The 109181-nt window shown below is 63.1% G+C and carries 110 protein-coding genes, 5 tRNA genes and 1 pseudogene (2 of these 116 running past the window's edge); 54 read left to right on the forward strand and 62 right to left on the reverse strand.

Translation table 11 applies throughout. The features are described 5' to 3' along the window. From nuoC to AC2T4A_RS19115, 14 genes are all read right to left on the reverse strand, one after another. Window positions 1-624: the 5' end (the start) of an NADH-quinone oxidoreductase subunit C/D gene (gene nuoC / locus AC2T4A_RS19050; RefSeq protein WP_045214752.1), read on the reverse strand. The gene continues 1158 nt to the left of window position 1, outside the view; 624 of the gene's 1782 nt are visible here — the first part of the coding sequence; it begins with the start codon at window positions 622-624; its stop codon lies beyond the left edge, outside the window. Window positions 625-683: 59 nt separating this feature from the next. Next, a complete protein-coding gene (locus tag AC2T4A_RS19055) occupies window positions 684-1361 on the reverse strand; it encodes a NuoB/complex I 20 kDa subunit family protein (RefSeq protein ID WP_045214755.1) in 678 nt (225 codons plus the stop codon). A gap of 10 nt (window positions 1362-1371) precedes the next feature. After that, on the reverse strand, window positions 1372-1785 hold the full coding sequence (locus AC2T4A_RS19060) for an NADH-quinone oxidoreductase subunit A (RefSeq protein WP_017517108.1): 414 nt from the start codon (window positions 1783-1785) through the stop codon (window positions 1372-1374). A 441-nt stretch (window positions 1786-2226) separates the two neighbouring features. Beyond that, complete coding sequence (locus AC2T4A_RS19065) at window positions 2227-2718, reverse strand: DUF4442 domain-containing protein (RefSeq protein ID WP_478379623.1); 492 nt, start codon at window positions 2716-2718, stop codon at window positions 2227-2229. 186 nt (window positions 2719-2904) lie between these two features. Then, the gene (locus AC2T4A_RS19070; RefSeq protein ID WP_054909443.1) at window positions 2905-4500 is read right to left on the reverse strand and encodes an isocitrate lyase; all 1596 of its coding nucleotides are present in this window, start codon (window positions 4498-4500) and stop codon (window positions 2905-2907) included. 510 nt (window positions 4501-5010) lie between these two features. After that, the gene (locus tag AC2T4A_RS19075) at window positions 5011-5802 is read right to left on the reverse strand and encodes a secretin N-terminal domain-containing protein (protein WP_486743698.1); all 792 of its coding nucleotides are present in this window, start codon (window positions 5800-5802) and stop codon (window positions 5011-5013) included. 20 nt (window positions 5803-5822) lie between these two features. Continuing rightward, entirely contained in the window at window positions 5823-6449 is a 627-nt protein-coding gene (locus tag AC2T4A_RS19080; RefSeq protein ID WP_486741531.1) for a DUF7931 domain-containing protein, read from the reverse strand. Window positions 6450-6471: 22 nt separating this feature from the next. After that, window positions 6472-6900 carry a GNAT family N-acetyltransferase gene (locus AC2T4A_RS19085; RefSeq protein ID WP_017517103.1) on the reverse strand — a complete coding sequence of 143 codons (429 nt, stop codon included), beginning with the start codon at window positions 6898-6900 and terminating at the stop codon, window positions 6472-6474. After that, window positions 6893-8068, reverse strand: a complete 1176-nt coding sequence (locus AC2T4A_RS19090; protein WP_138215500.1) for a ribosomal protein uL16 3-hydroxylase — start codon at window positions 8066-8068, stop codon at window positions 6893-6895. The genes AC2T4A_RS19085 and AC2T4A_RS19090 overlap by 8 nt, the downstream gene beginning before the upstream one ends. A gap of 60 nt (window positions 8069-8128) precedes the next feature. After that, complete coding sequence (gene purB, locus AC2T4A_RS19095) at window positions 8129-9499, reverse strand: adenylosuccinate lyase (protein WP_416751494.1); 1371 nt, start codon at window positions 9497-9499, stop codon at window positions 8129-8131. A 96-nt stretch (window positions 9500-9595) separates the two neighbouring features. Then, window positions 9596-10216, reverse strand: coding sequence for a high frequency lysogenization protein HflD (gene hflD / locus AC2T4A_RS19100; protein ID WP_045214777.1), 621 nt, complete (start codon window positions 10214-10216; stop codon window positions 9596-9598). Next, the gene (gene mnmA / locus AC2T4A_RS19105) at window positions 10213-11340 is read right to left on the reverse strand and encodes a tRNA 2-thiouridine(34) synthase MnmA (RefSeq protein WP_486741532.1); all 1128 of its coding nucleotides are present in this window, start codon (window positions 11338-11340) and stop codon (window positions 10213-10215) included. Before mnmA ends, hflD begins: the two co-directional genes overlap by 4 nt. A gap of 71 nt (window positions 11341-11411) precedes the next feature. Next, a complete protein-coding gene (locus AC2T4A_RS19110; RefSeq protein ID WP_416751490.1) occupies window positions 11412-11855 on the reverse strand; it encodes an NUDIX hydrolase in 444 nt (147 codons plus the stop codon). 103 nt (window positions 11856-11958) lie between these two features. Next, window positions 11959-14181: an NADP-dependent isocitrate dehydrogenase gene (locus AC2T4A_RS19115; RefSeq protein ID WP_416751488.1), complete on the reverse strand. Its 2223-nt coding sequence runs from the start codon at window positions 14179-14181 to the stop codon at window positions 11959-11961. 357 nt (window positions 14182-14538) lie between these two features. On the opposite strand from AC2T4A_RS19115, the gene icd reads away from it, so the two are divergent. Further along, entirely contained in the window at window positions 14539-15792 is a 1254-nt protein-coding gene (gene icd / locus AC2T4A_RS19120) for an NADP-dependent isocitrate dehydrogenase (RefSeq protein ID WP_416751486.1), read from the forward strand. 73 nt (window positions 15793-15865) lie between these two features. Here icd and cspD read toward each other — a convergent pair whose 3' ends face one another. Then, complete coding sequence (gene cspD, locus AC2T4A_RS19125) at window positions 15866-16141, reverse strand: cold shock domain-containing protein CspD (RefSeq protein ID WP_045214920.1); 276 nt, start codon at window positions 16139-16141, stop codon at window positions 15866-15868. Window positions 16142-16369: 228 nt separating this feature from the next. Here cspD and clpS point away from each other — a divergent pair, with 228 nt between their 5' ends. Together clpS and clpA are read left to right on the forward strand one after the other, a co-directional pair. Further along, window positions 16370-16732, forward strand: a complete 363-nt coding sequence (gene clpS, locus AC2T4A_RS19130) for an ATP-dependent Clp protease adapter ClpS (RefSeq protein WP_138526520.1) — start codon at window positions 16370-16372, stop codon at window positions 16730-16732. A 28-nt stretch (window positions 16733-16760) separates the two neighbouring features. Beyond that, entirely contained in the window at window positions 16761-19034 is a 2274-nt protein-coding gene (clpA, locus tag AC2T4A_RS19135; protein WP_054909435.1) for an ATP-dependent Clp protease ATP-binding subunit ClpA, read from the forward strand. A gap of 86 nt (window positions 19035-19120) precedes the next feature. On the opposite strand, the gene infA is transcribed toward clpA, so the two are convergent. The 4 genes from infA to trxB all read right to left on the reverse strand — a co-directional run bounded on the left by infA (window position 19121) and on the right by trxB (window position 21875). Next, window positions 19121-19339 carry a translation initiation factor IF-1 gene (infA, locus tag AC2T4A_RS19140; protein WP_002553999.1) on the reverse strand — a complete coding sequence of 73 codons (219 nt, stop codon included), beginning with the start codon at window positions 19337-19339 and terminating at the stop codon, window positions 19121-19123. A gap of 106 nt (window positions 19340-19445) precedes the next feature. Next, window positions 19446-20153 (reverse strand): arginyltransferase, encoded by a 708-nt coding sequence (locus tag AC2T4A_RS19145; RefSeq protein WP_416751479.1) that lies wholly within the window; start codon window positions 20151-20153, stop codon window positions 19446-19448. A gap of 31 nt (window positions 20154-20184) precedes the next feature. Next, window positions 20185-20889 (reverse strand): leucyl/phenylalanyl-tRNA--protein transferase, encoded by a 705-nt coding sequence (gene aat / locus AC2T4A_RS19150; RefSeq protein ID WP_486741533.1) that lies wholly within the window; start codon window positions 20887-20889, stop codon window positions 20185-20187. Between the two features lie 35 nt (window positions 20890-20924). Then, window positions 20925-21875, reverse strand: coding sequence for a thioredoxin-disulfide reductase (gene trxB / locus AC2T4A_RS19155; RefSeq protein ID WP_416751475.1), 951 nt, complete (start codon window positions 21873-21875; stop codon window positions 20925-20927). A 221-nt stretch (window positions 21876-22096) separates the two neighbouring features. On the opposite strand from trxB, the gene ftsK reads away from it, so the two are divergent. The 6 genes from ftsK to AC2T4A_RS19185 are packed head-to-tail and all read left to right on the forward strand — an operon-like array spanning window position 22097 to window position 29571. Then, window positions 22097-24508: a DNA translocase FtsK gene (gene ftsK / locus AC2T4A_RS19160; protein ID WP_486741534.1), complete on the forward strand. Its 2412-nt coding sequence runs from the start codon at window positions 22097-22099 to the stop codon at window positions 24506-24508. A 19-nt stretch (window positions 24509-24527) separates the two neighbouring features. Continuing rightward, window positions 24528-25151 carry an outer membrane lipoprotein periplasmic chaperone LolA gene (gene lolA, locus AC2T4A_RS19165; RefSeq protein ID WP_478379613.1) on the forward strand — a complete coding sequence of 208 codons (624 nt, stop codon included), beginning with the start codon at window positions 24528-24530 and terminating at the stop codon, window positions 25149-25151. Between the two features lie 36 nt (window positions 25152-25187). Further along, on the forward strand, window positions 25188-26513 hold the full coding sequence (locus tag AC2T4A_RS19170) for a replication-associated recombination protein A (protein ID WP_416751468.1): 1326 nt from the start codon (window positions 25188-25190) through the stop codon (window positions 26511-26513). A gap of 46 nt (window positions 26514-26559) precedes the next feature. After that, entirely contained in the window at window positions 26560-27840 is a 1281-nt protein-coding gene (serS, locus tag AC2T4A_RS19175; RefSeq protein ID WP_416751466.1) for a serine--tRNA ligase, read from the forward strand. Window position 27841: 1 nt separating this feature from the next. After that, window positions 27842-29227: a siroheme synthase CysG gene (gene cysG, locus AC2T4A_RS19180; RefSeq protein ID WP_478379611.1), complete on the forward strand. Its 1386-nt coding sequence runs from the start codon at window positions 27842-27844 to the stop codon at window positions 29225-29227. A 5-nt stretch (window positions 29228-29232) separates the two neighbouring features. After that, complete coding sequence (locus AC2T4A_RS19185) at window positions 29233-29571, forward strand: lysozyme inhibitor LprI family protein (protein WP_416751462.1); 339 nt, start codon at window positions 29233-29235, stop codon at window positions 29569-29571. Between the two features lie 125 nt (window positions 29572-29696). Here AC2T4A_RS19185 and AC2T4A_RS19190 read toward each other — a convergent pair whose 3' ends face one another. The 7 genes from AC2T4A_RS19190 to AC2T4A_RS19220 all read right to left on the reverse strand — a co-directional run bounded on the left by AC2T4A_RS19190 (window position 29697) and on the right by AC2T4A_RS19220 (window position 33946). Then, entirely contained in the window at window positions 29697-30698 is a 1002-nt protein-coding gene (locus AC2T4A_RS19190) for a glutathione S-transferase family protein (protein ID WP_478379610.1), read from the reverse strand. An 88-nt stretch (window positions 30699-30786) separates the two neighbouring features. Next, complete coding sequence (locus AC2T4A_RS19195) at window positions 30787-31785, reverse strand: glycosyl transferase family protein (protein WP_478379609.1); 999 nt, start codon at window positions 31783-31785, stop codon at window positions 30787-30789. Continuing rightward, window positions 31782-32117 (reverse strand): TusE/DsrC/DsvC family sulfur relay protein, encoded by a 336-nt coding sequence (locus tag AC2T4A_RS19200; protein WP_416751456.1) that lies wholly within the window; start codon window positions 32115-32117, stop codon window positions 31782-31784. Before AC2T4A_RS19200 ends, AC2T4A_RS19195 begins: the two co-directional genes overlap by 4 nt. Next, the gene (tusB, locus tag AC2T4A_RS19205; protein ID WP_416751519.1) at window positions 32114-32419 is read right to left on the reverse strand and encodes a sulfurtransferase complex subunit TusB; all 306 of its coding nucleotides are present in this window, start codon (window positions 32417-32419) and stop codon (window positions 32114-32116) included. The genes AC2T4A_RS19200 and tusB overlap by 4 nt, the downstream gene beginning before the upstream one ends. Continuing rightward, window positions 32416-32775, reverse strand: coding sequence for a sulfurtransferase complex subunit TusC (tusC, locus tag AC2T4A_RS19210; RefSeq protein WP_478379608.1), 360 nt, complete (start codon window positions 32773-32775; stop codon window positions 32416-32418). Before tusC ends, tusB begins: the two co-directional genes overlap by 4 nt. Further along, window positions 32775-33167: a sulfurtransferase complex subunit TusD gene (tusD, locus tag AC2T4A_RS19215; RefSeq protein ID WP_478379607.1), complete on the reverse strand. Its 393-nt coding sequence runs from the start codon at window positions 33165-33167 to the stop codon at window positions 32775-32777. Before tusD ends, tusC begins: the two co-directional genes overlap by 1 nt. A gap of 113 nt (window positions 33168-33280) precedes the next feature. Further along, the gene (locus tag AC2T4A_RS19220; protein ID WP_024765156.1) at window positions 33281-33946 is read right to left on the reverse strand and encodes a Bax inhibitor-1/YccA family protein; all 666 of its coding nucleotides are present in this window, start codon (window positions 33944-33946) and stop codon (window positions 33281-33283) included. A 135-nt stretch (window positions 33947-34081) separates the two neighbouring features. Between AC2T4A_RS19220 and AC2T4A_RS19225 the strand changes: the two genes are divergently transcribed. The 9 genes from AC2T4A_RS19225 (at window position 34082) to AC2T4A_RS19265 (ending at window position 39305) form a co-directional block, all read left to right on the forward strand. After that, a tRNA-Ser gene (locus AC2T4A_RS19225) sits at window positions 34082-34169 on the forward strand. Between the two features lie 214 nt (window positions 34170-34383). After that, entirely contained in the window at window positions 34384-34647 is a 264-nt protein-coding gene (locus AC2T4A_RS19230; protein WP_416751450.1) for a hypothetical protein, read from the forward strand. Window positions 34648-35181: 534 nt separating this feature from the next. Beyond that, window positions 35182-35826, forward strand: coding sequence for a response regulator transcription factor GacA (gacA, locus tag AC2T4A_RS19235; protein WP_017517075.1), 645 nt, complete (start codon window positions 35182-35184; stop codon window positions 35824-35826). Between the two features lie 2 nt (window positions 35827-35828). Beyond that, the gene (gene uvrC / locus AC2T4A_RS19240; RefSeq protein ID WP_486741535.1) at window positions 35829-37655 is read left to right on the forward strand and encodes an excinuclease ABC subunit UvrC; all 1827 of its coding nucleotides are present in this window, start codon (window positions 35829-35831) and stop codon (window positions 37653-37655) included. Window positions 37656-37688: 33 nt separating this feature from the next. Then, window positions 37689-38249 carry a CDP-diacylglycerol--glycerol-3-phosphate 3-phosphatidyltransferase gene (gene pgsA / locus AC2T4A_RS19245; RefSeq protein ID WP_416751446.1) on the forward strand — a complete coding sequence of 187 codons (561 nt, stop codon included), beginning with the start codon at window positions 37689-37691 and terminating at the stop codon, window positions 38247-38249. A gap of 68 nt (window positions 38250-38317) precedes the next feature. Next, window positions 38318-38393 (forward strand) — tRNA-Gly (locus tag AC2T4A_RS19250). A 35-nt stretch (window positions 38394-38428) separates the two neighbouring features. After that, window positions 38429-38502 (forward strand) — tRNA-Cys (locus AC2T4A_RS19255). Window positions 38503-38657: 155 nt separating this feature from the next. Beyond that, a tRNA-Leu gene (locus AC2T4A_RS19260) sits at window positions 38658-38743 on the forward strand. A gap of 235 nt (window positions 38744-38978) precedes the next feature. Next, window positions 38979-39305, forward strand: a complete 327-nt coding sequence (locus AC2T4A_RS19265; protein WP_486741536.1) for a hypothetical protein — start codon at window positions 38979-38981, stop codon at window positions 39303-39305. A gap of 230 nt (window positions 39306-39535) precedes the next feature. On the opposite strand, the gene AC2T4A_RS19270 is transcribed toward AC2T4A_RS19265, so the two are convergent. Together AC2T4A_RS19270 and AC2T4A_RS19275 are read right to left on the reverse strand one after the other, a co-directional pair. Beyond that, complete coding sequence (locus tag AC2T4A_RS19270; RefSeq protein ID WP_486741537.1) at window positions 39536-39835, reverse strand: hypothetical protein; 300 nt, start codon at window positions 39833-39835, stop codon at window positions 39536-39538. After that, on the reverse strand, window positions 39835-40047 hold the full coding sequence (locus tag AC2T4A_RS19275; RefSeq protein ID WP_478379603.1) for a DUF4224 domain-containing protein: 213 nt from the start codon (window positions 40045-40047) through the stop codon (window positions 39835-39837). Before AC2T4A_RS19275 ends, AC2T4A_RS19270 begins: the two co-directional genes overlap by 1 nt. Before the next feature lie 485 nt (window positions 40048-40532). On the opposite strand from AC2T4A_RS19275, the gene AC2T4A_RS19280 reads away from it, so the two are divergent. The 7 genes and pseudogenes from AC2T4A_RS19280 (at window position 40533) to AC2T4A_RS19310 (ending at window position 47225) form a co-directional block, all read left to right on the forward strand. After that, window positions 40533-42527 (forward strand): phage tail protein, encoded by a 1995-nt coding sequence (locus AC2T4A_RS19280; protein ID WP_486741538.1) that lies wholly within the window; start codon window positions 40533-40535, stop codon window positions 42525-42527. Continuing rightward, on the forward strand, window positions 42527-43222 hold the full coding sequence (locus AC2T4A_RS19285) for a DUF2793 domain-containing protein (RefSeq protein ID WP_486741539.1): 696 nt from the start codon (window positions 42527-42529) through the stop codon (window positions 43220-43222). Before AC2T4A_RS19280 ends, AC2T4A_RS19285 begins: the two co-directional genes overlap by 1 nt. Beyond that, complete coding sequence (locus tag AC2T4A_RS19290; RefSeq protein ID WP_486741540.1) at window positions 43219-43923, forward strand: LamG domain-containing protein; 705 nt, start codon at window positions 43219-43221, stop codon at window positions 43921-43923. The genes AC2T4A_RS19285 and AC2T4A_RS19290 overlap by 4 nt, the downstream gene beginning before the upstream one ends. 8 nt (window positions 43924-43931) lie before the next feature. Beyond that, window positions 43932-44323: pseudogene (locus AC2T4A_RS19295) on the forward strand (glycoside hydrolase family 19 protein); the annotation flags it as partial. Window positions 44324-44384: 61 nt separating this feature from the next. Continuing rightward, a protein-coding gene (locus AC2T4A_RS19300) for an IS3 family transposase (protein WP_156160533.1) occupies window positions 44385-45535 on the forward strand; the annotation gives its coding sequence in 2 pieces (ribosomal slippage) (window positions 44385-44628 and window positions 44628-45535; 1152 coding nt in all). A 366-nt stretch (window positions 45536-45901) separates the two neighbouring features. After that, complete coding sequence (locus tag AC2T4A_RS19305) at window positions 45902-46972, forward strand: acyltransferase family protein (RefSeq protein WP_486743699.1); 1071 nt, start codon at window positions 45902-45904, stop codon at window positions 46970-46972. A gap of 43 nt (window positions 46973-47015) precedes the next feature. Beyond that, entirely contained in the window at window positions 47016-47225 is a 210-nt protein-coding gene (locus tag AC2T4A_RS19310) for a hypothetical protein (protein WP_478377610.1), read from the forward strand. Window position 47226: 1 nt separating this feature from the next. Here AC2T4A_RS19310 and AC2T4A_RS19315 read toward each other — a convergent pair whose 3' ends face one another. Next, window positions 47227-48288 (reverse strand): acyltransferase family protein, encoded by a 1062-nt coding sequence (locus AC2T4A_RS19315; RefSeq protein ID WP_478377609.1) that lies wholly within the window; start codon window positions 48286-48288, stop codon window positions 47227-47229. Between the two features lie 90 nt (window positions 48289-48378). Further along, on the reverse strand, window positions 48379-49464 hold the full coding sequence (locus AC2T4A_RS19320) for an acyltransferase family protein (RefSeq protein WP_478377608.1): 1086 nt from the start codon (window positions 49462-49464) through the stop codon (window positions 48379-48381). A 101-nt stretch (window positions 49465-49565) separates the two neighbouring features. On the opposite strand from AC2T4A_RS19320, the gene AC2T4A_RS19325 reads away from it, so the two are divergent. Beyond that, a complete protein-coding gene (locus AC2T4A_RS19325) occupies window positions 49566-50009 on the forward strand; it encodes a structural protein P5 (protein WP_478377607.1) in 444 nt (147 codons plus the stop codon). After that, window positions 50006-50530, forward strand: coding sequence for a lysis system i-spanin subunit Rz (locus AC2T4A_RS19330; protein WP_478377606.1), 525 nt, complete (start codon window positions 50006-50008; stop codon window positions 50528-50530). The genes AC2T4A_RS19325 and AC2T4A_RS19330 overlap by 4 nt, the downstream gene beginning before the upstream one ends. On the opposite strand, the gene AC2T4A_RS19335 is transcribed toward AC2T4A_RS19330, so the two are convergent. Beyond that, window positions 50531-51007, reverse strand: coding sequence for an SOS response-associated peptidase (locus AC2T4A_RS19335; protein WP_486741542.1), 477 nt, complete (start codon window positions 51005-51007; stop codon window positions 50531-50533). 40 nt (window positions 51008-51047) lie between these two features. Further along, window positions 51048-51389 carry a hypothetical protein gene (locus tag AC2T4A_RS19340; protein ID WP_478377604.1) on the reverse strand — a complete coding sequence of 114 codons (342 nt, stop codon included), beginning with the start codon at window positions 51387-51389 and terminating at the stop codon, window positions 51048-51050. A gap of 288 nt (window positions 51390-51677) precedes the next feature. On the opposite strand from AC2T4A_RS19340, the gene AC2T4A_RS19345 reads away from it, so the two are divergent. After that, window positions 51678-51821, forward strand: a tRNA-Leu gene (locus tag AC2T4A_RS19345). Window positions 51822-51923: 102 nt separating this feature from the next. Here the strand turns inward: AC2T4A_RS19345 and AC2T4A_RS19350 are convergent. Next, window positions 51924-52289: a DUF3509 domain-containing protein gene (locus AC2T4A_RS19350; protein ID WP_416751444.1), complete on the reverse strand. Its 366-nt coding sequence runs from the start codon at window positions 52287-52289 to the stop codon at window positions 51924-51926. A gap of 178 nt (window positions 52290-52467) precedes the next feature. Beyond that, the gene (locus AC2T4A_RS19355) at window positions 52468-52632 is read right to left on the reverse strand and encodes a hypothetical protein (protein WP_416751442.1); all 165 of its coding nucleotides are present in this window, start codon (window positions 52630-52632) and stop codon (window positions 52468-52470) included. Between the two features lie 156 nt (window positions 52633-52788). On the opposite strand from AC2T4A_RS19355, the gene AC2T4A_RS19360 reads away from it, so the two are divergent. Both AC2T4A_RS19360 and galU read left to right on the forward strand, forming a co-directional pair. Beyond that, window positions 52789-53154, forward strand: coding sequence for a LexA family protein (locus AC2T4A_RS19360; RefSeq protein ID WP_486741543.1), 366 nt, complete (start codon window positions 52789-52791; stop codon window positions 53152-53154). Window positions 53155-53360: 206 nt separating this feature from the next. Further along, window positions 53361-54200 carry a UTP--glucose-1-phosphate uridylyltransferase GalU gene (gene galU / locus AC2T4A_RS19365; protein WP_088421520.1) on the forward strand — a complete coding sequence of 280 codons (840 nt, stop codon included), beginning with the start codon at window positions 53361-53363 and terminating at the stop codon, window positions 54198-54200. A 58-nt stretch (window positions 54201-54258) separates the two neighbouring features. On the opposite strand, the gene AC2T4A_RS19370 is transcribed toward galU, so the two are convergent. Further along, window positions 54259-54690 carry a VOC family protein gene (locus tag AC2T4A_RS19370; protein ID WP_416751437.1) on the reverse strand — a complete coding sequence of 144 codons (432 nt, stop codon included), beginning with the start codon at window positions 54688-54690 and terminating at the stop codon, window positions 54259-54261. 88 nt (window positions 54691-54778) lie between these two features. Here AC2T4A_RS19370 and gorA point away from each other — a divergent pair, with 88 nt between their 5' ends. Continuing rightward, entirely contained in the window at window positions 54779-56137 is a 1359-nt protein-coding gene (gene gorA, locus AC2T4A_RS19375; RefSeq protein WP_486741544.1) for a glutathione-disulfide reductase, read from the forward strand. A 74-nt stretch (window positions 56138-56211) separates the two neighbouring features. Here gorA and AC2T4A_RS19380 read toward each other — a convergent pair whose 3' ends face one another. Continuing rightward, a complete protein-coding gene (locus tag AC2T4A_RS19380; RefSeq protein ID WP_486741545.1) occupies window positions 56212-57210 on the reverse strand; it encodes a bile acid:sodium symporter family protein in 999 nt (332 codons plus the stop codon). Between the two features lie 98 nt (window positions 57211-57308). After that, the gene (locus tag AC2T4A_RS19385) at window positions 57309-57644 is read right to left on the reverse strand and encodes a hypothetical protein (RefSeq protein WP_486741546.1); all 336 of its coding nucleotides are present in this window, start codon (window positions 57642-57644) and stop codon (window positions 57309-57311) included. 133 nt (window positions 57645-57777) lie between these two features. Here AC2T4A_RS19385 and AC2T4A_RS19390 point away from each other — a divergent pair, with 133 nt between their 5' ends. Beyond that, window positions 57778-58251: an Lrp/AsnC family transcriptional regulator gene (locus AC2T4A_RS19390; RefSeq protein WP_416751431.1), complete on the forward strand. Its 474-nt coding sequence runs from the start codon at window positions 57778-57780 to the stop codon at window positions 58249-58251. A gap of 31 nt (window positions 58252-58282) precedes the next feature. Here the strand turns inward: AC2T4A_RS19390 and AC2T4A_RS19395 are convergent, their stop codons facing one another. Together AC2T4A_RS19395 and AC2T4A_RS19400 are read right to left on the reverse strand one after the other, a co-directional pair. Beyond that, window positions 58283-58789 carry a DUF1993 domain-containing protein gene (locus AC2T4A_RS19395; RefSeq protein WP_416751429.1) on the reverse strand — a complete coding sequence of 169 codons (507 nt, stop codon included), beginning with the start codon at window positions 58787-58789 and terminating at the stop codon, window positions 58283-58285. An 88-nt stretch (window positions 58790-58877) separates the two neighbouring features. Then, window positions 58878-59591: an endonuclease gene (locus AC2T4A_RS19400; protein WP_486741547.1), complete on the reverse strand. Its 714-nt coding sequence runs from the start codon at window positions 59589-59591 to the stop codon at window positions 58878-58880. A gap of 433 nt (window positions 59592-60024) precedes the next feature. On the opposite strand from AC2T4A_RS19400, the gene AC2T4A_RS19405 reads away from it, so the two are divergent. Next, a complete protein-coding gene (locus tag AC2T4A_RS19405; protein WP_416751425.1) occupies window positions 60025-60396 on the forward strand; it encodes a hypothetical protein in 372 nt (123 codons plus the stop codon). A 6-nt stretch (window positions 60397-60402) separates the two neighbouring features. Here the strand turns inward: AC2T4A_RS19405 and AC2T4A_RS19410 are convergent, their stop codons facing one another. Both AC2T4A_RS19410 and AC2T4A_RS19415 read right to left on the reverse strand, forming a co-directional pair. Beyond that, window positions 60403-60588 (reverse strand): hypothetical protein, encoded by a 186-nt coding sequence (locus AC2T4A_RS19410; RefSeq protein WP_045217600.1) that lies wholly within the window; start codon window positions 60586-60588, stop codon window positions 60403-60405. A 112-nt stretch (window positions 60589-60700) separates the two neighbouring features. Next, window positions 60701-61015 carry a hypothetical protein gene (locus AC2T4A_RS19415; RefSeq protein ID WP_045217597.1) on the reverse strand — a complete coding sequence of 105 codons (315 nt, stop codon included), beginning with the start codon at window positions 61013-61015 and terminating at the stop codon, window positions 60701-60703. 222 nt (window positions 61016-61237) lie between these two features. On the opposite strand from AC2T4A_RS19415, the gene AC2T4A_RS19420 reads away from it, so the two are divergent. Both AC2T4A_RS19420 and AC2T4A_RS19425 read left to right on the forward strand, forming a co-directional pair. Next, window positions 61238-61618 carry a hypothetical protein gene (locus AC2T4A_RS19420; RefSeq protein ID WP_416751423.1) on the forward strand — a complete coding sequence of 127 codons (381 nt, stop codon included), beginning with the start codon at window positions 61238-61240 and terminating at the stop codon, window positions 61616-61618. A 256-nt stretch (window positions 61619-61874) separates the two neighbouring features. Beyond that, on the forward strand, window positions 61875-63224 hold the full coding sequence (locus AC2T4A_RS19425) for a CoA transferase (protein ID WP_486741548.1): 1350 nt from the start codon (window positions 61875-61877) through the stop codon (window positions 63222-63224). On the opposite strand, the gene AC2T4A_RS19430 is transcribed toward AC2T4A_RS19425, so the two are convergent. The 4 genes from AC2T4A_RS19430 to AC2T4A_RS19445 form a co-directional block, all read right to left on the reverse strand. Then, window positions 63211-63777: a flavin reductase family protein gene (locus AC2T4A_RS19430; RefSeq protein ID WP_486741549.1), complete on the reverse strand. Its 567-nt coding sequence runs from the start codon at window positions 63775-63777 to the stop codon at window positions 63211-63213. The two genes, AC2T4A_RS19425 and AC2T4A_RS19430, sit on opposite strands and share 14 nt — an antisense overlap. A gap of 21 nt (window positions 63778-63798) precedes the next feature. Next, a complete protein-coding gene (locus tag AC2T4A_RS19435) occupies window positions 63799-64716 on the reverse strand; it encodes a bestrophin family protein (protein ID WP_416751417.1) in 918 nt (305 codons plus the stop codon). A 172-nt stretch (window positions 64717-64888) separates the two neighbouring features. Continuing rightward, on the reverse strand, window positions 64889-65764 hold the full coding sequence (gene mmsB / locus AC2T4A_RS19440) for a 3-hydroxyisobutyrate dehydrogenase (RefSeq protein ID WP_486741550.1): 876 nt from the start codon (window positions 65762-65764) through the stop codon (window positions 64889-64891). A 136-nt stretch (window positions 65765-65900) separates the two neighbouring features. Then, window positions 65901-67409, reverse strand: a complete 1509-nt coding sequence (locus AC2T4A_RS19445; RefSeq protein WP_478377596.1) for a CoA-acylating methylmalonate-semialdehyde dehydrogenase — start codon at window positions 67407-67409, stop codon at window positions 65901-65903. A gap of 146 nt (window positions 67410-67555) precedes the next feature. Between AC2T4A_RS19445 and AC2T4A_RS19450 the strand changes: the two genes are divergently transcribed. Next, complete coding sequence (locus AC2T4A_RS19450) at window positions 67556-68455, forward strand: LysR family transcriptional regulator (RefSeq protein ID WP_416751411.1); 900 nt, start codon at window positions 67556-67558, stop codon at window positions 68453-68455. 129 nt (window positions 68456-68584) lie between these two features. On the opposite strand, the gene AC2T4A_RS19455 is transcribed toward AC2T4A_RS19450, so the two are convergent. The 4 genes from AC2T4A_RS19455 to AC2T4A_RS19470 all read right to left on the reverse strand — a co-directional run bounded on the left by AC2T4A_RS19455 (window position 68585) and on the right by AC2T4A_RS19470 (window position 72159). Beyond that, entirely contained in the window at window positions 68585-69286 is a 702-nt protein-coding gene (locus tag AC2T4A_RS19455) for a YebC/PmpR family DNA-binding transcriptional regulator (protein ID WP_416751409.1), read from the reverse strand. Window positions 69287-69362: 76 nt separating this feature from the next. After that, complete coding sequence (locus AC2T4A_RS19460) at window positions 69363-69782, reverse strand: PaaI family thioesterase (protein ID WP_416751407.1); 420 nt, start codon at window positions 69780-69782, stop codon at window positions 69363-69365. Continuing rightward, the gene (locus AC2T4A_RS19465) at window positions 69779-70579 is read right to left on the reverse strand and encodes an RNA polymerase sigma factor (protein ID WP_486741551.1); all 801 of its coding nucleotides are present in this window, start codon (window positions 70577-70579) and stop codon (window positions 69779-69781) included. The genes AC2T4A_RS19460 and AC2T4A_RS19465 overlap by 4 nt, the downstream gene beginning before the upstream one ends. 191 nt (window positions 70580-70770) lie before the next feature. Then, the gene (locus AC2T4A_RS19470) at window positions 70771-72159 is read right to left on the reverse strand and encodes an aminotransferase-like domain-containing protein (protein ID WP_486741552.1); all 1389 of its coding nucleotides are present in this window, start codon (window positions 72157-72159) and stop codon (window positions 70771-70773) included. A gap of 171 nt (window positions 72160-72330) precedes the next feature. On the opposite strand from AC2T4A_RS19470, the gene AC2T4A_RS19475 reads away from it, so the two are divergent. Then, on the forward strand, window positions 72331-73104 hold the full coding sequence (locus AC2T4A_RS19475) for a class II aldolase/adducin family protein (protein WP_416751401.1): 774 nt from the start codon (window positions 72331-72333) through the stop codon (window positions 73102-73104). 82 nt (window positions 73105-73186) lie between these two features. Beyond that, window positions 73187-74215 (forward strand): ABC transporter substrate-binding protein, encoded by a 1029-nt coding sequence (locus AC2T4A_RS19480; protein WP_478377592.1) that lies wholly within the window; start codon window positions 73187-73189, stop codon window positions 74213-74215. A 181-nt stretch (window positions 74216-74396) separates the two neighbouring features. Here the strand turns inward: AC2T4A_RS19480 and AC2T4A_RS19485 are convergent, their stop codons facing one another. From AC2T4A_RS19485 to AC2T4A_RS19495, 3 genes are all read right to left on the reverse strand, one after another. Next, window positions 74397-76868, reverse strand: a complete 2472-nt coding sequence (locus AC2T4A_RS19485) for a PAS domain-containing protein (protein ID WP_486743700.1) — start codon at window positions 76866-76868, stop codon at window positions 74397-74399. 259 nt (window positions 76869-77127) lie between these two features. Then, window positions 77128-77406 carry a YgaP family membrane protein gene (locus tag AC2T4A_RS19490; protein ID WP_478377591.1) on the reverse strand — a complete coding sequence of 93 codons (279 nt, stop codon included), beginning with the start codon at window positions 77404-77406 and terminating at the stop codon, window positions 77128-77130. A gap of 91 nt (window positions 77407-77497) precedes the next feature. Beyond that, window positions 77498-79237 (reverse strand): response regulator, encoded by a 1740-nt coding sequence (locus tag AC2T4A_RS19495; protein WP_486741553.1) that lies wholly within the window; start codon window positions 79235-79237, stop codon window positions 77498-77500. Window positions 79238-79392: 155 nt separating this feature from the next. Here AC2T4A_RS19495 and AC2T4A_RS19500 point away from each other — a divergent pair, with 155 nt between their 5' ends. Beyond that, a complete protein-coding gene (locus AC2T4A_RS19500; protein ID WP_486741554.1) occupies window positions 79393-80949 on the forward strand; it encodes an EAL domain-containing protein in 1557 nt (518 codons plus the stop codon). 30 nt (window positions 80950-80979) lie between these two features. Further along, complete coding sequence (locus AC2T4A_RS19505) at window positions 80980-81384, forward strand: hypothetical protein (RefSeq protein WP_486741556.1); 405 nt, start codon at window positions 80980-80982, stop codon at window positions 81382-81384. 22 nt (window positions 81385-81406) lie between these two features. Here the strand turns inward: AC2T4A_RS19505 and AC2T4A_RS19510 are convergent, their stop codons facing one another. Together AC2T4A_RS19510 and AC2T4A_RS19515 are read right to left on the reverse strand one after the other, a co-directional pair. Then, entirely contained in the window at window positions 81407-82153 is a 747-nt protein-coding gene (locus AC2T4A_RS19510) for an AraC family transcriptional regulator (protein ID WP_486741557.1), read from the reverse strand. Window positions 82154-82330: 177 nt separating this feature from the next. Beyond that, on the reverse strand, window positions 82331-83284 hold the full coding sequence (locus AC2T4A_RS19515; protein WP_486741558.1) for an AraC family transcriptional regulator: 954 nt from the start codon (window positions 83282-83284) through the stop codon (window positions 82331-82333). 91 nt (window positions 83285-83375) lie between these two features. Between AC2T4A_RS19515 and AC2T4A_RS19520 the strand changes: the two genes are divergently transcribed. Beyond that, window positions 83376-84209: an oxidoreductase gene (locus AC2T4A_RS19520; protein ID WP_416751384.1), complete on the forward strand. Its 834-nt coding sequence runs from the start codon at window positions 83376-83378 to the stop codon at window positions 84207-84209. Between the two features lie 8 nt (window positions 84210-84217). On the opposite strand, the gene map is transcribed toward AC2T4A_RS19520, so the two are convergent. The 3 genes from map to AC2T4A_RS19535 all read right to left on the reverse strand — a co-directional run bounded on the left by map (window position 84218) and on the right by AC2T4A_RS19535 (window position 86183). Further along, complete coding sequence (gene map, locus AC2T4A_RS19525) at window positions 84218-84988, reverse strand: type I methionyl aminopeptidase (RefSeq protein WP_478377584.1); 771 nt, start codon at window positions 84986-84988, stop codon at window positions 84218-84220. Continuing rightward, window positions 84985-85194: a ParD-like family protein gene (locus tag AC2T4A_RS19530; protein WP_486741559.1), complete on the reverse strand. Its 210-nt coding sequence runs from the start codon at window positions 85192-85194 to the stop codon at window positions 84985-84987. The genes map and AC2T4A_RS19530 overlap by 4 nt, the downstream gene beginning before the upstream one ends. An 83-nt stretch (window positions 85195-85277) precedes the next feature. Beyond that, the gene (locus tag AC2T4A_RS19535; RefSeq protein WP_486741560.1) at window positions 85278-86183 is read right to left on the reverse strand and encodes a LysR family transcriptional regulator; all 906 of its coding nucleotides are present in this window, start codon (window positions 86181-86183) and stop codon (window positions 85278-85280) included. A 135-nt stretch (window positions 86184-86318) separates the two neighbouring features. On the opposite strand from AC2T4A_RS19535, the gene AC2T4A_RS19540 reads away from it, so the two are divergent. The 5 genes from AC2T4A_RS19540 to AC2T4A_RS19560 all read left to right on the forward strand — a co-directional run bounded on the left by AC2T4A_RS19540 (window position 86319) and on the right by AC2T4A_RS19560 (window position 91872). Beyond that, complete coding sequence (locus AC2T4A_RS19540) at window positions 86319-87146, forward strand: HTD2 family dehydratase (RefSeq protein WP_486741561.1); 828 nt, start codon at window positions 86319-86321, stop codon at window positions 87144-87146. Between the two features lie 48 nt (window positions 87147-87194). Next, entirely contained in the window at window positions 87195-88355 is a 1161-nt protein-coding gene (locus AC2T4A_RS19545) for an acyl-CoA dehydrogenase family protein (protein ID WP_486741562.1), read from the forward strand. Between the two features lie 19 nt (window positions 88356-88374). After that, complete coding sequence (locus AC2T4A_RS19550) at window positions 88375-89724, forward strand: MmgE/PrpD family protein (RefSeq protein ID WP_486741563.1); 1350 nt, start codon at window positions 88375-88377, stop codon at window positions 89722-89724. A gap of 109 nt (window positions 89725-89833) precedes the next feature. Beyond that, window positions 89834-91024 carry a CaiB/BaiF CoA transferase family protein gene (locus AC2T4A_RS19555; RefSeq protein ID WP_416751369.1) on the forward strand — a complete coding sequence of 397 codons (1191 nt, stop codon included), beginning with the start codon at window positions 89834-89836 and terminating at the stop codon, window positions 91022-91024. Window positions 91025-91056: 32 nt separating this feature from the next. After that, a complete protein-coding gene (locus tag AC2T4A_RS19560; RefSeq protein ID WP_416751367.1) occupies window positions 91057-91872 on the forward strand; it encodes an HpcH/HpaI aldolase/citrate lyase family protein in 816 nt (271 codons plus the stop codon). Between the two features lie 860 nt (window positions 91873-92732). Here AC2T4A_RS19560 and AC2T4A_RS19565 read toward each other — a convergent pair. Continuing rightward, window positions 92733-93392, reverse strand: a complete 660-nt coding sequence (locus AC2T4A_RS19565; protein WP_416751365.1) for a MarC family NAAT transporter — start codon at window positions 93390-93392, stop codon at window positions 92733-92735. A gap of 170 nt (window positions 93393-93562) precedes the next feature. On the opposite strand from AC2T4A_RS19565, the gene AC2T4A_RS19570 reads away from it, so the two are divergent. The 8 genes from AC2T4A_RS19570 to AC2T4A_RS19605 all read left to right on the forward strand — a co-directional run bounded on the left by AC2T4A_RS19570 (window position 93563) and on the right by AC2T4A_RS19605 (window position 105230). Further along, window positions 93563-95290, forward strand: coding sequence for a SulP family inorganic anion transporter (locus tag AC2T4A_RS19570; RefSeq protein ID WP_486741564.1), 1728 nt, complete (start codon window positions 93563-93565; stop codon window positions 95288-95290). A gap of 126 nt (window positions 95291-95416) precedes the next feature. Beyond that, complete coding sequence (locus AC2T4A_RS19575) at window positions 95417-95953, forward strand: MgtC/SapB family protein (RefSeq protein WP_486741565.1); 537 nt, start codon at window positions 95417-95419, stop codon at window positions 95951-95953. Then, window positions 95943-96209, forward strand: coding sequence for a hypothetical protein (locus tag AC2T4A_RS19580; RefSeq protein WP_478377579.1), 267 nt, complete (start codon window positions 95943-95945; stop codon window positions 96207-96209). Before AC2T4A_RS19575 ends, AC2T4A_RS19580 begins: the two co-directional genes overlap by 11 nt. Next, window positions 96197-97057, forward strand: coding sequence for a non-homologous end joining protein Ku (ku, locus tag AC2T4A_RS19585; RefSeq protein WP_486741566.1), 861 nt, complete (start codon window positions 96197-96199; stop codon window positions 97055-97057). Before AC2T4A_RS19580 ends, ku begins: the two co-directional genes overlap by 13 nt. Before the next feature lie 120 nt (window positions 97058-97177). Then, window positions 97178-99160, forward strand: coding sequence for an alpha-1,4-glucan--maltose-1-phosphate maltosyltransferase (locus AC2T4A_RS19590; RefSeq protein WP_486741567.1), 1983 nt, complete (start codon window positions 97178-97180; stop codon window positions 99158-99160). Window positions 99161-99175: 15 nt separating this feature from the next. Next, window positions 99176-102526 carry a maltose alpha-D-glucosyltransferase gene (gene treS / locus AC2T4A_RS19595; RefSeq protein WP_486741568.1) on the forward strand — a complete coding sequence of 1117 codons (3351 nt, stop codon included), beginning with the start codon at window positions 99176-99178 and terminating at the stop codon, window positions 102524-102526. Continuing rightward, entirely contained in the window at window positions 102523-104697 is a 2175-nt protein-coding gene (gene glgB, locus AC2T4A_RS19600; protein ID WP_486741569.1) for a 1,4-alpha-glucan branching protein GlgB, read from the forward strand. The genes treS and glgB overlap by 4 nt, the downstream gene beginning before the upstream one ends. Window positions 104698-104870: 173 nt before the next feature. Continuing rightward, the gene (locus AC2T4A_RS19605; RefSeq protein ID WP_416751513.1) at window positions 104871-105230 is read left to right on the forward strand and encodes a winged helix-turn-helix transcriptional regulator; all 360 of its coding nucleotides are present in this window, start codon (window positions 104871-104873) and stop codon (window positions 105228-105230) included. 91 nt (window positions 105231-105321) lie between these two features. On the opposite strand, the gene AC2T4A_RS19610 is transcribed toward AC2T4A_RS19605, so the two are convergent. The 4 genes in view from AC2T4A_RS19610 to AC2T4A_RS19625 are tightly spaced (at most 16 nt apart) and all read right to left on the reverse strand, a layout consistent with a single transcriptional unit that may run on beyond the window. Then, complete coding sequence (locus tag AC2T4A_RS19610) at window positions 105322-106284, reverse strand: lysylphosphatidylglycerol synthase domain-containing protein (protein ID WP_416751348.1); 963 nt, start codon at window positions 106282-106284, stop codon at window positions 105322-105324. Then, a complete protein-coding gene (gene clsB, locus AC2T4A_RS19615) occupies window positions 106281-107480 on the reverse strand; it encodes a cardiolipin synthase ClsB (protein WP_416751345.1) in 1200 nt (399 codons plus the stop codon). The genes AC2T4A_RS19610 and clsB overlap by 4 nt, the downstream gene beginning before the upstream one ends. Before the next feature lie 16 nt (window positions 107481-107496). Beyond that, a complete protein-coding gene (locus AC2T4A_RS19620) occupies window positions 107497-108279 on the reverse strand; it encodes an endonuclease/exonuclease/phosphatase family protein (protein ID WP_416751343.1) in 783 nt (260 codons plus the stop codon). After that, a protein-coding gene (locus AC2T4A_RS19625; protein WP_486741570.1) for a DUF72 domain-containing protein crosses the window boundary here: on the reverse strand, window positions 108276-109181 show its 3' portion. Its footprint extends 12 nt past the window's final position; only the last 906 of its 918 coding nucleotides appear in the window; the start codon falls outside the window, past its right edge — the gene reads right to left on this strand; it ends in the stop codon at window positions 108276-108278. The genes AC2T4A_RS19620 and AC2T4A_RS19625 overlap by 4 nt, the downstream gene beginning before the upstream one ends.

A 109181-nucleotide genomic window follows, 5' to 3' on the forward strand; every position in this document is an offset into this window, starting at 1 on the left:
GTCCTCGTTCTCGCCGTGGCGCTTCATGCCCCAGTCTTCGGGCTTGAAGCGCAGCGCTTCCTGCTCGAGGTCCTGCTTGGCGGCGGACAGCGCGTAGGGATCGAACTCGGTGGCGCGCGCCGGGTAGTCCTTGCGCAGCGGGTGACCTTCCCAGGTCGGCGGCATCAGCATGCGGGTCAGGTGCGGGTGACCATTGAAGGTGATCCCGTACATGTCCCAGACCTCACGCTCGTACCAGTTGGCGTTCGGCCAGATACGGGTGGCGGTGGGCACGTTGAGGTCGCCTTCGGACAAGGCGACCTTGATCATCACGTCACTATTTCGCTCGAGCGACATCAGGTGGTAGAACACGCTGAAGTCGGCGCCCGGCAGGCCGCGACGGTGGGTGCGCAGGCGCTCGTCCACGCCGTGCAGGTCATAGAGCATGACGTACGGCTTGGGCACATTGCGCAGGAAGGTGAGGACGTCGATCAGGCGCTCACGGGCAACCCAGAGCACCGGCATGCCGGTGCGGGTGGCCTGGACGGTGAAGGTCTCGGCGCCAAAGCGGGAATTCAGTTCGACGACGATATCTTGGTCGTCTGCCTTGTAAGGCGGGATGTACAGAGCGGAGTCTGCATTCATAGTCTTTAAGTCACTCGGTCAACGGTGGAGTGAAAACGGGCCTCTCGTGGAGGGCCGGATCACACTTCGTCGGGGCTGCGCAGGTTGGTGACCGCAATGCGCTGTTCGCGCTTGAGATCCTTCTGGGCAGGCATGTCGGCGCGATAGACGCCTTGATCGCCTACAACCCAGGACAACGGACGACGCTCCTGGCCGATGGATTCCTGCAGCAGCATCAGGCCTTGCAGGAACGCCTCCGGACGGGGCGGGCAGCCGGGGATGTACACGTCCACGGGGAGGAACTTGTCGACCCCCTGAACGACCGAGTAGATGTCGTACATGCCGCCGGAGTTGGCGCACGACCCCATCGAGATCACCCACTTGGGTTCCAGCATCTGCTCGTACAGGCGCTGGATGACCGGAGCCATCTTGATGAAGCAGGTGCCGGCGATGACCATGAAGTCAGCCTGGCGCGGCGATGCACGGATCACTTCGGCGCCGAAACGGGCGATGTCGTGCGGCGCGGTAAACGCCGTGGTCATCTCCACGTAGCAGCAGGACAACCCGAAGTTGTACGGCCACAGGGAGTTCTTGCGACCCCAGTTCACCGCACCGTTGAGAACATCCTCGAGCTTGCCCATGAAGATGTTCTTGTGGACCTGCCCTTCGATGAGCGGGTCTTCTACCGTTTCGCGTTCGCCGATCGGGTATTGATCGTTGGGCGCATCCGGATCGATCCGGGTAAGTTTGTATTGCATCGCCAAAGCCTCATTGTTTTAGCTTCGCCTGCCGTGCGCGACGTGCCGCCGGCGCCCAATCGAGCGCGCCGATACGCCACAGGTAGACAAGACCTGCCAACAGAATTGCTATGAAAATGGTTGCCTCGATCAGACCGGCCCAGCCGCTTTCACGGACGGACACTGACCAGGCGAAAAGGAAGAGGGCTTCGACGTCGAAGATCACGAAGAGCATCGCGACCAGATAGAATTTTGCCGACAGACGCAGACGTGCGCTGCCGGTAGGAACGATCCCCGATTCGAACGGTTCGTTCTTGCTGCGACCAAATGCCTTACTGCCAAGCAGGCTGGAAACCCCTAGCATGAAGGCGAGCAGGCCCAGCACTCCTAAAAGGAAGGCGGCGAGTCCCCAGTGTTGAGCTGCAAGTTCAGCTGGATTGGGCATGCCGATACTCCTTCCTACAAATAACGATTGTCTTGGGTTCCAGGCGCAACGCCTGACTACTGCGAACCCGACAACTCAAGGATAGTGAGCTAAGGGTTCAGGTCATCTTTCCAATTTTATGCCCAAAGCCTTCAGCAAGTAAATTTTTCCAACACAAACAGATGCTTCTATTTCGGGCAAAAGGCTTTTGCATTTCCCGTAGCGCCCTGTTTGCGCGGCTCTGGATGCCTAGTGTGACGGCACTTCGGCTTTGGTCGAATAGTACTTTCGAGGTATTTGTCCGCAATAGATCGATATTCTATAAATGATAAATATTATCATTTGCAGTGTCGTATATCCGTAACTTTACTACATATAAGCGCCGCGGCTTTTATTTCCCCCGGTATCGGACTTCGAATTATTCCTCTGTGAATTCGTTGGTCGCTCAGGTTTCCAGGTGGTTCAATTTCCCTTCCGAACCCACGCCCAGTGCATCTCGCAGCGCACCGGCTCGGCTCCGGAATCGTCCAGAAGCGTGACCTGTACCAGAGCCTCACCTCGATCCTCTTCCAGCATTGCGCGGCGCTGCTCCTGTGTCAGCGTGGCGATGGCGCGCAGGCTACCGCTAGCCCTCCGCAGGTAGTCCACCTTGAGGGTCTTGATCAGTGGCAGCTTGTGGTCCGGCAGGTTCATGCCAACCATGCAGCCGCTGGCGGATTCGGCCAGCAGCGCCATGGCCGCGGCGTGAACGCCGCCGATGTGATTGCGGGCGCGGCGGTGGTTGGCCAGGCTCATGCGCACTTCGCTGTCGGAGAGCTTCTGGATGCGCACGCCAGCCGTGCCGGCGAAGCGCACCTGGGAGCAGAACAGTCGGCTGAGCAGTGGCTCGTGAAGGCGGCGCGGCAGGCGCTGGATGAGCTGGGCGGCGAGTGCGAGGCGGTTGCGCTTGGGCATACCTTTCATGGAGGGGCGTTTCCATTCATATAAAAGGAAGCACGAGGCTGGCATGCGGAGGTGAGCCTGCCCTTGGCGGGCGGGGAGAAGATGTCTGGCGGTTCGGCCAAGCGCAAAAAGCAAAACCCCGGCCGAGGCCGGGGTTTCGTTGAGCCTGCCAGCCCCGAGGGGCCGGTGAGCCAGTTCTTAGTGGAACTGGTTCATGGTGTTGTCTTTACCCGAGGCTTTCAGAGCGGCTTCGCCAGCGAAGTACTCTTTGTGGTTGTCGCCGATGTCCGAGCCAGCCATGTTCTGGTGCTTGACGCAGGCGATACCCTGACGCAGTTCCTGACGCTGAACGCCTTTCACGTAGGCCAGCATGCCCTGGTCGGCGAAGTAGCCTTTGGCCAGGTTGTCGGTCGACAGAGCGGCGGTGTGGTAGGTCGGCAGGGTGATCAGGTGGTGGAAGATGCCGGCGTGGGCAGAGCCATCGCGCTGGAAGGTACGGATCTTCTCGTCAGCAACCTGGGCCAGTTCGGTCTCGTCGTACTCGACACTCATCAGCTTGGCGCGGTCGTAGGCGGAAACGTCCTTGCCTTCGGCGACGAATGCATCGAACACCTGCTGGCGGAAGTTCAGGGTCCAGTTGAACGACGGGCTGTTGTTGTACACCAGCTTGGCGTTCGGGATGACCTGACGAATGCGGTCAACCATGCCCTTGATCTGGCCAACGTGCGGCTTCTCGGTTTCGATCCACAGCAGGTCGGCGCCGTTCTGCAGCGAGGTGATGCAGTCGAGGACGCAACGGTCTTCGCCGGTGCCCTTGCGGAACTGGAACAGGTTGGAGGCCAGGCGCTTCGGACGCAGCAGCTTGCCGCCGCGGTTGATCACCACGTCACCGTTCTGCAGCTCGGCAGCGGAAACTTCCTCGCAATCCAGGAAGGAGTTGTACTGGTCGCCCAGGTCGCCCGGCTCTTTGGTCACGGCGATCTGCTTGGTCAGGCCGGCGCCCAGGGAGTCGGTACGGGCGACGATCACGCCGTCGTCAACACCCAGCTCGAGGAACGCGTAGCGAACGGCGTTGATCTTGGCGAGGAAGTCTTCGTGCGGAACGGTCACTTTGCCGTCCTGGTGGCCGCACTGCTTCTCGTCGGAAACCTGGTTTTCGATCTGGATGCAGCAAGCACCCGCTTCGATCATTTTCTTGGCCAGCAGGTAGGTGGCTTCCGGGTTGCCGAAGCCGGCGTCGATGTCGGCGATGATCGGTACTACGTGGGTTTCGTAGCCGTCGATCTGGGCCTGGATTTCGTCCTGCTTGGCTTTGTCGCCGGCGGCGCGAGCGCTGTCCAGGGCGGTGAAGAGCAGGTCCAGCTCACGGGCGTCAGCCTGGCGCAGGAAGGTGTACAGCTCTTCGATCAGGCCGGAAACGGCGGTTTTCTCGTGCATGGACTGGTCGGGCAGCGGGCCGAAGTCGGAACGCAGCGCGGCAACCATCCAGCCGGACAGGTAGAGGTAGCGCTTGTTGGTGGTCTTCAGGTGCTTCTTGATCGAGATCAGCTTCTGCTGACCGATGAAGCCGTGCCAGCAACCCAGCGACTGGGTGTAGACTGAGGTGTCGGCGTCATACTCGGCCATGTCCTTGCGCATGATGGCCGCAGTGTACTTGGCGATGTCGAGACCAGTCTTGAAGCGGTTCTGAGCGCGCATGCGGGCAACCGACTCGGGGTTGATAGCGCTCCAGCTGTTACCGGTTTTCTCTTTCAGAGCGGCAACGGCCTTGATGTCGTTTTGATAAGCGGACATGGTCAATCCTTCAAAGTATGTGTTTGGTTGAGCACCGACTTACCCACTCAAAACCTGTATCGAAACGGATTTGACTGCGGGTTGCTCGCCGCGGGATGGCGAAGGTACGACCGAAAGGAGGAGTGACGCTGGAGGAGTGGGGTGGCGCGGCGTACAGACGGGTGACTGCAGCGGTGACATCCAGAATCGCTTGCCGGCTCGTGGCAGCCGTTGGGCGATGGTGGACGGCTGAATCCGTCACTTCGTACTGTTGCTTAGGCTTGCTTCCCCGTCCCTCAGGACAACCTCTTGCCAGTCGCAACCTCGTCGATCCGCCTTGTGGGCTTAACAACACGGACCTGCATGGCGGGTGGGCCACTGGCTCGGTCCGAAGGGCTTTGAGGCCCTCTGGTTAGCGGGAGCGAGGCCATCATGCACTTTCAAACGAGCGTTCGTCAAACGTTTTGTAGTGTTTTTTTTGGACTACTACACGAAGGTCTAACGAAGACTGGGAAGTCAGGTACGGAAGGATTAGTCGAGCACTTCGACCTTCACTCGCAGGCTGCTGTCGCTGCGGCCCTGGGTGCTGTACTGGCGGGCAAAGCCGCTCTGGGTGCTCTGGTTGCTCTCGCTGACGCCTCCTATCTCGATCCATTGGCCGATCGGACCGCTGACCCGGGTATCGGTGGAGCTGGTGTTCATCGATCCCTGGTAATTGCCGTTGAAGCGATCGTTGCGAGTGCTCAGGGTGATGTGCACGAGATTGCCGGAGAGGCTCGCGGTCACGTACATGCCCTGGTTGGCGTCGCGGTATTCGGTCTGGCTGTAGACCTGGCCGTAGGGGCCGATGCCGGCGTTGGTCACCGGCTGGCTCTGGCCAACCTGGATGAAGGCGGGCGAGCCTTCGGTGGCGCGGACCTGCTGGGTGCCGCCACCGCGGCTGTTGGTGGAGCGATTGATGATGCGCACCTGGTCGCGACCATTCACTTCGCCGCGGCCGGACTGGATCTCCACGTTGCCGGCGCTGACCGAACCATTCACCGAGTAGCCGCTCTGGCTGCCTTGGCTGCCGTCGACCGTATCGAGGCTGATCAGCAACTGGTGTGGGCGGGTATCAAGCTGTTCGAGCACCTGCTGCAGTTCGCGGATCTTCGCCAGTTCGGCATTCACTACCAGTTGGTTGCCGTAGGCGGTAACCCGGCCTTCGTTGCCCAGTACCTGCTGCGCCACTGGTAGCACGTCTTCGGCGGTGCGGTAGTTGAGCGGGATGATCTCGGTGCGCGGCGCGGCAACGACGCTAAGGCTGAGGGCGCAGGCAAGCATCAGGGTGAGAGGGCGTAGGTTCAAATCAGGAAACTCCGCAGGTTCGGGTCGAGGACGCTGGTGTTCCAGGTCTGTTCGAATTGCGCAATCAGCTGGCGGACGCGGCCGGCGTCGTTGTAGTGCGCGTAGCCGGCATACTCGCCCGGTTCCGGGCGCAGCAGCAGGCCGCAGTCGTCGGCGAGCAGGAAGGCAGGTTCCTCGCTCGGGTAGTCGGGGTTTATCCGGCGGATCTGGCAGTAGCTGGACAGTCGGCGGCTGAGGTTGAGCAGGCGATGGCCTTCCTTTACGGCGCGCGTGCTGTCGCGCACCAGGATCATCAGGCGGTTGCGCGGATTGCCCAGCAGCAGTTGGGTGCAGGCTTCCTGGATGCTGCTGTGGTGATACAGCCAGGGCTCCAGGTCGGGGGTGTAGAGATAAAGCGCGCGGCGTGCCTGCTGGATCAGCGCCAGGGCGTGGGCGCGAGCGTCGTCAGGCTTGTTGAAGCGGTGCAGCCCGTCGCCCTGGCCGAGCCGGAATGGCGCAGGTTCCAGGATGGCGGGCGGCAGGGCTTCGCTGGGCGGGTTGTGGACGGCAAAACGCCCCGGTGACTGAAACTCGATGTCCGGCAGTTCTACCGGGAGGTCGTCTTGGTCCGGGGCGTTATCCATGTCGCTCCTTGCTGGTCGCTGCTCAGGCGCTTTCGCGCACCATGTCCACGTGGGGGAGGCCGGCGTCGAGGAATTCGCCGCTGGCTACCTGGAAGCCTAGCCGTTCGTAGAAGGGAATGGCGTAGACCTGGGCTGTCAGCAACTGGCGCTGCAGCCCCTGGCTTTCTGCCTGCTCGATGGCGGCGCGCATCAGCAGGTCGCCGACCTTCAGGCCGCGCCAGTCCTTGAGGACCGACACCCGGCCGATGTGCCCGTCCGGCAGGAGGCGGGCGGTACCGATGGCGTAGTCGCCTTCGAAGGCCAGGAAGTGCACGGCTTCGACATCCTCGGCGTCCCATTCGAGTTCCGGCGGGACCGATTGCTCGGCGATGAACACCGCCTCGCGAATGCGCCGCAGATCGGCATTATCCTTTTGCCAGTCCGCGACGCGAACCCTGATCTTGCTACTCATCGGCAAACTCCAGACTGCCCTGTTTGATCAGTTCTCCGATGAGCTTACGCCCATCGTCGTCGGCCAGCCATTGGCCGAGATTCCCTTCGTGCAGCGATTCAGCCGAGCACACCAGCTTGAGCAGATCGCGCAGTTTTTCCGGCAGGACCACGGTCTGGCCGCTGGCGAACAGCAGCAGGCCGACGTCCACTTCGCTCCAGGCCATGCGGGCGCTGGGGTTGCGGATCAATACCTCGCCGTCTTCGATGGCGGCGGTCAGGTCGTCTTCCTCGATCTCCTCGCCGGCTACCAGTTCCGGATAGCGCGGCTCGGTCATGAACTGGCCGAACCAGGTGAGCAGCAGGCGTTCGTCGCTCATGTGCTCCTGCAGCAGGTTTTTCAGGCGATCAAGGGCGTCGCGCTGGATCTGGTGCTGGTCGAAGTCGCCTTTCATCGCTGCCATTCCGGCGTCGCTGTAGCGCTCTTCGTCGGAAAGGAACTGGGCGAGGAAGTCGGTGAAGTGGGTCAGTACTTCGGCAGCGCTGGGGGCGCGGAAGCCGACCGAGTAAGTCATGCAGTCGTCTTCGGCGATGCCGTAGTGGGCTACGCGCGGCGGCAGGTAGAGCATGTCGCCGGGCTCCAGTACCCAGTCGGCGCTTTCTTCGAATTCGGCGAGGATGCGCAGGTCGGCGTGCGGCAGCATCGGGCTGCTGGCGTCGCAGGTCTGGCCGACTTTCCAGCGGCGACGGCCGTGGCCCTGCAGCAGGAATACGTCGTAGTTGTCAAAGTGCGGGCCAACGCCGCCGCCGGGAGCGGCGTAGCTGATCATCACGTCATCGATGCGCCAGCTGGGCAGGAACTTGAAGTGTTCCAGCAGCTCGGCGACTTCCGGGATGAACTGGTCGACGGCCTGTACCAGCAGGGTCCAGTCGCGCTCGGGCATCTGGCTGAAGGTGTCTTCCTGGAACGGGCCGCGGCGCAGTTCCCAAGGGCTGTCGCCGTGTTCGAGGACGATGCGCGATTCGATCATCTCTTCCAGGGCGAGGCCAGCCAGCTCGTCAGGGTCAAGCGGGCTCTTGAAGTCGGGGATGGCCTGGCGCACCAGCAGGGGCTTTTTCTGCCAGTAATCGCGGAGGAATTCTTCGGCGCTGATGCCGCCCAAAAGCTGAAGAGGAATAGCAGGATTCATGTGTAAGTCCTTGAAACAAAAACGCCCGGCACAGCCGGGCGTGCAAAGTCAGGGCGAATCTCAGATGCGCTTGGCCTGGGCGGCAGCGTTACCGATGTAGTTCGCGGGAGTCAGTTGCTTCAGCTCGGCCTTGGCTTCTGCCGGCATGTCGAGGCCCTCGATGAACACCTGCAGGGCTTCGGCGCTGATGCCTTTGCCGCGGGTCAGCTCCTTGAGCTTCTCGTAGGGGTTCTCGATGCCGTAGCGGCGCATGACGGTCTGTACCGGCTCGGCCAGGACTTCCCAGCAGGCGTCCAGGTCGTCGGCGATGCGCGCGGCGTTCAGTTCCAGCTTGCTGATGCCCTTGAGGCTGGCTTCGTAGGCGATGACGCTGTGAGCGAAGCCGACGCCCAGGTTGCGCAGCACGGTGGAGTCAGTCAGGTCGCGCTGCCAGCGGGAGATCGGCAGTTTGCTGGCCAGGTGCTGGAGCAGTGCGTTGGCGATGCCGAGGTTGCCTTCGGAGTTCTCGAAGTCGATCGGGTTGACCTTGTGCGGCATGGTCGAGGAGCCGATCTCGCCAGCGATGGTCTTCTGCTTGAAGTAGCCCAGGGAGATGTAGCCCCAGATGTCGCGGTCGAAGTCGATGAGGATGGTGTTGAAGCGTGCGACGGCGTCGAACAGTTCAGCGATGTAGTCGTGCGGTTCGATCTGGGTGGTGTAGGGGTTCCAGTTCAGGCCCAGGTCACCTTCGATGAATTCGCGGGCGTTGGCTTCCCAGTCCACTTGCGGGTAGGCCGACAGGTGGGCGTTGTAGTTGCCCACGGCGCCGTTGATCTTGCCCAGCAGCTCGACCGAAGCAACTTGCTTGATCTGGCGCTCCAGACGGTAGACGACGTTGGCCAGTTCCTTGCCCAGGGTGGTCGGGGAGGCCGGCTGGCCGTGGGTGCGCGAGAGCATCGGCACGTCGGCGAACTTGATCGCGAGCTCGCGGATGGAGTCGGCGATCTGGCGCATCAACGGCAGCAGTACGGTGTCGCGGCCTTCGCGCAGCATCAGGGCGTGGGACAGGTTGTTGATGTCCTCGGAGGTGCAGGCGAAGTGGATGAACTCGCTGACCTTGGCCAGTTCCGGCAGCTTGGCGGCTTGTTCCTTGAGCAGGTATTCCACGGCTTTGACGTCGTGGTTGGTGGTGCGCTCGATGTCCTTGATGCGTTGCGCATGCTCCAGCTGGAAGTCGTCTGCCAGCTGGTTCAGCAGGGCGTTGGCTTCGGCGGAGAAGGGCGCCACTTCAGGGATGCCGGCATGGGCGGCGAGACGCTGCAACCAGCGAACCTCCACCAGGACGCGGAAACGGATCAGACCGTATTCGCTGAAGATCGGACGCAGGGCGCTGGTTTTGCTGCCGTAACGGCCGTCAACGGGGGAAACCGCGGTAAGGGAGGAAAGCTGCATGGGGGCGTTCTCGTAGCTGTCGGTCAACGAAAAGGGCGCACATCATACACGAATGGCGCGAACCGGTCGCCCTTGCGGCGACCGCAAGGGCGTGTTTCAGCCGCGCAGCAGAGGGCGCAGTTCGTTCAGCATTTTCTTCCGGCTGAACAGCATCTGCCAGCGGTTGCCGCCGAGCTGTCGCCACAGGCGCGCGGAGCGGATACCGGCCAACAGCAGGGCGCGGATGCGCGCAGCGTTGGCGTTGATCTGCAGGTGGCGCATGTCGCCATGCACCTGGATGCGCTGGCGGAAGGTGCTCAGGGTGTCCTGGTAAAGACCGGCGCAGGAGGCGATGACGTTCTCGTGGACCAGGCCGAAGTGCTGTACCTGTTGCTGGATCTGGTCCAGGCGGGTGCCCATGATGTCGAGCATGTCGTCGCGCTTGTTCAGCTGGCGTTCCAGGCCGATCAGCGAGAGCGCGTAGCGCAGCGGTTCGCGCTGCAGGCTGTTGGGGTCGCGCTCGAGGGCGCTGACCAGGGCGCGGAAGCCCTCGCGCAGGTTGGCAGTGTCGCCGCCGTAGACGTCGAGGGTGGTCTTCGGGTCGCGCACCAGCAGGCTTCCGAGCATGCAGCCCAGCGGTGCCTCGGGAACCTGGCCGGTGCGGGCCAGGCGGTCTACCAGGGCGGCGGCTTCGAAGACGCCGGAGAGTGCGATGATCTGGTCGTGCAGATCGCTCATGTACGGTCCTTAGCGAACGCGGGTTCTGCGGATTCGATGACACCACCGCCCAGGCAGACTTCGCCGTCATAGAAGACGACGGACTGGCCGGGAGTGACAGCGCGCTGCGGCTCGTCGAAGACGGCACGGTAGCCGTTCTCGGTGCGCTCCAGTACGCAGTCCTGGTCGGCCTGGCGGTAGCGCACCTTGGCGCGCAGGGCCTTGGGCTGGTCCAGGCCGATGGGGTTGACCCAATAGATGTGCGAGGCGTGCAGGGCGCGGGAGAACAGCCACGGATGGTCGTTGCCCTGGCCGACGACCAGGACGTTGCGCGCCAGGTCCTTCTCCAGCACGTACCACGGGCTGTCGTCGGCGTTCTTCAGGCCGCCGATACCCAGGCCCTGGCGCTGGCCGATGGTGTGGTACATCAGGCCGACATGCTTGCCGATGACCTGGCCGTCGGTGGTCTCGATGTCGCCCGGCTGGGCCGGCAGGTACTGCTTGAGGAAGTCGCTGAAGCGGCGCTCACCGATGAAGCAGATGCCGGTGGAGTCCTTCTTCTTCGCGGTGGCCAGGCTGTATTTTTCGGCGATGGCGCGCACTTCGGGCTTTTCCAGTTCGCCGACCGGGAACAGGGTCTTGCCGATCTGCTCGCCGCCCACGGCATGGAGGAAGTAGCTCTGGTCCTTGTTCGGGTCCAGGCCCTTGAGCAACTCGCTGCGGCCGTCGATGTCGCGACGGCGCACGTAGTGGCCGGTGGCGATCAGGTCGGCGCCGAGGGCGACGGCGTAGTCGAGGAAGGCTTTGAACTTGATCTCGCGGTTGCAGAGGATGTCCGGATTCGGCGTGCGGCCGGCCTTGTACTCTTCGAGGAAGTGCTCGAAGACGTTGTCCCAATATTCCGCGGCGAAGTTGGCGGTGTGAAGCTTGACGCCGAGGCGGTCGCAGACGGCCTGGGCATCGGCCAGGTCGGTCATGGCGGTGCAGTATTCGGTGCCGTCGTCCTCTTCCCAGTTTTTCATGAACAGGCCCTCCACCTGGTAGCCCTGTTCCTTGAGGAGGAGGGCGGAGACGGAGGAGTCCACGCCGCCGGACATGCCGACGATGACGCGGGTGTTCTGCGGGGCTTTCAGGGAATCAGACATGGTGGCGCATCACGGGTGCAGGTAAAGGCGGGGATTCTACCAGAGCCGAGCGGCTCAGGCTCGGTTGGGGCTCAGGTGCGGATCAGGCTCAGCGGGAAACGCTCGCCTTCCAGGTAATCGTCGATGCAGCGCAATACCAGGTGGCTGCGCCAGCGCTCGGGCTGGTCGGCCAGTTCATCGCGGGTCAGCCAGCGGGCGCCGAGGATGCCGTCGTCCAGTGCGCGCTCGGGGTTATGGCGCACAGGGCGGGCTGCAAAGCAGACGCGCTGGTAGGTCACGCCGTTGCTTGGCGCGGTGTACAGGTAGATGCCGGTGACGGCCGTCAGCTCGACGTCCCAGCCGGTTTCCTCGAGGGTTTCGCGCACGGCGGCTTCGAGCAGCGTTTCGTTGGCTTCCAGGTGGCCGGCCGGCTGGTTGAACACCTGTTTTTTGTCAGCGGACATTTCTTCCACCAGCAGGAAGCGGCCCTGGTCTTCGACGATGGTGGCGACGGTGACGTGTGCTAGCCAGCGCATGAATCTGGTCTCGTGGTTCGAAAAGGCGCGAGTTTAACGTGGCGGGGCGCAGAAAGCAGAACCCCCGGGAAGGCCCGGGGGTTCTGGTGTCACGCGAAGTGGCTTACGCCAGTGCGTCGATCGCGGCGTTGAAGGTCGCGCTCGGGCGCATGACCTGGCTGGTCAGCTCCGGGTTGGAACGGTAGTAGCCGCCGATTTCCGCCGGCTTGCCCTGGACGCCGTTCAGTTCGGCGACGATGGCCGCTTCCTTCTCGGTCAGGGTCTTGGCCAGGGTGGCGAAGTGAGCCTTCAGCTCGGCGTCGTCATTCTGTTCGGCCAGGGCCTGGGCCCAGTACATGGCCAGGTAGAAGTGGCTGCCGCGGTTGTCGATCTCACCGATCTTGCGCGACGGCGACTTGTTGTTGTCGAGCAGCTTGCCAGTGGCGATGTCCAGGGTCTTGCCCAGTACCTTGGCCTTGGCGTTGTCGGTCTTGATGCCTTCTTCCTCGAAGGAGACGGCCAGGGCCAGGAACTCGCCCAGGGAATCCCAGCGCAGGTAGTTCTCTTCCACCAGCTGCTGTACGTGTTTCGGAGCCGAGCCGCCGGCGCCGGTTTCGTACATGCCGCCGCCCGCCATCAGCGGAACGATGGACAGCATCTTGGCCGAGGTGCCCAGTTCCATGATCGGGAACAGGTCGGTTAGGTAGTCGCGCAGGACGTTGCCGGTCACCGAGATGGTGTCCAGGCCGCGCAGCTGGCGCTCCATGCTGGTGCGGATGGCTTCGTTGTAACCCTTGATGCTGATGTCCAGGCCGGTCAGGTCGTGGTCCTTCAGGTACAGCTCGACCTTCTTGCGCAGCTCGTTGTCGTGGGCGCGCTCCGGGTCCAGCCAGAAGATGGCCGGGGTGTTGGAGGCGCGGGCACGGGTAACGGCCAGCTTGACCCAGTCACGGATCGGGGCGTCCTTGGTCTGGCAGGCGCGCCAGATGTCGCCGGCTTGTACTTCGTGCTGCATCAGGACCTTGCCGTCGGCGTCGACGACGCGCATCACGCCGTCAGCTTCCAGTTCGAAGGTCTTGTCGTGGGAACCGTATTCCTCGGCCTTCTGCGCCATCAGGCCGACGTTCGGTACGCTGCCCATGGTGGTCGGGTCGAACGCGCCGTTGGTTTTGCAGAAGTTGATCATTTCCTGGTAGATGCGGGCGTAGGTGCTTTCCGGCATTACCGCTTTGGTGTCTTTCTGCTTGCCGTCCTTGCCCCACATCTGACCCGAGTTGCGGATCATGGCCGGCATGGAGGCGTCGACGATCACGTCGCTGGGGATGTGCAGGTTGGTGATGCCCTTGACCGAGTCGACCATCGCCATTTCCGGACGGTGGCTGTACACCTCGTGGATGTCGTGCAGGATCTCTTCCTGCTGCGAGGCCGGCAGCGACTTGATCTTGTCGTAGACGCTGGAGATGCCGTTGTTCGGGTTCACGCCCAGCTCTTCGAACAGCTGGCCGTACTTCTCGAACACGTCCTTGTAGTAGACGGTGACGGCGTGGCCGAAGACGATCGGGTGGGAGATCTTCATCATCGTGGCCTTGACGTGCAGGGACCACATGACGCCGGTTTCCTTGCAGTCCTGCAGGGTCTTCTCGAAGAAGGCGCGCAGTTTGCTGCAGCTCATGAACATGCTGTCGAGGACTTCGCCGTCCTGCATCTTCAGGGTCTTCTTGGTCTCGACCTTGCCGTCCTTGCCGACGAACTCGATGCGGACTTCACCGGCCTTCGGGATGGTGACCGACTGCTCGCTGGAGAAGAAGTCGCCGCCACGCATGTAGTCGGCGTGGGAGCGCGAAGCCATGCTCCACTTGCCCATGCTGTGCGGGTGCTTGCGGGCGTAAGCTTTCACGGCGGCCGGGGCGCGGCGGTCGGAGTTGCCTTCACGCAGGACCGGGTTCACGGCGCTGCCCAGTACCTTGGCGTAGCGGGCGCGAGTGTCTTTCTCTGCGTCGGTCTGCGGGTCTTCCGGGAAGTCCGGAACGGCGTAGCCCAGTTTCTGCAGCTCGGCGATGGCGCCCTTGAGCTGCGGCACCGAAGCGGAGATGTTCGGCAGCTTGATGATGTTGGCTTTGGAGTCGGTGGCCAGTTGGGCCAGGTAGGCCAGATCGTCTTCGATCGCCTTGTCGCCGAGCTTGTCAGCGAAGGAGGCCAGGATACGGCCCGAAAGAGAGATGTCGCGGGTCTCGACGTCGATGCCGGCGGAAGCGGCAAAGGCTTTTACGATAGGAAGAAGCGAATAGGTGGCAAGGGCGGGTGCTTCGTCGGTGAAGGTGTAGGTGATCTTCGAGCGGATGGACATCTCGTTCTAACTCTCTTCTTTGCTGGGCGCGCACAGAGTCTCGAATCGCGTTGGTACACGCTTGCGGTCAGCGAAGTGGTTGACCGACCTTCGAGATTTGCCGCGGGGATATTGGGGCGCCAGTAGAGCGTTGTACGGCGGGATCCTGGTGAGGACGTGCGCCGCTGCGAGGAGAGAGTCTGGTCCCAGACTGCTCGGACCTCGATGACCATTAAGTCATGCCGGCCAGTATACCACCCTAAAGGCGGGGTGAAGCGTGTCCCTTTTTTAGACTAAGGAATGATGTGGTTCGATTACCGGCTTGTGAGCTACCCTCAGTGGCTGCAAGAGGGTTTCAACCAAAAAGCGGAGTTCAGCATGGGATACCAAAAGATCCAGGTGCCGGCCGGTGACAAAATCACCGTCAACGCCGATATGTCCTTGAATGTACCGAAGAACCCGATCATCCCCTTCATCGAGGGCGATGGCATTGGCGTCGATATCAGTCCGGTCATGATCAAGGTCGTCGACGCCGCCGTCGAGAAAGCCTACAAAGGCGACCGCAAGATTGCGTGGATGGAAGTCTACGCCGGCGAAAAGGCCACCCAGGTCTACGACCAGGACACCTGGCTGCCCCAGGAAACCCTGGATGCCGTTCGCGATTACGTTGTGTCCATCAAGGGCCCGCTGACCACGCCGGTGGGTGGCGGAATCCGCTCCCTGAACGTGGCCTTGCGCCAGCAATTGGACCTTTATGTCTGCCTGCGCCCGGTTCGCTGGTTCGAAGGCGTACCGAGCCCGGTGAAGAAGCCCGGCGATGTGGACATGGTGATCTTCCGCGAGAACTCCGAAGACATCTATGCCGGCGTCGAATGGAAGGCCGGCACCCCTGAGGCGCAGAAGGTCATCAAATTCCTCACCGAGGAAATGGGCGTCAAGAAGATCCGCTTCACCGACAACTGCGGCATCGGCATCAAGCCGGTTTCCCAGGAGGGCACCAAGCGCCTGGTGCGCAAGGCCCTGCAGTACGCCGTGGACAATGATCGTGACTCCGTCACCATCGTCCACAAGGGCAACATCATGAAATTCACCGAGGGTGCGTTCAAGGACTGGGGCTATGAGATCGCTCGCGACGAGTTCGGTGCTCAGTTGCTCGACGGCGGCCCGTGGATGCAGTTCAAGAACCCCAATACGGGCAAGAACATCGTGGTGAAGGACGTGATCGCCGATGCCATGCTGCAGCAGATCCTGCTGCGCCCGGCCGAATACGATGTGATTGCCACCCTCAACCTGAACGGCGATTACCTGTCCGATGCCCTGGCGGCGGAGGTCGGCGGCATCGGCATCGCGCCGGGCGCCAATCTGTCCGACTCGGTGGCCATGTTCGAGGCGACCCACGGCACTGCGCCCAAGTACGCGGGCCTGGACAAGGTGAACCCGGGGTCGGTGATCCTCTCTGCCGAGATGATGCTGCGCCATATGGGCTGGCCTGAAGCGGCCGACCTGATCATCGACGGTGTGAACGGCGCCATCGCCGCCAAGACCGTGACCTATGACTTCGAGCGACTGATGGACGGCGCCAAGCTGCTGTCGTGCTCCGAGTTCGGCGACGCGATCATCGCCAAGATGTAACCGGGTGATTCCCCGCCCATGAAAAAGGCCGGCTTGCTGCCGGCCTTTTTCGTTTCGTCTGATCCTTGACGAATCAGGCTTCCGCCGTGAGGTTCTCTACCTCGCTGCTCGGAGCAGTCTGCGCGGATGGGGTGGATGCATTGGCGTTGACGGGCTGGATGTTCACCGCGTGCAACCCCTTCGGACCTTGCAGGATCTCGAAACTGACGGGTTGGCCGGCCTTGAGTGTCTTGTAGCCATCCATCTGGATTGCCGAGTAATGAGCAAACAGGTCCTCATCTCGGCCATCAGCCAGGATGAAACCATAGCCCTTGGCGTTGTTGAACCACTTGACCTTACCGCTAAGCATGCTGATATCCCTCTGCAAAGGACTCCATCGCTGGAGTATCATCCACTACTATTCCGCTATGCCTTTTTCTAAAGACTGGCGTCCGGAACTCCTGATACCCTCCGGGGGGTATCCTTTGGTTGTAACACCCTTTTGCCGTTAGTCAAGGCGGCGTCGTCTGGGCCTGAGAGGCGATTCAAACTCCGGCCGGCCCACTCATTCACCCACTCGCAAAGCTTTTATTCCAGCATGCATGCAAGTAGCCAGATTCGACTAACATTCAATCAGGACCGCCCGGATCCATTGGAAGACGACGGAACGGGGCTGGCGGTTGAGGAAGCCAAACCTGCCCTGAAGGCGCCGTCCATGTATCGGGTCATCATGTTCAACGATGATTACACCCCGATGGATTTCGTGGTTGAGGTGCTCGAGCTGTATTTCAACATGAACCGCGAGCAGGCAACCAAGGTCATGTTGACTGTGCATACCCAGGGCAAGGCGCACTGCGGGACCTTTACCCGCGATGTCGCGGAAACCAAAGCCATGCAGGTCAATCAATATGCGAGGGAGAGCCAACATCCACTGTTGTGCGAAATTGAGATAGAAGGTTGATGCGGATGTTTGGGAGCGAGGTGAAGTCATGTTGAATCGAGAGCTCGAAGTCACCCTCAATCTCGCCTTCAAGGAGGCGCGGGCGAAGCGGCATGAGTTCATGACCGTTGAGCACTTGCTGTTGGCGCTTCTGGATAATGAAGCTGCCGCGACGGTTCTGAAGGCGTGCGGTGCGAATCTGGACAAGCTGCGGCGAGACCTGCAGGAGTTCATCGATTCCACCACGCCGCTGATTCCCCAGCACGACGAGGATCGCGAAACCCAGCCGACCCTGGGCTTCCAGCGTGTCCTGCAGCGTGCCGTATTCCACGTGCAGAGTTCCGGCAAGCGCGAAGTCACCGGCGCCAACGTACTGGTTGCCATCTTCAGCGAGCAGGAAAGCCAGGCGGTGTTCCTGCTCAAGCAGCAGAGCGTCGCGCGGATCGACGTGGTCAACTACATCGCCCATGGCATCTCCAAGGTGCCCGGGCATGCCGAGCATCAGGACAGCGAGCAGGAGATGCAGGACGAGGAGGGCGGCGAGTCCTCCACTTCCAGCCATCCGCTGGATGCCTATGCCAGCAACCTGAACGACCTGGCGCGCCAGGGGCGCATCGACCCGCTGGTCGGTCGCGAATCGGAAGTCGAGCGCGTCGCGCAAATCCTGGCTCGTCGCCGCAAGAACAACCCGCTGCTGGTTGGCGAGGCGGGTGTCGGCAAGACCGCTATCGCCGAAGGCCTGGCCAAGCGCATTGTCGATGGCCAGGTGCCGGACCTGCTGTCCGACAGTGTCGTCTACTCCCTGGACCTGGGGGCGCTGCTGGCGGGCACCAAGTACCGTGGCGACTTCGAGAAGCGCTTCAAGGCACTGCTCAACGAGCTGCGCAAGCGCCCGCATGCGGTGCTGTTCATCGATGAAATCCACACCATCATCGGTGCTGGTGCGGCCTCGGGCGGGGTGATGGATGCGTCCAACCTGCTGAAGCCACTGCTGTCGTCCGGTGAGATCCGTTGCATCGGCTCAACCACCTTCCAGGAATTCCGCGGCATCTTCGAGAAGGATCGCGCGCTGGCGCGTCGCTTCCAGAAAGTCGACGTCACCGAGCCGTCCGTCGAGGACACCTTCGGCATCCTGAAAGGCCTGAAACCGCGCTTCGAGCAGCACCACCACATCGAGTACAGCGATGAAGCGTTGCGTGCCGCTGCCGAGCTGGCTGCGCGCTACATCAATGACCGGCACATGCCGGACAAGGCCATCGACGTAATCGACGAAGCCGGTGCCTACCAGCGCCTGCAGCCGGAAGAGAAGCGTGTGAAGCGCATCGAAGTGCCGCAGGTCGAGGACATCGTCGCGAAGATCGCACGGATTCCGCCCAAGCACGTGTCCAGCTCCGATAAAGAACTGCTGCGTAACCTTGAGCGTGATCTGAAACTGACCGTGTTCGGACAGGCCGCGGCGATCGAATCGCTGTCCACTGCCATCAAACTGTCACGCGCCGGCCTCAAGTCGCCGGACAAGCCTGTCGGTTCCTTCCTGTTCTCCGGCCCGACCGGGGTGGGCAAGACCGAGGTGGCTCGCCAGCTGGCCAAGGCGCTGGGTGTGGAGCTGGTGCGCTTCGACATGTCCGAGTACATGGAGCGGCATACCGTGTCCCGTCTGATCGGTGCGCCTCCGGGTTACGTCGGTTTCGACCAGGGTGGCCTGCTCACCGAGGCGATCACCAAGACGCCGCACTGCGTGCTGCTGCTGGACGAGATCGAGAAGGCGCACCCGGAAGTCTTCAACCTGCTGCTGCAGGTGATGGATCACGGCACGCTGACCGACAACAATGGGCGCAAGGCGGATTTCCGCAACGTCATCCTGATCATGACTACCAACGCCGGCGCGGAAACCGCGGCGCGGGCCTCCATCGGCTTCACGCAGCAGGATCACACCAGCGACGCCATGGAAGTGATCAAGAAGAGCTTCACGCCGGAGTTCCGCAACCGCCTGGACACCATTATTCAGTTCGGCCGCCTGAGTCACGAGACCATCAAGAGCATCGTCGACAAGTTCCTTACCGAGCTGCAGGCGCAGCTGGAGGACAAGCACGTGCAGATCGAGGTCAGCGATTCGGCTCGAGTCTGGCTGGCGGACAAGGGCTATGACCCGCAAATGGGTGCCCGTCCGATGGCGCGCCTCATCCAGGACAAGATCAAGCGGCCGCTGGCCGAGGAGATCCTGTTTGGCGAGCTGGCCGAGCATGGTGGTGTTGCTCACGTCGACCTGAAGGATGGCGAACTGGCCTTCGAGTTCGAGGTGATTGCCGCAGAGCCGGCCTGACGATTGAAATGCAAGGCCCAAACGAAAACGCCCGGCAATGCCGGGCGTTTTTCTGTGTGCCGGTTTTTGCCGGCACCTACCGTCTGTCAGCGAGCGCGGTAGGTGATGCGACCCTTGGAGAGGTCGTAGGGCGTCAGTTCAACGCGAACCTTGTCGCCGGTCAGGATGCGGATGTAATTCTTGCGCATCTTCCCGGAGATGTGCGCGGTAACGACGTGCCCGTTTTCCAACTCCACGCGGAACATGGTGTTGGGCAGGGTGTCGACGACAGTGCCTTCCATTTCGAAGCTGTCTTCTTTCGACATGCAGTAGAACCCTCGGTATCTAAGATTGCCTGAAGTGTTTCAGGCCATTAAAAAAGGCACATAGTGTGCCTGAAATCGCCCCACAACGCCAATGGGTGTTTTCGCGTCAGTTCAATGCCACCCAGCGCTGGTTCACGAAAAGCTCGATCGGGCGGTACTGGGTCTTGTAGTTCATCTTGCGGCAATTCTTGATCCAGTAGCCCAGGTAGACGGCGTGCAGGTTCAGCCGTTCGGTCTCGGCGACCTGCCAGAGGATGGCGAATCGGCCGAGGCTGCGGCGCTCTTCGTCCGGGTCGTAGAAGGTATAGACAGCGGAAAGGCCGTTCGGCAACACATCCGTCACGGCGACGGCGAGCAGGCGGCCTTGCAGGCGGAATTCGAAGAAGCAGCTGAACGGCAGGTCGCGCACCAGGAAGGTGGCGAACTGGTCGCGGCTAGGCGGGTACATGTCCCCGTCGGCATGGCGCTGCTCGATGTAACGCATGTACAGCGCGTAGTACTCCTCAGTGAAGGCGGGGCGCTTGCGGATTACCTCCAGGTCGACATTGCGCTTGATGATGCGCTTCTGCTGGCGACTGGGCTGGAAGCCCGTAGCCGGAATGCGCGCAGGTATGCAGGCTGTGCAGTGCTGGCAGTGCGGCCGGTAGAGGTGCTCGCCGCTACGCCGGAAGCCCACCTCGGACAGCGAGGCGTACAACTGCGCGTCCATGGGCTGGCTGGGATCGAGGAACAGGGTAGTCGCCTGTTCTTCGGGCAGATAGCTGCATGGATGCGGTTGTGTGGCGTAAAACTTCAGGCGGGCGAGCTCGGTCATCTTCAACCCCTGCGAGGTCCCTCAGGCAAGTTTAAGACAGGCTGAGCAGGTCCGCTCGCGAAGTCCAGTCCTGCGAAGGTGTTTCGTCGAGATGACGGCGCAGGTAACTGGCGAATTCGCGGCGGGAAATGGCGCGGGCGCCGAAGCTGTGCAGATGCTGGGTCGGCATCTGGCAGTCGATCAGCACGAAGCCGGCGGCCTTCAGGCGCTGCACCAGAGCAACGAAGGCGACCTTGGAGGCATTGTCGGCGCGGCTGAACATGGATTCGCCGAAAAACAGGCGGCCGATGGCCAGGCCATAAAGCCCGCCGACCAACTCGTCGCCTTGCCAGGCTTCCGCGGAGTGAGCAACGCCCAGGCGGTGCAATTGGCAATAGGCGTCCTGCATCGGGGTGGTGATCCAGGTGCCGTCGGCGTAATCGCGCGGGCCCGCGCAGCCATGGATGACCTGCTCGAATGCCTGATCGATGGTCACCTGGTACTGCTGCTGGCGGATGAACTTGGCGAGGCTGCGGGAGACGTGCAGCTCTTCCGGGAAGACTACGGTGCGCGGGTCAGGCGACCACCAGAGAATCGGCTGGCCGTCCTGGTACCAGGGGAAGCAGCCATGGCGGTAGGCCTGGATCAGGCGCTGCGGGTTGAGGTCTCCACCGGCCGCAAGCAGGCCGTTGGGCTCATGCAGGGCCTTGTCGAGGGGTGGAAAGTCGAAGTTGCTACGGGAAAGCCACTTGAGCATAGGGAGGAGGGGAGGGCGAGCCTCCCCTTGGCCGATCAGTTGTCGTCGAGGAACTTTTCGGCGTCCAGTGCGGCCATGCAGCCGGCGCCAGCCGAGGTGATGGCCTGGCGGTAGACGTGGTCAGCCACGTCGCCGGCAGCGAACACGCCATCGATGCTGGTCAGGGTGGCATTGCCTTCGGCGCCGCCCTTGATCTTCAGGTAGCCGTCATGCATCTCCAACTGGCCTTTGAACAGGTCGGTGTTGGGTTTGTGGCCGATGGCGATGAATACGCCGGCCAGGTCCAACTGGCGGGTTTCGCCGCTGTTGGCGTCCTTGAGGCGCACGCCGATAACGCCCATGTTGTCGCCCAGAACTTCATCCAGGGTGGTGTTCCAGTGCAGGCGCACGTTGCCGTTCTTGGCTTTTTCGAACAGTTTGTCCTGCAGGATCTTCTCCGAGCGCAGCTTGTCGCGGCGGTGGATCAGGTGGACTTCCTTGGCGATGTTGGAGAGGTAGAGTGCCTCTTCCACAGCGGTATTGCCGCCGCCGACCACGCAGACGACCTGGTTGCGATAGAAGAAGCCGTCGCAGGTGGCGCAGGCGGAAACGCCCTTGCCCATGAAAGCCTCTTCCGAGGACATCCCCAGGTACTGGGCAGAAGCGCCAGTGGCGATGATCAGTGCGTCGCAGGTGTAGGTGCCGCTGTCGCCCTTGAGGGTGAAGGGTTTCTGCTGCAACTCGGCAGTGTGGATGTGGTCGTAGACGATCTCGGTATCGAAACGCTTGGCATGCTGCTCCATGCGCTGCATCAGGGCCGGACCGGTCAGGCCTTCCACGTCGCCTGGCCAGTTATCGACCTCGGTGGTAGTGGTGAGCTGGCCGCCGGGCTGGATGCCAGTGATGACAACAGGCTTGAGGTTGGCCCGCGCGGCATACACGGCCGCGGTATAGCCCGCGGGGCCGGAGCCCAGGATGATCAGGCGCGAATGCTTGACTTCACTCATAAAAAGACTCCATAAGCCTTTGTCACGTAAGAGAATGCATGCTCCAATTGAGCAGCCGAAAAGCGGTGTTGGGCTATGCTACACCGAACCCCGGAAAGCCGGCAAAAGCGCAATCGGACACGCCCGGGTTCGCTGGCATCAGCCGGCCAAAGCCGTACAATAGGCCCATTTCGCGGCCCAACGACTCTCGGACGCGCGTATAGCGCAGGAATAGAAGCGTTTTGAAGGACACCACAGCAAGCCATGCCGCCGCCTGGCGCCAGCAACTGCACTACCGTCTGAAGGAAGGGGCACTGATCGCGCTTGGCGCGCTCTGCCTCTACCTGTGGATGGCGCTGCTCACCTACGATTCCTCCGATCCGGGCTGGAGCCATTCCAGTCACGTCGAGCAGGTGCAGAACGCTGCCGGCCGCCTGGGCGCCCTCAGTGCAGACATCCTGTTCATGGTGCTGGGCTATTTCGCCTACCTGTTCCCGCTGTTGCTGGCAGTGAAGACCTACCAGGTCTTCCGCAAGCGCCACTTGCCCTGGGAGTGGAGCGGCTGGCTGTTCTCCTGGCGGCTGATCGGCCTGGTATTCCTGGTGCTGTCCGGTTCCGCACTGGCCTATATCCATTTCCACACCAGTGGTGCCCACATGCCGGCCACGGCGGGCGGAGCCCTGGGTGAGAGCCTGGGCCAGCTGGGCGTCAATGCCCTGAACGTGCAGGGCAGTACGCTGCTTTTCCTGGCGCTGTTCCTGTTCGGCATGACGGTGTTCGCCGACTTGTCCTGGTTCAAGGTGATGGACGTCACCGGCAAGATCACCCTCGACCTTTTTGAACTGATCCACAACGCCACCAATCGCTGGTGGAGCGCCCGCAGCGAACATAAGCAGCTCGTCGCCCAGTTGCGTGAAGTTGACGAGCGCGTGGCCGAAGTCGCTGCGCCCATCGTTGCCGACCGACGCGAGCAGGCCAAGGTCAAGGAACGCCTGATCGAACGCGAGGAAGCGCTGGTCAAGAGCGTTCAGGAGCGCGAAAAGCGCGTGGCGCCAAAGATCGACGTCCCGCCGCCGCCCAGCAAACCGGCCGAGCCGAGCAAGCGCGTACTGAAAGAGAAGCAGGCGCCGCTGTTCGTCGATACCGCCGTGGAAGGCACGCTGCCGCCGCTGTCGATCCTCGACCCGGCCTCGGAAAAGAAGCAGAGCTACTCGCCTGAATCCCTGGAGGCCATGTCGCGCCTGCTGGAGATCAAGCTCAAGGAGTTCGGCGTTGAAGTCATCGTCGAGTCCGTGCATCCGGGCCCGGTGATCACCCGTTTCGAAATCCAGCCGGCCGCTGGCGTGAAGGTCAGCCGCATCTCCAACCTGGCCAAGGACTTGGCGCGCTCGCTGGCGGTAATCAGTGTGCGCGTGGTGGAAGTCATCCCCGGCAAGACCACTGTCGGCATCGAGATTCCCAACGAAGACCGGCAGATGGTGCGCTTCTCCGAAGTGCTGATGACGCCGGAGTACGACGAGCACAAATCCACCGTGCCACTGGCACTGGGCCATGATATCGGCGGCAACCCGGTCATCACCGACCTGGCGAAGATGCCTCACCTGCTGGTGGCCGGTACTACCGGCTCCGGTAAGTCGGTGGGTGTGAACGCCATGCTGCTGTCGATCCTGTTCAAGTCCACGCCGGAAGAGGCGCGGTTGATCATGATCGACCCCAAGATGCTGGAACTGTCGATCTACGAAGGCATTCCGCACCTGCTCTGCCCGGTGGTCACCGACATGAAGGAGGCCGCCAACGCGCTGCGCTGGAGCGTCGCCGAGATGGAGCGTCGCTACAAGCTGATGGCGGCCATGGGCGTGCGTAACCTGGCCGGCTTCAATCGCAAGGTGAAGGACGCGGAGGAGGCTGGCACTCCGCTGACCGACCCGCTGTACCGCCGCGAGAGCATGGAAGACGAGGCTCCGCTGCTGCAGACCCTGCCGACCATCGTGGTCGTCGTGGACGAATTCGCCGACATGATGATGATCGTCGGCAAGAAGGTGGAAGAACTGATCGCCCGTATCGCCCAGAAGGCGCGTGCGGCGGGCATCCATCTGATCCTGGCGACACAGCGTCCGTCCGTGGATGTAATCACCGGTCTGATCAAGGCGAACATCCCGACCCGTATCGCCTTCCAGGTGTCCAGCAAGATCGACTCGCGCACCATCCTTGACCAGGGCGGCGCCGAGCAACTGCTGGGTCACGGCGACATGCTGTACCTGCCGCCGGGCACCGGCCTGCCGATCCGCGTTCATGGCGCCTTCGTGTCCGATGACGAAGTGCACCGCGTCGTTGAGGCGTGGAAGCTGCGTGGCGCGCCGAACTACATCGAGGACATCCTCGCTGGTGCCGATGAAGGCGCTGGCGGTTCGTTCGAAGGTGGCGGTGGCGGCGAAGGCAGCGAGGGCAGCGAGGACGATCCGCTCTACGACGAAGCCGTGCGCTTCGTGACCGAAAGCCGCCGCGCTTCGATTTCCGCCGTGCAGCGCAAGCTGAAGATCGGTTACAACCGCGCCGCGCGGATGATCGAGGCAATGGAGATGGCCGGCGTGGTCACTCCGATGAATACCAATGGCTCGCGCGAAGTTATGGCGCCGGCCCCGATCCGTGATTGATTCGACTTCGAGGATTTCGATGCGTCTGATCCGCCTGATGTTCGTAGCTGCGCTGGCCTTGGCTGGTGTCCAGGCCCATGCCGACGATGCTGCATCGCAGCGACTGAGCGGGATGCTCACCAAGGCCCAGACAATGACCGCGCGCTTCTCGCAGCTGACCCTGGATGGCAGCGGCACCCGACTGCAGGAAACCGCCGGCACCCTGGGCCTGAAACGTCCGGGCCTGTTCCGCTGGCACACCGATGCGCCGAACGAGCAGCTGTTGATCTCCAATGGCGAGAAAATCTGGCTGTACGACCCGGACCTGGAGCAGGTGACCATCCAGAAGCTCGACCAGCGCCTGACCCAGACCCCGGCGCTGCTGCTGTCCGGCGACGTATCGAAGATCGGCCAGAGCTTTGACATCACCGCTAAAGATGGCGGCAACGTAGTCGACTTCACCCTCAAGCCGAAGTCCAAGGACACCCTGTTCGACAGCCTGCGGATTTCCTTCCGCAGTGGCGTAGTGAACGACATGCAACTGATCGACAGCGTCGGTCAGCGCACCAATATCCTGTTCTTCGACGTGAAGATGAACGAGCCGATGGACGCCAAGCAGTTCGTCTTCGATGTGCCCAAGGGCGTCGACGTCATCCAGGAATGACCGGCCTTACGCCGGATTGATCGATAGGTAAGATTCGTGGACCTGTTCCGCTCCGCCCCCGTTTCCCAGCCCCTGGCCGCGCGCCTGCGCGCGACCAGCCTGGACGAGTACGTCGGCCAGGAGCACCTGCTCGCCCGTGGCAAGCCACTGCGCGAGGCGCTGGAGCAGGGCGCGCTGCACTCGATGATCTTCTGGGGCCCGCCCGGTGTCGGCAAGACCACCCTGGCGAAGCTGCTGGCGCAGGTCACCGACGCGCACTTCGAGACCATTTCGGCGGTACTCTCGGGTGTGAAGGAAATCCGCCAGGCGGTGGAAGTGGCCAAGCAGCACGCGGCCCAGTATGGTCGCCGCACCATCCTCTTCGTCGATGAAGTGCACCGCTTCAACAAGAGCCAGCAGGATGCCTTCTTGCCCTATGTGGAGGACGGCACGCTGATCTTCATTGGTGCGACCACAGAGAACCCGTCCTTCGAACTGAACAATGCGCTGCTGTCCCGCGCCCGAGTCTATGTGCTGAAAAGCCTGGACGAAGCCGCGCTGCGCCGGCTGGTCGAGCGCGCGCTGAGCGAAGAAAAAGGGCTGGGCAAACGCAACCTGAGCCTGCCCGACGACAGCTTCGCCATCCTCATGGCGGCTGCCGATGGCGATGGTCGGCGCCTGCTCAATCTGCTGGAGAACGCCTCGGACCTCGCCGAGGACAACGGCGAGATCAGCGCCGAGCTGCTGCAGAATCTGCTGGGCGACTCGCGCCGGCGCTTCGACAAGGGTGGCGAGGCGTTCTACGACCAGATCAGCGCGCTGCATAAGTCGGTGCGCGGCTCCAGCCCCGATGGCGCGTTGTACTGGTACTCGCGCATGCTCGATGGCGGCTGCGATCCGCTGTACATCGCCCGCCGCGTGGTTCGCATGGCCAGCGAGGACATCGGCAATGCCGATCCTCGCGCATTGACCCTGTGCCTTCACGCCTGGGACGTACAGGAGCGCCTCGGCAGTCCGGAAGGAGAGCTGGCGATTGCGCAGGCTATCGTGTACCTGGCCTGCGCGCCGAAGAGCAACGCCGTCTACAACGCCTACAACACGGCGCGCCGTGACGTGGCGGAGAGCGGCTCGCTGGAAGTGCCGCTGCATCTGCGCAACGCGCCGACCAAACTGATGAAGAACCTGGGTTATGGCGACGAGTACCGCTATGCCCATGATGAGCCGGATGCCTATGCGGCCGGAGAAGACTACTTCCCCGAGTCCATGGAACCGCGCCAGTATTACCAACCCGTGCCGCGCGGGCTCGAACTGAAGATCGGCGAAAAGCTGCGCCACCTGGCCAGCCTCGACAAAGCCAGTTCCCGCCGTCGCAGAAAATCCTGAAGTGGCGCCCGCGAGCGCCGCCTGACACTCGACACGAGAAGACACCATGCTCGATTCCAAACTGGTTCGTACCCAGCCGCAGGAAGTGGCCGAACGCCTGGCCACCCGTGGCTTCACCCTGGACGTGGCGCGCATCGAAGCGTTGGAGAGCCAGCGCAAATCCGTGCAGACCCGCACCGAGACCCTGCAGGCCGAGCGCAACTCGCGTTCCAAGGCCATCGGCCTGGCCATGAAGAATGGCGAAGATGTCGCGCCGCTGAAGGCCGAGGTCAACCGCATGGCCGAGGAGCTGGACGCCGGCAAGCGCGAACTGGACGTCATCCAGGCCGAGCTGGATAACCTGCTGCTGAACATCCCGAACCTGCCCCACGAGTCCGTGCCGGTGGGCGCTGACGAGGAAGAGAACGTCGAAGTCCGCCGCTGGGGCACTCCGCGCACCTTCGATTTCGAGATCAAGGACCACGTCGCCCTGGGCGAGCAGCACGGCTGGCTGGACTTCGAGACCGCTGCCCGCCTGTCCGGCGCCCGCTTTGCGCTGATGCGCGGCCCGATCGCGCGCCTACACCGCGCCCTGGCGCAGTTCATGATCGACCTGCACACCCGCGAGCACGGCTACGAAGAAGCCTACACCCCGTACCTCGTGCAGGCTCCAGCGCTGCAGGGTACCGGCCAGCTGCCGAAGTTCGAGGAAGACCTGTTCAAGATCCAGCGTGAAGACGAAGCGGATCTGTACCTGATCCCGACCGCCGAAGTCTCGCTGACCAACATTGTTGCCGGCCAGATCCTCGATGCGAAGGAGCTGCCGCTGAAGTTTGTCGCCCACACTCCCTGCTTCCGCAGCGAGGCCGGCGCGTCGGGCCGCGATACCCGCGGGATGATCCGCCAGCACCAGTTCGACAAGGTCGAGATGGTGCAGATCGTCGAACCGTCGAAGTCCTGGGAAGCCCTGGAAAGCCTGGTCGGCAATGCCGAGAAAGTTCTCCAGGCACTGGAGCTGCCGTACCGCGCCCTGGCGCTGTGCACTGGCGATATGGGCTTCGGCGCCGCCAAGACCTACGATCTGGAAGTCTGGGTGCCGAGCCAGGACAAGTACCGCGAGATTTCCTCCTGCTCCAACTGTGGCGACTTCCAGGCGCGCCGCATGCAAGCGCGTTACCGCAACCCGGAAACCGGCAAGCCCGAGCTGGTGCATACCCTCAACGGCTCCGGCCTGGCCGTGGGCCGTACCCTGGTCGCCGTGCTGGAGAACTACCAGCAGGCCGATGGCTCGATCCGCGTCCCGGACGTGCTCAAGCCGTACATGGCCGGCATCGAGGTCATCGGCTGAGATGGACTTCCTGCCGCTGTTCCACATCCTGCGCGGACGTCGCGCGCTACTGGTCGGCGGCGGTGATGTCGCACTGCGCAAGGCGCGCCTGCTGAGCGACGCCGGCGCGGTGCTGCGAGTCGTGGCTCCGGAAGTGCATTCCGAGTTGCGTGAGCTGATCGAGGAGGGCACTGGCGAACTGCTGCTGCGCCCCTACGCCCAGGGTGACCTGCAGGACTGCGTGCTGGTCATCGCTGCCACGGATGACGAGTCACTCAATGCCCAGGTGTCCCGCGACGCCCACGAGCGCGGTGTGCCGGTTAACGTCGTTGATGCGCCGGCCCTGTGCAGCGTGATCTTCCCGGCCATCGTCGACCGCTCGCCGCTGGTGGTGGCGGTTTCCAGCGGCGGCGATGCGCCGGTGCTCGCGCGCCTGCTGCGTGCCAAGCTGGAAACTTGGATTCCCGCGACCTATGGCCAGTTGGCCGGCCTCGCCAGCCGCTTCCGCGAACGCGTGAAACACCGCCTGCCGGACCTGCAGCAGCGCCGCAAGTTCTGGGAAGACGTGTTCCAGGGCCCGGTCGCTGAGCGCATGCTCGCTGGCCAGCCGAACGAGGCCGAGCGACTGCTGGCGGACAAGCTGGAATCGCCGCAACCCGAGTCTCGCGGTGAGGTCTATCTGGTCGGCGCTGGTCCCGGTGATCCCGATCTGCTGACCTTCCGCGCCCTGCGTCTGATGCAGCAGGCCGATGTGGTTCTGTACGACCGCCTCGTCGCGCCGGCCATCCTCGAGTTGTGCCGTCGCGATGCGGATCGCCTCTATGTTGGCAAGCGCCGCGCGGACCACGCAGTGCCGCAGGACGAGATCAATCGCCAGTTGGTGGAGCTGGCCCAGCAGGGCAAGCGCGTGCTGCGCCTGAAAGGTGGCGATCCGTTCATCTTCGGCCGTGGCGGCGAGGAGATCGACGAGCTGGCGGCCAATGGCATTCCGTTCCAGGTGGTGCCGGGCATCACGGCGGCGAGCGGTTGCGCGGCTTACGCCGGGATCCCGCTGACTCACCGTGACTATGCGCAATCCGTGCGTTTCGTTACCGGTCACCTGAAAGACGGCACCACCGACCTGCCATGGAACGACCTGGTCGCACCGGGGCAGACCCTGGTGTTCTACATGGGGCTGGTTGGTTTGCCGGTCATCTGCGAGCAACTGGTGCGCCACGGCCGCTCCGCCGATACACCTGCGGCGCTGGTTCAGCAGGGCACCACCGTGCATCAGCGCGTATTCACCGGCACCCTGGCAAACCTGCCGGAGCTGGTGGCTGAGCACGAAGTGCATGCGCCGACGCTGGTGATAGTCGGGGAAGTGGTGCAGTTGCGCGAGAAGCTCGCCTGGTTCGAGGGGCAGCAGTGAACCCCATGCGCGCCGTGATCCTGGGTGGGTTGTGCGCCCTGGGTTGCGTCGCACTGCCGGCTCAAGCGGCCAGCTTTGACTGCAAGAAGGCCAAGCAGGCCGACGAGAAGGCGATCTGCGCGGATCGCCAGCTTTCCGAGATGGATGTGCAGGTGGCAACCACCTACCGCCTGTTGCGCGGGCTTTTCGCCATGGGCATGCGTGGCAATCTGGGTGACTCCCAGCTTGCCTGGTTGGAGCAGCGCCGCGCCTGCGGCGCCAACAAAGTCTGCCTCAGGCAGCGCTACCAGGAGCGTCTGGACGCGCTGCAGAAGGTCTACGACGGCATCGAAAAACCGATCTGATCCGCTCTTGACCTTGTAGGAGCGAGCTTGCTCGCGAACTGTTTTCCTGCTGACTTGGCGTCAAGCGATTCGCGAGCAAGCTCGCTCCTACAGGTCTGATGGCAAATTTCGCTCCAACGGCTGGTTCAACCTCTACGGAAAATACCTTTGCCCGGCAGATGTTCCCGCCCGTGCGGCGCGGTGAAGTCCTGCTGCGGCCCCAGCGGCACGATGCCGGTCGGGTTGATGGTGCGATGGCTGCCGTAGTAGTGGTGTTTGATGTGCTGGAAGTCCACCGTGCCAGCCACGCCATCCAATTGATACAGCTCGCGCAGCCAGCCGGACAGGTTCGGGTAGTCCGCGAGGCGTCGCAGGTTGCACTTGAAGTGCCCGTGGTAGACCGCATCGAAGCGAATCAGCGTGGTGAACAGGCGCACATCTGCTTCGGTCAGGTATTCGCCCGCCAGGTAGCGCTGTTTGTCCAGGCGCTCTTCCAGCCAGTCCAGTTCGTTGAACAGTGTCCTGAAGGCCTCTTCGTAGGCGCCCTGGGTCGTCGCAAAGCCCGCGCGATACACGCCATTGTTTATGGCCGGGTAGATGCGCTCGTTCAGCGCGTCGATCTGTGCGCGCAGCGCTTCCGGGTACAAGTCCAGCGGGTTGCCGGTGATCCCGTCAAAGGCTGTGTTGAACATGCGGATGATTTCCGCGGATTCATTGCTGACAATGCGCTGCTCGTGTTTGTCCCACAGCACCGGCACGGTCACGCGGCCGGTGTAGTGCGCATCGTCTTTCGTGTAGCGCTGATGGAGGAAGGCCAGGCCGTCGAGCTTGTCGCCCGTGGAGCCAAGTGCCTTGTCGAAGGTCCAGCCGTTCTCCAGCATCAGCCAACTGACCACCGAAACGTCGATCAGCGACTCGAGGCCTTTTAGCTGGCGGTAGATCAGCGTGCGGTGGGCCCAGGGGCAGGCCAGGGAAACGTAGAGGTGATAGCGGCCGGCTTCGGCGCGGAAGCCGCCTTCGCCGGTCGGGCCGGGCTGGCCGTCGGCAGTTACCCAGTTGCGGCGCTGTGCGTTCTCGCGCTGGAAACGGCCGTCCTTGCTGGTGTCATACCACTGGTCATGCCAGCGGCCATCGATCAACTGTCCCATCTTGAGTGCTCCAGGAAGCGGGAAGATGGGACCAGTCTATCGGCTCAGGCTTGATTGTTTAGCGCAAAAACAGGATTCCAGGTATCGATTAAATCGATCTGTTGCGGGCAGCCCAGCGTTTGTTGGCCTCTGCGAAGGCGTCGTCCCGCTGCAATCCCATCGCGCGCAAGGCCAGCGCCATGGTCGCGCGGACGGCCAACTCACCGTAGGCGTCCTCTGTGTCACCGCGCCAGACGGCGGCCAGATGCTGCGGGTCGAGGCTTTCCGGCTTGACGTGGCGCAGCGGTGAAAGCGCTGGCCATTCTTCGTCCCAGTCTTCGCCATCGCGGCAGCCGTACAGGTGCGACGTGGCGTCCGGGTTCACTTCGATCTCGCCGCCTTCGCCCTTGATGACGATGGCGTAGTCGCCTAGCAGGCGGCTGCCTTCGCGGTGCACGGCCTGGTAGCCGGGATGGAAGATGCTTTGCAGCACGCAGGTGGCGCCCAGCGGGTTGATCAGGCGCACCGAGGAGTGAATTGGTGAGCGCAGGCCGAGGGTGTTGCGCAGGTCGATCATCCGTTGCAGGCGCGGCATCCAGTCCGCCAGCGGGGCGAAGGCGACGCCCTGGGTGTCCAGTGCCTGGCTGACTGCGCTCCAGTCGCGACACAGCGGCAGGCCCAGCAGTTCAAGCAATTGCTCGGTGTAGAGACGGCCGGCGGTGTGGGCGCCCGCACCATGCAGCAGTATGCGGGTGTCGCTGCCGCCCAGGCATTTGGCCGCCAGCAGGTACCAGGGCAGGTGGCGCTTCTTGCCGGCGTAGCTCGGCCAGTCCAGGTCTACGGCGATCTTTGGTGTCTGCAGGCGCTCGCGCACGGCTTCGGTGAACCCGGCCAGTTCCTCGGCGCTTTCCTCCTTGTGTCGCAGCAGCATCAGGAAGGCGCCCAGCTGGGCTTCCTCGGCCTGGCCGTCAAGGATCAAACCCAGTGCTTCGCGAGCTTCCTCGCGGGTCAGGCCGCGCGCGCCGCGCTTGCCTTTGCCGAGGATGCGGACGAACTGGGCGAAGGGGTGTTCGGCGGGAGTCTGCAAGACTAGGGGGGAGGCGGTCATAGGCAATTGGTCGGCTTCGGCAGGCCGGCGAGCTTGGCGGCAAGCTTGGCCGGGGTGCCCTTGAACAGAAGGTTGAGGTGCAGGCTGCTGCCCTTTTCCGCGCCCAGTTTCTGGGCGACGTACTTGATCAGCGGGCGGTTGGCCGGGGAGAGCTGAAACTCCCCATAGAACTCGCGCAGCAGCAGGAGGATTTCCCAGTGCTCGGGCGTCAGGTGGATGCCTTCGTTGTGCGCCAGGGCCTCGGCAGCGGCGTCGCTCCAGTCGTTCAGGTCGGCGAGATAGCCGTCCTTGTCCAGCAACAGGGCGTTTCCATTGACCAGGAGAGTGCTCATAGCCAGGCGTTCACCTTGTCGAAGCGCGTACAAAGATCGACGAATCCGGCGTAATCCACAGCAACGACACGCTCGGGCGGGTTATCCAGGCCGCGTGCCTGCAGGTCTTCCAGCAGCGCAAAGAGCGCGTTGGTTGCGGGCGTCTGATCCAGTTCGCGGCGAGGCGCGGTGCCATCGCGCAGCGCGTGGACGGCTTCGCCAGTCAGCAGTAAGCCGTCGCCCGGGCCGAGCAACTGCAGGCAACTGGCGAACCGGCCGTCATTGAAGGGGGAGTGCGAGAGCAGGTGGAGAGTAGCCATCAGATCGTGATCACCTGGTCATGGGTTTGCAGCAGGTCGCGCAGCGCGTTGTCGTCCAGTGCCTGGGCGGCCAGTGTAAGGCAGGAGCCGTCCAGTCCGCGCTCGGCAAGGCTGCGGCTGCTGGTGTAGAGCGCCTCCACGCCGAACAGCGGCAGGGCCTGCAGGTTGGCTTGCAGGTCTTTCTGCTCGAGTGTGGCGGGACGCTGGTTGGGCGCCAACTGGAACACGCCATCATCGAGGAAGAGCATCGAGATCGGCAGGTCGAAGGCACCGCCCGCCAGGGCGATATCCAGCGCCTCACGGGCGGCAGGGCCGGCCCAGGGCGCCTGGCGGCTGATGATCAGAAGGGACTTGGTCATCAGTTGCCTCCAAAGCAGACCAGGCGGTCCGCCAGTTGCGCTGCTTCATGCAGTTGGCCGAGGCCGGAAAGGTCCCAGGGTGCCTGCAGGTTGGCGGCAGGGCGGGAATAGCGGCGGGCTTCCTCGCCATTGAGCACGCCGCGCCGCAGGGCGGCGGCGATGCAGACGACTCCGTCCAATTGATGATCAGCGACGAATCGCGTCCAGGCGGCGGCGACGTCCAGCTCATCCTGGCTGGCTACGGTGTTGGCCGAGGCGCTATGCACGCCGTCCTGATAAAAGAACAGTCGGGTGATTTCATGTCCGCCGGCCAATACAGCCTCGGCGAAGCGCAAGGCGCGCCGGGCGGCCGGCGAATGCGGCGGGGAGAAGAGGGCGATGACGAACTTCATGGAGCAGGCCTTGGCGGCGAATTTTCGCAGGATGATACGGCGCTGAGCCGTTTTTTGCCGCGACTGAAATGAAAAAAGCCCGTCGAAACGGGCTTTTTCCTGAAGCGCGAGGATTAGTCGTCGCTACCCATGATGCCGAAGATCTGCAACAGGCTGATGAACAGGTTGTAGATCGACACGTACAGGCTGATGGTGGCCATGATGTAGTTGCGCTCGCCACCGTGGATGATCGCGCTGGTCTGGAACAGGATCATCGCCGAGGAGAACAGCACGAAGCCGGCGCTGATGGCCAGTTGCAGGCCGCTGATCTGGAAGAACAGCGAGACCAGCACGGCGCCCAACAGGACGAAGAAACCTGCGGTGATGAAGCCGGACAGGAAGCTCATGTCCTTGCGGGTCGTCAGTACATAGGCGGACAGGCCGAAGAACACCAGGGCGGTCATGAAGAAGGCCGAGGAGATGATGCTCGCGCCGTTGGCCATGCCCAGGTACATGTTCAGGATCGGGCCGAGGGTGTAGCCCATGAAACCGGTGAGGGCGAAGGTGCTGACCAGGCCCCAGGCGCTGTTGCGCAGCTTCACGGTGAGGAAGAACAGGCCGTAGAAGCCCAGCAGCACTACGAAGAAACTGGGGTAGGGCAGGCGCATTTGTTGCGAGGCGAAGGCTACCAGGCCGCTGAAGGCCAGGGTCAGGGCCAGCAGCCCGTAGGTATTGCGCAGGACGCCGCTGACCTCTTTCTGCTCCACCGCTGTGGAGTCGAGATATTGCCGTTCTTGCATGTCGAGACACTCCTGTTAAGCGGGATACGGATCCATGACCGTAGTGGTATCCATCATAACAGAGGGAAAAGCGCGCTGAATCATCAGAGTTTGACAGTGTGTTGCGATCCGGTAATATTGCCGCCCGCTCAATGTGGAAGCGTGGCCGAGTGGTTTAAGGCAACGGTCTTGAAAACCGTCGACGGGCAACTGTCCTAGAGTTCGAATCTCTACGCTTCCGCCACTATTACAACGTTGAAAGCCCCGCACTGCGGGGCTTTCGCGTTTCTGGCGGTGAAGTGCCGCTGGCGGCGCTCCTGCCGATTACGCATTGCGCTCATTGCGTTTGCATTGCGCAAGTTCAAAGCATCAGAAAAGTCAGTCATACCGAAAGATGATTCTGTAGGACGTTGATGCACTCAGTTAAACTTCAAGCACCAATCTCCGGAAAATCCTGAATGAACCAAGTCGAAGATCTCGAGCGGCAGATGCGCGAAGCGCTGGGTGTTGCTCCGAAAAAGACGAAAACCACTCGAGAAGTCAGTAACCCCATGCGGGGCTATCTGATCGTCCTCAGTGTGCGAGGCGCGAGTGGGCCCGCATTTCGCTTCGAGCATCGTTCGCGTTCGCTGAGTCGCACTGAGGCGATTCTTGAGGCGGAGAAGGCCGCGCGCGCTGCCGGCTACAAGCCATGGGCCCTGCTGGATGCAGTCGAGGCCTGAGGTTCTCGGGGAAAGAGTGCGGCGGTGGCCCAGGCAGCGGTCGCCAGCGCCGTTATGTTTATTGCCGGCGCCGAGTGGCGGGCATTGCAAAATAAGACGCCGGCCCGTGCGATAAATCGGAAGGGTAATTCCCATTCCGACTCCAATGGTTCATGCGGCGCTACAGAGTGGCGACTTGTTTCAAGGCGGTGCTACTCCAGCTATCTGCAGCATCGGAGACAGCGATGCCGGCGGTGGGGGCGATTCAGGTGTGGCCGCAGACTAAAGGTGCTTGATCGATCGGGCTGCTTCGATATGTCCCGCCGATTTTTGCGCTGACGCGATCCGGACATGAAATTTGTCGGCACGCCCGTCCTAGACGCACCGGCAAGCATCTGTCAGCATTTGCCTCGCCTGCGCTGCGTTTCTCTGGCGCTTGCATTTTGGCGAAGCGCTTCCAAGCTAGGTCGTAGAGCCTCTTTCTGTTAAGGTTCGGCAATTGTTCGGAGTCTCTTTCTCGGGGCCCGCCATTCCATTCTGCTCAAGGGGTGCTGCGTGATTAAGGTGCTGGTGGTCGATGATCACGATCTGGTGCGCACCGGAATTACCCGCATGCTCGCTGATATCGACGGCCTGCAGGTTGTTGGACAGGCAGACTCCGGTGAACGGGGGCTGCAACTGGCACGCGAGCTCAAGCCCGACGTCGTGCTGATGGACGTGAAGATGCCCGGCATTGGCGGCCTCGAAGCCACCCGCAAACTGCTGCGCAGCCAACCCGACGTGCGTGTCGTGGTGGTGACCGTGTGCGAGGAGGACCCGTTCCCGACTCGGCTGATGCAGGCAGGTGCAGCGGGCTACCTCACCAAGGGCGCCGCCCTGGACGAGATGGTCCAGGCGATTCGCCAGGTATTTGCCGGTCAGCGCTACATCAGTCCGCAAATTGCCCAGAACCTTGCGCTGAAGTCATTCGAGCCGGAGCGCAACGCATCGCCATTCGACACCCTGTCCGAACGTGAAATCCAGATCGCGCTGATGATTGCGAACTGCCACAAGGTACAGAGCATTTCGGACAAGCTGTGCCTCTCGCCCAAGACCGTGAACACCTACCGCTACCGCATCTTCGAGAAGCTCTCGATCACCAGTGACGTCGAACTGGCGCTGCTGGCTGTCCGGCACGGCATGGTCGACGCCAGCAACTGATCATGGTGCAACAGTTCGATTCGGCGGCCTTCCTGGCTACCTGCAGTGGGCGGCCGGGCGTTTATCGCATGTTCGACGTCGAGGCGAAGCTGCTCTACGTCGGCAAGGCGAAGGACCTCAAGAAGCGTCTCTCCAGCTATTTCCGCAAGTCCGGCCTTGCGCCGAAGACGGCTGCCCTGGTGGCGAAAATCGCCCAGGTCGAGACCACCATCACTTCCAACGAGACCGAGGCGCTGCTGCTCGAGCAGACGCTGATCAAGGAGTGGCGGCCGCCGTACAACATCCTGCTGCGGGACGATAAGTCCTATCCGTACGTGTTCCTGTCGAGCGAGGACCAGTATCCGCGCCTGACCATCCATCGGGGCGCGAAGAAAGCGAAAGGTCGTTATTTCGGCCCATACCCCAGCGCCGGTGCCATTCGTGAAAGCCTGGCGCTGCTGCAGAAAGCCTTCTTCGTGCGCCAGTGTGAGGACAGCTATTACCGTAATCGCACGCGCCCGTGCCTGCAGTACCAGATCAAGCGTTGCAAGGCGCCCTGCGTGGGGCTGGTGAGCGAGGAGGAGTACGCCGAAGACGTCCGCCACTCGATCATGTTCCTCGAAGGGCGTAGCAACGTGCTGGCCGAGGAACTGTCCACCAGCATGGAGCAGGCGGCGATGCGCCTGGACTTCGAAAAGGCGGCGGAGCTGCGCGATCAGGTGCAGATTCTGCGTCGTGTGCAGGACCAGCAGAGCATGGAGTTTGGCACTGGCAACGTCGACGTGGTGGCGGCCATCGTCACACCAGGCGGAGCCTGCGTGCACCTGATCAGCGTGCGTGGCGGACGGGTGCTGGGCAGCAAGAATTTCTTCCCGCAGGTGGCGATCGAGGAGGAGGTGGGTGATGTGCTGCTGGCTTTCCTCGGGCAGTACTATCTGAGCCACCACGAGCGCGATCTGCCGAACGAGCTGATCGTCAATGCCGTGCATGAGGACTTCCCGGTCCTGGCATCGGCCATCGAGGAATCCCGCGGTCGGCTGCTGGAGATCACTCCGCGGGTTCGTGGCACGCGTGCGCGCTGGCAGCAACTGGCGGTGACCAATGCCGAGCAGGCGCTGGCGGCTCGTCTTGCCAACCGCCAGCACATGGCGGCGCGCTTCGATGCGCTGGGTGAGGCGCTTGATCTGCCGGAGCCGCCGCAGCGGCTCGAATGCTTCGATATCAGCCATTCCAGCGGCGAGGCAACTGTGGCCTCCTGTGTCGTCTTTGGCCCGGAGGGTGCACTGAAGTCGGACTATCGTCGCTTCAACATTGAAGGCATCACTGGTGGCGACGATTACGCCGCGATGCACCAGGCGTTGACCCGCCGCTTCAGCCGACTGAAGGAAGGCGAGGGCAAGATGCCAGATATCCTCCTCGTGGACGGCGGCAAGGGACAGCTGGCCATGGCCCAGGAAGTGCTCCAGGAGCTTGCGATTGTGGGCCTGACGCTGCTCGGCGTGGCCAAAGGTGTCACCCGCAAGCCGGGCCTGGAAACGCTGTACCTCAACGACGCCGAACATGAATTCACTCTGCCTGCCGACTCGCCAGCGTTGCACTTGATCCAGCAGATCCGCGACGAAGCACACCGCTTCGCCATTACCGGCCACCGCGCAAGACGCGGCAAGGCGCGACGTACCTCGACATTGGAAGATGTTGCGGGCGTCGGACCGAAGCGCCGGCGTGACCTGCTCAAGCATTTTGGCGGGTTGCAGGAACTGGGCAGAGCCAGTATCGATGAAATTGCCAAAGCCCCCGGTATCAGTAAAAAGCTGGCAGAGCAGATTTATGCTGCACTGCACAGCGAGTAGAATGCCGGCTCAACTCGCAGACCTTCCGACCCGATGAATATCCCGAACCTGCTCACACTGCTCCGCGTTCTGCTCATTCCGATCTTCATCCTGCTGTTCTATCTCCCGTTCCCTGCCAGCCATCTGGCTGCCAGCGCCGTATTCGCCCTTGCTGCCGCCACTGACTGGCTGGATGGCTATCTGGCGCGTCGGCTGGGGCAGAGCACGCCCTTCGGCGCCTTCCTCGACCCGGTAGCGGACAAGCTGATGGTCGCCACCGCGCTGGTGCTGCTGGTGGAGGAGCACGCGAATCTGTGGCTGACCTTGCCGGCTGCCATCATCATTGGTCGCGAGATCGTCGTCTCTGCACTGCGCGAGTGGATGGCAGAGATCGGGGCGAGGGCGCATGTCGCCGTTTCCAGCCTGGGTAAATGGAAAACGGCGGCGCAGATGCTGGCGTTGGTGATTCTCCTGGCCAATCCGCCGCTGATGACGTTCTGGGTCCTGGTCGGTTATGCGCTGCTCATTGTTGCCGCCATCCTTACCTTGTGGTCGATGGTGCACTATCTGGTGGCTGCCTGGCCGCACCTGAACACCACCCCGAAAGAGAAATAACTATTTTTGAATCAAGGAGTTGACAGGCATTTCCAAATCGTTAGAATGGCGCCCGTCAACACGACAACGCGGGAATAGCTCAGTTGGTAGAGCACGACCTTGCCAAGGTCGGGGTCGCGAGTTCGAGTCTCGTTTCCCGCTCCAGATTTTGATGATTCGCCTTGAGTCATCCGTGTTATGGCTGAGTAGCAGAGTGGTTATGCACCGGATTGCAAATCCGTGAACGCCGGTTCGATTCCGACCTCAGCCTCCAATAGAAAAGCCCTGTAAATCGAAGATTTACAGGGCTTTTTCTTTAACTGCCCACTGCAAGGATTGCGAGTTTCTGCAACTTGCGCAGGGGGAGAGGGGCTGTATATAGTCCAGCCCTTTCCGGGCTTGCACCCGGGAACGCTGTAACGCGCTACTGCCCGGATGGCGAAATCGGTAGACGCAGGAGACTTAAAATCTCTCGCCCTTTGGGCGTGCCGGTTCGAGTCCGGCTCCGGGCACCACTTCTAGATCAACGGTCTTCGGGCCGTTGCACTCCACCTCCCTCCTATCGTTCCGGTCCGCAATTACTTTGTCGGCGTGACTTTCTTGCCTTTCCGATCGCGGATGTAGCGCTCGGTCATGGTGACGGTCGTGTGCCCGAGTTGGTCCCACACTTTCAGGATATCGCCGGTTGATTCCGACTTGTCGCTGCCGGCTTTCGCGCGCAGGTCGCGGAGCTGGAAAGCTGCTTTCTCGATGCCGGCAGCCTCCCGCGCGGTCGAACCGGTCGCGCAGCATGTACTTGGTCATCAGCAACCCGGCCTCGGAAACAATCAGGCGTGTGGGCCTGACCTTCATTCCGGCCTTCCGGGCCTTGATTCGGTCGAGCAGGGTAGCCAGCTTGCCCTCAGTCACAATGCGGCGCTTCGCCTTGGTCTTGCCCTGGCGGACGTGCAGCATCCCATCGCGAATATCCCGTTCATCCATGGCCAATACGTCCCCAGGCCGCTGGCCTGTGAGATAAGCGAGGTCCATCGCCTCCTGCAGGCCGATCTCGGCGTGCTGGTAGACGAGCAGGTATAGGTCATCCTCAATGTGGACGTCACGGCCAGCCTCCGGATTGCCGCTGATGCCGGAACAGGGGTTGGCCAGTTTCGTGTAGCCCGTCTTCCGCGCGTAGTTCCACATGTGGCTGAGTAGGGCCTTCTCGCGGTTTGCCCTGACCGGCGCATCGCTACGCCACCGCATGTACTGGTAGACGTGTTGCGGCTCGATGCCATCCATGGGGCCGGGCGGGTCATCGAAGAACTCCATCAGCTTGACCAGGTACTGGGCGTCCTTCTTCTGGGTGCTTGGAGCCTTCTTCGGCACCACGTCAGGAAGTACTGCGCCGAAACGTAGCGCAGCGTGACGATCTTTTCGGCCAAGTTGTCGGCGTTGCGGTCCCGCTCCAGCTCGGCGTACTTCATGATCGCCAGGTCGTAGTCGGAGCCGAGCGGCACCTCCTTCCGCGGCTTGCCGCCGGCGTCGTAGTAGTAATAGGTCTTGCCGCTGGGCTTGGTGCGCTCGCGCAGACGCGTCACCGCGCCTGGCTTCTTCGGTCGTCTTCCCATCAGCTAGCCTTCCGCGGCGTCCATTTCTGAGGTTCTTCGGCCTGGCGACCTTTCGTCGGCAGGAGGTTGGCGGAGATCACACAGGGCCATCCGTTCAACTTGATGGTGTGCTTGATACCGTTCTGCTTCAAGACGCGCACCTGGCCGGCCTTCGTCCGGGCGCCGGTGAGCTGGCAAATCTCCTCGTGGGTGAGGAAGACGATGGGTTCCATGGGCAATACCTCGTCGCGCCGGCGCTGGCCGGCGGGGGAAATGTAGGGAATGGAAATGCTTCCGGTAAGAATGAGGCAGTTACGTGGCATCACTTAGATGATGGCTATATGATGCCGCGAGTTCGATTGCATCTCAGGGGGGGTAGTTTGTGCTTGGAGTCGTGATTCTTGGCGTACTTGCCATCGCTGTCGTGGGAGGGTTTCTTCATTACGTAATGAAAGACCTGGGCAAACCGGCCGAGCGGTGGAGGAGGCTGCCGACACTCGCTCAGTATTTGGAGATCAACCCGGAATGCCGCACCAAACGTGGCATCAAATGTTGGTCGTGCGACTCCGGGAGTATCAAGAACTGGGGCTTGTACAGCCCCGGCGATCAGCGCCGGATTTTCATCTGTAACCATTGCGGTACCGACCTCTATACCAATTGATGGTCAAGCATTTCGCTTGAACTCGACGACCCAGACCCAGGGGTTAGCGTCCCAGCTATGCGGACCGTTGATATCTCCCCAGAGCCGGCGGAATCGCGCGCGCGGCTTGTTCATGGCGTTGAACAGTTCTCTCTCGGCGCCGTCCCAGACATCGACATCGGTGATGTTCTCGGGACGCTGTACGCCTTCAGCTTCGGCTTGCTCCTTGGTGATGTCCTGCAGGGGTTCAATCCAGCCACTGGCGAGCGGATCTATCGAATTGAGAGTGATGCTTTCGATGTCGGCGTAGTGAGCTCAAACGGCCAGGCCGGGATCATCTACAACAATGTGATGTACCGGCGTGAGGATGCTTCAGGTGGCGACGTCAAGGCGATAGCGCTATCTGTCCTGAGCGCAAGTAAAGTGCAACTGTCTCAGGTCATTTCCCGGGAGATCCTGCTGACCGGCCTTCTAGGCGTGGCGGACTTTGACGTTTCTCTCCTGACACAGCAGGTCACCGGATATCGCCGCGCCGGTGGTTCTGTTCGTTCCGCCATTGAGCCGCTACGCGCTGCGTGGCCATTCGATGTCCGCATGCACGGGTACAAGCTGCAGTTTGTGCCCCGCGGCCAGGCATCCGTTATTTCGATCCCAGGCGACGACCTCGCAGCCAATGATGGCGATGAGATCGGAGACTCTCTTCCCTATGATCGAGAGATGGATACCCAGCTTCCGGCGACTGTGACGGTAAAGGGTATTAGTGCTGCCAGGGAGTATGCAGATTCTGCTCAGACCTTTGGTCGTGTCGGGACCACTGCTGTGAAAGGTGAGACCGTCGATCTTGGGCTTGTCCTGAGCGACGATGAGCTGATGCAAATAGCGGAGAAGATTTGCGAACTCCGCTGGATGGAGCGTCAGCCACTCAGCTTCAGTCTTCCACCGCCATACCAGCAGCTAGAGCCAGGGGATGTTGTAACCGTAAGACCGAAGTTCGGTGTTTTTGAGATTCGCCTGACCGAGGTATCTACCGGGGCAAATGGAATTGTCGAGTGCAAGGGCATGCTTAATAACGCGGCCCTATATACCAGCAATGCTGTCGGTGCGCCCGCGCCAGGTCCCGATGGCACTATCCCGCTTGAGGGAGAATCCGTCGCGGTTCTCATGGACATCCCTGTTGTGGACGAGACAGTCCAGAACACTCCTGGTTTTGCTGTCGCCATGTCTGGCTATACGGATGGCTGGAGCGGAGGCGTGCTTGTTCAGTCGCCAGACGGCGGTCAGACCTGGAGTGATCTTCAAGCATTCACGACGAAGTGCACGTTCGGGAATACCTTCGATGTACTCCCATCCAGCAATTGCACGGTGATCGACCAGCGAGTCCTCACAGTCTCCATGATCTTCGGGGAACTGGAGAGCGTGACTCGCGACCAGATGCTGGCAGGCATCAACTACGCCGCATATGGAAATGATGGGCGTTGGGAGATTGTCCGTTTCCAGACTGCGGCGCTGCAGTCGGACGGGACGTACAGAGTCAGCGGCTTTGTGCGTGGGCAGCGAGGGACTGAGTGGGCAACGGGGCTGCACCAGCGCGGTGACTGGTTCGTTCTGCTGGATGACCCTGATAACGCATTCGTCGGCATGCCAGTGGAGTCCATTGGCATCACGCGCTTTTATCGCGCCGTCTCTTCCGGAGCAACCATCGATAGCGCTCCAGATCAGAGCTTGGCCTATCGCGGCGTCAATCTTGAATGTCTGTCGCCGGTCTATGCCCGCGGCACGTGCGATGTGTCGAGCAATTTCACAGGAACGTTTACCCGCAGCAGCCGGCTCTCGAATAGCTGGTGGACGAATGGTGTTGTTGCTCCGGTCGGAGAGACCAGCGAGGCCTACGAGATCGACGTCATGTCGGGCTCAACGGTGAAGCGGACGATCAGTGCCACTTCTCCTTCTTGGACCTACTCAGCCGCCAACCAGACGACCGACTTCGGTTCACCGCAGTCGTCGATCACCTTCCGTATCTATCAGCTGTCGTCCGTCGTAGGCCGCGGCTATCCGCTTGAGGTAACTCTCTGATGCCAACAACCGGGAAGCTCGGCCTTGAGCTGCTTCAGAACAATGCTGCGAACCAGACTCTGGCGAACCTCACCTTCGCCAGCCTGAACCAGATTGTTCAGCTCTCGATAATCGACAAGGACCTTTCGACCCCTCCAGGATCTCCAACTGATGAAGCGGCGTACATCGTCGCTTCTGGAAACTGGGGGACTGTGTCCAGTAAGGCCGGCCAAATTGCCTGGTGGTCTGCATCTGCCGGGGCTTGGCAATTCATCGTGCCCAAGGCCGGCTGGATGGCGTCCGTGCTGGATGAGCTCGATGCGAACGGAATCGCAAAGCGGTACGGGTACTCCGGGTCTGCCTGGGCTCTACCTGAGTCGAGCGGCGGAGGAGGGGCCGGCGAGGCGACCGTAATCACGGAATCGACGACCGCCCGTACTGCAGCCCTTACTGATAACGGCGCCTACATCCGTTTCACCAATACCAGCGCATCTACGTTGACCATTCCACCGCAGAGCTCCGTCAGCTGGGGTTCGACAGCAGAAATCCATGTGCGCCGCGGGTCGACTGGAAACCTAACTTTGACGCCTGGATCTGGAGTTAACCTGAACGCGAAGTCTGGAGGAGCTTTGGTGATGACAGAACGGATGACGGTCACGCTCAAGCGCGTCGCTTCTGATGTGTGGGATGTCATCGGCCAAACGGTGCCGGCATGATTCCCGGTATCGTGGCCGCCCAGATGATCAGCACATCTGGGCCGGCGACAGATCCTCAATGGACCCTGGTTTCTGCACTGCTGCATTTCGACGGTACGAACGGATCTACCACCATAGTCGACCAGAAGGGCCATACGTTCAGTGCCCTCAACGGCGCCGCGCTGAGCACTTCGGAGAAGAAGTTCGGCTCAGCCAGCCTTCTCCTGAACGGATCGGCCAACTACATCAGCTCTGCAACCTCGACGGATTGCGAGTTTGGCTCTGGCGACTTCACCTTGGAAGGATGGATTCGCCCGGCGGCCACAGTCACCGCGCGCCAGGAGATCTACAGCCGATTCAGTGTTTCCGGCTGGGGAATGCAGATATCCGATACAGGCTTTCTTCGCGCCTTCGTCGTAAACAGCACATCTGGCTCTGTAATCGTCGGGCCCGGCTCAACGACTGTCGCTGCTGGCGCTTGGCACCATGTGGCGTTGTACCGAAGCGGGACCACCCTGCGACTGTTCCTGGACGGGGTTGTGGAGGCGATAGCAAGTATCAGCGGCACCATTGAAGTCAATTCCAGCGCCCTGTTTATCGGGGCGGATGGCGGAACCCAGCGCTATTTCAATGGAAACTTCGACGACTTCCGGATCACGAAAGGGTACTCCCGCTATACCGCAAACTTCACACCGCCGAACGCTGCACTCCCCAACCCCTGAGGTGCGCTATGCCAATCACCGAAGCGCATCTCCTGCGCATCTACCCCAACGCCAGCCAGAGAGCTGGCGTTTTTGTTCCTGCGCTCAACAGGGCGATGCAGCGGTGCCAGATCACCACGCCGGCTCGCCAGGCTGCATTCCTTGCCCAGATCGGGCATGAGTCGGGCCAGCTGAAGTGGGTGAAGGAGAGATCTGGGGTCCGACGCCGGCGCAGTCCAGGTACGAAGGCCGCAAGGACCTGAGCAACACGCAGCCCGGCGACGGGAAGCGCTTCATGGGGCGCGGCCTGATCCAGATCACCGGTCGAGAGAACTACCGCAGGGCGGGTGCAGCCTTGGGTGTACCGCTGCTGGACAAGCCGGAACTGCTCGAGCAGGTCGAGTGGGCCACGGCGTCGGCTGAATCGCCCCTAGTTTCGTAGACACCTCCAAGCCTCATAATGAGGCCCATTAGGAGGTGCCATGAGCAACCAGCGTTACCCCGAAGAATTCAAAATCGAAGCGGTCAAGCAAGTGACTGAGCGCGGCCTCCCCGTAGCCGAGGTGGCAGCGCGGTTAGGCATGTCGGTGCACAGCCTGTATGTCTGGATCAAGCGCTACAGCAAGCCCCAGGAGCAGCGGCAGCAAGAAGACGATCAGCAGGCCGAACTGCGTCGTCTGCGCGCCGAACTCAAGCGAGTGACCGAAGAGCGAGACATTCTAAAAAAGGCCGCCGCGTACTTTGCCAAGGAGTGCGGCTGAAGTACGCCGTCATCAGCAAGCTGTCGGTGGAGTACCCGGTTCGACGCCTCTGCCAGACCCTGAAAGTGCATCCCAGCGGTTACTACGCCTGGCTGGCCGAGCCGAAATCCGTGCGCGCCAAGGAAGATCAGCGCCTGCTCGGGTTGATCAAACACGCCTGGCTGGAAAGCGGTGGGGTCTACGGCTATCGCAAGATTCACGACGACCTGCGTGAGCTGGGGGAGTCCTGTGGCCGGCACCGCGTGGCTCGCCTGATGCGGGGAGAAGGGCTGCGCTCACAAACCGGCTATCGGCGGCATCCCGGCTATTATGGCGGCCGGCCGGCGGTGGCTTCGCCCAATCGCCTGGAGCGGCAGTTCAACGTCAGTGAGCCGAACAAGGTCTGGGTCACCGACATCACCTACATCCGGACCTATGAGGGCTGGTTGTACTTAGCGGTAGTGCTAGATCTGTTTTCACGCCAGGTGATCGGCTGGTCGATGAAGTCACGAATGTGCAGCGACCTGGCCATCGATGCCCTGCTGATGGCGGTGTGGCGGCGCAAGCCCAAGCAGGAAGTGATGATCCACTCCGACCAGGGTAGCCAGTTCAGCAGTTCGGACTGGCAGAGTTTCCTCAAGGCTAACAACCTAAGCAGCAGCATGAGTCGACGTGGCAACTGCCACGACAACGCGGTAGCGGAAAGCTTTTTCCAGTTGCTGAAGCGGGAGCGCATCCGACGGAAAACCTACGGCACCCGCGAAGAAGCCCGCAGTGATGTGTTCGATTACATCGAGATGTTTTATAACCCCAAACGCCGGCACAGCAGCGCTATGCAGCTATCGCCAGTGGAGTTTGAAAAGCGCTACTTCCAAAGCTTGGAGAGTGTCTAGGAAAGCCGGGGCGATTCATATTGCTATTTTTTGCAATGAACAGAATTCAGAGTTCTGGCCTTTTCAAGGAGTGATAGACCTTGAAGATCCGCGCTACCAGACATACTACGATGCACGGCCTACGTTATTTCAGCTCGGTCTTCCTACTCCCCAGCGCAGCATATAGCCTCTGAAACCGTGCGAGCCCACCTCGGTGAGGTGGTCAGTCGGCACATCCAGGTGTGCTTTCTTCCGCGCACCATGGCTAGTGCTGGACTTCAGAGGCTAGATGGCGAAAATACGTGGTCTCCCGAGTCGTTCGGTTACCATGGAGAGTTGGAATTGTCTCGAGCAGCAGTGAATCGCAGGGAGGAATCGTTGGATTCCATGAGGGGAATTGCGGCGGTCCTCGTCCTGCTTTCACATACGACAATCGCTGGTCTCTATAAAGTTGAGCCGCTATGGAGTGTTCTTAAATGGACTCCTCTGCGGTTTTTCTGGTCTGGCCATCAAGCGGTTATTTTGTTCTTCCTGCTAAGTGGTTTCGCGTTGACTCGGATGTGGCAGTCAATGGGAGAGAGTGGATATACGACTTATCTCGCTTCGCGAGTCTTTCGGCTATATCCACCTTATCTTTTTTCTGTCGCACTGGCGTTTGCTGTTTGCCAGTTTCTTGCACATTCTGGATTTGAATGGGCGGCAGGGTGGATGAATATCCCAAACCCAGTGCTTTCGAGTGTCTCAATCGTTGATCATTTGCTTATGATTGGCGCTTTCAATACTTCTGAAATAAATCCGCCGATATGGTCTATCGTGCATGAAATGCGCATCTCCATTGTCTTCCCCTTGATATTCATCGTCGTGGATAGGTTCAGAGGGTATGCGGTAACGGCATTCTGCATGTCGTCTTTGCTCGTGTCTTGGCTCATTTCGGGTGTTGTGGCGCTGAAGCCAATCCAGGCCGAACTCCTACTGAGTCTTCATTACTCGACCTTCTTTGCACTTGGAACCTATGTGGCATTGAAGTCGGATAGTATCGTCAACAGCGTTGCCTCAATGAGCCGTGCTTTGAAGGCAACGTCTATTGGCGTCGGCATGCTGCTTTATAGTTACCCGTTTGATAATCCTTGGAGTCTCAGTCAAAGAGTTATTGGTGATTTGGGGATAGGTGTCGGCGCGGTTGTCTTGATTTCGATCGCACTTTGGTATCGAAAGCCAATTTTAGGTAGGGCAGGTGATTTTCTGGGGAAAATTTCGTACAGCCTCTATTTAAATCATATCCTCGTGCTCAATGTTCTATTGGTCCTGATTCTAAAGGAAGCTGGCCCGATATCTGTTTGGCTTTCCGTGATTCCTCTCGCAATCTTTTTTGCATATATAGCTTGGAAGTTTGTTGAGGTGCCATCGATTGAGTTTTCAAGACGTGTTCGGCGAAGGCTTCGTAGACAACCTGCTTAAAGAAAACCGGCCCTGAGCCGGTTTTTTATGCCTGGAGAAAAGCATGGACCTTCGTTCCGTGCGCCGCTCAATCATCGAGTCGGCGCTGTTGCTGCTGCCTGCAAAAATGGAAAGCCCGCAGGCCATCGTCATGCTGCTGGCTATCGGGCTACAGGAGTCGCGATTCACCTACCGCCGCCAGATGGGCAACGGCCCGGCGAAGTCGTTCTGGCAGGCAGAGCAGGGCGGCGGCATGGTGGCCGGCCTTTTATAGTTTAGGATACTTCTGATGTGGCTTGTTTGGGTGTTGAATATCTAGTCTCTACGAATTTGTAAGATAGATGTGCGGTGGTTAATATTAGAGTCGCGGAAATAATAACTCCAACTAATGGGTCGGACGCTTTGTCAATGTATCTAAGGGCAGAACTTGATGCGACCATCGCTGGATAGTGGAGCAAATATATGGAGTAGGATCTATCTCCAACCCAGGTGGCGGACTTTGAAAGCATTGATCCCGCATTCATAACTTTCCCACTAGATGTCGCGGTAATGCACAGTAATGACCCTGCCGCGATTGCAAGGTGCATTGCTGATGAAGTTAGGTACTTTTGAGACATGACGCAAATCGCAACTCCTAAAAATAGAAGCGATCTAGCCATCGCTGCACTTATCTTTGGCTTATTGCTCGAGTAAAGCCAACCTACCATTGCACCAAGGAAGAACGGCAATGGCCTTGTAAACATGGCTAGGTCTGAGTATTTGTAGCTAAAAATTGTATAAATCAGAGAAATGGCTGTCGCGAAAGTAAGCGCCCTATAGCTTCTGGGTATTGACATTGCCAGGAAAAGCACGGCGTACAATTGCCATTCCAACGATAGCGACCAAGTTACTCCGTTGTAATGTGGAGAGCCACACTGGTCGATAGTTCCCGATATACATGCCCACCAGTAGAAGTTCGATAGCCCAGTTGTTGCGGCGATGGCGCCTCTGATTGAACTTTCTGTTTCGGCGCCGTTTGTTGATATGGCTGCCACCAAAATTGATATGATCATGGCGCATATCAATGCTGGCACTAACCGGCGGCATCTTTTTACTAGGAATGCGTAGGCTGCCTCGCCTCGTGATGCTTCCTTTCCGAGGGAGCTTCTTACTGAGGAGAACATCAGGAAACCAGATATGGCGAAGAAAATATCTACGCCGGACCATAAAGACAATGAGTTGATAGTGCTCGAGTACCATTCAGGCACCGGCATTGATGATCGATAATGGAGCAAAACGACAAGAATTACCGCGATAGCTCGTAAGCACTGAATGTCAATGTTTGTCGCTTTGTGCATTTTTCCGCTCCATTAGGGCCGAGCACGATACGGTGCTTCATGTACCTCAACAACCCATTGCCGGCCATGAGCCGGTTTTTTGTTGTCAATTCAGGCGGTCTTAATGACAGAGCGTGCGGTAGCGCGCTTTCTGAATCGCTGCTCAATGTGGCGATAGGATTGGTCTGCAGCGAGTGCGATAAGCGGTAGGCTAATTGTCATTCCAAGTAGTACTCCAAGCGCGTCGTTCTCGAATGCCTCAGCCCGCATGAGCCCTTCGCGAACAAGAAGAATCAGCGGAAGATGGAGCAGGTAGATGGAATAGGAGCGATCTCCTATCCAGGACAGCATGGCGGTGAGTACGGATCGTTTCGGGAACAAATTGTCACTGGCGCAAGCCAAAAGGCATATTCCGCCGCCCAGGCCGATTAGTGCAAGCGATAGGCTTGCAGGCCCATGTACAGGTGCTGCTATGCAGATGCTCAGTCCGGCAGTCAGCAGCACCAGCGATACCATCCGGGGCAGTGCAATACGGCGTTGGGTACTCAAAATCCCGATTCCCCAGCCAAGAACAAATGCCATGGGCCGAGTGACCCAGAGGAGCGAAAAGGACGGGGCGGCCCAGACTGATACAAGGCATGCAAGTGCCAGCGCGATGACGAATCCCTTGCGACCGCCAACGACAGATATCAAGAGGAATGCAATAGCGTAGAGTTGCCACTCCAAAGATAAAGACCAAGTAACCCCATTGAAATCAGGATTTCCACATCCGTTGATGACCTTCATGACGCAGGCAGACCAGTAGAAGTTCGATACCCCAAAGACGGCGGTGACCGCACTTGTGAGCGTTTTGAACGCGTCATGGTTGACGGTGTTCGTGGCGATTGCAGATACTGCTACTGATAAGGTAAGTCCGACCAAAAGTGCAGGCACAAGTCTTCTGACTCGCTTCTCGAAGAAGGACTTGGCGGCCTCAGTGCGACCTTCATATCGTGAAATCTCTGCCGCAATTGAGCGGTATATCAGGTATCCTGATATCGCAAAGAAGACGTCAACACCCGTCCACAGAGACAGGCTGTTGAACATGTCGATATAGCCTTGAGTAGTAGGAAGTCGAACCTTGTAGTGCTGCATCACCACCATAATCACGGCAATCGCACGTAAGCACTGCATATCGACGTTCGTTTTTGATTGCATCTCAACCGCTCCAATCTGCGCCGAGCAAGATACGGCGCTTCATCGACCTCAACAACCCATTGCCGGCCAAGAGCCGGTTTTTTTGTGTCTGGAGAACAGCCATGACCACCCGAGGTGTCCGTAACAACAACCCCGGCAACATCGACTACAACCCCCGCAACGACTGGAAGGGCCAGCTCGGCCTGGAACTGGGTGTGCCTAAACCGCGCTTTGCACGCTTCGATACGCCAGAGAACGGCATCCGCGCCCTGGGCAAGCTGTTGCTGGCGTACCGAGGCAAGGATGGGATGCCCGGCGTGGGCGGCTCAGGCATCGATACCGTGCGCGAGACCATCAGCCGCTGGGCGCCGGGGAACGAGAACGATACCGAGGCCTATATCAGCTCGGTGGCCAAGGCTCTATGTGTGCAGCCCAACCAGGTGATCAACGTCCGGCTGCCGGCAACTCTGCGCGGCCTGGTGATGGCGATCATTCGGCACGAGAATGGCGGTGAGCCGCACCAGGACGCCGTTATTGATGAAGGTGTGCGGAGGGCGCTGGCGTGACCTGGCTGCTCAGCAACTGGAAACCGCTGCTGTGCGCGTTGCTGCTGTTCCTGGCCGCGACCGGCGGATGGATATCCAACGGGTGGAGGCTTGGCCAGCAGATCAAGCAGCAGCAGGCCGCCTTCCGGGCCGACCTGAGCACGATCAACCTGGCAGCCGCCAAGGCTCAGCAGGAAGCCAATGAGCAGCGCCAGGCGTTCACCAAGGCCATCCAGCAGGATTCCGCCACCCGATATCAGGAGTACATCGATGCACAGCATCAGAACGCCCAGCTTCGTGCTGATCTGCTCACTGCTCAACGCCGGCTGTCAGTCAAGGTCAGTGGTTGCAGTGCCGCCGCCCACATGTCCGCCACCTCCGGCGCCGGAGGCTTGGATCATGCAGCCGGTCGAGCCGACCTTGACCCAGGAGATTCTGCAGCGATTCTCGGTGTCGCCAGCAGGGGCGACGATGCGATCAGGCAACTGACGGCCTGTCAGGCCTATGTCCGTGTAATATCCGGCTATCCGATGGAAAGGTAGCTAGATACCTTCGAAAGATGACCTGGATACTCTCTTGGTCAGCAGGGCGCAAGAGGTGATCGGTTCCCCCTCCGGCGGTGACCAAGTCGACCAGATCCCGGCGGTCGCCAGCACATCGTTGTCGATAGCGTGGTGGTAATAGGGCTGGTTCACGGCACGGCCGGCGCTGTTCTTGGCCGGTTCCTTCTCGTTCCACTCATACCAGCCAGCAGCCGGCATCAGGCACCGCTTGTGCCGGATCGCATCCCGCCACATCGGCTTCGTCGCCGCTTCCTCGCTCCGCGCGTTGAAAGTTTGCGCCGGCAGCTTGTCCTTCTTCCACCAGAACGGGATCAGCCCCCAGCGGGCGGCCACCACTTCCTGTTCTCCCGCCTCGTTCAGGAGCACCATGGGCACCTGACTGGTCGGCGCGACGTTGTACGCGCGATCAATCCACCGCCCGGCGTTCCCCCGCCCGATATGCCAGTACCGCTCCATGGCGGCTTCCTCTGGCGTCACGGATCTCCCGCACATTCCCTCATCCTCCCGAGTAAGGCCAGCGCTTGTCGCCGGCTCCGCCCGGAATTACCTCCCTCAGTTCGAACAGCTCCTGGCCATCGCACATGATTCGCAGTCCCTCGACATCGCCCGCGTACTCACGGTCGAAGCGACCAACCCACAGGCTAAGCTTCGGTGGCTGCCCGACGATGTTGCCGAGCAGCTTCCCCTGAAGGTCGTGGTAGTGACCTTCCGTTCCGATCTTGCCGACCACCTCGCCGTCGACCAAGACATGGTAGTAGCAGCCCAAGCACCAGTGGGTTTCCCTGGTGATGTTGTGCTCGACATTCCAGGAGTAGGCGCCGAGCGCGCGGGTGACCATCTCCTGGCGCTCGGACAGGCGGATCAGCCCGAACTGGTATGCCTCGTCAGTGGTCGTCGGTTCGATAGAGGAAGGCGGTATCCTCGCGCAGTGCGGCCTCCCAGCGATATTTCAGTAGCCGGTGGTCGTTTCATGGTTGGTGTACAGCATGCCCCGCCTCCCGAATCAGAGGAGGGCAAGAGTACTGCATGGATGTACAGTCTCAAGGTAAGGCGACAGAGGGAGGGTGATCGTGCCCGGGACGGGCAAGGCGGGAGAATTCAGGTCCGCAATTAATTTTTCCCCCTTGCCACGCGTGGCTCAGACGGGAGCCTTGGTAGTTCGGTTGCGGACCGGAAAGAGGCGTAAGGTCTTCATATATAAAGAAAGGGCGAGTGACTTAAAATCTCTCGCCCTTTGGGCGTGCCGGTTCGAGTCCGGCTCCGGGCACCAACTTCCTGTATCCCCCGAGTCATTGCGGATTGCATGCTTGATTCGAGGTGAGCGCAAAATACGAAAAACCCGGCTTAGGCCGGGTTTTTCGTTTCTGGCGATTCACGCGCCTGCGTTGGCCATCGAGCGCAGTTTCGCGCCAGCCTTGACGATGCGGCGCTGGCGCAGTGGTCCGGCTGTCTCGTAGAAGTTCTGCAGCGGTACTTCTTCCTTGAAGTGGCCGGCGTCGCCCTCCTGCAGCGGGCCGTATTCGGTTGCCAGGTCGCGGCGAATGCGGCCTACCAGGCTGGTCAGCAGTTCTTCATTGCGTTGTTCTTCCAATCGCACCACGCGGCAGGCGATGTGTTCGCCTGCATCCTTGCTCAGCGTCATGATCAGATTGCCGTCCGGTCGAGCAGTGAAGCTGACGTCGAAATCGGAGAAGACCTGGCAAAGGTATTGGGCGGCAGGCAGACGGTCGATTGGCATGGTGTCGTCCTCGGCAGTGAGTGGGGAGTTCCTTCCCGTTCATTGCAGGGTGCATACCAATCTGAATGAAATAATAATTACTTTTAAATCAATGACTTAAAAGATAGTGCCGTTTCGTTTTCCATGCAGCTTGCAAGGTAAAGCGGAAATGGCAGGGCATTTTGCACGACGATGACATTCAGTGCGGGAGAGGGTGGTGCCGCGATGAGGTCGTTTTTACTGCGGACTTGGTCTTCTGCAGGCGTGCCCGGCGCATCGGCACCCGCAGGATCGCCCATAGCGTGACCAGTGCCAGCAGGACCCAGCCAATAATCATGAGTGTGACGAACGTGCCTGGATTCATATCGATATCCTCACCCCTCCCTAAGGGTAGTCCACCGTCATCGGTGCGCTGTCCTTTCGGTTGAGCGGCATTTCTCCCCGGAGGTTCCATTCAATGGCTTGTCTGGCTGCTGAGCATCTGGTATCTGTATATGCATACAGTATTCGGAGTGCGGTTATGCAGCAAGCCATTCTGGAAGTTCGAGATGTGATGCAGCGCGGCGGAGTGGCCGGAGCTGCATCTCTTCATACCTACATAGTCCGCGCATGTGGCGAAGGCATGACGCAGGCAGGTATTCACGACTGCGACCTGCTCCTGGTCGACCGTTCGGAGCTGGCATCGCCTGGTGAGATCGTGGTGGCCGCGCTCAATGGCGAGGCGTTGATCCGTCGGCTCGCGATCATCGACGGTTCGTTCGCGCTGCAGGCGGCAGGCGAGGGCTATCCCACGCTCAAGGTCGAGGAAGGCGATGAGCTTTCGATCTGGGGTGTTGTGCGCCAGCGACTTTCTGCCAGCGACGTAGCGAAGGGGCTGAAGGCATAGGGCAGGGGCGGCAGGTGGATTGAATGCTGACCATTTGCCAGCAACCTCGAGAACTAAATCAGGGGCTCGATGGTCAGATGCGCGTGCCACCGGATTCGCAACTCCTCACGAGAGTCGTGCAGCTTGCAATCCGGGGCATTGTAAGGCGGGCGCAGCCTGATTAGACTGCGCGCAACTCGCACCCCTGTCCCTCTCGAAGGACTCCCATGATCAAGAAATGTCTGTTCCCGGCCGCCGGCTACGGTACCCGCTTCCTCCCGGCCACCAAGGCCATGCCCAAGGAAATGCTGCCGGTGGTGAACAAGCCGCTGATCCAGTACGCCGTTGAAGAGGCGCTGGAAGCCGGTCTCGGCGAAATCGGTATCGTCACTGGCCGCGGCAAGCGCTCCCTCGAAGACCACTTCGATATCAGCTATGAGCTGGAGCACCAGATTCGCAACACCGACAAGGAAAAGTACCTGGTCGGTATTCGTCGCCTGATCGACGAATGCACCTTCTCCTACACCCGTCAGATCGAAATGAAGGGCTTGGGCCACGCTATCCTGACCGGCCGTCCGCTGATCGGTGACGAGCCCTTCGCCGTCGTGCTGGCGGACGACCTGTGCCTGAACCTTGAAGGCGACAGCGTCCTCAAGCAGATGGTCAAGCTGTACAACCAGTTCCGCTGCTCCATCGTGGCGATCCAGGAAGTACCGCCGGAAGAGACCAACAAGTACGGCGTGATCGCCGGCGAGATGATCCGCGACGACATCTATCGCGTGAACACCATGGTCGAGAAACCGAAGCCCGAAGATGCGCCGTCGAACCTGGCGATCATCGGCCGCTACATCCTGACTCCGGACATCTTCGACCTGATCGAGCAGACCGAGCCGGGCAAAGGCGGTGAAATTCAGATCACCGACGCCCTGATGAAACAGGCCCAGGACGGTTGCGTGCTGGCGTACAAGTTCAAGGGCAAGCGTTTCGACTGCGGCAGCGCCGAGGGTTACATCGAGGCGACCAACTTCTGCTACGAGCACCTCTACAAGACTGGCAAGGCCTGGTAATTCAGACCTTTTCGCTCTTCGAGAAAGCCACCTCCGGGTGGCTTTCTCGTTTTCCGGCCTACATCGAGCGTGGAATCGGCATCGCTTCGGAACCCGGCCCCAGCGGCTGGCCATAGCTGAACTCGACGTAATTGCCGGCCGGATCACGAAGGCCGCAGTAGTATCCCACCGGGTAGGGTTCCGACCGTGGCGCCCAGATCAGGCAGCCGGCAGCTTCCGCATCCCTGGCAATGCGGTCGACCTCATCATGAGTGTCCACGGCGAAGCCGAAGTGGCTGTAGTCGTCGCTTGCCAGGTGCCGCTCCTGGCCGCCGGGCATGATGACGAAAATGAAGCTGTGCTCCTTGCCTGGTTCTGCCATCCAGACGATGCGCGAACCCTTTCCTTCACGCTCGTGAATGACGCGCATGCCGCAGAATCGCTCGTAGAACGAAACGCAAGCCTCCAGGTCGGGCACGTGCAGGGCGAGATGGGTCAGGGTCGGGCGCATGGTAATGCCTCCTTCGGGTCCGTCAGTTGGCAGGATAGGCCAGGCGTCATGAGGTATGCTGCCTGGCATATCCAAGCGGAGATCCATGATGCCTTTCGATTTTGACCTGTTCGTCATCGGTGCGGGTTCCGGCGGTGTGCGTGCCGCGCGCTTCGCTGCGGGCTTTGGGGCCAAGGTGGCCGTCGCGGAAAGCCGCTACCTGGGCGGCACCTGCGTCAACGTCGGTTGCGTGCCGAAGAAGCTGCTGGTGTATGGGGCGCACTTCCATGAGGACTTCGAGCAGGCCGCCGGGTTCGGCTGGACGCTGGGTGAAGCGAACTTCAACTGGGCGACCCTGATCGCCAACAAGAACCACGAAATCCATCGTCTCAATGGCATCTACCGCAACCTGCTGGTGAACAGCGGCGTCACGCTGCTGGAAGGTCACGCCAAGCTGCAGGATGCGCATACTGTGGAGGTCGATGGCCAGCGTTTCCGTGCCAAGCACATCCTGATCGCGACGGGGGGCTGGCCGCAGGTGCCGGATATTCCCGGCAAGGAGCATGCGATCACCTCCAACGAGGCGTTCTTCCTCAAGGAGCTGCCGCGCCGCGTGCTGGTGGTCGGCGGCGGTTATATCGCAGTGGAATTCGCGGGCATCTTCCATGGACTGGGCGCGCAGACTTCGCTCCTGTACCGCAAGGACCTGTTCCTGCGCGGCTTCGACCGCAGCGTGCGTGAGCACCTGCGTGATGAGCTGACCACGAAGGGGCTGGACCTGCAGTTCAATAGCGACATTGCGCGCATCGACAAGCAGGCCGACGGCACGCTGGCTGCCACGCTGAAGGATGGACGCGTTCTGGAGGCTGATTGCGTGTTCTACGCCACCGGCCGCCGCCCGCAGCTGGATAACCTGGGCCTGGAAAGCGTCTCGGTCGATCTGGATGAGCGCGGTTACATCAAGGTCGATGAGGCCTACCGCACCAGCGAGCCGTCGATCCACGCCATCGGTGACGTCATCGGCCGCGTGCAACTGACGCCCGTGGCGCTGGCCGAAGGGATGGCGCTGTCGCGCAAGCTGTTCCGTCCGGAGGAATACCGCCCGGTGGACTACAAGCTGATTCCTACCGCGGTATTCAGCCTGCCGAACATCGGTACGGTGGGCCTCACCGAAGATGAAGCGCGCAGCGCCGGGCACAAGGTGAAAGTCTTCGAGAGCCGCTTCCGCCCGATGAAGCTGACCCTCACCGAATACCAGGAAAAGACCCTGATGAAGCTGATCGTCGATGCCGACAGCGACAAGGTGCTGGGTTGCCACATGGTGGGCCCGGAGGCGGGAGAAATCCTCCAGGGCATCGCCATTGCGCTGAAGGCAGGGGCGACCAAGCGGGTCTTCGACGAAACCATCGGTATCCATCCGACCGCCGCCGAGGAGTTCGTCACCCTGCGCACGCCCGTCGGCGCCTGACAGCGAGCGGAAATGAAAAAGCCGGTGCATCTGCACCGGCTTTTTTGTGGGTGGCTTTCGCCTGGGTCAGGCTATCAGTTGGCGCGCTCCAGCGAAGCCTGAGCGTCTTCCTGGCGCTGAGAGTAGCGCTGAGCGAGCACAGCACAGACCATCAGCTGGATCTGGTGGAACAGCATCAGCGGCAGCAGGATCACGCCCACGGTGCTGCTGGCGAACAGTACCGAGGCCATCGGTACGCCGGTAGCCAGGCTTTTCTTCGAGCCGCAGAAGATGATAGTGATCCGGTCTTCCAGGGAGAAGCCCAGCCAGCGCCCCAGCAGGTTGGTGACCGCCAGCGCCAGTGCCAGCAGTACGCAGCAGGCCACGACCAGGCCGGCCAGGGCTGGCAGCGGAACCTGGTGCCACAGGCCCTGAATCACCGCGGCGCTAAAGGCGGTGTAGACCACCAGCAAAATCGAACCCTGATCCACGTAGCGCAGGACCGGCTTGTGCCGCTCCACCCAGGCACCGATCCACGGGCGCAGCAGTTGGCCGGCAATGAAGGGCACCAGCAGTTGCAGGGTGATCTTGCCGATGGCGTCCAGCGTCGACATCCCGGTATCGCCATGGGCGCCGATCAGCAATTGCACGAGCAGCGGCGTAACGAACACGCCCAGCAGGCTGGAGGCTGATGCGCTGCAGATCGCCGCCGGGATATTGCCCCGTGCCAGCGAGGTGAAGGCGATTGCGGATTGCACGGTGGCGGGCAGGGCGCAGAGATAGAGCATGCCCAGGTACAGGTCCGGAGTTACCAGCGGCGACAATGCCGGCTTGAGCGCCAGGCCGAGCAGGGGAAAGAGGATGAAGGTGCAGGAGAAAATCAGCAGGTGCAGGCGCCAGTGGGTGGCGCCTGCCACGATCGCCTGGCGCGACAGCTTCGCGCCATGAAGGAAGAACAGCAGCGCGATGCCCAGGTTGGTGATCCAGCCGAAGATTACGGCAGCGGTGCCTTCGCAGGGCAGCAGGCTGGCAACGGTCACCGTGGCGATCAGCGCCAGGGTGAAGTTGTCGGGGAGTAGGCGTGGGCGAGCCATGGGCACATCTCTCATCGTTGTTGTGTGTGAAGGACCATGAAGGTCAGGTTCGCACTCTAAGCCTGGGAGAATGTGCCGGCTAACGCCAGAAAGTCAGCTTATGTCGCTGAGAGGACAGTTTCCACTCCCTGCACGTGCAGATCCACCGAGCACACGCTGACCATGCCGCGCATGCGCTGGGCGATCACTTCGGCGCGATAGCGCGGCAAGGTGTTCACCCGCAGGGCAATGTCCAGCCACTCTTCCCGGCGGAAGGACTCGACTTCGGCCGGCACATGGCCCTGGAGCGCGAACTGGTTCAGCAGCCGGCAGAGAATGTCTGCATCGATCTCGGCGCGGATCAGGTAGCGCACGTCGGCGGCCACTTCGGCAGGAACCGGGCGCTCGTGTTGGTCCAGGGGGAATTCGACGAGATGGAGTGCGGGGAGCGTCATGACGGCGTGCCGATACAAGGGAAAGTAGGAAGTATTCTGCGGTGGTCCTGTGGGAATTATTTGCCTGTTTTCTGCAATTGTTGGCCTATTTGTGCATTAATAAGTCCGTTAAATAGATATAAGAGACTTATTCATGCCTGTTTTTCTGGATGCCCATGACCGCAAGATTCTCGCCCTGCTACAGGAGGAGGCGACCCTTTCCACGGCCGAGATAGCTGAGCGCATCGGCCTGTCGCAGTCGCCATGCTGGCGCCGGATTCAGCGCTTGAAGGAAGAGGGGGTGATACGCAAGCAGGTGACCCTGCTCGACCGCAAGAAGATCGGCCTGAATACCCAGATATTTGCCCAGGTGAAGCTCAATGCCCACGGGCGCAATCACCTGACGGATTTCGCGCAGGCCATGCAGGACTTTCCCGAGGTGCTGGAGTGCCACGTGCTGATGGGGGCCGTGGACTTCATGCTGCGCATCGTTACCGAGGATGTGGAGGCTTACGAGCGCTTCTTCTTCGAGCGGCTGTCGCAGGTACCGGGCGTACAGGAGATCAACTCCATTGTGGCGCTCTCGGAGATCAAGTCCACCACCATGCTGCCGTTGCCGCGCGGCTGAAGGGCGCCGGGTATGCCGGCGCCCGGGGCGGTCAGACGCCGCCCAGGTAGTCCATCTTGCCGACTTCCACGCCGTTGTGGCGGAGGATGTCGTAGGCCGTGGTGATGTGGAAATAGAAGTTCGGGTTGACGAATCCGAGCAGGAAGTCCGAGCCCTTGAAGCTGACTTCGCGGGTGCGCAGTTTCAGCTCGATGGTGCGCTCCTCTGCGCCTTCGAACTGCTCCGGCTTGAGGGTCTTGAGGAAGTCGACGGTCTTCGCGATGCGCGCCTGCAGTTCTTCGAAGGTGGCTTCGTCATCGGCGAAGCTGGGCACCTCCACGCCGGCCAGGCGGGCACCAGCGCCTTTGGCGGAGTCGGAAGCGATCTGCACCTGGCGCGCCAGGGCGAACATGTCGGGGGCGAGGCGGGCGTTGATCAGGACGGCGGGATCGATGGACTTGGCCTGAGCATGGGCGGCAGCCTTGGCGAGAATCGCCGAGAGGTTGCCGAGCATGCGGATGAAGACGGGTACAGAGGCCTGGTAGATCGAGAGGGACATGCTGCGTACTCCAGACAGATAAAGGTTGGCTCGTCGCGCTGGACGGCTGTCGGAGTCTACTGCTGGCGCCTACGGCTGTCGCCAGGCTTCAGCGCCTCGCCACCTTCGGCGTCGGGCAGCGATCGGCTTCGATAGGGCCAACGTAAGGGTTGCCCCAGCCCATCACGCAGCCAACCATCTGGTTGCGCTGGCGTTCCCAGGCTTCCACCGGGTACTGCTTGCTCCAGGCAGTGAACAGCTGGCGGTCCTGGTTGGATAGTCGCAGGCCGTAGCGGTCGCTCATGTAGAAGTAGGTGCGGGCGATCATGCCGCGGATCTGCGCACGGGGCATGGCCTTGCGCGCCTTGAAGTCCACCACCATCGGGCAGGCGCCGTACTGCGATGGCTTCTGCTGCAGCCAGCCGAAGCTGTAGTTGGCGCGGTCGCCATTCACCTCGCCGATGCTCGGCACCAGGTTGTGCAGGTCGGCCTCGGCCTTCTGGTAGACCCGGTCATTGCGCGAGCAGTTCTTGCGTCCGCCGCTTTGCCAGCACTGGCGCTGATGGCCAATCACCCAGGCGGGGACAATGTGTTCCCACTCGATGCGCGAAGCCCGGTTGGCATTCTTGCGCGGGGTGTAGCCGCAGCTCTTCAGGTCGACCTTGGTGCCGTTGTAGCGGCAGCCGCAATAGAACTCTACCGACTGGCGGGCGTAGAGCTTGCGCCCGACCTTCTTGGCTTCCTCGAAGGTGCGGGGGGCGGCAGCGGAGGCGACCGTGGGAATGGCGAGGATCAGCAGCAGGGTCAGGCAGCGTCCGAACATGAGGCGTTCCTTACGAAAGTCGCTGCATCTTACTGATTGAGAAAGAAATGCCAATCGTGGCAATGGAATGGCAAGGGGCGGAAAGCTGTGCGCGAGTGGCTGGGTGATGCGCCAGCAGGGGCTCCTTTGCGGAGAAGTCTTTGTTCTCTCGTAAAGTATCAGGAGATAGTCATATCTATTTGTTTTTAAAGGATAAAAATATAATAGAAATCACTTTAAGAGTAAGCGCTATCTAACTGTTTGACGGTGGCGGCTGCTGGGTGGAAATCCGCCTGTCGCGGAGGGGCGCTGGGGGGGCTATTTCGTAGATTTAACATTCATAAATGAGCATATGCCATTGATATAGATGCATTAAATTTCGATTTATCCAGGGTCTGCACGGCGCGACCAAGGCTTGATAAGCTGGAGTCTTTCCATCATTCGGGAGATCGTCATGATCGGTCTCAGAAACCTGGCGATCGTCGCCTGTTGCGCCCTGGCGGCGCCGGCATTCGCGCAGCAGTTCATCGGGCAGCAGACACAGTCGCAAGGCACGCAGGGTCATCAGAACCCACCGCAGTGGCAGCAGTCGCCACCGGTGATCCAGCGCATCTACGTCAGCCCCGGTGCCAGCGGCAGCGTGGACAGTTCGTCCAGCTGGCAGCGTCAGGATGGCTATGGTGGCGTAACAGTGCCCAGGGGGTACGGTGAAACGCGCTCCAGCACTGTGATCATCGACCAGGGCAGCGGTGGCATTCGTCAGAGCATCGAGTACCCCAACGGTGCGGTTTACCCGCGCGGCAATGGCAATTACCAGCAGCAGTAGGCGGGTTCAGTCGATCAGATCGTCGCGGGTCAGGCGGGACTTGCGCAGACCACCGTGGCTGTAGAAAAGCCCGGTATCGCCGCGCCAATGGAAGAGTGTGGCGAGGAACGCCGAGCTGACCCGGCCCACATCCCAGCTACGGAGTTTGCGGTAGGCCCAGAGCCAGCTGTCGTCGGAGGAAGAGTCGCTCATGGAATCGTCCTTGATTCGGCAAGCGGGGAAAGTGCATGGGACATTAGTGCGCCGGTTAGGCCTTCGCAAGTCGCTGCTCCCGCAACCACGCCCTGCGAAAAGGCCCTAGCATTCAGGCGGTGCTGACCGCCTTCGATTCCTCGACGTATTCCTTCAACCAGCGCAGGACTTCCACGGCGTCCCAGCGGCTGGGATCGAACATGGCGTAGGCCTGGCCCTGGTAGCCCACCACATCCAGCGGGCGGTGATAGCCGGCGCGCTGCATCAGGGCTTCGATTTCCGCGAAGCAGACATTGAAGTGGGTACGGCTGAAGGGCGTCTTGCCCTCTGTGACCAGCCCCTCCAGCAGCAGTTCCGACACGGCCTCGCTGACTTCCTCGATGGCCATGTGGTTCACGGTGTATTTCAGCTGATGGATGCTGACCATCGCTTGCTCCTCAATGGGTTTCAGGCCCATGCCCTGTGATCCGAGGTGATCGACGTAGCCAATGGACTGTGGCCTTTCGTCGAGGTTTAAAAAATTTTCGCAAAATACTGTATGCATGAACAGTATTTTCTCCTAGTATCTCTCTCGCGGTCTGACAGAAACCCTGAAGTGCCCGTCGCCATTGGCCTGACGAGCACTCCTCGACGAACAGGAGCGATGGCGATGCTGCAGAAACTGATGCTTTGCGCAGGTGTGGCGATGCTGGCGGGGTGCGTCCAGCCCCAGGCGGATATCCCGCGCGCCAATGGCGCCTACCTCATCATTGAGGGCAAGGAGGCCTGGGCCGTGCTGGTGGCCGACGGCAAGCGCATCGAAGAGCGCGGTACCGTGCGCGACGCCATACGCCTGCCGAAGGAGCGCTCGGCCATCGCGGCCAGCTACGTGATCGACACCCCCAACTGCGGTCGCCTGCAATGGCTGACCGAAGGCGAGGGCGATTCCACCGTGCGTCTGTCTTCGCGGGGCGAGGCAGCCGATCTGTCAGGCTGCCAGATCAGCGACGCGCTCAGCAGGGTCTGGACCGCGCTGGATTATTCGAGCTGACGAGGCTGAACGTGCCGTACTCCAACAAAATGTTTCGGCTGGGATGTCCTTCACGTTTTTTTCACACCCGGCGGCGGAGTATGAAAACCAGCTAAGGGATTAGCTCCCCATCGAAAAGCCCGCTTGATTGCGGGCTTTTTATTGCCTGTCGACCAAGGTCGGCTCGCCCACCGGCCGTGGCGCGGCTAAGGTGGAACTCCACGGAAAGGCGGAGATAGAGATGCAGCGGGTTCTTGCGGAACGACTTTGGACAGCCTTGGGCGGTCAAGCCGAGCGCCTCAGCCACTTGGCCTTTCGCAGCGAAGGCTCGCTGCCCTCGGCGTTCTTCGTCACCGAACTGGCGGCCGCCAGCATTGCCAGCGCCGGACTGGCGCTGGGTGAATGGCTGGAGCCGGATGCAGGCGCAAACACTTCAATGGTCGTGGACCGCCGCCTGGCTTCTTTCTGGTTTGCTACCTCCCTGCGCGCGCAGGGCTGGACACCTCCCGATCTGTGGGATGCCATCGCCGGCAACTACGCCACCCGCGACGGCTGGGTTCGTCTGCACACCAATGCTCCGCATCATCGCGCCGCCGCACTCCGAGTGCTCGGCACTGGGAACGATCGCGACCAGGTCGCTACTGCCGTGGCGAGCTGGCAGGCGGGCGAGTTGGAACTGGCGATCGTGAAGGAGGGCGGTTGTGCGGCCGAAATGCGTTCCTGGGATGCCTGGAAGCAGCATCCGCAAGGGATTGCTGTGGCGCGTGAACCGCTGGTATTGCGCGATATCCAGTTGGTGTCGGCGCCTTCCCTGGATATCGAGATCGACCGTGAGCGCCCGCTGACCGGTTTGCGTGTGCTCGACCTGACCCGCGTGCTGGCCGGTCCCATCGCCACCCGCTTCCTTGCCGGCTTTGGCGCCGAGGTCCTGCGTATCGATCCGCCGGACTGGGACGAGCCCGGCGTAGTGCCGGAAGTGACCCTGGGCAAGCACTGCGCGCGGCTGGACCTGCGCCAACCGGAAGGCCGCGAACGCTTCCAGGCGCTACTCGCCAGCGCCGACGTGCTGGTCCACGGCTACCGCGCCGATGCCCTGGAGCGCCTGGGATTCGGCACCGACGTACGCCGTACGATCGCACCAGGGCTGGTGGACGTCAGCCTGAATGCCTACGGCTGGTCTGGCCCCTGGAGCGACAGGCGTGGTTTCGACAGCCTGGTGCAGATGAGCAGCGGCATCGCCGAGGCCGGGCGCGTCTGGCGCGGGGAAGACAAGCCCGTACCGCTGCCCGTGCAGGCACTCGACCACGCCACGGGTTACCTGATCGCTGCGGCCGCCCTGCGCGGTTTGGCCGAGCGCCGGCGCAGCGGGAGGGGGAGCCGCTGGCGGCTGTCGCTGGCACGCACGGCGCAATGTCTGCTGGAGGCGGGCGTTTCGTCGGTAGGCTCGCTGGCGTTGGCGGAGGAGACAGCTGCTGATCTGGCGCCCGGCATCGAGACAACGGCCTGGGGCCATGCGCGGCGCTTGCGCCCGCCGCTGCAAGTTGCCGGCTCGCCGCTCTACTGGGAGTTGCCGGCTTCCGAACTGGGCTCGGCGTCGGCAGCCTGGGAGCCGATCAGCCCCGACTGACCTGGAACGCCTCGCCGGTGGCAAAGAAAGCGCCGCCAGCCTGGTAGTGAATGGTGCGCAGCTCGTCAGCGGGGAAATGCCAGCGGCCGTTGGAGAAGGCACGCTCATCGGCGTAGGCGGCCACCACTTCGGCGATGAACAGGTCGTATTTTTCCTGGTTGTGGGGCTCGTTGATCACCTTGCATTCCAGGTAGGCCACGCAGCCATCCACGATCGGCGCCTCGACCTGCTTCGCACGGGATGTGCGGATGTCCAGTTGCTCGAACTTGTTGCCTTCGCCGCCATTGCTGGAGCCTACCGCCAGGGTCAGTTCGGCCTGCTGACGAGTCGGCAACTGGATGACAAAGGTCCCCGAGCCTTCAACCAGATGGCGGGACCAGGTGTTGCGATCCAATACCAGCATCAGCTTGGGCGGGTCGAAGTCCAGTGGCATGACCCAGGCGGCGGCCATGACGTTCGCCACGCCTTCGTGCTCGCTGGTGACGAGGGTGCTCGGGCCGTGGTTGAGCAGCAGGTAGGCCTTGTTCAGCGGCACGTCTTTCAGGTGGTTCATTCAGTGGTCCTCAAGGCCGGATCAGAGCAGCAGGCCGTCCACCGGCTTCAGTGGTTCGGGCAGGTCGGTCTCGCCGAGGATTTCCAGCACGGCGATCTCAGTGTTGCGGCTCATCGCATCCAGCGGCAGGTCGTTGGGTTGGGTGTCGAAAGGGTCGGCGATCTGATCGCCCAGGGCGTCCAGGCCGAAAAAGGTGTAGGCCAGCACACACACCGCCAGTGGGGTGAACCAGCCGATGCTGTCCACCAGGCAGAAGGGCAGCAGGAAGCAGTAGACGTGCACGATGCGGTGCAGCATCAGGATGTAGGGGTAGGGAATCGGCGTGTTGCGGATGCGTTCGCAGCCGCCCAGCACGTAGGACAGGCGGGTCATCTGCTGGTCGATGGCGGCCAGGGTGATGTCGCTCGCGCCCCTGGCACGACTGCGTTCGGCAAAGCGCTGGGCGAGGCTGGCGAGCAGGACGTTGGTCGGGCTGCGGCTGGCGGCCAGGGTGGCGGCTTCTTCGCCCAGCAGGCGCTTCACGTCATCGCTTTGCGCGGTGCCGCGCAACTGGTCGCGCAGGACATAGCTGAAGGCGATCAGCGGGTTGCACAGCTGGCGACGGTCCTCGGCATTCATATCCGGCAAAAGTGAGCGTGTCTGGCGCGCCAGGTTGCGGGTGACGATCAGCAACTCGCCCCACAGCGTGCGCGCCTCCCAGAAGCGCTGGTAGGCGACGTTGTTACGAAAGCCCAGGAAGATCGCCAGCGTCAGGCCCCAGAGGGTGAAGGGCGTGGAGGTGATGATGACCTTGTAGTGGTAGAGCGTGCCGTGGGTGGCCACCACCAGGGAGCTGAGCAATACCGTGTAGAGCACCTTGCGCCAGATGGCCGGGATGATCGATCCCTTGAGGGAGAACAGCAGGACCCAGAGCGTCGGGGTTTGCGGGCGGAGGATCATACGGCGGCATCCGGTGGGGCGGAGCGCGCATGATAGCCGAGATGAAGGCTTGGGCGACGTGTGTCGCAGAGGGCACCCTTTGTAGGAGCGAGCTTGCTCGCGAACCGGCCCCGTAGCGAAGAGGTTCGCGAGCAAGCTCGCTCCTACAGAAAAGAGCAACGTTCGGGCGTACCTAGCCCTGCTGGTACAGCTTGACGATCGCCGAGAAGTCCAGCTGGCCATTGCCCTGGTTGCTGAAGGTCTGGAACAGCTGCTGGGCGAGGGCGCCGAGCAGCACCGGCTGGCGGATCTGCCGCGCGGCCTCGCTGGCCAGGCCCAGGTCCTTGAGCATCAGGTCGGTACCGAAGCCGCCGCTGTAGCCACGGGCCGCCGGCGCGCCGGTGAGCGGGTTGTTGATCTCCGAGGCCCAGCAGCGGCCGCTGGAGGTGTTGATGATGCCGGCCAGTACTTCTGCATCCATGCCCAGCTTCACGCCCAGGGACATGGCTTCCGCCACGCCGATCATGGAGATGCCCAGCAGCAGGTTGTTCGCCACCTTGGCCACCTGGCCGTTGCCCGCGCCGCCGCAGTGCACGATGTTCTTGCCCATGGCCGCGAGCACCGGGCGGGCACGCTCGAAGTCGGCCTGCTCGCCGCCGACCATGAGGGTCAGGGTGCCCGCAGCCGCACCAGCGGTACCGCCGGAAACCGGTGCATCCAGCATCGGGTTGCCGTGGGCGTGAGCGGCAGCGGAAACCTCTCGGGCGTTGAGTGGGTCGATGGTGGAAGAGTCGATCAGCAGCACGCCAGGCTGCACGTTAGCCAGCAGGCCGGCGTCGCCGAGGAACACCTGCTTCACGTGGGCCGCGGCAGGCAGCATGGTGATGATCACTTCGACATCGTCGCGCGCCACTGCCGCGGGGGACTCCAGCGCACGGGCGCCGAGGGCGACGGCCGTTTCCACGGCCTTGGCGGAGAGGTCGAAGACGCTCAGGTCGAAGCCGGCCTTGAGCAGGTTGGCGGCCATGGGGCCGCCCATGTTGCCGAGTCCGATGAATCCAATGCGCATGGGGATTTCCTCTTCTTCTTGTGCGGTAGCGCCCTGAAGGTGGGCGCAAAAAGGGTGCCCGCCCGCGTGGTGCCGAACCCGGGCCCGCATCCATGCGGAGGTCCGGGCCGGCTCGGGGCAGGCGGGCGGGCAGCTTTTACTTGAGGTTGATGGTGGTGTTCACCGCACCACCGACCTCGTTCTCGTCGAACCAGCGCTCGGTAACGGTCTTGGTCTGGGTGTAGAACTGCACCACCTGCTTGCCGTAGGGGCCCAGGTCGCCCAGCTTCGAGCCGCGCGAGCCGGTGAAGGAGAACAGCGGCACCGGCACCGGGATCGGCACGTTGATGCCCACCTGGCCGACGTCGATCTCTTCCTTGAAGTGGCGGGCGGCGGCGCCGGAGCGGGTGAACAGCGCAGTGCCGTTGCCATTGGGGTTGGCGTTGATCAATTCGATGGCCTCATCGAAGGTCTTCACCGACACCACGCAGAGCACCGGGCCGAAGATTTCCTCGCGGTAGATGGTCATTTGCGGGGTGACGCCGGAGAACACGGTCGGGCCGACGAAGTTGCCCTTGCCGTAGCCTTCGACCTGCGGGTTGCGTCCGTCCAGCTCCAGCGTGGCGCCTTCCTGGGTGCCGCGTTCGATCAGGCCGCTGACGCGGTCCAGGGCAGCGCAGGAAACCAGCGGGCCGACGTCGGTATTGGCCTCGGTACCGCCGCTGACCTTGAGGGTCTTCGCCTTGGCGACCAGGTCCGGAATCCACTGGTTGGCTTCGCCGACCAGAATGGCCACCGACACCGCCATGCAGCGTTGCCCTGCAGCGCCGAAGGCTGCGCCGGCAATGGCATTGAGGGTCTGCTCCTTGTTGGCGTCGGGCAGCACTACCGCATGGTTCTTCGCGCCCATCATGCACTGCACGCGTTTGCCGGCCAGCGAGGCGCGGTTGTAGACGTGGGTGCCGACACGGGTCGAGCCGACGAAGGAAACGGCCTTGATGTCCGGGTGGTCGCAGATGGCGTTCACCACGTCCGGGCCGCCATGGATGACGTTGAGCACGCCCGGCGGCACGCCGGCCTCGTGGGCCAGCTCGACCAGCCGCATGGTCACCATCGGGTCCTGTTCGGACGGCTTGAGGACGAAGGTGTTGCCGGTGGCAATCGCCATCGGGAACATCCACAGCGGGATCATCGCCGGGAAGTTGAAGGGGGTGATGCCGGCGCACACGCCGATGGGCTGCAGGAGGGTGAAGGTGTCCACGCCGCCGGCCACGTTGTTGGCCAGTTCACCCAGTTGCAGGTTGCCGATGGCCGAAGCGTGCTCGACCACTTCCAGGCCGCGGAACACGTCGCCTTCGGCGTCAGGCAGGGTCTTGCCCTGTTCGGCGGTCAGGATGGCCGCCAGCTCCTTCATGTTCTCGCGGATCAGTTGCTGATACTTGAGGAAGATGCGCGCGCGGGCGCCGATCGGGGTCTTCTTCCAGGTCTTGAACGCGGTCTTGGCGCTGGCCACTGCGCGCTCGACTTCCTCGGACGTGGCGAAGGGCACGCGGGCGAGGACTTCCTGGGTGGCGGGGTTGATCACGTCACGCCATTCGGAGGTGGTGGACTCGACGGGCTTGCCGTCGAGGAAGAGTTTGACGGTCGGGACGGCAGGTGCAGTCATCGGGGTTCTCCCAGCCTGAAGGCTTTGTTCTTGTGTGGTCCGATCCTAACAGTGCATTTTTGATGTTCTCAATGCGGTGATGTGCAAGTATGGTCTGCGTTTTTGCACATGGAGAGCGCACATAGAGAGTGCGCAGCAGGCTGCTTATGGACTGGGACAATCTGCGTTTCTTCCTCGAGCTATCCCGCGCCGGCAAGCTCACCGTCGCCGCACGGCGCCTGGGTGTGGACCACACCACCGTCGCCCGTCGCCTGCAGGCGCTGGAGAAAAGCATCGGCGCGCAATTGCTGGTGCGCGAGCCTGCCGGCTATCGGCTGACCGAAGCCGGTCACGGTCTGCTGCCGCAGGCCGAGGCGATGGAAAGCGCCTGCAAGGTCATCGAGAAACGCCTGGCCGGCGCGGAAGACAATCTCTCCGGCAAGGTGCGCATCGGCGCGACGGAAGGTTACGGCTCGACGCTGCTGACCTCGCAGTTGGTAGAGCTGAACCAGCGCCATCCGCACCTGGGCGTCGACTTGCTGGCGGTGCCGCGTGCCCTGCAGCTGTCGCGCCACGAGGCGGACATCGTCATCACCCTGGAGCGCCCCGGGCGCGGCCCCTACCTGATCACCCGGCTGACCGACTACGTATTGCGGCTCTACGCCTCGAAGGACTACTTGGCCGAACGCGGCCCGATCCGCACGCGCGACGACCTGCGCGAGCACGCGCTGGTGGGCTACGTGGACGACCTGCTGTACAGCAAGGAGCTGCAATACCTCGACGAGATCGGCCGGCCACTGCACATGGCGCTGCGTTGCACCAGCATCCTGGCCCAGCAGCGGGCGGTGGCGGAGGGCGCGGGTTTGGCGATCCTGCCAGCGTTCGCGGCGGCTGAGGATTCGTCATTGCAGCCAGTGCTGGCTGGCGAGATCGAATTCGTGCGGACTTTCTGGATGCTGATGCCCACGGAGCTCAAGGACATCGCGCGGATGCGCACGACCTGGGATTTCCTGCGCGAGAAGGCAGAGGGAAGCCAGGATGTCCTGATGGGACGAGGACACAGGTAGGAGCGAGCTTGCTCGCGAACACATTTCACCCGCACATACCGGTGTGAGGCGGGTTGGCGAGCAAGCTCGCTCCTACCGTTCGTGTGACTCTCAAAGAAAACGGGCGGCCTGTTGGCCGCCCGTTTTGCATTACGCCAGACCGACGTAAAGGTTCTGCACGTCGTCGTTGCCGTCCAGGGCGTCGAGGAAGGCTTCGACTTCCTCCAGTTCCGCGCCGGACAGGCTCACCGGGTTCTTTGCCTTGTAGCCGAGCTTGGCCGAAGCGACGGTGAAGCCGTGCTCTGGCAGGGCGCGGCAGACGGCGTCGAGGTCGGTGGAGTCAGTGAGGAACAGGGTGTCGCCTTCTTCCTCGCCCGATTCGAAGTCCTGGGCGCCGGCTTCGATGGCGGCCAGTTCCGGGTCGGCGTCAGCGCTGGCCGGGGTGGCCTCGACCAGCCCCAGGTAATCGAAGTCCCAGGCTACCGAACCGGAAGCGCCCAGTTGCCCCTTGCGGAACAGCACGCGGATTTCCGCGATAGTGCGGTTCACGTTGTCGGTCAGGCATTCGACGATCACCGGCACGCGGTGCGGGGCGAAGCCTTCGTAGACCACGCGCTCGAAGTTGGCGGCGCCGTCCAGCAGGCCGGCGCCCTTCTTGATGGCGCGCTCCAGGGTGTCGCGCGGCATCGAGGCCTTCTTGGCCTGCTCGACGACCAGGCGCAGTTTCGGGTTCATGTCCGGGTCGGCGCCATTGCGCGCCGCGATCATGATTTCCTTCGACAGTTTGCCGAACACGCGGCCCTTGGCGTTGGCTGCGACTTCTTTATGTTTGGCTTTCCACTGGGCGCCCATAGTCGATCTCTTGCTGGCGGTTGCTGATGGGCGGCAAGTCTAAGGCCTCACGCGGCCGCTGGCGATATCTGCCGGATCAACGCGGGACGGCGAACACCGCGCTGGCCTGGGCCACCACCTTGTCGCCCACCGACAGCAGCGCATTGGCAAACGCCATCTGCTTGCCGCGCCGACTGTGTAGCAGGCGGATGCTCAGCCAGTCGCCGACCTGGGCGGTGGACACGTAGTCCAGCGTCAGGCTGGCGGTGACCAGTGGCTGCGGCGGCTGGCTGGCGAAGGCCATGGCGTAGCCCATGCCAATGTCCGCCAGGGTCGCCAGGATGCCGCCGTGCACGCCGCCGCGACTGTTGGTGTGGCGTTCGTCCAGCAGCAGGCCCAGCTCCAGCGCTTCGCCCTCGCCACGCACCAGGAATGGGCCGAGCAGGTCCAGCAGCGGGTTGCGCCGTTGCAGCGGCTGAAATCCCTCGGGGTAGCCCAGATCGGCGATCGCGTTCATTGCCAGCCTCCGGTGTGCTGCTGCAGCACGGCGCGCACGGTTTCGATCACCCGTTGCGGGACCTGGTAGTCCGGGTGCGCGCGGAACACCGCCGCCGCATCCGCCAGGCGGGTGAGGGCGAGGAGCTCGCTTTCGGCCCGGCGAGTGTCGGCACCGCCGGCAGGCAGCGCCAGGGCCTGGCGCTCGCAGGAGCAGGCGGCCTGGGCATTCACCAGCCCGCAACTCTGCTGCATGAAGTCATCCAGCCGCTGGCGCGCGCGGGACAGTCGCTTGCGATAGGCCGCCGGCTCGATCTCCAGCACCGCCGCCGCCGTCTCCGAATCCAGCCCGAAGGCGATGTCCAGCACGTAAGCCAGGCGCTGCTCACGCTCCAGACACATCAGCATGCCTTGGGTGCAGGCCAGGGCGATGCGCTCGGCGGCCAGCTTGTCGGCCGGCTCCAGCGGGCGCTCGTTGGCCTCGGCCAGGCGCAGACCGAGGTCGAGCTTGTCGGCCAGGGCCTCCAGCGACACGGTGGGCGCCTCGCGGACCTTGGTGCGTGCAGTCAGCAGCGCGTTGCTGGCGATGCGGAAGGCCCAGGTGGAGAACTGGCTGTCGCCACGGAAGCTGGCGAGGTGGGTAGTGATGCGCAGGAGGATTTCCTGGCTGGCGTCCTGGGCGTCTTCGCGGCGGCCGAGCATGCGCAGGGCGAGGTTGTAGACCGGCGCCTGCATGGCCAGCAGCAAGGCATCGAGGGCGGCGGGCTCGCCGCGCTGGGCACGCTGCAGTTGTTCGTTGTCGATGGCTGGGAATTTCACGGTGTCCTCCTGACGTGGCCGGCGAAATTCCGGCTCTTCTTCCTTGGACTCGGCGGCCGCGAACTTTGTGACCGCCAGGCCGACAGTGGGGCACGGTAGTTTGTTGTAGGAGCGAGCTTGCTCGCGAACGGACCTGCCGGCAACCAAGGTGCCTAGGCGGTTCGCGAGCAAGCTCGCTCCTACAAGTGGCGTCAGCTCTGGGCCGAGAGGAAGGCGTACAGCCGCTCGTCCAGCGAGTGCGCCACGTTGAAACGCATCCACGGCACGCTGCGGCCGTCGGGCATGAACAGTTGGCCGGGGAACAGCAGGATCTTCGCCTCCTTGGCCCGCCCGGCGAGCAGGGTGGCGTCATTCACCGCGCGGTGCCGCGCCCAGAGGAACAGCCCGGCACGGGGTTCGTGAAAAATCTCCAGGCCGGCAGCTTCCAGGCGGCGCGCCACGCTGTTGTGGGCTTCGCCGAGCTGGTCGCGCAGCTGGCGCACGTGCTTGCGGTGGCGCCCCTGCAGGAGGATGTCCAGCGCCAGGGTCTCGGTAAGCTCCGAGCTGGTCAGGCCGCTGACCATCTTCAGCGGCACCAGCTCCTCGATCAGTTCAGGGTGCGCCGCGATGAAGCCAGTGCGCAGCGCTGGGGCGATGACCTTGGACAGGCTGCTGATGTAGATCACCCGCGCCAGCTGGTCGAGGTTGGCCAGGATCAGCTGGCCGGCAGGGTCGAGGTCGGCATAGATGTCGTTTTCGACGATGAGGAAATCGTACTTCTCGGCCAGTTGCAGCAGGCGGTGCGCGGCGGCCAGGGACAGACTGCCGCCGGTGGGGCTCTGCAGCCGCGCCTGGGTGAAATAGACCTTGGGCCGGTGCTCGCGGGCCAGTTGCTCCAGGCGGTCCAGGTCCAGCCCGTCGGCGCTGCGCGGCACTCCCAGCAATTGTGCGCCCTGCAGACGCAGGTTGAGGAACAGATTGTGGTAACCCGGCTCGTCCACCAGCACCGGGTCGCCGCGCTGCACCAGGTAGCGCACGGTGAGGTCCAGCGCCTGGCTGGCGCCAGCGGTGAGCAGAATCTGCTCGGGGCTGGCGGCCACACCCGCATCGCCCAGGCGGTCGGCCAGCTTGCCGCGCAGCTTCAGGTTGCCCTTGCTATGGCCGTAGTTGCCGAACTGGGTCGGCTCTTCCCGCGCTAGGCTGCGCAGCCCTCGCTGCAAACCCTCGCCATCGAGCCAGTGCTCGGGCAACAGGCCGACGCCGGGGCGGATCTCCATGCCCAGCGGCTGGAAGACCTTGTGCAGCAGCAGGTGTGCGTCGAAGTCGAATTCCGTCGGTGCCTCGTCGCTCGCGCTGTCCTCGATCGCCGGGCCGCGCACGTAAAAACCGGCGTTGGGTACGGCGTTCAGGCAGCCGCGGGCCACCAGCCGATCGTAAGCCTCGACCACGGTGAAGTGGCTGACGCCATTGGCCTGGGCGAACTTGCGGATCGAAGGCAGCTTGGCGCCGGGGCGCAGGCGCTGCTCGTCGATGGCCTGGGCAATGCCTTCGACGATCTGGGTGACCAGGGGAATGTCCGAGGTGGGGTCGAGCAACAGCATCCGAAGGTCCGTTCACGAAGGGAAGAAATCTGTACAGGTCCGGTGACCATAACAGCACTGCAAAATCTGCGATGTCCCTGTGCATGGTGCGGGCAGGGCGCGCCCAGCACACTCGGTTCCAGACGGCGGCAATACGCCGCACAGCCTGAACAAGAACAAGGACCACCGGTCATGCGTGACACAGCTTACAACATCGATCCGTCGAGTATTTCCGCCGAAGAGTGGCAGGCCCGCTGCGACCTCGCCGCGCTGTATCGGCTGATTGCGCACTTCCGCTGGACCGACCACATCGACACCCATATCTCTGCGCGGGTGCCGGGCGAGCCGGGCCACTACCTGATCAACCGCTACGGCGTGCTGTTCCACGAAATGCGCGCCTCCGACCTGGTGAAGGTCGACCACGCGGGCGACGTCATCGACCCGCGCTTCGGCCCGAAAAGCGTCAATCGCGCCGGCTTCAACATCCACTCCGCGGTACACGCCGCCCGCGAGGACGTGGCCTGCGTGATCCACACCCACACCGCCGCCGGGATCGCGGTGTCCGCCCAGGAAGACGGTCTGCTGCCGATCAGCCAGCATGCGCTGAAGTTCTATAACCGCCTGGGCTACCACGACTACGAAGGCATCGCCCTGGACCCGGACGAGCGCTCGCGCCTGGTCAACGATCTGGGCAGCCACATGGTGATGATCCTGCGCAACCACGGCCTGCTGGCCACCGGGCGCTGCATTGCCGAGGCCTTCAACCAGATCTACTTCCTCGAACGTGCCTGCCAGGCGCAGGTCCAGGCCCTGGCTGGCGGCCGCCAGCTGCGTTACCCGTCGCACGCCGTGTGCGAGCGCGTTGCCGTACAGGAAGAAGAGGCGCTGACCGACGGCCTGCACCTGCTGGCCTGGGAATCGGCGCTGCGCCTGATCGAGGACGGCGCGGCCGTCTATCGGAGCTGAGCCTGATATCGTGCCCCGGTCCGCAGAGACCGGGCGCCTGCGTGCTTGAACCATCTGCCAACAACAATGCCAAGAGGTGGAAATGAAGAACCCGATTCTGGGAGCCCTGCTCATGGGCGTGGCGTCCGGCGCCATGGCCGCGGACCTGACCGTGATCTCCTTTGGAGGAACCAGCAAGGACGTGCAGACCGAAGCCTTCTACAAACCCTTCGAGAAGAAGGAAGGAATGAAGGTGATCGCCGGCGAGTACAACGGCGAAATGGGCAAGATAAAAGCCATGGTCGACACCGGTAGCGTCAACTGGGACGTCGTCCAGGTGGAAGGCCCGGAGCTGCTGCGCGGCTGCGAAGACGGCCTGTTCGAACAGCTCGACCCGTCCATCCTCGGCAATCCCGAGGACTACGTGCCCGGTACCATCTCCGACTGCGGGGCGGGCCTGCTGGTCTGGTCGATGGCCATGGTCTACGACGGCAAGCGCTTCGCCAACGGCCCGACCGGCTGGACGGATTTCTGGGATACGAAGAAATTCCCCGGCAAACGTTCCCTGCGCAAGGGCGCCAAGTACACCCTGGAAATCGCCTTGCTGGCCGACGGCGTGAAGAAGGAAGACCTGTACAAGGTGCTGGCCACCAAGGAAGGCGTGGATCGCGCCTTCAAGAAGCTCGATGAAATCAAACCGTCGATCCAGTGGTGGGAGTCCGGTGCACAGCCGATGCAGTTCATCGCCAGCGGCGACGTAGCCATGAGCACCGCCTACAACGGCCGCGCCTTTGCCGCGCAGGAAGAGGGCGCGCCGATGAAGGTTGTATGGAACAACAGCCTGTACGCCATCGATTCCTGGGCGATCCCCAAGGGCAGCCCGAACAAGAAGGCTGCCGAGGACTTCATCGCCTTCTCGCTCAAGCCCGAGCAGCAGAAGATCCACACCGTGAAGCTGGGCTATGGCTCGGTGAACCTGGGCACCACCAAGCTTCTCGATGCAAAGCTGGTGGAGCGCCTGAACACCGCACCAGCGAACCTGGAACAGGCCGTACCGGTGAACTTCGAGTTCTGGGTCGACCACGGCGAGGACCTGGAGCAGCGCTTCAACGCCTGGGCGGCAAAAGGCTGAGGGGTGGTGGAGCGCTGACGGCAGTGACTGTCTGACTGCGCTACTGCCGCAAGCCCGTTCCTGTGTGTGCCGCGCGTCCCGGCACCCACGGGAACGGGCTTTTTTGATTGAATGCCATGCGATAAAACCCGACTTCACGCGCCGTCGATGATCCGTGAAGACACTTTCGGCCAGACCGGCTTCAGCCTGCACTCACCAGCTGCAGCAGGCGCGCGGCCAGTTCGGCGCGGCGGAAGGGTTTGGATAGCACCTCGTAACCGCGAATCTGGCTCGGGGTGAGATTGGCGTAGCCGGTGATGATCAGCACTGGCAGAGCGGCGAAACGCTGGCGCAGGTCCTGGGCCAACTGGGCCCCGGTGCGGTCGGCCATGATGTGGTCGGTGACCAGCACGTCCGGCACCAGACCGTTGTCGATCAGTGCCATGGCCGCGGCCGCCGAGCAGGCATCGGTGACCTGGTAGCCCAGGTCGCGCAGTTGCAGGCGCGTGGTGTAGCGCACCATGTCCTCGTCATCCACCAGCAGCACATGGATCGGCCGGGGCGCCACCGGGGCGTCGAAGGTATCCGTCTCTTCGCTAAGGATCAGTTCATCGGTGATCGGCAGCCAGACCGTGACCTGCGTGCCGCTGCCTTCCTGCGAGGCAATGCCCAGGCCGCCGCCGGACTGCGCCGCCAGCCCCTGCACCATGGACAGCCCAAGTCCGGTGCCCTTGCCCATGCCCTTGGTGGAGAAGAACGGCTCCAGGCAGCGTGCCAGGGTCTGGGCGCTCATTCCGCTGCCGTTGTCGCTCACCACCAGGCCAACATAACGCCCGGCGCAGAGCCCTTCGAACTGGCCATCGGCGATTTCGCTGACCTTGCCGCTGATCTTCAGCTGGCCGCCGTCAGCCATGGCATCGCGGGCGTTGACTGCCAGGTTGAGGATTGCCAGCTCCAATTGGTGCGGGTCGACGATCACCGACGGCAGGTGCGCTGGCACTTCGATCGCCACATCGATCATGCCGCCGAGGGACCGCTCGATCAGGTCGCGCATCTCGCTGATCAGTCGCTGCAGCGACACCACCTGGGGCTTGAGGGTCTGCCGGCGGGCGAAGGTCAGCAGGCGGCCGACCAGGATGCGCGCGCGGTCGGCGGCCTGCAGGGCTCCGTCGATCAGCGTGGTGGAGCGCTCGTCGTCCAGGCGCCGGCGCACCAGTTCCAGCGACGCCATGATGGGCGTCAGCAGGTTGTTGAAGTCATGGGCGATGCCGCCGGTGAGCTGGCCGATCATCTCCATCTTGCGCGCTTCGTGCAGCTGGGCCACCGCGGCTTCGCGCTGGGCGACCATGGCGGCTGCCCGCTCCTCCAGGCCTTCGTTGAGCTTGCGCAGCTCTTTCTCGGCGCGGATGCGGGCACTGATGTCAACGCAGACACAGAGCATCCCGGTGACTGCCAGCTGTTCGTCGAGCAATGGCGTCAGCTGATCCTGTACCCAGACTTCACGGCCATCGGGGTGCAGGTGGCGATGGACGATTTCCCTCGATGCTGTCGCTCCGGCCAACAGCTCGGTCGGCGGCTGCTCGCCGATTTCCTGCAGGCGGGACTGCAGCAGATCCTGACGGGAGCGGCCGACTATCTCGCAATAACGTTCGTTGACCCGCGTGAAGTAGCCGTCGCGGTCGCACAGTGCGATACCGGCGCTGGCCTGGTCGAACATCGCTGCAAGCTGCGTGGAGCTTTCGCGCAGCGCTGTTTCCGCCCGCGCATGGAGGATCGCCGTCCAGGCCTGCTTGGCGGTTTCCTCGGCCAGACGCAGTTCGAACTCGGTATGGATGTGTGGCCGTTCATGGTGGATCGCCAGCACAGCCTCCAGTACCCCGTGGCGGATTACCGGCACGTGCAAGGTGGCAGCCAGACTGAAGTCGCGGCAGGACTGCGCTTCGCTTTCGGGAAGGTTGCCCGAGTCGCTGCGGTAGTGTCGCGCCACCGACAATCCGGCCTGCAACGAGCGCAGAAGATCGACGCCGAAGTCACGGTAACGATGGCGGCCCACGGCGCTTTGCGGCGCGCCGGGAAATTCGCGGGCGACGTCGAAGGTCACGCCATCGCCGTTGTCCTCTGCGAAGAACACCCGTGTGGCGCCCAGTTCCTCGGCAAGCCTGCTGGTGGCGACGATCTCGATACGCTCAGGCTCGGCAATGGTCGGCAGGGCGCGGCCCAATTCCAGCAGGAAGGCCTGGCGGCGTTCGAACTGCACGCGCTCGGTGGTCTCGGTGACGATGCACAGCACGCCGCCGATGGAGTCGTCGTCGTCGCGAACCGCCGAATAGGACACGTCGAAATACACGGTTTCGCCGGCGCCGTGGCGTTCGATATAAAAGGGGCGGTCCTTGGCCGAGAAGGTCTCGCCGGTCTCGCGTACGCCGCGCAGCAGCGGTTCCAGGTCATCCCACAGCTCGGTCCAGTTCTCGACAGCGGGGCGGCCGAGGGCGCGCGGGTGTTTGCCGCCAATGCTGGGCGAGTAGGCGTCGTTGTACAGGGCGACGTACTGCGGGCCCCAGAACAGCACGATCTGCGCCTTTACCGGGAGCACCGTGCTCATCAATGTCTTCAGGCTGGCCGACCAGGTCTCCGGCGCACCGAGCGGCGAGGCGCTCCAGTCGCGCGTGCGCATCAGCGTGGCGACATCCGGCAACGGCTGGTCGTCCTCGCGGGCGAGGATATCGGTGACATCGATGGCTGCCGGTTCGGCGGCGATATCGGAAAACTGTTCCATGTCGTCGGGGCCGAAAGAGTCGAGGCGAAGGGGTGTTTGTCGTAGAGACGCTTGTCGTTATGAGCGCAGGAACGGTCGCCGCGTTCCGTTTCAATGAGGCCCAGTTTCGCGGCGATGCCCCTGACTATAGCGCGGCCGTGCGAGACGCAGCGTTTATTCAGGCCCTGGCGGAGCGGGGCGGGCGACGGCGCGGGGAGGGCTCCGGCAGCGGATGCACCTCGGATACCGACGCCTGCTGCAGCTCGCCCAGAACTTCCTTCACCCGGCAGTGGCCGGTCAGGCCACGCTTGACCACCAGCACGGCCGCTGCCACTTCCAGCCAGCCGCTCACACCGCCTCGGCGCACGCCCTTGCCGATGCCGGCCAGGCCGATAGCCACGGACAAGGCGCGCTCCCATTTGCCGAGATTCTGGCCACCGAAAGTCTGCTGAGTCATTTCAGGTCTCCCATTGCGATTGTGCGGAACGGGCACGGGTTTCACGCCCTGTAGCTGGGAGCCGGCAACCGGCGCGCGGGTTCAGTCGAAACTACGGATGGTCACTCTCGCGGGCGAGCAGCAGGTGCACGGTGGCGCAGCAGCCTTGTCCAGGCAGATGGGAAATCTGCAGTTCGCCGCCGATGCTGTTGATCAGGTGCTGGGCGATGTTCTGGCTCAGGCTGTGGCGCGCCGGATTGCGGGTGGGGTAGTCGCGGGTCAGTTCGGAGAGGGAATAGGCACGCATTTCCGCCCGCCCCGCGCTCGGCAGGCCTTCCAGAATTATGCGTACGCCCAGCCCGTCCTGCGCCGGACTGGCGACGATGCGAACCTGCACACTGCCGTTGTCGGTCAGGTCGATCACATAAAGACCCAGGTGTCGCAAGGCCTCGCGCAGGGACTTGGCGTCGACCAGCACGCTTTGTCGCGAGCGCTTGTCGGTTTCCAGCTTCAGTGTCAGTTGCTTCCGGTCTGCCTGCCCGTGCAGCGCTTCGAGCACCTCGGCGACTAGCACGTCCAGTCGCGTGGGAAGCAGCGGGACTTCGTCCTGGGCAACGAGTGCGCGCTTGAGCGAGGCGCCGTGCACCCGCAGTTCATCGAGGATCGCCTGGGCCCGTTCGAGATTGGCGGAGGCGGGCTGCGCCAGGGTCTGCGCAAGCGCATCGATGCGTTCGTTGAGGTGGGTGGTGGCGCTGGTGAACAGGTCCGTCAGTTGCTGGTGCGCCAGCTCGCCGGCCTCGGCGCGGCTGCGCAGTTCGTTGAGCTGGTCATAGCGCTCAGTGATGTCGGTGCTGCAGCAGATCATCCCGAGCAGATTGCCATCGCCATCCCGGTAGGGCGTGCCCCAGTGGTGCAAAACGCGGCGCTCGCCATGCACGGTGAGCTCGATATCCTTGCTGAAGGATTGCTCCTCGGCGATGGCGCGCTGCAGGAAGCGCAGCATGTTGCGCGCGTCGTCCGGGGGGTACCAGTCGACCTCGGTGGTGCGGGTGCCCAGCACATCATCGAGGCAGGTCTGGTACAGCGCCAGATGCGCCGGGTTGGCATACATCAGGCGCGCCTGCGTATCGCGCACGTAGAAGGCCGCCGGCAGGCTCTCGACCATGGAGCGCCACATGGGCTCCTCGCCCTCGTCACGGGCTCCGTCACGGGCAAGGCTGGCGGGTGCGGCAAGGCGGTTGCGGCGGGCGAAGTCGATCAGGTCGAGCATGCTGGAGAGGTTGAGCTTGCTGCGCATGCGTGCCCGGTAGGTACTGACGGACTTCTCGCTGATGGTCAGTTCGCGGGCGATCTCCTGGTTGCTGTAGCCGCTGGCAAGCAGACTGAGGACGCTCAATTCGCGGTTGGACAGCGAGGCCACACGCTCGGCGTCGTTCTCCTGCAGGCTGGCGCGATGCACGCTGCCGAGCATCTCGGCGGGGAAGTAGCTGTGCCCGCGCAGGAGCACCGCCAGGGCTTCCTTGAGCCGGTCGATGTCCTGATGTTTGCTGACGAAACCCGAAGCGCCAACCTGCAGGAAGCGGCCGACGTAGTGCTCGGAATCCTGGGTGCTGTAGCCCAGGATCGGCAGCGTCAGGCCCCGCGCACGCAAGCGCGAGATCACGTCCAGGCCGGTAAGCTGCGACAGGTCGATATCGATGATCAGCAGGTCCGGCGTGACGCGGGTCGTCAGGCTCAGCGCTTCAAGGCCGTTGCAGGCTTCGCCGACCACCGTATGCCGCTCCGCCTGCATCAGCATGCGCACGGCATAGCGGGTCATCGGGTGTTCGTCCGCGATCAGTATTCGCGCCATCTCATCCCCCAGGTTTGCCCTTCACTCTAGGGCAGGACGAAGGCGTTCGTGTAATCATTTTCCTACAAGAGGTGACTGGTTTTCGCATCCTCACTGCGCTGCCGCCGGGAAACAATGCTCGCAAAGGCCCATCACTTCCCCTCAAGGCGGCCGTCATGGATCGCGCTCCTGTTATTTGCACCGGCGTCATTGCCAGCCTGCTGGGTGCCGCGCTGGTGCTCACCGGCACCGGCTACCTGGCCTGGACCCTGGTCATGCAGCACACCGCGGATCGCCTGGAAACACTGGCCAGGCTCGCCTCGCAGAGAGCGGACGACACCATCGCCCAGGCCGCCGCGGCACTGCGCGAGCTGAACCGCTCGGCGCTGCCGCCATGCTCCGTGGAAGGCATCGAGCAGATGCGTCTGGTGGCCATCGACACGCTGGCGGTCAAGGCGGTGGGGTATGTCGAGGAGGAGGTATTCGTCTGCAGCTCCTGGGGGCTGATCGACAAAGGCGCGCAGCGTTGGCCGGCAGAGTTCCATACCCGCGAAGGGCTTGGCGTTTCGATCAACGTGCCGCCCTTCGTGGCGCCGGCCAAGCCGATGCTGGCGCTGCAGGATGCCGCGTTCAACCTGCTGATCGACCCCGAACATTTCCTCGAAACCTCGCTGGCGCCCGGCGTCAGCCTGGCCCTGGGCACGCCGGCAGGGCACTGGCTGGGAGCCCCGGCTGCCGACTTCGCCCAGGTGCTAACGCGCATCCATGGCGAGCCGCACGCCGGCCTGCGCGACGGCTACGTCTACACGCGGGTCGCTCATGGCAACTGGCAGACGGTGGCCGCCGTCACCCGTCAGGAAATGCTCCGCGACCTCTGGCGCGAGTTACTCATGCTCACGCCACTAGGGCTGCTGCTCTCCGGCCTGTGGTGCTGGGTGGTCGCTCGGCGCGTACGGGCGTACCTGTCACCCTTGGCCGTGCTGACACGGGCGGTGGCGAATGGCGAATTCACCGCCTTCTACCAGCCCATCCTCGACCTGCGTGACGGCCGCTGCATCGGCGCCGAAGCCCTGGTGCGCTGGCGCCGGACGGATGGCTCGGTCCACATGCCTGACACCTTCCTGCCCTTGGCCGAATCCAGCGGGCTGATCGAATCCATTACCGGACAGGTAATCTCCACCGTCTGCCGGGAGCTCGGCCCCAGCCTCGTCTCGGGGCAGTTGCCGCATGTCTCGATCAACCTCTCGGCGTGTGATGTCGCCAGCGCTGCCTACCTGCCGCATCTCACAGAGCAGCGGCAGCGGGCAGGAATCGCCGCCGAATCCATCTGGCTGGAAGTGACCGAAAGCAGCCTGTTGAACATCGATGCCGCGCACCGGACGCTGGCGCGGAGCCGCGAGGCTGGCCATCCGATCGCCCTGGACGATTTCGGCACCGGCTACTCCAGCCTGCAATACCTGCGGCGCCTGCCGTTGGACCTGCTGAAGATCGACCGCTCCTTCGTCCAGTCACTGTCCGCTGGCGCGCCTTGCCCGGTGACCGACCACACTATCGCCATGGCGCGCCAGTTGGCGTTGCTGATGGTGGCCGAAGGCATCGAGACCGATGAACAACTGGAGTACCTGCGGCAGCGCGGCGTGCAGTACGGCCAGGGCTGGCTGTTCGGCAAGGCGATGCCGCTGGACGAGTTGCTCGCTTACCTCGCCGGCCGGAGCTGGCGGGCGGCGTCATGACTTCCAACTTCTGACAACAGGATGATCACCATGAAAACTTCCCTGCTGCTGTTCTGCCTGCTCAGTGCCACGCCGGCATTCGCGCTGGCGGCCGACACCGTCTCCACGGTCCCGGTGCATTTCGCCAAGGGTGCGAGCAGCACTACCGTCAAAGGCAACTTCAAGGGCTACGACTCGGTGCTCTACACGCTGTCGGCAAAGGCCGGGCAGCACATGAAAGTTGGCGTCAGCGGCAGCAGTAACGCCAACTTCAATCTCTTCGCGCCCGGCGACAAACCGGGTGAATCCACCGCCCTGGGCAGCGGCTCGGTCGGCCAGGACTGGAGCGGCGCGCTGCCGGCCTCGGGGACCTACAGCGTGCAGGTTTACCAGATGCGCGCCAGCGCCCGGCGCGGCGAAAGCGTGAACTACAGCATCCACTTCGGCATCGAGTGACGCCGGGCCTGCCCGGCAAGCCTCAGACTCGCTCTGCCCGATATTGGCTCGGCAACCGCCCGAGAACCCGCTTGAAGGTCTGCGAGAAGGCGCTCGGGCTCTGGTAGCCGTGCTCCAGCGCCACTTCCAGCACCGAGGCGCCGGCGAGCAGGCGTTGCAGGCTGAGGACCATGCGCACGCGGGTGCGCCAGTCACCGAAGTTCATCCCCAGTTCGCGCTGGAACAGGCGGGCGAGGGTGCGGCTGCTCATGTTCAGTTGCCGTGCCCAGTCCTCCATGCCGGTTTCATCGGCCGGTGCGCCGATCACCGCGTTGCACAACCGCAGCAGGCGCGGGTCCCGTGGCATGGCGAGGTGAATGCCGACGGTCTGTGCCGCGTCCATCTCCACCAGCAGCAGTTCGTGCAGGCAGCGGCGGCGGTGCGCGTTTCCATCCGCTGCCTGCATCTCACTGGCGGCAACCAGCAGCTCCCGCAGCAGTGGCGTTACCGTGATCAGCTGGCATTGTTGGCCGCCCCAGGGCCAGGTGGAGGCAGGCATGAACAGGGTGCGCATGCGCACGCTGCCGAACATGCGGATCTGGTGCTCGGTCCCCGGCGGTACCCACAGTGCGTGGCCAGCCGGTAGCACCCAGTTTCTCTGCGCCGCGCCCACCAGCATCACGCCGGAAATCGAGTGGATCAGCTGCGCCTGGTTGTGGCAGTGCGGCAGGATTTCCTCGCCGTCCTGGTGGTCGTAGGCGAGCGCTTCGAGAGACAGGGCGCACGTCATGCTGTGTCGCCTCTCGTTGGCGTGGAGTTGTCGAGTGGTTTCATGCGGAACTCCTGGGGAGTCAGCATTCTAGGTGAAAGTGACGGCATGAATATGGCGTCTTATTGCTCGTGCTTCACAAGGAGAGCAATAAAAAATCGTCTTTATGCGAATTTTTGGAACTCGAGTGCGCAATCCTCAGTGAGAGGACACATAATCCGAACCTTCGTGAGCCGGCGGAATCGCGAAGTTCTCCCGCATGCGCTGCGCTTCCGCCAGCGGCGTTCGCCCGAACAGGCGCTTGAACTCTCGGTTGAACTGCGAGGCACTGGCGTAGCCAACCGCCAGGCTCGCCGCCTGCGCTGTCATACCCTGGCGCACAATCAACAGCCGCGCCTGGTGCAGCCGTGTGCACTTGAGGTACTGCATAGGCGAGGTACGGGTGATGGCCTTGAAGTGGCTGTGGAAGGACGGAACGCTCATGCCCGCTTCGCTGGCCAGTTGCGGCAGGTCGATGGCCTGCGAGTAGCTCGTGTGGATGCGCTGCAAGGCCCTGGCGATATTGCCGAAGCGGCCGCGCATAGCCAGCGCCGCGCGCATGGCGTTGCCCTGGGCACCGGTGAGCACACGGAAATACAGTTCGCGCAGCAGGGCTGGCGCGAGGATCGCCGCTTCCAGCGGCCTGCCCAGTGCTTCGAGAAAACGCAGCACGGACTGCGTCAGCGCCGGGTCCATCGGGCTGGAGAACAGGCTGCGCGGCGCGTCTTCGGCGACGTGTTGGCCAATCTGATCGATCTGCAGCATCAGCTCAGCAGCGAGCTGGAAATCCAGGTGCAGGTAGATGGCCAGCAGCGGCTGCTCGGGCGTGGCGTCGGTTTCCATGGTGAACGGCACCGGCACCGCGACGGCCAGGTAGTGCTGCTCGTCATAGACGTAGACTTCATCGCCGAAGTAGCCGCGCTTGCAGCCCTGGCAGACGATCACGATGCCGGGGTCGTAGAGCACCGGAGTGCGTGCCAGCGGGCGATTCGAGCGGAGCAGCCGCACGCTCGGCAGCGCGGTGAGGTTGTAGCCTTCCTGCGGGGCCAGCTCGGAGAGCAGGGCAGCCATGCGTAATTGGACGGAGCAGGGCGCTTCGATGGACTCATTCATAGAATCAGGCAATAAAGACAGAGTTTGAGGTCTCTGAAGCAGGGTGGGCGTTACGTATTGTGCACTCAATCCCCCTGCAATGGAGTCACCCATGTCATCTCGCAAGACCCTGCTGATTACCGGAGCCAATAGTGGCTTCGGCCTGGCCCTGGCCCGCGAGGCGCTGGCCGCCGGACACCGGGTGGTGGGCACGGTGCGCAGCGAGCAGGCTCGCGCTGAGCTCGAGGCGCTGGCGCCTGGGCTGATCTCTGGCCGCCTGGTCGATGTGACGGACTTCGACGCCATCCCCGCCGTGGTCGCTGACGTAGAGGCCAGCGTCGGCCCCCTGGACGTGCTGGTGAACAGCGCCGGCTACGGTCACGAAGGCGTCCTCGAGGAGTCGCCGCTGGAGGCCATGCGCCGGCAGTTCGAGGTGAACGTGTTCGGCGCCGTGGCGATGATTCGAGCCGTACTGCCGTACATGCGCCAGCGCCGCCGTGGGCACATCCTCAACATCACCTCGATGGGCGGTTACATCACGATGCCGGGCATCGCCTATTACTGCGGCAGCAAGTTCGCCCTGGAGGGCATCAGCGACGCGCTGGGTAAGGAAGTCGAGGGCTTCGGCATCGCGGTGACCGCGGTGGCGCCGGGGTCCTTCCGCACCGATTGGGCGGGGCGCTCCATGGTGCGCAGTCCGCGTTCCATTGCTGACTACGACGCGCTGTTCGATCCGCTGCGCCAGGCGCGGCAGGAAAAGAGCGGCAAGCAACTGGGTGACCCGGCGAAAGCCGCGCAGGCCATGCTGGCGGCTATCGACGCCGCGGCGCCGCCACGGCACCTGCTACTGGGCAGCGACGCTCTGGGGTTGGTGCGGCAGAAGCTTTCGGCGTTGGAAGAGGAGATCAATCACTGGCAAGCGCTCACTCGTTCCACCGACGGCTGAGACTCGGGTCAGTATCCGGCGTTGCGCTCTTCGGGGCGCAGCGTGAGGACTTCGAAGCCTTTCGCGGTGACGGCCACGGTGTGCTCGAACTGCGCGGAAAGCTTGCCGTCGAGGGTCACGACGGTCCACTCGTCCGCGAGAGTCTTCACCCCGGAATGCCCTTGATTGAGCATGGGCTCGATGGTGAACACCATGCCTTCCTTGAGCAGCTGCCCGGTGCGCGGGCGGCCGAAGTGCAACACCTGCGGCGGCTCGTGCATCTCGCGGCCGATGCCGTGGCCGCAGTATTCCTCGACCACGGTATAGCCATGCTGACGGGCGTGCCGCTCGATGGCATGGCCGACGTCGCCCAGTCGCGCTCCGGGTTTCACCGCACGGATACCTTTCCACATCGCTTCGTAGGTGATTTCCGCCAGGTGCTTTGCTGCGGGACTGACCTTGCCGATCAGGTAGGTCTTGCTCGAATCGGCGATGAAACCGTTTTTCTCCAGGGTGATGTCGAAGTTGACGATGTCGCCGCCTTGCAGACGGTCCGCCTCGGACGGCACGCCATGGCAGACCACCTGGTTGCGCGAGGAGTTGAGTGCGTAGGCGAAGCCATACTGCCCCTTGCTGGCCGGCCGAGCCTGGAGTTCGTCGACGATGTAGCGCTCGACCTGGTCGTTCACTTCCAGAGTGGTCATGCCTTCCAGCGGCAGCCTGTCGACGAAGCCGAAAACCTCTGCCAGCAAGCGTCCAGACTCCCTCATCAGCGCCAGTTCCGCCGGGGTCTTGATCACTTGGCACCTCCGGCGGCGGGGTATTTCACCCCGGCTTCCTGAAGTTCGCGGGTGACGATGTCGTTGAAGCTCAGGGTCGGTTCCAGTTCGCAGAGCATGCCGATCTTGATCCAGAACGCCGCCTGGGCGTTGATCGAACGGCACGCGACGGAGCTTGCGCGGCGCAGTTGGTCGTGCAGGTCGTCATCCAGGTTAATGATGCCCATAAGTCCGTCATCCATATAAATCATAACAATACATATATGCATCATATGGATTTAGGCGTGGCAATGCAAAGCCGCGCGCCAGCTTATCGGGGCGAACCGGCGTCCTGCATATCGCGCAACAGGTCCACCAGCGCACGGGCGCAGGCGGGCAGGGCTTCGCGGTCGCGCAACAACACGCTGCGCTCGCGCACCACCCAGGGCTCGTCCAGCGGCAATATGTGCAGGTTCATGGTGCGGCTGTGGCGCACGGCGGCGGTTTCCGGGATGACGCCGATGCCGACGCCGGCCTCGATCATTCGGCAGATGGCCTCGAAGCTGGCGACCTGGATGCGCAGGTTCAGCTCGCCTCCCATGCGGTCCACCCGTTCGCGCAGGAAGCTCTGCAAGGTGCTGCCTTCGTGGAGGCCGATATGCGGGTAGTCCAGCGTGTCGGCCAGGGTCAGCCGGGGCAGGGCGCACAAGGGATGATCCGGAGCGACCGCGAGGACCAGCCGGTCGGTGCTGAAGTGGACGATCTGCAGACCTTCGGCGCGCACCGGGCCGGCAACGATGCCCAGATCCGCCGAGCCGTCGAGGATGGCCCGCACGATGTCGCGGTTCAGCCGCTCCTGCAAGTCGACGCTGACACCGGGGCGCTCGGCGAGGAAATCGGCCAGCAACTCCGGCAGGAATTCGGTGCACGCCGTGGTGTTGGCGAAGATGCGGATGTGCCCGACCTGATCGCCAGCCTGGCCGCTGAAGTCGCTTTTCAGGTGATCCACCTGCCGCAGTATCAGCCGTGCGTGTTGCAGCAGGCGCTCCCCGGCGGGAGTCAGCTCGACGCCACGGTTGTCGCGGTACAACAGGCGGCACTCGAGCTGGCCCTCCAGCGCCTTGATCCGCGCGCTGGCGGCAGCGGCGGAAAGGTGGGCGCGGCGGGCGCCCTGGGTGAGGCTGGGGGCTTCAGCGATGTGAGTGAAAAGACGCAGGTCGGCGAGATCGAAATGCATGTAACGGGTTCCCGCTAGGCTTGGGGGTGAGAGTGGCGTTCGATTTAGCTTAACGCTGGATTATGAAAATGTGGATTCGCCGAACGCAAGCCCTGTTGCATGCTCGGCGTCATCCACTCTGCCAAGAGGTCACCCATGAGCGATTCGCCGTACGCCGACTGGATCGGCCGTTCCCAGGAACGCGAGGAAGAACTGAGTGCCGTGCTGGTCCGCCGTCTGGCCGTGACCCTCGCGGAAGATGTGCCAGCAAAAGGCGACGCGCTGCCGCCGCTGTGGCACTGGATGTTCTTTCAGGACGAAGTAGTCGAGTCGGGCCTGGGCGCTGACGGCCATCCGGCGCGCGGCGGTTTCCTTCCTCCGGCCGATGGGCGCAACCGCATGTGGGCCGGCGGCCGCCTGGAGTTCCGCGAGCCACTGCGAGTCGGTGGCGTCGCGACTCGAATCACCACCATTCTCAATGTCGAGGAAAAGCACGGCCGCACCGGCTCGCTGCTGTTCGTCACCCTGCGTCACGAGTTCAAGCAGGATGGCCGCCTGGCCTTCAGTGAAGAGCAGGACATCGTCTATCGCGAGCCCACGCCGCCCAAACTGGCCAGCGGCGATGCGCTGCCTGCCGGCGACTGGAGCGAAGCCGTGGTGCCGTCGCCGATCCTGCTGTTCCGCTATTCAGCGTTGACCTTCAACGGCCACCGCATCCATTACGACTGGCCCTACGTCACCGAGGCCGAGGGCTACCCCGGCCTGGTGGTGCACGGCCCGCTGATCGGCACCCTGAACCTGCGCGCTTTCTGCCGCGCCAACCCCAAAGCGCGCCTGCGCCGTTATGCCTACCGCGGCCTGCGCCCGCTGATCAGCCCCGAACCATTCGAAGTCGGTGGGCGCGTGAGCGGCCCCGGCAAGGCAGAGGTCTGGGCTGGCAATGGCGCCGGCATCGCCCAGCGCGGCGAAGTGGAATTCGACTGATCGCACCCCTGGCGGTGCTTCCAACAAGAAAACATGAAAGGTGATTCGATGACCTCTACCCCCGAAGAACTCCAGGCCATCCGTGACGGCGTGCGCGCATTGTGCGCGGAATTCCCCGCCGAATACTGGCGCAGGATCGACGAAGAAAAAGGCTTCCCCGAGGACTTCGTCCGCGCCATGACCGAAGCCGGCTGGCTATCGGCGATGATCCCGGAAGAATACGGCGGCTCGGGCCTGGGCCTGGCCGAGGCGTCGGTGATTCTGGAGGAGGTGAACCGCTGCGGTGGCAACTCCGGCACCATCCACGGGCAGATGTACAACATGTTCACCCTGCTGCGGAACGGCAGCGCGGAGCAGAAAGCCTACTACCTGCCCAAACTCGCCAGCGGCGAACTGCGCCTGCAGTCCATGGGCGTCACCGAGCCCACCACCGGCACCGACACCACCAAGATCAAGACCACCGCCGTGCGTAAAGGCGCCAAGTACGTGATCAATGGCCAGAAGGTGTGGATCTCGCGCATCCAGCATTCCGACCTGATGATCCTGCTGGCCCGCACCACGCCGCTGGCCGAGGTGAAGAAGAAGTCCGAGGGCATGTCGATCTTCCTCGTCGACCTGCGTGAAGCCATCGGCAACGGCCTGACCGTGCAGCCTATCGCCAACATGGTCAACCACGAGACCAACGAGCTGTTCTTCGACAACCTGGAGCTGCCGGCCAGCAGCCTGATCGGCGAAGAAGGCAAGGGCTTCAAGTACATCCTCGACGGTCTCAACGCCGAGCGCACGCTGATCGCCGCCGAGTGCATCGGCGATGGCCGCTGGTTCACCGAGAAGTCCGCGCAGTACGCCCGCGACCGCGTGGTGTTCGGCCGTCCCATCGGGCAGAACCAGGGCGTGCAGTTCCCCATCGCCGAGGCGCATATCGAGATCGAGGCCGCCGACTTGATGCGCTGGCGTGCCTGCGAGGAATACGACAGCGGCAAGAACGCCGGCGCCGCTGCCAACATGGCCAAGTACCTGGCCGCCAAGGCCAGTTGGGAGGCGGCCAACGCCTGCCTGCAGACCCACGGCGGCTTCGGCTTTGCCAACGAATACGACGTTGAGCGCAAGTTCCGCGAGACGCGTCTGTACCAGGTGGCGCCGATCTCCACCAACCTGATCCTGTCCTACGTGGCCGAGCACCTGCTCGAACTGCCGCGCTCTTTCTAATCGACCGGGACGACAAGCAATGAATAATACCCACGCCCTTGCCGAGTTCCTTGCAGGCCTGCGCTACGAAGACCTGCCCACGTCCGTGGTCGAGTACACCGAGGAGCTTTTCCTCGACTGGCTCGGTTCCGCCCTGGCCAGCCAGAACCGCCATCCCATTCCGCTGTTCCAGCGCTACGCCCAGCGCATGGGCCCGGCAACCGGCAAGAGCCGCGTGCTGGTGGATGGCACCTCGACTTCCGCTTACTTCGCCGCCCTGGTCAATGGCGCCAGCTCGCACCTGGTGGAGCAGGACGACCTGCACAACAGCTCCGTGCTGCACCCGGCCACGGTGGTCTTCCCGGCGGCGCTGGCGGCCGCGCAGGAACTGGGCAAGTCCGGACGCGAGCTGATTCTCGCCAGCGTCGCCGGCTACGAAGCGGGCATCCGCATCGGCGAGTTCCTCGGTCGCTCGCACTACCGCATCTTCCATACCACCGCCACGGTCGGCACCCTGGCCGCCGCGGTGGCCGTGGGCAAGCTGCTGGGACTGGACAGCCGGCAGTTCGTCAACTGCCTGGGCAGCGCTGGCACCCAGGCCGCCGGGCTCTGGGAATTCCTCCGCGATGCCGCCGACTCCAAGCAGCTGCATACCGCCAAGGCCGCCGCTGATGGTCTGCTCGCCGCCTACCTGACGGCCGATGGCCTGACCGGCGCGCAGAACATCCTCGAAGGCGAGCAGGGCATGGCCGCCGGCATGTCCAGCGACGCCGACCCAAGCAGGCTGGTGGATGGTCTGGGTACCCGCTGGGCGCTCTGCGAGACCTCCTACAAGTTCCACGCCTCCTGCCGCCATACCCATCCCGCCGCCGATGCGCTGCTGGGCCTGATGCAGCGCGAAGGGCTCAAGCACGGCGACATCGCCAGGGTCACCACTCGCGTGCACCAGGGCGCCATCGATGTGCTGGGCCGCGTGGTGGTGCCGCAGACGGTGCATCAGGCGAAGTTCTCCATGGGCACCGTGCTGGGCCTGATCGCCGTGCACGGCAAGGCCGGGCTGGTGGAGTTCGAGGAGTTCTCCCTGAGCGACGCCGAGGTTTCCGCTTTCCGCGAGAAGGTCAGCATGCAGCTCGACGCGGAGGTGGACGGTGCCTACCCGCGGCGCTGGCTCGGCCGCGTCGACGTGCTGACCACCGACGGCCGCCAGCTGCACGGCGCCATCGACGAGCCCAAGGGCGATCCGGGCAACGGTCTGAGCCGAGCGGAGCTGGAGGACAAGTTCCGTCGCCTGCTGGCCTTCGCCGGCCAGCGCAGCGAGGCTGAAGCGGACCGCCTGGTGCAGGCCAGCTGGCGTCTGCATGAGCTGCCGGAGCTGGGCGTCTTCCACTGACGGCGACCTCACCCGAGAGAGATTCGCGGGCGACATGGTCGCCCGATCCCACCGCCCGAAATTTCTGAAGAATTCGCGTTGGCCAGCCGGCCGGCGTCTGGAGTTGCCCATGAGTTCGCGTCCCCTCGACGGCATCACCGTCATCAGCCTGGAACACGCCATCGCCGCGCCGTTCTGCACCCGCCAGCTGGCCGATCTCGGCGCCCGTGTGATCAAGATCGAGCGCCCCGGCGTCGGCGATTTCGCCCGTGGCTATGACGAACGCGTGCGTGGTCTTTCCTCGCACTTCGTCTGGACCAACCGCTCCAAGGAAAGCCTGTCGCTGGACCTCAAGCAGGAGCCGGCGCAGGCCGTACTGGAACAACTGCTGGAAACCGCCGACGTGCTGGTGCAGAACCTCGCGCCCGGCGCCGCCGCGCGCCTGGGCCTGTCGTTCGAAGCGCTGCACGAGCGCTTTCCGCGGCTGATCGTCTGCGACATTTCCGGCTACGGCGAAGGCGGCCCTTATGAACAGAAGAAGGCCTACGACCTGCTGATCCAGAGCGAAAGCGGCTTCCTCTCGGTGACCGGCGGCCCCGGCGCCGACGAGATGGCCAAGGCCGGTTGTTCCATCGCCGACATCTCCGCCGGCATGTATGCCTACAGCGGCATCCTTTCGGCGTTGCTGTTGCGCGGCAGAACCGGGGAGGGCAGCCGTGTCGAGGTGTCGATGCTCGAAGGCATGGCCGAGTGGATGGGCTTTCCCATGTACTACGCCTTCGAAGGCCAGTCGCAGCCGCCGCGCGCCGGTGCTGCCCACGCCACCATCTATCCTTACGGGCCGTTCCCCACCGGCGATGGCGGCAGCGTCATGCTCGGCGTGCAGAATGAGCGCGAGTGGAAGCTGTTCTGCGAAATCGTCCTGCAGCGTCCGGAACTGGCGGTCGATGCGCGTTTCACCGCCACCAGCCTGCGGGTAAGCAACCGCGACGCGCTGCGTGGGCTGATCGTCGGGGCCTTCGCCACACTGCAGGCCGAACAGGTGGTCGCACGCCTGGAGCAAGCGCAGATCGCCAACGCCCACGTCAACGACATGCGTGGCCTGTGGCAGCACCCGCAGCTGGCCGCCCGTGACCGCTGGCGCGAAATCGACAGCCCGGCAGGCCGCCTGCCGGCGCTTTTGCCACCGGTGAACAGCAACGCCTACGCACCGCGCATGGATGCCGTGCCGGCCCTGGGTGAGCAGACTGATGACCTGCTGCAGGAACTGGGGTATACCGCCGGAGATATCCAGCGCCTGCACGAGCAGGGCGCGGTATGACCCAGGAGAGCCCAGTGAGCCAGAAAAGCCCCATGGATTCGATCGTACGAGCCGCGTTGTTCGTGCCCGGCAGCCGCCCGGAGCGCTTTGCCAAGGCCCTGGCCAGCGGCGCCGATGCCGTGATCGTCGACTTCGAGGACGCCGTCGAGCCATCGCTCAAGGCACAGGCCCGCGAGAATCTCGAAGCCTTTCTCGCCGCCAACCCGGAGGCACGTGTGCGGGTGCGGGTGAACGCCGCCGGCGACCCGGAGCAAGCGGCCGATCTCGAGCTGTGCAGGCGCCTGCCCGGCGTCATCGGCCTTCTGCTGCCCAAGGCCGAACGGGCGATGCAGGTGCGCATCGCCGCGTCCTGTGGCAAACCGGTGTGGCCGTTGATCGAAAGCGCCCGCGGGCTGCTCGCGCTGGGCGAAATCGCCGCTTGCGAAGGCGTGGAACGCCTGACCTTCGGCGGCCTCGACCTGGCGCTGGACATCGGCATGAGCAGTGGCACCCCGGCTGCTGCGGTGGTCTACGACCAGGTGCGCCTGAGCCTGCTGCTGCATTCGCGGGTGAATGACCTGCAGCCGCCGCTGGATACCGTGTTCCCGGCGTTCGATGACGCTGAAGGCTTTGCCGCAACCATCCGCCATGGCCGCGACCTCGGGTTGCTCGGCGCGCTGTGTATTCATCCCAGGCAGGTGGGCGTGGTGCATGCGGCGTTGGCTCCCAGTGCCGACGAGTTGGATTGGGCACGGCGAGTGGTGGCTGCCTCGGAAAGCGGTGCGGCGGCCTTCCAGGTCGACGGGCAGATGGTTGACGCCCCGGTACTGGCCCGCGCCCAGCGATTGCTGGCCAGCGCCGGTAACTGACTGCTTTTTCGTATTCTGTAGGAGCGAGCTTGCTCGCGAACTTCGCTTCACGCCGGGGCATCCGGTGCCCTGCGTTCGCGAGCGAGCTCGCTCCTACACGGTTGCCCCCGCTCGGAGCTCAGTTGCTACTAATCGGCCCGCGCCAGAAGTCGACTGTTTATCTGTAGGAGCGAGCTTGCTCGCGAACCCGGCTTCATGCCGGGACATCCGGTGCCATGCGTTCGCGAGCGAGCTCGCTCCTACATGGTTGCCACCCGCTCGGAGCTCAGCTGTTACTAGTCGGCCAGCGCCAGATGTCGGCTGCTTATCTGTAGGAGCGAGCTTGCTCGCGAACCCGGCTTCACGCCGGGGCATCCGGTGCCCTGCGTTCGCGAGCGAGCTCGCTCCTACACGGTTGCCATCCGCTTGGAGCGCAGTTGTTACTAATCGGCGCGCGCCAGAAGTCGACTGCTTATCTGTAGGAGCGAGCTTGCTCGCGAACCCGGCTTCATGCCGGGGGAACCGGTGCCATGCATTCGCGAGCGAGCTCGCTCCTACACGGTTGCCACCCGCTCGGAGCGCAGTTGTTACTAATCGGCGCGCGCCAGATGTCGGCTGCTTATCTGTAGGAGCGAGCTTGCTCGCGAACCCGGCTTCATGCCGGGACATCCGGTGCCATGCGTTCGCGAGCGAGCTCGCTCCTACACGGTTGCCACCCGCTCGGAGCTCAGTTGCTACTAATCGGCCCGCGCCAGGAGTCGACTTCTTATCTGTAGGAGCGAGCTTGCTCGCGAACACGGCTTCACGTCGGGACATCCGGTGTCATGCGTTCGCGAGCGAGCTCGCTCCTACACGGTTGCCACCCGCTCGGAGCTCAGCTGTTACCGCGCATTGGCAGTGATGAGCCCCTGCACGACCTCCACCAGGCCGTTGATGGCGAACTGCACGCCCATGCAGACCAGCAGGAAGCCCATCAGCCGCGAAATGGCATCGATGCCGGATTTGCCCGTGGCTTTCATGATCAGGTCCGAGGCGCGCAGGCAGCCCCAGAGGATCAGTGCGGTGCACAGGAAGATCAGCGGCGGCGCCACCAGCACCACCCAATGCGGGAAGCTGGTGCTGTTCTTGATGCTGGCCGACGAGCTGATGATCATTGCGATGGTGCCAGGCCCGGCAGTGCTGGGCATGGCCAGCGGGATGAAGGCGAAGCTGGTCCGCTCGGGCACGCCGTCAGCGGGATCGGGGGAGGGCACGGGGTTGGGGAACAGCATGCGCGCGCCAATGATGCAGAGGATGCCGCCTCCAGCGATACGCAGGCCCGGGATGGAGATGCTGAACACCCCCATGATGAATTCGCCGATGTAGTAGGTGAGCGTCATGATGATGAACACGTAGCAGGCGGTCAGCAGGGCCTGCTGGTTCTTCTCTTCGCGGCTGAACCCCTGCGACAGGGCAAGGAAGAGGGCCACCGTCGTCGGTGGATTGATCAGGGGCAGCAAGGCGAGTAGCCCAAGTAGGATAGCGTCGAACAAACTGCTCATGGCCGGGCGTCTCTGTGCTCGTGTCTGGCAGGAATGAAGTTTAGGTGCGAATCGGCGAGCTGCCGGCAGACCTCGGTTAAAGGCCGTTCGAGTGCTGAACTACGCTGTCTGACGATAAGGTTGCCGCTTCGCTCGAACCTTGCGCTGTCTTCGCCTGGAGCCTTTCCCCGATGTCCGACACCTCGCCGCGCCCTCGTTCCGGCTTCGACTGGCAGCGCTGGCTGCCCGGCCTCGTGACCCTGCGCAATTACCAGGCGAGCTGGCTGCCGAAGGACCTGGCCGCCGGCCTGGTGCTGACCACCATGCTGGTGCCGGTGGGTATTGCCTACGCCGAGGCTTCCGGTGTGCCGGGCATCTACGGTCTGTACGCGACCATCATCCCGCTGCTGGCCTACGCGCTGTTCGGGCCCAGCCGCATCCTGGTGCTCGGTCCCGACTCGGCGCTGGCGGCACCTATCCTTGCGGTGGTGGTGCAGTACGCGGCGAGCGACCCGCAGCGGGCTATCGCCATCGCCAGCCTGATGGCCCTGGTGTCCGGCGCGGTGTGCATGGTGGCCGGCTTGCTGCGCCTGGGCTTCATCACCGAGCTGCTGTCCAAGCCGATCCGCTACGGCTACATGAACGGTATTGCGCTCACGGTGTTGATCAGCCAGTTGCCCAAGCTGTTCGGCCTGAAGGTCGACAGCCAGGGGCCGCTGCGCGATCTCTGGTCGCTGGGCCAGGCACTGCTGGAGGGCCGCGCCAACTGGATGAGCTTCGCCGTGGGCGCCGGTAGCCTGGCGCTGATCCTGCTGCTCAAGCCATACAAGCGCCTACCGGGCATCCTCATCGCGGTGATCCTGGCGACGCTGGCGGTGAGCCTGCTCGATCTTGGCAGCCATGGTGTCCAGGTGCTGGGCCAGTTGCCGCAAGGGTTGCCCTCGCTCGCCTTCCCCTGGGTAAGCGATATCGACCTGGTGGAAGTGGTGCTCGGCGGAGTCGCCGTGGCGCTGGTGTCCTTCGCCGACACCAGCGTGCTGTCGCGGACCTACGCAGCGCGATTGAAGACGCCGGTGAACCCTGATCAGGAAATGTTCGGCCTGGGCGTGGCGAATGTCGCCTCCGGGCTGTTCCAGGGCATTCCCATCAGCAGCAGCTCCTCGCGCACGCCAGTGGCCGAGGCGGCCGGGGCGAAAACCCAACTGACCGGCATTATCGGCGCGTTGGCGGTGACCCTGCTGTTACTGGTGGCGCCCAACCTCATGCAGCACCTGCCCAACAGCGCGCTGGCGGCGGTGGTGATTGCCGCCGCGCTGGGGTTGTTCGAGTTCACTGACCTGAAGCGCATCTATCGCATGCAGCCCTGGGAATTCTGGCTGTCCATCAGTTGCTTCGCCGGGGTGGCGGTGTTCGGTGCCATTCCGGGCATCTGCATCGCCGTGGTGATCTCGGTGATCGAGTTCCTCTGGGACGGCTGGCGGCCGCACCATGCGGTGCTCGGGCGGGTCGACGGAGTGCGTGGTTATCACGACGTAACGCGTTACCCGAATGCCCGGCGCATACCCGGCCTGGTGCTGCTGCGCTGGGATGCGCCGCTGTTCTTCGCCAATGCCGAGCAGTTCCAGAACCAGGTGCTGGCCGCGCTGGACGAGTCGCCCACGCCTGTGCAGCGGCTGGTGATCGCCGCGAGCCCGGTGACCAGCATCGATGTCACCTCCGCCGACATGCTCGCCGAGTTGGACAAGGTGCTGGAGCAGCGCGGCGTCGAGTTGCAGTTCGCCGAGATGAAAGACCCGGTGAAGGACAAGATGAAGCAGTTCGAACTGTTCGAGGGGTTGGGCGAGTCGGCCTTCCATCCGACCGTCGGCGCCGCCGTGGATGCCTATCTCGCGGATTCTGGCGTCGACTGGAGACCATAGCCCGACACTGCTCCCGCGCGCCGGGCGCATTGCCGTAGCAGGCGAAAGCGCGCCGCGAAGAAAATTCTGCAAACCAAATCGGCTCCGGGCGGGTCTGCACTCTTATGAGGGTTTGTGGAGCCCGCCATGGATATGTTGGAACGCGTCTGGGCCACGCTGGTCGCCGAGTTCTCCGACCTCAGCGAAGTCGAGCAGATCACCCGCGCCTCGCTGCGCCTTTCCCTGGCTGTGCTGCTGGGCGGGGTGCTGGGCTATGAGCGAGAAAGCAAGGGCAAGGCCGCCGGGCTGCGCACGCACATGCTGGTAACGCTTGGCGCAGCGCTTTTCGTCATGGCGATTCACGAGGGCGGCGCCCAGGCCGATGCGGTGAGCCGGGTGATCCAGGGGATCGCCGCGGGTATCGGTTTCCTCTGCGCCGGCACCATCCTCAAGGGCAACCGGGCGTCCGACGTGAAGGGCCTGACCACGGCGGCCGGCCTCTGGCTGAGCACCGCTATCGGCATCAGCGTCGGCCTCGGGCACTCGGCGACGGCGGTGCTGGGCACCTTGTTGGCGCTGCTGGTGCTGCACTGCTTGCCCCACGGCGTGGAGCACAAGGCTGGGCCGGGCGGCCTGTCTGCAAACCACCCCGAACAGCAGCGGGAGGACCGCGATGTTCCGTGAGTTTCTCCAGGCCTGCGCCTGGACCGACGCCATGTTCGAGAACGGCCGTTACACCGGCCTGATCGAGTACCAGGTCACCCGCGAAGGCGCGGCGGTGGTGGTGCTCTGGGTCTACGCGCCCGGCAGCCGCAACATCGCCGAAGCTGAAGCGGCGGCGCAGCGGATGCTCGACCGAGTACGCGACATCGATGGCGAAGGCCGCGTGTACTTCGACGACGGCGTGATCCTGCAGGAGAAATACCCATGGCCCGTGTGATCTGGAAAGGTGCCATCAGCTTCGGCCTGGTGCACATCCCGGTGGCGCTCAACAGCGCCTCGCGCTCCAGCGGCACCGATTTTGACTGGCTCGACGAGCGCAGCCTGGAACCGGTGGGCTACAAGCGGGTGAACAAGATCACCGGCAAGGAAGTGCCCCGGGAACACATCGTCAAGGGCGTGGAGCTGGAGAAGGGCCGCTATGTGGTGATCAGCGAGGAGGAAATCCGCGCCGCCCGGCCCGAGGCGACCCAGACCATCGACATCCTCAGCTTCATCGAGATCGATGAGATTCCCGTGCCGTTCTACGACTCGCCCTATTACCTGACGCCGGAAAAGCGCGGCGAGAAGGTTTACGTGCTGCTGCGCGATACCTTGAAGAAGACTGGCAAGGCTGCCGTCTGCCAGTTGGTGATGCACAGCCGCCAGCACCTGGCGATGCTGCGCGAGGAGGGCGACGCCATCCTGCTGATGACCCTGCGCTGGCCGGCGGACGTGCGTGAGGTGGACGAACTGGGCCTCGCACTGGGCAAGGTCAAGCTGGACAAGCGCGAAAGCGAAATGGCCGAGCGCCTGGTCAAGGACATGACCGGCCACTGGAAGCCAGCAGAATACGAAGACAGCTTCAGCGAGGAGATCCACCTTCTGGTCGAGCAGAAGGCCGCCAAGGGGCAATTGGAGAACGTCCCGCAAGCAGAAGCGAAAAGCAGTGAAGGCGCCGACATCATCGACCTCACCGAGTTGCTCAAGCGCAGCCTCAAGGGCGATGGCAAGAAGCGCACTGCCGCCAACGCAGCGGCGAAAAAGAGCACCGCCAGCAAGCCCGCGGCCAAACGGAAAACCTCTTGAGCGAACCGCTCGCGCAATTAGCCTGAACTTGCCCACCTCTCGTCGTTCCCAACCCCTGTAGCGAGGCAATCCACCCACGAGCGCGCCAGGGGCGCGCACCGCCGCGAGGAGGGCGCCGCGATGGAACTGGAGAATCCGGCAAGCAGAGCCGAGGCTGCCGCCAACGAGGCGCGCATTGTCATCGAAGACGTGGAGCCGCGCCTGGAAAGCGGGCGCTTTGCCGCCAAGGCAATCACCCACCGTGCATCACGCATCCATGCGCGCATCTTCAGTGATGGCCACGACAAGTTGGCTGCCGAAGTCGCCTGGCGCGAGAGCAAGGGCCAGCCCTGGCAGAAGACGCCCATGCAGCCGTTGGGCAACGACCACTGGGAGGCACACATCACCCCGACCCGGATCGGCCGCAGCGAATTCATTGTGCTGGCCTGGATCGACAGCTACGCGAGCTTTCGCTACGAGCTGGAAAAGAAATACGCCGCCGGGCAGATGGTGGACCTGGAGTTCCGCGAGGGCATCGAGCTGCTGCACAACGTGCTGCAGAGCGCGCCGGAAGATTGCGAGGCGGAGCTCGCACAGATCGTTCGCCAACTGCAGGACAACCAGGGCCGCGAGGAACGCTTCGGCCTGTTCATGGCGCGGCGAACCCTGGAGGTGATGCAACGCGCCGAGCACCGCCCCTACCTGACCCGCAGCCTGACCTTCGAGCTGGATGTGGAGCGCCCGCTGGCCGAGTTCGCCAGCTGGTACGAGCTGTTCCCGCGCTCGGAAAGCACAGTCCCCGGGCAACACGGCACCTTCGCCGATGTCCACCGGCGCCTGCCGGACATCGCCGCGATGGGCTTCGACGTGCTCTATTTCACACCGATCCATCCCATCGGTCACACCCATCGAAAGGGTCGCAACAACAGCCTGCAGGCCGGCCCGGAGGACCCCGGCAGCCCCTACGCCATCGGCAGCGAGGAAGGCGGTCATGAGGCGGTGCATCCGCAGCTGGGCACACTGGAGGATTTCCGCGAGTTGGTGAACGCCGCCCGCGGGCACGGCCTGGAAATCGCCCTGGATTTCGCCATCCAGTGTTCGCCCGACCACCCCTGGCTGCGCGAACATCCCGGCTGGTTCAGCTGGCGCGCCGACGGCAGTATCCGCCACGCGGAGAACCCGCCGAAGAAGTACGAGGACATCGTCAACGTCGACTTCTATGCGCCAGACGCGGTGCCCGATCTCTGGCTTGCTCTGCTCGACGTGGTGCGGGGCTGGGCGGAGCAGGGCGTCAACCTGTTCCGCGTCGATAACCCGCACACCAAGCCGCTGCCGTTCTGGGAATGGCTGATCGCCGAAGTGCGCCGCGAACATCCGCAAGTGATCTTCCTCGCCGAGGCCTTTACCCGCCCGGCGATGATGGCGCGCCTGGGCAAGGTCGGTTTCAGCCAGAGCTACAGCTACTTCACCTGGCGCAATACCAAGGCGGAGCTGGAGCAATACCTCAGCGAACTCAATGAGCCGCCGCTGCGTGACTGCTACCGGCCGAATTTCTTCGTCAATACGCCGGACATCAACCCGTATTTCCTGCAGCGCTCCGGGCGCGCCGGCTTCCTCATCCGCGCCGCGCTGGCGACCATGGGCTCCGGTCTGTGGGGCATGTACTCGGGCTTCGAGCTGTGCGAGGCAGACCCCGTGCCCGGCAAGGAAGAGTACTTCGACTCGGAAAAGTACCAGCTGCGTCAGCGCGACTACCACGGCCACGGCAACATCGTCGGCGAGATCACCCGGCTCAATCGCATCCGCCGTGAGAACCCGGCGCTGCACAGCCACCTCGGCTTCCAGGCCTATCACGCTTTCAACGACAACATCCTGCTGTTCGGCAAGCGCACCGCCGACCTCTCCAACTTCATCCTGGTGGCGGTCAGCCTTGACCCGGAGAACGCCCAGGAAGCGGATTTCGAGCTGCCGCTGTGGGAGTTCGGCCTGCCCGATGAGGCTGCCATGGGCGGCGAAGACCTGATGAACGGCCACCGCTGGACCTGGCAAGGCAAGCGCCAATGGATGCGCATCGAGCCCTGGCACCTGCCGTTCGGCATCTGGCGCCTGCACCCCGAGACCTGAAGAGGATTTGCGACCATGGCCAAGCGCAAGACCCGCCCCTTCCTCGACGACCCGCTCTGGTACAAGGACGCGGTCATCTACCAGTTGCACGTGAAGTCTTTCTTCGACGCCAACAACGACGGTATCGGCGACTTCCGCGGTTTGATCGAGAAGCTCGACTACATTGCCGAGCTGGGCGTGAACACCCTCTGGCTGCTGCCGTTCTACCCTTCGCCACGGCGCGATGACGGCTACGACATCGCCATGTACAAGGGCGTGCACCCGGACTACGGCACCCTGGCCGATGCGCGGCGCTTCATCGATGCGGCGCACGAGCGCGGCCTGCGGGTAATCACCGAACTGGTGATCAACCACACGTCCGATCAGCACCCCTGGTTCCAGCGCGCGCGGCGGGCGAAGAAGGGCTCCCAGGCGCGCAACTGGTACGTGTGGTCCGACGACGACAGCAAGTACGACCAGACGCGGATCATCTTCATCGACAGCGAACAGTCCAACTGGACCTGGGATCCGGTGGCCGAGCAGTACTTCTGGCATCGTTTCTATTCGCACCAGCCTGACCTCAACTTCGACAACCCGCAGGTGCTGCGCGCGGTGCTCGGGGTCATGCGCTACTGGCTGGACATGGGCGTGGACGGCCTGCGCCTGGACGCCATTCCGTATCTGATCGAGCGCGACGGCACCAACAACGAAAACCTCCCCGAAACCCATGTGGTGCTCAAGCGCATCCGCGCCGAGCTGGACGCCCACTACCCGGACCGCATGCTGCTGGCCGAGGCCAACCAGTGGCCAGAAGACACGCGGCCCTATTTTGGAGGGATGGGCGGCGGAACGGACGGCGGCCCCGGCGACGAATGCCACATGGCTTTCCACTTCCCGTTGATGCCACGCATGTACATGGCCATCGCCCAGGAAGATCGCTTTCCGATCACCGATATCCTGCGCCAGACCCCGTCGATTCCGGACAACTGCCAGTGGGCGATCTTCCTGCGCAATCACGATGAGCTGACCCTGGAGATGGTCACCGACGATGAGCGCGACTACCTCTGGAACTACTACGCCGCCGACCGCCGCGCGCGCATCAACCTGGGGATTCGCCGCCGACTGGCTCCGCTGGTGGAGCGCGACCGCCGGCGCATCGAGTTGCTCAACAGCCTGCTGCTGTCCATGCCCGGCACGCCGACCCTGTACTACGGCGATGAGATTGGCATGGGCGACAACATCTACCTGGGCGACCGCGACGGTGTCCGTACTCCCATGCAATGGTCGGTGGACCGCAACGGAGGGTTCTCCCGTGCCGACCCGGCGAGCCTGGTGCTGCCGCCGATCCTCGATTCGCTCTACGGTTACCAGACCGTCAACGTTGAGGCCCAGGCGCGCGACCAGCATTCACTGCTGAACTGGATGCGGCGCCTGCTGGGCGTGCGCAAACAGCAGAAGGCCTTCGGCCGTGGCAGCATCAGCATGCTGTCGCCACCGAACCGGCGCATCCTCGCCTACCTGCGGCAATACCGGACGGAGAATGGCGAGGGCACGAGCGAAGACACCATCCTTTGCGTTGCCAACCTGTCCAGCGCCGCCCAGGCGGTGGAGCTGGACCTGTCGGCCTTTGACGGTCGCGTGCCGGTGGAAATGCTCGGCGGCTCGTCCTTCCCGCCCATCGGCCGGATGACCTACCTGCTGACCCTGCCGCCCTATGGCTTCTACTGGTTCTACCTGGCGGACAGCCAGCAGATGCCCGCGTGGCACGTCCAGCCAGTGGAACGCATGCCCGAGTTGCCGACCCTGGTGCTCGCCCAGCGCCTGAGCGAAATCATGCACGGCGCAGCGCGCGAACTGCTGGAGAGCGATTCGCTGCCGCGCTACCTGCCCAAGCGCCGCTGGTTCGCCAGAGGCCGGCTGGAGGCAGGCAGTGCCCGTCTGCTCTATGCCATGCCACTGGCCGACGCGGACGCCGCGCCGATGCTGGCGGAAGTGGAAGTCAACGGAGCGGAAGGTGCCGAGCATTACCAACTGCCGCTGGCCGCCGTGCCGGAGAAAGGCAGCTCCGGCAACGACCTGCCCCAGCAACTCGCGCTGGCGCGACTGCGCCGCGGCCGCAAGGTCGGCCTGCTCACCGATGCCTTCGCCTTGCCGGCATTCAGCCGCCTCGTACTGCGCCTGCTGCGCGAGACTGCAACGCTGCAAGGCCCCGCCGGCGAACTGCAATTCCTGCCGCAGCCGGGGCTGCCGCAATACGGCGAGATCGACGATGACGCAGAAATCCGAGTGCTCAGTGTCGACCAGTCCAACAGCTCGGCACTGATCGGCAACCGGCTGCTGCTCAAGTTGCTGCGCCGGGTCTTCCCCGGCGTGCACCCGGAGGCGGAAATGGGCGGCTACCTGAGCCGACGCGGCTTCGCCAACATTGCGCCGCTGCTGGGCGAGGTGCGTCGCATCGACGCCCGAGGAGAACCACACACGCTGATGCTGCTGCAGGGCTACCTGAGCAACCAGGGCGACGCCTGGAGCTGGACGCTGAACCAGCTGGAGCGTGCCATGCGCGACGGCCCGCTGCCCGGCCCGGATGCACCCGAACCGGAATTCGACGTGATGGAGGAACTGCGCCTGTTCGCCGGCCGGCTCGGCCAGCGCCTGGGCGAGATGCATCAGCTGTTGTCCGAGGCCGCCGACGAACCCGAGTTCGGCCTGCATCGCAGCGCCGCTGTCGACAGCGCGCTGTGGACCAGCAGCATCAGCACGCAGATCGAACAGGCGCTGGAGGCGTTGCAGGGGGCACGCGGCCACCTGGACGAGCGCGGCGGCGTGATGGTCGACTGGCTGCTGGAGAAACGCGGCGAGCTGCTGCAGGCGGTGGGCAACCTGGCGCGCCTGGCGGAGGGTGGGGTGATGATCCGTGTCCACGGCGACCTGCACCTGGGCCAGGTCCTGGTCGTGCAGGGCGACGCCTTCCTCATCGACTTCGAGGGCGAGCCGAACCGACCGCTGGCCGAGCGCCGCCAGCGCCATAGCCCGCTGAAGGACGTGACCGGCGTCCTGCGCTCCTTCGATTACGCCGCCGCCATGGCCCTGCGCAGCGCCCAGGGCACCGAAGCGCCGGCCGACGTGCAGGCCACCCGCGCGGAACTGGCCCTGCGCTACCGTCGCGAGGCCCGCGAAGCCTTTCTTGCGGCCTACCGCGCGGCGGCCGTCGACCTGCCCCACGAGTGGCACGGCCGCGAAGGCGAGGGCGCCGCGCTGGCGCTGTTCAGCCTGGAGAAAGCGGCCTACGAAGTGCTTTACGAGGCGGGCCACCGGCCCGACTGGCTGGAAGTACCGCTGCAAGGACTATTCGAACTGGCGCGCCACCTGATTGGAGGACGTACATGACACCGCGTAGCGACCTGGACCATCTGCAGCGTGCCGACCACGCCGATCCCTTCGCCTTCCTCGGCCCGCACCGTGATGAAGAGGGCGAGTTGGTGCGCGCGTGGCTCCCCGGCGCGCTGGCGGTGGAGTTGCTGTCGCCGCAGGAAGAGCTCCTTGCCGCCATGGATACGGTGGATGCCGGTGGGTTGTTCATCGCACGCCTGCCGCAAAAAACGGCCTATCGCCTGCGCATCCACTGGCCAGAGCACGAGCAGGTCACCGAAGACCCCTACGCTTTCGGACCGTCGATCAGCGAGCTGGACCTCTATCTTTTCGCCGAGGGCAACCACCGCCAGCTGGGCAGGTGCCTGGGCGCACAAGTGATGGAGATCGACGGCGTGCCCGGCGTGCGTTTCGCCGTCTGGGCGCCCAATGCGCGGCGGGTGTCGGTGGTTGGTGACTTCAATGGGTGGGACGGCCGCCGCCACGTCATGCGCCTGCGGTATCCGGCGGGTGTCTGGGAGCTGTTCATTCCGCGCCTGCAGCCGGGCGAGGTCTACAAATACGAGCTGCTCGGCCAGGATGGGCTGCTGCCGCTCAAGGCAGACCCCATGGCCCTGGCCACCGAAATGCCGCCGGCCACCGGCTCGCGGGTTCCGGACCCGGCGCCCTACGCCTGGCGAGACGAGCAATGGATGCAGCAGCGCGGCGAGCGCCAGGGCGTGGACCGGCCGCTGTCGATCTACGAACTGCACGCGGGTTCCTGGCAGTGGGTGGAGAACCGTACGCCGACCTGGGATGAACTGGCCGACCGGCTGATTCCGTACGTCAACGACCTGGGTTTCACCCACATCGAACTGATGCCGATCATGGAGCACCCCTTCGGCGGTTCCTGGGGCTACCAGCCACTGTCGCTGTTCGCACCCACTGCGCGCTACGGCAGCCCGGCGGACTTCGCCCGCTTCGTCGACCGCTGCCACCAGGCCGGCATCGGTGTGATCCTCGACTGGGTACCCGCGCATTTCCCCACCGATGCCCACGGCCTGGCGCACTTCGACGGCACCGCGCTCTACGAATACGCGCACCCCTTCGAGGGTTTCCACCAGGATTGGGATACCTACATCTACAACCTCGGCCGCAACGAGGTACACGGCTTCATGCTGGCCTCGGCGCTGCACTGGCTGCGCGAGTACCACATCGATGCGCTGCGCGTGGACGCCGTGGCCTCCATGCTTTACCGCGATTACTCGCGCAAGGACGGCGAGTGGATCCCCAACCGCCACGGCGGCCGCGAGAATCTCGAAGCCATCGAATTCCTCAGCCACCTCAACAGCGTCGTCCACACCGAGGCGCCGGGCGCGCTGGTGATTGCCGAGGAATCCACCGCCTGGCCGGGCGTCAGCAAACCCACGGAAGAGGGCGGGCTGGGCTTTGCCTACAAGTGGAACATGGGCTGGATGCACGACAGCCTTTCGTACATCCGCGAAGACCCGATCAACCGCGGCTACCACCACCACAAGCTGACCTTTGGCCTGCTCTATGCCTTCTCCGAACACTTCATCCTGCCCATCTCCCACGACGAGGTGGTGCACGGCAAGGGCTCGCTGCTGGGCAAGATGCCGGGCGATCGCTGGCAGCAGTTCGCCAACCTGCGTTTGTACCTGTCGATGATGTGGACCCACCCGGGCAAGAAACTGCTGTTCATGGGCTGCGAATTCGGGCAGTGGCGTGAATGGGACCACGACGGCCAGTTGGATTGGTACCTGCTGCGCTACGCAGAGCACTTCGGCGCCCAGGCGCTGGTGCGCGAGCTGAACCGCCTGCTGTGCGAGGAGCCTGCGCTGCACGCCTTCGACGACCGCGCCGAGGGTTTCCACTGGCTGATCGGTGACGACCAGCGCAACAGCGTGTATGCCTGGCTGCGTCTGGCCGGCGACGGCGCGCCGCTGCTGGTGGTGCACAACTTCACGCCGGTTCCGCGCCCGCACTACCGCATTGGTGTGCCGCTGGCCGGGCACTGGCAGGTCCTGCTCAACAGCGATGCCGACAGCTTCGGCGGCTCGGGCGCGGGGAGCCGCGGCTCGCTCGACAGCGACCCGCTGGAGTCCCACGGGCAGAGCCAATCCCTGGCGCTGGACCTGCCGCCCCTGGGGTGCTTGATCCTGCGGCCGGCGGGGGATGTTCAGTCTTAGCGTGGCCTGCTGTCGATCGCGGACAGAGTCCGCTCCTACGTTGTTTATGACTCCTCCGTGAAGCTTGCCTTCTCTCTAACCCTTTGGCGCGGGGCGCGCAGCCAGGGCAGGGGAGAGGGGAAAGGCAGGCACGGACTTTCAAATGAAGACAGTTGCTCCTACGGCGCCGGTGAATTTGGTGCGGCGGTTTTCGTAGGAGCGGACTCCGTCCGCGATCAGGCGGCAAAGCCGACGCCTGGCAGCGTAATGCTTACACCGCTGACGGTGCCTGCGCCTCGGTTCGCAAAGCCTCCAGCACTGCCGGCAGCAAACGCTTCAATGAGCTGCGCCGCGACATGCCGGAGATTTCCCAGCGGGTGCTGACCGCCGAGCTTCGCGCACTGGAAGAGGCGGGGCTGATTGTCCGTACCGTCCATCCCGAGGTTCCGCCGCGCGTGGAGTATTGCCTGAGCGTCGATGGCGAACGGCTGCGGCCGGTGGTGGATGCGGTGAAAACCCTGGGGCTCTGGCTCAAGGCCCGGGCGGAACGGTAGGACGAGCGGCACCCCTGGTGCGCAGGTCGGGCCAGCGTCGGGCGGGTGCGCGAGCAAGCTCGCGCCTACAGGGGATGTGCCGCACTCGGGCTCAGGTTGCCCGCGCTGACTCCTGGCGTTCTGCGCGGCGTTTGAGCTTCTTCGCGTGGCGCTCCAGCCACAGGTAGACCAGGCAGGCCAGCAGCAGCGGAATCAGGAAATACAGCACCCGGTAGCCGATCAGCGCCGCGACCAGTTCACCGCGGGAGAAGTGGTCGCGCAGCACCGTAATGAACACCGTTTCGATCACTCCCAGACCCGCCGGCACATGCAGCACGACACCGGCAATGCTGCTGATCATCAGTGTGGCCAGCACGGCCGGGTAGCTGGCTGAAGCCGGCAGCAGCGTGTAGATCAGCAGCGCCATCAGCGACCAGTTGGTGGCGCCGGCGATGCCCTGCAGGGCCGCCAGTCGCCAGGTGGGCAGGTTCAACTGGTAGCGCTTCCAGCCCCAGGTGCGGCGGTGGGCGAAGCGGCAGGCCAGCAGGTAGCCCGCCCCCAGCAACAGCAGGACCGCGCCGATGGCGCGCAGGCCGCTCTGGCCGAGGGACCAGCTGTCCGGCAGGTTGGGGTAGCCGAAGGCGAACAGCACGCCTGCCAGCAGCATGTAGCCATACCAGTTGGTGATCATGCTGAAGGTGAGGATGCGCAGGATATCGCTGGCGCTCATTCCTAGCCGGCCATACAGGCGAAAGCGCAGGGCGATGGCACCGACCCAGGAGCTCAGGTTCAGGTTGAAGGCGTTGCACACGAATGCCACGGTGAATACCCGGCGCACCGGCAGCGGGTGGCCGATGTAGTAGCGGCTGAGTACGTCGAAGCTGCTGAAGACACCGTAGCTGCACACGGCGATCAGCATGCCCAGGGCCAGGGTGCTGAACCTGTATTCACGCAGCAGGCGGAATACCTCGTCCCAGTCGGTGGCGCGCAGCAGCAGGAACAGCAGCACCGGCAGGGCGACCAGCAAGGCAATGTTGAACACGCGGTTGGCGCGTTTCCAGAAGCGCTTGTTCATGGTTGCACCTGCGATTGGCCGGGCTCGTCGGCGATGCTGGCGGCGTGCAGCACCTGCCGATGCGCCGGCAGTTGCCCGGCGATCGCCGGGAAATGGCGCAGGAAGTGGAAGCTCAGAAACACCAGCGGTGCCCGCCACCAGTAGCCGCGCCGGGCGTACTGGCGGGTGACGCGGCGGCAACTGTCGGCGGCCAGGCGCTGCAGATGCTCGTCGAGTTCGCTGGCGAAAGCCTCATCCTCGATCATCAGGTTGCCTTCCAGGTTCAGCGACAGGCTCAGCGGGTCGAGATTGCTGGAGCCCACGGTTGCCCAGCGCCGGTCCACCACCGCGACCTTGCCGTGCAGCGGGCGGTCGCAATACTCGTGGATTTCCACGCCATCGCGCAGCAGGGTGTCGTAGAGCAGCTTGCTGCACAGGCGCACCAGCGGCATGTCGGGCAGGCCCTGGAGGATTAGCCGCACCTTCACGCCACGCTTGGCCGCGTCACGCAGCGCGCGCAGCAGACGGTAGCCGGGGAAGAAGTAGGCATTGGCGATCAGCAGCCGCTCCTGGGCGCGAGCGATGGCGCGCAGGTAGTGCTGCTCGATGTCGGTGCGATGGTAGAGGTTGTCGCGGATGGCCAGGCAGGTGCGGCACGGGCCGGCGTGCTCCGGCGGGCGCACGGCGTCGGCCGCCGGGATCTCGCCATACTGGCTGAGCAGCTCCAGGCAGGCGCGACGGATGTCTTCCACGCCGGGCCCTGCGATCTTCACCGCATAGTCCTGCTTGGCCATGGCGCCGAAGTCGGCCAGGTGATCGGCGCAGAAGTTGATGCCACCGACGAAGGCCACTGCGCCATCCACCACGACATGCTTGCGGTGCAGGCGCCGGAACAGGTTGGTGCGCATCCCCAGCAACAGCGGCTGCGGGTCGAACAGGTGCAGGCGCACGCCGGCCTCCAGCAGGCCGCCGAGGAAGCCCGCGTCCAGGTCCGGAGTGCCGTAGCCATCGGCTATCACTTCAACGCGCACACCGCGCCGGGCAGCGTCGATCAGCACCTGGCGCAGGCCGCGACCGACCTTGTCGTCGCGCAGGATGAAGGTTTCCAGCAGCACCTCGTGCCGGGCGACTTCGATGGCACCGAACACGGCGGGGTAGAAGTCCTCGCCATTGATCAGCAGGTCGACCCGATTGCCCTCGCGCCATACGTCGGTCATGGCGAAACCTCGTCGTTCATAGCGAAACCTCGGCGAGCAGGGGTAAATGATCGGAGAGGTGCGGCCAGGGTTTGCGATTCAGCACTTCGCTCAGGGTGACCTTCAGGTGGCGCACGTAGATGCGGTCCAGTCGCAGCAGCGGCCAGCGCGCCGGGAAGCTGCGCGGCTCGCCGCCATTTTCCGGGAACGCCGGGCGCAGCCCGCAGCCCGCCAGTATTCCGCTGGCGCGGCAGCGCCAGTCATTGAAGTCGCCGGCGACCACCACCGGATCATTGGCCGGCAGCTCGCCGACCAACGCGCACAGCAGCTGGAGCTGTTTCTGCCGCTGCGATTCCTGCAGGCCCAGATGCACGCAGACTGCATGCAGCGCGCGTTCGCCGGGCAAGTCGATCTGCGCGTGGAGCAGGCCGCGCTCCTCGGTGCCGGCCACCGAGACGTCGTGGTTGTCCCAACTGCGGATCGGCAAGCGCGAAAGCAGGGCGTTACCGTGGTGGCCTTCGGGGTAGACGGCGTTGCGCCCGTAGGCGAAGGCCGGCCACATGCTGTCGGCGAGGAATTCGTAATGCGGCGTCGCTGGCCAATCGGAATGGCGTTCGGCGTGCAGCTGGTGTTCACCGTGGACTTCCTGGAGGAACACCAGGTCCGCCGAGGTCGCGCGCACGGCGTCGCGTAGCTCGTGGAGGATGAAACGCCGGTTGAAGGCATTGAAACCCTTGTGGGTGTTCACCGTGAGCACGCGCAAAAGGGTGCCGGCCTGCGCCTGGGCGATGCCCTGCGGGCCGGGTTCGGCCAGGCTCATGACCAGTCTCCCGCAGGTTCGTCGGGCTCCTGGCGATCTGCCAGTTTCATATCGAGCAGCGCCATGAGTTTGCTGGCGTCGTAGGGCGCGCGGACCTTCACGTCGTTATCGAAGTAGCAGAAGACGTCGCGGGAGCGGCGATCACCCCGGGTCGAAGCGTCGAACAGCTCTGCATCGACGGGTTGCAGTCCGCGCCGCCAGCGGTTTATCCGCTCTTTCCAGCGTTCGAGCGCGGGGGCGCCATAGCCGCTGGCGTAGAGTTCCTTGTCACCGTGCAGGCGCAGGTAGACGAAGTCCCTGGCGGTTAGGTCTTCGCCGTAGGGCCACTTGCGCGGCGCATCGGCGAAGACCAGCGCGACGCCATGGTGACGCAACTGCTGGGCGAATTCCGCGCAGGCGAAGCTTTCGTGGCGCACCTCCATGGCGTGGCGCAAGGGGCGTTTGCTCAGCGACCGGGGCCAGTGTTCCGGCCGGCGGGTGGCCGAGTCCTTTGCCAGCTTCAGCGCCGCTTCGGGAGTGCGGGGTAAAAGAGCGAGGAAGGCTTCGACGACGTCGACGTCGTACTTCAGGCTCGGTGGCAGTTGCCAGAGGAAGACGCCCAGCTTGGCGCCCAGTTCCAGCGGGCCGGAGGCAAAGAAGTTGGCGAGGCCCTCTTCGGCATCGCGCAGGCGCTTGATATGGGTGATGTAGCGCGGGCCCTTGACGCCGAAGACGAATCCTTCCGGGGTGTCCTGGGCCCACTGGCGGTAGCGCTCGGGCTTTTGCAGCGCATAGAACGAACCGTTGAGCTCGATGCTGTTGAACGCGCGGGAGGCATAGCGCAGTTCATCTTTCTGGCGCAGTCCTTCGGGGTAGAAGTCGCCGCGCCAGGGAACATAACGCCAGCCGGATATGCCGATGTG

Source organism: Pseudomonas sp. PVC-3-1, from assembly GCF_057444315.1.

What these genes read in the sequence shown, in the direction of transcription:
- AC2T4A_RS19580 (WP_478377579.1), top strand. Translation starts at nt 95,943, where the DNA reads ATGTTCCGTGAGTTTCTCCAGGCCTGCGCCTGGACCGACGCCATGTTC.
- ku (WP_486741566.1), top strand. Translation starts at nt 96,197, where the DNA reads ATGGCCCGTGTGATCTGGAAAGGTGCCATCAGCTTCGGCCTGGTGCAC.
- AC2T4A_RS19505 (WP_486741556.1), top strand. Translation starts at nt 80,980, where the DNA reads ATGAAAACTTCCCTGCTGCTGTTCTGCCTGCTCAGTGCCACGCCGGCA.
- tusD (WP_478379607.1), bottom strand. Translation starts at nt 33,167, where the DNA reads ATGAAGTTCGTCATCGCCCTCTTCTCCCCGCCGCATTCGCCGGCCGCC.
- AC2T4A_RS19290 (WP_486741540.1), top strand. Translation starts at nt 43,219, where the DNA reads ATGATTCCCGGTATCGTGGCCGCCCAGATGATCAGCACATCTGGGCCG.
- AC2T4A_RS19070 (WP_054909443.1), bottom strand. Translation starts at nt 4,500, where the DNA reads ATGTCCGCTTATCAAAACGACATCAAGGCCGTTGCCGCTCTGAAAGAG.
- AC2T4A_RS19405 (WP_416751425.1), top strand. Translation starts at nt 60,025, where the DNA reads ATGATCGGTCTCAGAAACCTGGCGATCGTCGCCTGTTGCGCCCTGGCG.
- AC2T4A_RS19380 (WP_486741545.1), bottom strand. Translation starts at nt 57,210, where the DNA reads ATGGCTCGCCCACGCCTACTCCCCGACAACTTCACCCTGGCGCTGATC.
- AC2T4A_RS19560 (WP_416751367.1), top strand. Translation starts at nt 91,057, where the DNA reads ATGGATTCGATCGTACGAGCCGCGTTGTTCGTGCCCGGCAGCCGCCCG.
- AC2T4A_RS19055 (WP_045214755.1), bottom strand. Translation starts at nt 1,361, where the DNA reads ATGCAATACAAACTTACCCGGATCGATCCGGATGCGCCCAACGATCAA.
- AC2T4A_RS19475 (WP_416751401.1), top strand. Translation starts at nt 72,331, where the DNA reads ATGCGTGACACAGCTTACAACATCGATCCGTCGAGTATTTCCGCCGAA.
- mnmA (WP_486741532.1), bottom strand. Translation starts at nt 11,340, where the DNA reads ATGTCTGATTCCCTGAAAGCCCCGCAGAACACCCGCGTCATCGTCGGC.
- AC2T4A_RS19065 (WP_478379623.1), bottom strand. Translation starts at nt 2,718, where the DNA reads ATGCCCAAGCGCAACCGCCTCGCACTCGCCGCCCAGCTCATCCAGCGC.
- AC2T4A_RS19315 (WP_478377609.1), bottom strand. Translation starts at nt 48,288, where the DNA reads ATGCACAAAGCGACAAACATTGACATTCAGTGCTTACGAGCTATCGCG.
- serS (WP_416751466.1), top strand. Translation starts at nt 26,560, where the DNA reads ATGCTCGATTCCAAACTGGTTCGTACCCAGCCGCAGGAAGTGGCCGAA.
- AC2T4A_RS19435 (WP_416751417.1), bottom strand. Translation starts at nt 64,716, where the DNA reads ATGATCCTCCGCCCGCAAACCCCGACGCTCTGGGTCCTGCTGTTCTCC.
- tusC (WP_478379608.1), bottom strand. Translation starts at nt 32,775, where the DNA reads ATGACCAAGTCCCTTCTGATCATCAGCCGCCAGGCGCCCTGGGCCGGC.
- AC2T4A_RS19200 (WP_416751456.1), bottom strand. Translation starts at nt 32,117, where the DNA reads ATGAGCACTCTCCTGGTCAATGGAAACGCCCTGTTGCTGGACAAGGAC.
- AC2T4A_RS19385 (WP_486741546.1), bottom strand. Translation starts at nt 57,644, where the DNA reads ATGACGCTCCCCGCACTCCATCTCGTCGAATTCCCCCTGGACCAACAC.
- AC2T4A_RS19280 (WP_486741538.1), top strand. Translation starts at nt 40,533, where the DNA reads ATGCGGACCGTTGATATCTCCCCAGAGCCGGCGGAATCGCGCGCGCGG.
- AC2T4A_RS19450 (WP_416751411.1), top strand. Translation starts at nt 67,556, where the DNA reads ATGGACTGGGACAATCTGCGTTTCTTCCTCGAGCTATCCCGCGCCGGC.
- infA (WP_002553999.1), bottom strand. Translation starts at nt 19,339, where the DNA reads ATGTCGAAAGAAGACAGCTTCGAAATGGAAGGCACTGTCGTCGACACC.
- AC2T4A_RS19400 (WP_486741547.1), bottom strand. Translation starts at nt 59,591, where the DNA reads ATGTTCGGACGCTGCCTGACCCTGCTGCTGATCCTCGCCATTCCCACG.
- cysG (WP_478379611.1), top strand. Translation starts at nt 27,842, where the DNA reads ATGGACTTCCTGCCGCTGTTCCACATCCTGCGCGGACGTCGCGCGCTA.
- AC2T4A_RS19370 (WP_416751437.1), bottom strand. Translation starts at nt 54,690, where the DNA reads ATGCGCCCGACCCTGACCCATCTCGCCCTGCACGTGCCCGACCTGGAG.
- AC2T4A_RS19410 (WP_045217600.1), bottom strand. Translation starts at nt 60,588, where the DNA reads ATGAGCGACTCTTCCTCCGACGACAGCTGGCTCTGGGCCTACCGCAAA.
- AC2T4A_RS19495 (WP_486741553.1), bottom strand. Translation starts at nt 79,237, where the DNA reads ATGGCGCGAATACTGATCGCGGACGAACACCCGATGACCCGCTATGCC.
- AC2T4A_RS19485 (WP_486743700.1), bottom strand. Translation starts at nt 76,868, where the DNA reads ATGCGCACGCGCGACTGGAGCGCCTCGCCGCTCGGTGCGCCGGAGACC.
- AC2T4A_RS19085 (WP_017517103.1), bottom strand. Translation starts at nt 6,900, where the DNA reads ATGAGTAGCAAGATCAGGGTTCGCGTCGCGGACTGGCAAAAGGATAAT.
- AC2T4A_RS19080 (WP_486741531.1), bottom strand. Translation starts at nt 6,449, where the DNA reads ATGGATAACGCCCCGGACCAAGACGACCTCCCGGTAGAACTGCCGGAC.
- lolA (WP_478379613.1), top strand. Translation starts at nt 24,528, where the DNA reads ATGCGTCTGATCCGCCTGATGTTCGTAGCTGCGCTGGCCTTGGCTGGT.
- AC2T4A_RS19090 (WP_138215500.1), bottom strand. Translation starts at nt 8,068, where the DNA reads ATGAATCCTGCTATTCCTCTTCAGCTTTTGGGCGGCATCAGCGCCGAA.
- aat (WP_486741533.1), bottom strand. Translation starts at nt 20,889, where the DNA reads ATGCTCAAGTGGCTTTCCCGTAGCAACTTCGACTTTCCACCCCTCGAC.
- AC2T4A_RS19535 (WP_486741560.1), bottom strand. Translation starts at nt 86,183, where the DNA reads ATGCATTTCGATCTCGCCGACCTGCGTCTTTTCACTCACATCGCTGAA.
- AC2T4A_RS19620 (WP_416751343.1), bottom strand. Translation starts at nt 108,279, where the DNA reads ATGAGCCTGGCCGAACCCGGCCCGCAGGGCATCGCCCAGGCGCAGGCC.
- AC2T4A_RS19500 (WP_486741554.1), top strand. Translation starts at nt 79,393, where the DNA reads ATGGATCGCGCTCCTGTTATTTGCACCGGCGTCATTGCCAGCCTGCTG.
- AC2T4A_RS19460 (WP_416751407.1), bottom strand. Translation starts at nt 69,782, where the DNA reads ATGAACGCGATCGCCGATCTGGGCTACCCCGAGGGATTTCAGCCGCTG.
- AC2T4A_RS19390 (WP_416751431.1), top strand. Translation starts at nt 57,778, where the DNA reads ATGCCTGTTTTTCTGGATGCCCATGACCGCAAGATTCTCGCCCTGCTA.
- AC2T4A_RS19115 (WP_416751488.1), bottom strand. Translation starts at nt 14,181, where the DNA reads ATGTCCATCCGCTCGAAGATCACCTACACCTTCACCGACGAAGCACCC.
- AC2T4A_RS19445 (WP_478377596.1), bottom strand. Translation starts at nt 67,409, where the DNA reads ATGACTGCACCTGCCGTCCCGACCGTCAAACTCTTCCTCGACGGCAAG.
- AC2T4A_RS19360 (WP_486741543.1), top strand. Translation starts at nt 52,789, where the DNA reads ATGCAGCAAGCCATTCTGGAAGTTCGAGATGTGATGCAGCGCGGCGGA.
- AC2T4A_RS19075 (WP_486743698.1), bottom strand. Translation starts at nt 5,802, where the DNA reads ATGCTTGCCTGCGCCCTCAGCCTTAGCGTCGTTGCCGCGCCGCGCACC.
- AC2T4A_RS19270 (WP_486741537.1), bottom strand. Translation starts at nt 39,835, where the DNA reads ATGGGAAGACGACCGAAGAAGCCAGGCGCGGTGACGCGTCTGCGCGAG.
- AC2T4A_RS19520 (WP_416751384.1), top strand. Translation starts at nt 83,376, where the DNA reads ATGTCATCTCGCAAGACCCTGCTGATTACCGGAGCCAATAGTGGCTTC.
- AC2T4A_RS19110 (WP_416751490.1), bottom strand. Translation starts at nt 11,855, where the DNA reads ATGCGCTGGCTAGCACACGTCACCGTCGCCACCATCGTCGAAGACCAG.
- AC2T4A_RS19590 (WP_486741567.1), top strand. Translation starts at nt 97,178, where the DNA reads ATGGAACTGGAGAATCCGGCAAGCAGAGCCGAGGCTGCCGCCAACGAG.
- AC2T4A_RS19185 (WP_416751462.1), top strand. Translation starts at nt 29,233, where the DNA reads ATGCGCGCCGTGATCCTGGGTGGGTTGTGCGCCCTGGGTTGCGTCGCA.
- clpS (WP_138526520.1), top strand. Translation starts at nt 16,370, where the DNA reads ATGCATGCAAGTAGCCAGATTCGACTAACATTCAATCAGGACCGCCCG.
- AC2T4A_RS19355 (WP_416751442.1), bottom strand. Translation starts at nt 52,632, where the DNA reads ATGAATCCAGGCACGTTCGTCACACTCATGATTATTGGCTGGGTCCTG.
- AC2T4A_RS19230 (WP_416751450.1), top strand. Translation starts at nt 34,384, where the DNA reads ATGAACCAAGTCGAAGATCTCGAGCGGCAGATGCGCGAAGCGCTGGGT.
- hflD (WP_045214777.1), bottom strand. Translation starts at nt 10,216, where the DNA reads ATGAGCGATCTGCACGACCAGATCATCGCACTCTCCGGCGTCTTCGAA.
- mmsB (WP_486741550.1), bottom strand. Translation starts at nt 65,764, where the DNA reads ATGCGCATTGGATTCATCGGACTCGGCAACATGGGCGGCCCCATGGCC.
- AC2T4A_RS19480 (WP_478377592.1), top strand. Translation starts at nt 73,187, where the DNA reads ATGAAGAACCCGATTCTGGGAGCCCTGCTCATGGGCGTGGCGTCCGGC.
- galU (WP_088421520.1), top strand. Translation starts at nt 53,361, where the DNA reads ATGATCAAGAAATGTCTGTTCCCGGCCGCCGGCTACGGTACCCGCTTC.
- AC2T4A_RS19515 (WP_486741558.1), bottom strand. Translation starts at nt 83,284, where the DNA reads ATGAATGAGTCCATCGAAGCGCCCTGCTCCGTCCAATTACGCATGGCT.
- AC2T4A_RS19420 (WP_416751423.1), top strand. Translation starts at nt 61,238, where the DNA reads ATGCTGCAGAAACTGATGCTTTGCGCAGGTGTGGCGATGCTGGCGGGG.
- AC2T4A_RS19145 (WP_416751479.1), bottom strand. Translation starts at nt 20,153, where the DNA reads ATGACCGAGCTCGCCCGCCTGAAGTTTTACGCCACACAACCGCATCCA.
- AC2T4A_RS19195 (WP_478379609.1), bottom strand. Translation starts at nt 31,785, where the DNA reads ATGACCGCCTCCCCCCTAGTCTTGCAGACTCCCGCCGAACACCCCTTC.
- AC2T4A_RS19220 (WP_024765156.1), bottom strand. Translation starts at nt 33,946, where the DNA reads ATGCAAGAACGGCAATATCTCGACTCCACAGCGGTGGAGCAGAAAGAG.
- clsB (WP_416751345.1), bottom strand. Translation starts at nt 107,480, where the DNA reads ATGACCGACGTATGGCGCGAGGGCAATCGGGTCGACCTGCTGATCAAT.
- AC2T4A_RS19060 (WP_017517108.1), bottom strand. Translation starts at nt 1,785, where the DNA reads ATGCCCAATCCAGCTGAACTTGCAGCTCAACACTGGGGACTCGCCGCC.
- treS (WP_486741568.1), top strand. Translation starts at nt 99,176, where the DNA reads ATGGCCAAGCGCAAGACCCGCCCCTTCCTCGACGACCCGCTCTGGTAC.
- uvrC (WP_486741535.1), top strand. Translation starts at nt 35,829, where the DNA reads ATGGTGCAACAGTTCGATTCGGCGGCCTTCCTGGCTACCTGCAGTGGG.
- AC2T4A_RS19455 (WP_416751409.1), bottom strand. Translation starts at nt 69,286, where the DNA reads ATGGGCGCCCAGTGGAAAGCCAAACATAAAGAAGTCGCAGCCAACGCC.
- AC2T4A_RS19305 (WP_486743699.1), top strand. Translation starts at nt 45,902, where the DNA reads ATGAGGGGAATTGCGGCGGTCCTCGTCCTGCTTTCACATACGACAATC.
- AC2T4A_RS19530 (WP_486741559.1), bottom strand. Translation starts at nt 85,194, where the DNA reads ATGGGCATCATTAACCTGGATGACGACCTGCACGACCAACTGCGCCGC.
- gorA (WP_486741544.1), top strand. Translation starts at nt 54,779, where the DNA reads ATGCCTTTCGATTTTGACCTGTTCGTCATCGGTGCGGGTTCCGGCGGT.
- AC2T4A_RS19340 (WP_478377604.1), bottom strand. Translation starts at nt 51,389, where the DNA reads ATGGTCACCCGCGCGCTCGGCGCCTACTCCTGGAATGTCGAGCACAAC.
- AC2T4A_RS19555 (WP_416751369.1), top strand. Translation starts at nt 89,834, where the DNA reads ATGAGTTCGCGTCCCCTCGACGGCATCACCGTCATCAGCCTGGAACAC.
- AC2T4A_RS19265 (WP_486741536.1), top strand. Translation starts at nt 38,979, where the DNA reads ATGCCGGCAGCCTCCCGCGCGGTCGAACCGGTCGCGCAGCATGTACTT.
- AC2T4A_RS19190 (WP_478379610.1), bottom strand. Translation starts at nt 30,698, where the DNA reads ATGGGACAGTTGATCGATGGCCGCTGGCATGACCAGTGGTATGACACC.
- AC2T4A_RS19470 (WP_486741552.1), bottom strand. Translation starts at nt 72,159, where the DNA reads ATGCTGTTGCTCGACCCCACCTCGGACATTCCCCTGGTCACCCAGATC.
- AC2T4A_RS19565 (WP_416751365.1), bottom strand. Translation starts at nt 93,392, where the DNA reads ATGAGCAGTTTGTTCGACGCTATCCTACTTGGGCTACTCGCCTTGCTG.
- trxB (WP_416751475.1), bottom strand. Translation starts at nt 21,875, where the DNA reads ATGAGTGAAGTCAAGCATTCGCGCCTGATCATCCTGGGCTCCGGCCCC.
- AC2T4A_RS19350 (WP_416751444.1), bottom strand. Translation starts at nt 52,289, where the DNA reads ATGCCAATCGACCGTCTGCCTGCCGCCCAATACCTTTGCCAGGTCTTC.
- icd (WP_416751486.1), top strand. Translation starts at nt 14,539, where the DNA reads ATGGGATACCAAAAGATCCAGGTGCCGGCCGGTGACAAAATCACCGTC.
- AC2T4A_RS19490 (WP_478377591.1), bottom strand. Translation starts at nt 77,406, where the DNA reads ATGACTCAGCAGACTTTCGGTGGCCAGAATCTCGGCAAATGGGAGCGC.
- AC2T4A_RS19415 (WP_045217597.1), bottom strand. Translation starts at nt 61,015, where the DNA reads ATGGTCAGCATCCATCAGCTGAAATACACCGTGAACCACATGGCCATC.
- AC2T4A_RS19395 (WP_416751429.1), bottom strand. Translation starts at nt 58,789, where the DNA reads ATGTCCCTCTCGATCTACCAGGCCTCTGTACCCGTCTTCATCCGCATG.
- AC2T4A_RS19575 (WP_486741565.1), top strand. Translation starts at nt 95,417, where the DNA reads ATGGATATGTTGGAACGCGTCTGGGCCACGCTGGTCGCCGAGTTCTCC.
- AC2T4A_RS19310 (WP_478377610.1), top strand. Translation starts at nt 47,016, where the DNA reads ATGGACCTTCGTTCCGTGCGCCGCTCAATCATCGAGTCGGCGCTGTTG.
- glgB (WP_486741569.1), top strand. Translation starts at nt 102,523, where the DNA reads ATGACACCGCGTAGCGACCTGGACCATCTGCAGCGTGCCGACCACGCC.
- AC2T4A_RS19335 (WP_486741542.1), bottom strand. Translation starts at nt 51,007, where the DNA reads ATGGAGCGGTACTGGCATATCGGGCGGGGGAACGCCGGGCGGTGGATT.
- clpA (WP_054909435.1), top strand. Translation starts at nt 16,761, where the DNA reads ATGTTGAATCGAGAGCTCGAAGTCACCCTCAATCTCGCCTTCAAGGAG.
- purB (WP_416751494.1), bottom strand. Translation starts at nt 9,499, where the DNA reads ATGCAGCTTTCCTCCCTTACCGCGGTTTCCCCCGTTGACGGCCGTTAC.
- AC2T4A_RS19325 (WP_478377607.1), top strand. Translation starts at nt 49,566, where the DNA reads ATGACCACCCGAGGTGTCCGTAACAACAACCCCGGCAACATCGACTAC.
- AC2T4A_RS19320 (WP_478377608.1), bottom strand. Translation starts at nt 49,464, where the DNA reads ATGCAATCAAAAACGAACGTCGATATGCAGTGCTTACGTGCGATTGCC.
- AC2T4A_RS19285 (WP_486741539.1), top strand. Translation starts at nt 42,527, where the DNA reads ATGCCAACAACCGGGAAGCTCGGCCTTGAGCTGCTTCAGAACAATGCT.
- AC2T4A_RS19275 (WP_478379603.1), bottom strand. Translation starts at nt 40,047, where the DNA reads ATGGAACCCATCGTCTTCCTCACCCACGAGGAGATTTGCCAGCTCACC.
- AC2T4A_RS19540 (WP_486741561.1), top strand. Translation starts at nt 86,319, where the DNA reads ATGAGCGATTCGCCGTACGCCGACTGGATCGGCCGTTCCCAGGAACGC.
- AC2T4A_RS19430 (WP_486741549.1), bottom strand. Translation starts at nt 63,777, where the DNA reads ATGAACCACCTGAAAGACGTGCCGCTGAACAAGGCCTACCTGCTGCTC.
- cspD (WP_045214920.1), bottom strand. Translation starts at nt 16,141, where the DNA reads ATGCTTAGCGGTAAGGTCAAGTGGTTCAACAACGCCAAGGGCTATGGT.
- AC2T4A_RS19510 (WP_486741557.1), bottom strand. Translation starts at nt 82,153, where the DNA reads ATGACGTGCGCCCTGTCTCTCGAAGCGCTCGCCTACGACCACCAGGAC.
- AC2T4A_RS19545 (WP_486741562.1), top strand. Translation starts at nt 87,195, where the DNA reads ATGACCTCTACCCCCGAAGAACTCCAGGCCATCCGTGACGGCGTGCGC.
- AC2T4A_RS19570 (WP_486741564.1), top strand. Translation starts at nt 93,563, where the DNA reads ATGTCCGACACCTCGCCGCGCCCTCGTTCCGGCTTCGACTGGCAGCGC.
- pgsA (WP_416751446.1), top strand. Translation starts at nt 37,689, where the DNA reads ATGAATATCCCGAACCTGCTCACACTGCTCCGCGTTCTGCTCATTCCG.
- AC2T4A_RS19610 (WP_416751348.1), bottom strand. Translation starts at nt 106,284, where the DNA reads ATGAACAAGCGCTTCTGGAAACGCGCCAACCGCGTGTTCAACATTGCC.
- AC2T4A_RS19550 (WP_486741563.1), top strand. Translation starts at nt 88,375, where the DNA reads ATGAATAATACCCACGCCCTTGCCGAGTTCCTTGCAGGCCTGCGCTAC.